General features: G+C 68.1%; 98 protein-coding genes and 4 pseudogenes. 52 read left to right on the forward strand and 50 right to left on the reverse strand.

The features are described from left to right. The first annotated feature begins 122 nt into the window (after positions 1-122). Positions 123-956 carry a tRNA (adenine-N1)-methyltransferase gene (locus tag AU072_RS12730; protein WP_064404227.1) on the forward strand — a complete coding sequence of 278 codons (834 nt, stop codon included), beginning with the start codon at positions 123-125 and terminating at the stop codon, positions 954-956. Between the two features lie 51 nt (positions 957-1,007). Here AU072_RS12730 and AU072_RS12735 read toward each other — a convergent pair whose 3' ends face one another. The 3 genes from AU072_RS12735 to AU072_RS12745 are packed head-to-tail and all read right to left on the reverse strand — an operon-like array spanning position 1,008 to position 2,358. Next, the gene (locus AU072_RS12735) at positions 1,008-1,304 is read right to left on the reverse strand and encodes a DUF503 domain-containing protein (RefSeq protein WP_064414111.1); all 297 of its coding nucleotides are present in this window, start codon (positions 1,302-1,304) and stop codon (positions 1,008-1,010) included. Positions 1,305-1,310: 6 nt separating this feature from the next. Beyond that, entirely contained in the window at positions 1,311-1,859 is a 549-nt protein-coding gene (locus AU072_RS12740; RefSeq protein WP_165595605.1) for a lipoprotein LppK, read from the reverse strand. Positions 1,860-1,866: 7 nt separating this feature from the next. Then, positions 1,867-2,358 (reverse strand): MTB12 family secreted protein, encoded by a 492-nt coding sequence (locus tag AU072_RS12745; RefSeq protein ID WP_064414112.1) that lies wholly within the window; start codon positions 2,356-2,358, stop codon positions 1,867-1,869. A 145-nt stretch (positions 2,359-2,503) separates the two neighbouring features. Between AU072_RS12745 and arc the strand changes: the two genes are divergently transcribed. Beyond that, on the forward strand, positions 2,504-4,345 hold the full coding sequence (gene arc, locus AU072_RS12750; protein WP_064414113.1) for a proteasome ATPase: 1,842 nt from the start codon (positions 2,504-2,506) through the stop codon (positions 4,343-4,345). Positions 4,346-4,444: 99 nt separating this feature from the next. Beyond that, positions 4,445-5,071, forward strand: a complete 627-nt coding sequence (locus AU072_RS12755) for a hypothetical protein (protein ID WP_064414185.1) — start codon at positions 4,445-4,447, stop codon at positions 5,069-5,071. Here AU072_RS12755 and AU072_RS12760 read toward each other — a convergent pair. Together AU072_RS12760 and AU072_RS12765 are read right to left on the reverse strand one after the other, a co-directional pair. Beyond that, positions 5,053-6,195 carry a hypothetical protein gene (locus AU072_RS12760; protein ID WP_064414114.1) on the reverse strand — a complete coding sequence of 381 codons (1,143 nt, stop codon included), beginning with the start codon at positions 6,193-6,195 and terminating at the stop codon, positions 5,053-5,055. The two genes, AU072_RS12755 and AU072_RS12760, sit on opposite strands and share 19 nt — an antisense overlap. A 45-nt stretch (positions 6,196-6,240) precedes the next feature. Next, the gene (locus AU072_RS12765; protein WP_064414115.1) at positions 6,241-7,410 is read right to left on the reverse strand and encodes a hypothetical protein; all 1,170 of its coding nucleotides are present in this window, start codon (positions 7,408-7,410) and stop codon (positions 6,241-6,243) included. A gap of 40 nt (positions 7,411-7,450) precedes the next feature. Between AU072_RS12765 and dop the strand changes: the two genes are divergently transcribed. The 4 genes from dop (at position 7,451) to prcA (ending at position 10,889) form a co-directional block, all read left to right on the forward strand. Further along, positions 7,451-8,947, forward strand: a complete 1,497-nt coding sequence (dop, locus tag AU072_RS12770) for a pup deamidase/depupylase (protein WP_064350045.1) — start codon at positions 7,451-7,453, stop codon at positions 8,945-8,947. A 93-nt stretch (positions 8,948-9,040) separates the two neighbouring features. Then, on the forward strand, positions 9,041-9,235 hold the full coding sequence (locus AU072_RS12775) for a ubiquitin-like protein Pup (protein ID WP_064393943.1): 195 nt from the start codon (positions 9,041-9,043) through the stop codon (positions 9,233-9,235). Then, the gene (prcB, locus tag AU072_RS12780; protein WP_064414116.1) at positions 9,232-10,149 is read left to right on the forward strand and encodes a proteasome subunit beta; all 918 of its coding nucleotides are present in this window, start codon (positions 9,232-9,234) and stop codon (positions 10,147-10,149) included. Before AU072_RS12775 ends, prcB begins: the two co-directional genes overlap by 4 nt. After that, positions 10,146-10,889 (forward strand): proteasome subunit alpha, encoded by a 744-nt coding sequence (prcA, locus tag AU072_RS12785; RefSeq protein WP_064414117.1) that lies wholly within the window; start codon positions 10,146-10,148, stop codon positions 10,887-10,889. Before prcB ends, prcA begins: the two co-directional genes overlap by 4 nt. Position 10,890: 1 nt before the next feature. Here prcA and AU072_RS12790 read toward each other — a convergent pair whose 3' ends face one another. Genes AU072_RS12790 through AU072_RS12800 form a run of 3 tightly spaced genes read right to left on the reverse strand, consistent with a single transcriptional unit; the run spans position 10,891 to position 13,639 of the window. After that, positions 10,891-11,778, reverse strand: coding sequence for an alpha/beta fold hydrolase (locus AU072_RS12790; RefSeq protein WP_110765825.1), 888 nt, complete (start codon positions 11,776-11,778; stop codon positions 10,891-10,893). Positions 11,779-11,798: 20 nt separating this feature from the next. After that, entirely contained in the window at positions 11,799-13,367 is a 1,569-nt protein-coding gene (locus AU072_RS12795; protein ID WP_064414119.1) for an alpha/beta hydrolase, read from the reverse strand. Then, a complete protein-coding gene (locus AU072_RS12800; protein WP_064414120.1) occupies positions 13,364-13,639 on the reverse strand; it encodes a DUF7162 family protein in 276 nt (91 codons plus the stop codon). The genes AU072_RS12795 and AU072_RS12800 overlap by 4 nt, the downstream gene beginning before the upstream one ends. 156 nt (positions 13,640-13,795) lie before the next feature. Here AU072_RS12800 and pafA point away from each other — a divergent pair, with 156 nt between their 5' ends. The 7 genes from pafA to AU072_RS12835 all read left to right on the forward strand — a co-directional run bounded on the left by pafA (position 13,796) and on the right by AU072_RS12835 (position 22,107). After that, positions 13,796-15,154 carry a Pup--protein ligase gene (gene pafA, locus AU072_RS12805; RefSeq protein WP_094286531.1) on the forward strand — a complete coding sequence of 453 codons (1,359 nt, stop codon included), beginning with the start codon at positions 13,796-13,798 and terminating at the stop codon, positions 15,152-15,154. A 66-nt stretch (positions 15,155-15,220) separates the two neighbouring features. Continuing rightward, complete coding sequence (locus AU072_RS12810) at positions 15,221-16,210, forward strand: helix-turn-helix transcriptional regulator (protein ID WP_064414121.1); 990 nt, start codon at positions 15,221-15,223, stop codon at positions 16,208-16,210. After that, a complete protein-coding gene (locus AU072_RS12815; RefSeq protein ID WP_064414122.1) occupies positions 16,207-17,166 on the forward strand; it encodes a helix-turn-helix transcriptional regulator in 960 nt (319 codons plus the stop codon). The genes AU072_RS12810 and AU072_RS12815 overlap by 4 nt, the downstream gene beginning before the upstream one ends. A 35-nt stretch (positions 17,167-17,201) precedes the next feature. Next, positions 17,202-17,465 (forward strand): Sec-independent protein translocase subunit TatA, encoded by a 264-nt coding sequence (gene tatA, locus AU072_RS12820; protein ID WP_064404258.1) that lies wholly within the window; start codon positions 17,202-17,204, stop codon positions 17,463-17,465. A 51-nt stretch (positions 17,466-17,516) separates the two neighbouring features. Further along, entirely contained in the window at positions 17,517-18,467 is a 951-nt protein-coding gene (gene tatC, locus AU072_RS12825; RefSeq protein WP_064350056.1) for a twin-arginine translocase subunit TatC, read from the forward strand. Further along, positions 18,451-21,225 (forward strand): DEAD/DEAH box helicase, encoded by a 2,775-nt coding sequence (locus AU072_RS12830; RefSeq protein ID WP_064414186.1) that lies wholly within the window; start codon positions 18,451-18,453, stop codon positions 21,223-21,225. Before tatC ends, AU072_RS12830 begins: the two co-directional genes overlap by 17 nt. A 60-nt stretch (positions 21,226-21,285) precedes the next feature. Beyond that, positions 21,286-22,107, forward strand: a complete 822-nt coding sequence (locus AU072_RS12835) for a DUF4333 domain-containing protein (RefSeq protein WP_064414123.1) — start codon at positions 21,286-21,288, stop codon at positions 22,105-22,107. A 5-nt stretch (positions 22,108-22,112) separates the two neighbouring features. On the opposite strand, the gene AU072_RS12840 is transcribed toward AU072_RS12835, so the two are convergent. Then, positions 22,113-23,069, reverse strand: a complete 957-nt coding sequence (locus AU072_RS12840) for a 5'-3' exonuclease (RefSeq protein WP_064414187.1) — start codon at positions 23,067-23,069, stop codon at positions 22,113-22,115. A gap of 69 nt (positions 23,070-23,138) precedes the next feature. On the opposite strand from AU072_RS12840, the gene AU072_RS12845 reads away from it, so the two are divergent. Continuing rightward, complete coding sequence (locus AU072_RS12845; protein WP_064414124.1) at positions 23,139-24,266, forward strand: M24 family metallopeptidase; 1,128 nt, start codon at positions 23,139-23,141, stop codon at positions 24,264-24,266. A gap of 7 nt (positions 24,267-24,273) precedes the next feature. Here the strand turns inward: AU072_RS12845 and AU072_RS12850 are convergent, their stop codons facing one another. After that, positions 24,274-24,699: a F420-dependent biliverdin reductase gene (locus tag AU072_RS12850; protein WP_064350059.1), complete on the reverse strand. Its 426-nt coding sequence runs from the start codon at positions 24,697-24,699 to the stop codon at positions 24,274-24,276. 35 nt (positions 24,700-24,734) lie between these two features. On the opposite strand from AU072_RS12850, the gene AU072_RS12855 reads away from it, so the two are divergent. The 4 genes from AU072_RS12855 to AU072_RS12870 all read left to right on the forward strand — a co-directional run bounded on the left by AU072_RS12855 (position 24,735) and on the right by AU072_RS12870 (position 28,294). Next, entirely contained in the window at positions 24,735-25,493 is a 759-nt protein-coding gene (locus tag AU072_RS12855) for a decaprenylphospho-beta-D-erythro-pentofuranosid-2-ulose 2-reductase (protein ID WP_064414125.1), read from the forward strand. Between the two features lie 124 nt (positions 25,494-25,617). Then, positions 25,618-26,799 carry a precorrin-6y C5,15-methyltransferase (decarboxylating) subunit CbiE gene (gene cbiE / locus AU072_RS12860; RefSeq protein WP_174523749.1) on the forward strand — a complete coding sequence of 394 codons (1,182 nt, stop codon included), beginning with the start codon at positions 25,618-25,620 and terminating at the stop codon, positions 26,797-26,799. Beyond that, entirely contained in the window at positions 26,796-27,551 is a 756-nt protein-coding gene (cobM, locus tag AU072_RS12865; RefSeq protein WP_064414189.1) for a precorrin-4 C(11)-methyltransferase, read from the forward strand. The genes cbiE and cobM overlap by 4 nt, the downstream gene beginning before the upstream one ends. Beyond that, positions 27,551-28,294 carry a cobalt-precorrin-6A reductase gene (locus AU072_RS12870; protein ID WP_064414126.1) on the forward strand — a complete coding sequence of 248 codons (744 nt, stop codon included), beginning with the start codon at positions 27,551-27,553 and terminating at the stop codon, positions 28,292-28,294. Before cobM ends, AU072_RS12870 begins: the two co-directional genes overlap by 1 nt. Before the next feature lie 28 nt (positions 28,295-28,322). Here AU072_RS12870 and AU072_RS27620 read toward each other — a convergent pair. The 3 genes and pseudogenes from AU072_RS27620 to AU072_RS12885 form a co-directional block, all read right to left on the reverse strand. Next, positions 28,323-29,234 (reverse strand): annotated as a pseudogene (locus AU072_RS27620) (VOC family protein); the annotation flags it as partial. 187 nt (positions 29,235-29,421) lie between these two features. Beyond that, positions 29,422-30,492 carry a phosphotransferase family protein gene (locus AU072_RS12880; RefSeq protein WP_064414128.1) on the reverse strand — a complete coding sequence of 357 codons (1,071 nt, stop codon included), beginning with the start codon at positions 30,490-30,492 and terminating at the stop codon, positions 29,422-29,424. 94 nt (positions 30,493-30,586) lie between these two features. Beyond that, complete coding sequence (locus tag AU072_RS12885) at positions 30,587-31,345, reverse strand: DUF2249 domain-containing protein (RefSeq protein WP_064414129.1); 759 nt, start codon at positions 31,343-31,345, stop codon at positions 30,587-30,589. Between the two features lie 58 nt (positions 31,346-31,403). Between AU072_RS12885 and AU072_RS12890 the strand changes: the two genes are divergently transcribed. Genes AU072_RS12890 through AU072_RS12900 form a run of 3 tightly spaced genes read left to right on the forward strand, consistent with a single transcriptional unit; the run spans position 31,404 to position 35,747 of the window. Further along, positions 31,404-32,102 (forward strand): helix-turn-helix transcriptional regulator, encoded by a 699-nt coding sequence (locus tag AU072_RS12890; RefSeq protein WP_064414130.1) that lies wholly within the window; start codon positions 31,404-31,406, stop codon positions 32,100-32,102. Next, entirely contained in the window at positions 32,095-33,186 is a 1,092-nt protein-coding gene (locus AU072_RS12895) for a DUF8744 domain-containing protein (protein ID WP_064414131.1), read from the forward strand. Before AU072_RS12890 ends, AU072_RS12895 begins: the two co-directional genes overlap by 8 nt. After that, complete coding sequence (locus tag AU072_RS12900) at positions 33,183-35,747, forward strand: multicopper oxidase domain-containing protein (protein WP_064414132.1); 2,565 nt, start codon at positions 33,183-33,185, stop codon at positions 35,745-35,747. Before AU072_RS12895 ends, AU072_RS12900 begins: the two co-directional genes overlap by 4 nt. On the opposite strand, the gene AU072_RS12905 is transcribed toward AU072_RS12900, so the two are convergent. Genes AU072_RS12905 through AU072_RS12920 form a run of 4 tightly spaced genes read right to left on the reverse strand, consistent with a single transcriptional unit; the run spans position 35,735 to position 39,975 of the window. Beyond that, positions 35,735-37,231, reverse strand: a complete 1,497-nt coding sequence (locus AU072_RS12905) for a precorrin-2 C(20)-methyltransferase (protein ID WP_064414133.1) — start codon at positions 37,229-37,231, stop codon at positions 35,735-35,737. The genes AU072_RS12900 and AU072_RS12905 overlap by 13 nt on opposite strands. Then, positions 37,228-37,854, reverse strand: a complete 627-nt coding sequence (locus AU072_RS12910; RefSeq protein WP_064414134.1) for a precorrin-8X methylmutase — start codon at positions 37,852-37,854, stop codon at positions 37,228-37,230. The genes AU072_RS12905 and AU072_RS12910 overlap by 4 nt, the downstream gene beginning before the upstream one ends. Positions 37,855-37,863: 9 nt before the next feature. After that, positions 37,864-38,979 (reverse strand): precorrin-3B synthase, encoded by a 1,116-nt coding sequence (gene cobG, locus AU072_RS12915; RefSeq protein WP_064414135.1) that lies wholly within the window; start codon positions 38,977-38,979, stop codon positions 37,864-37,866. A gap of 57 nt (positions 38,980-39,036) precedes the next feature. Next, positions 39,037-39,975 (reverse strand): TauD/TfdA dioxygenase family protein, encoded by a 939-nt coding sequence (locus tag AU072_RS12920; protein ID WP_064414136.1) that lies wholly within the window; start codon positions 39,973-39,975, stop codon positions 39,037-39,039. A 134-nt stretch (positions 39,976-40,109) separates the two neighbouring features. On the opposite strand from AU072_RS12920, the gene AU072_RS12925 reads away from it, so the two are divergent. The 8 genes from AU072_RS12925 to AU072_RS12960 all read left to right on the forward strand — a co-directional run bounded on the left by AU072_RS12925 (position 40,110) and on the right by AU072_RS12960 (position 49,927). Then, positions 40,110-40,757 carry an ABC transporter permease gene (locus AU072_RS12925; RefSeq protein ID WP_064414137.1) on the forward strand — a complete coding sequence of 216 codons (648 nt, stop codon included), beginning with the start codon at positions 40,110-40,112 and terminating at the stop codon, positions 40,755-40,757. After that, complete coding sequence (locus AU072_RS12930) at positions 40,754-41,956, forward strand: ABC transporter ATP-binding protein (protein WP_064414138.1); 1,203 nt, start codon at positions 40,754-40,756, stop codon at positions 41,954-41,956. The genes AU072_RS12925 and AU072_RS12930 overlap by 4 nt, the downstream gene beginning before the upstream one ends. Then, entirely contained in the window at positions 41,953-42,723 is a 771-nt protein-coding gene (locus AU072_RS12935) for an ABC transporter permease (protein WP_064414139.1), read from the forward strand. Before AU072_RS12930 ends, AU072_RS12935 begins: the two co-directional genes overlap by 4 nt. Continuing rightward, positions 42,720-43,685, forward strand: coding sequence for a glycine betaine ABC transporter substrate-binding protein (locus AU072_RS12940; RefSeq protein ID WP_064414140.1), 966 nt, complete (start codon positions 42,720-42,722; stop codon positions 43,683-43,685). Before AU072_RS12935 ends, AU072_RS12940 begins: the two co-directional genes overlap by 4 nt. A 62-nt stretch (positions 43,686-43,747) precedes the next feature. Further along, complete coding sequence (locus AU072_RS12945; protein ID WP_064414141.1) at positions 43,748-45,211, forward strand: flavin-containing monooxygenase; 1,464 nt, start codon at positions 43,748-43,750, stop codon at positions 45,209-45,211. Between the two features lie 355 nt (positions 45,212-45,566). Continuing rightward, the gene (cobN, locus tag AU072_RS12950; RefSeq protein ID WP_064414142.1) at positions 45,567-49,148 is read left to right on the forward strand and encodes a cobaltochelatase subunit CobN; all 3,582 of its coding nucleotides are present in this window, start codon (positions 45,567-45,569) and stop codon (positions 49,146-49,148) included. Positions 49,149-49,157: 9 nt separating this feature from the next. Continuing rightward, the gene (locus AU072_RS12955) at positions 49,158-49,538 is read left to right on the forward strand and encodes a PPOX class F420-dependent oxidoreductase (RefSeq protein WP_064414143.1); all 381 of its coding nucleotides are present in this window, start codon (positions 49,158-49,160) and stop codon (positions 49,536-49,538) included. 2 nt (positions 49,539-49,540) lie between these two features. Next, the gene (locus tag AU072_RS12960) at positions 49,541-49,927 is read left to right on the forward strand and encodes a PPOX class F420-dependent oxidoreductase (RefSeq protein WP_064414144.1); all 387 of its coding nucleotides are present in this window, start codon (positions 49,541-49,543) and stop codon (positions 49,925-49,927) included. On the opposite strand, the gene AU072_RS12965 is transcribed toward AU072_RS12960, so the two are convergent. Continuing rightward, positions 49,911-50,618, reverse strand: a complete 708-nt coding sequence (locus tag AU072_RS12965; protein WP_064414145.1) for a dienelactone hydrolase family protein — start codon at positions 50,616-50,618, stop codon at positions 49,911-49,913. The two genes, AU072_RS12960 and AU072_RS12965, sit on opposite strands and share 17 nt — an antisense overlap. Before the next feature lie 47 nt (positions 50,619-50,665). On the opposite strand from AU072_RS12965, the gene AU072_RS12970 reads away from it, so the two are divergent. From AU072_RS12970 to AU072_RS12985, 4 genes are read left to right on the forward strand one after another with little or no spacing between them, the layout of a single operon-like run. Further along, on the forward strand, positions 50,666-51,172 hold the full coding sequence (locus tag AU072_RS12970; RefSeq protein ID WP_064350082.1) for an FxsA family protein: 507 nt from the start codon (positions 50,666-50,668) through the stop codon (positions 51,170-51,172). A gap of 13 nt (positions 51,173-51,185) precedes the next feature. Next, positions 51,186-52,772 (forward strand): amidohydrolase, encoded by a 1,587-nt coding sequence (locus tag AU072_RS12975; RefSeq protein ID WP_064414146.1) that lies wholly within the window; start codon positions 51,186-51,188, stop codon positions 52,770-52,772. Further along, positions 52,765-54,405, forward strand: a complete 1,641-nt coding sequence (gene lnt / locus AU072_RS12980; protein WP_064414147.1) for an apolipoprotein N-acyltransferase — start codon at positions 52,765-52,767, stop codon at positions 54,403-54,405. Before AU072_RS12975 ends, lnt begins: the two co-directional genes overlap by 8 nt. After that, entirely contained in the window at positions 54,402-55,178 is a 777-nt protein-coding gene (locus tag AU072_RS12985) for a polyprenol monophosphomannose synthase (RefSeq protein WP_064414148.1), read from the forward strand. The genes lnt and AU072_RS12985 overlap by 4 nt, the downstream gene beginning before the upstream one ends. A 92-nt stretch (positions 55,179-55,270) precedes the next feature. Here the strand turns inward: AU072_RS12985 and AU072_RS12990 are convergent, their stop codons facing one another. Further along, the gene (locus tag AU072_RS12990) at positions 55,271-55,606 is read right to left on the reverse strand and encodes an RNA polymerase-binding protein RbpA (protein ID WP_064350208.1); all 336 of its coding nucleotides are present in this window, start codon (positions 55,604-55,606) and stop codon (positions 55,271-55,273) included. Between the two features lie 125 nt (positions 55,607-55,731). On the opposite strand from AU072_RS12990, the gene AU072_RS12995 reads away from it, so the two are divergent. The 6 genes and pseudogenes from AU072_RS12995 to AU072_RS13020 all read left to right on the forward strand — a co-directional run bounded on the left by AU072_RS12995 (position 55,732) and on the right by AU072_RS13020 (position 60,649). After that, a complete protein-coding gene (locus tag AU072_RS12995; RefSeq protein WP_064414149.1) occupies positions 55,732-56,073 on the forward strand; it encodes a hypothetical protein in 342 nt (113 codons plus the stop codon). A 102-nt stretch (positions 56,074-56,175) separates the two neighbouring features. Beyond that, complete coding sequence (locus tag AU072_RS13000) at positions 56,176-56,856, forward strand: hypothetical protein (RefSeq protein ID WP_064414190.1); 681 nt, start codon at positions 56,176-56,178, stop codon at positions 56,854-56,856. 176 nt (positions 56,857-57,032) lie between these two features. Continuing rightward, positions 57,033-57,788: an ABC transporter permease gene (locus tag AU072_RS13005; protein WP_407937603.1), complete on the forward strand. Its 756-nt coding sequence runs from the start codon at positions 57,033-57,035 to the stop codon at positions 57,786-57,788. Then, entirely contained in the window at positions 57,785-58,507 is a 723-nt protein-coding gene (locus tag AU072_RS13010) for an ABC transporter ATP-binding protein (RefSeq protein ID WP_064414151.1), read from the forward strand. The genes AU072_RS13005 and AU072_RS13010 overlap by 4 nt, the downstream gene beginning before the upstream one ends. 26 nt (positions 58,508-58,533) lie before the next feature. Beyond that, positions 58,534-59,546 (forward strand): annotated as a pseudogene (locus AU072_RS13015) (ABC transporter substrate-binding protein). A gap of 7 nt (positions 59,547-59,553) precedes the next feature. Continuing rightward, positions 59,554-60,649, forward strand: a pseudogene (locus AU072_RS13020) (LLM class flavin-dependent oxidoreductase). A 9-nt stretch (positions 60,650-60,658) separates the two neighbouring features. Here AU072_RS13020 and AU072_RS13025 read toward each other — a convergent pair. Then, positions 60,659-61,333 carry a hypothetical protein gene (locus AU072_RS13025; protein WP_064350088.1) on the reverse strand — a complete coding sequence of 225 codons (675 nt, stop codon included), beginning with the start codon at positions 61,331-61,333 and terminating at the stop codon, positions 60,659-60,661. An 86-nt stretch (positions 61,334-61,419) separates the two neighbouring features. Here AU072_RS13025 and AU072_RS13030 point away from each other — a divergent pair, with 86 nt between their 5' ends. Both AU072_RS13030 and AU072_RS13035 read left to right on the forward strand, forming a co-directional pair. Beyond that, positions 61,420-62,928 carry a carboxylesterase/lipase family protein gene (locus tag AU072_RS13030; protein ID WP_064414152.1) on the forward strand — a complete coding sequence of 503 codons (1,509 nt, stop codon included), beginning with the start codon at positions 61,420-61,422 and terminating at the stop codon, positions 62,926-62,928. Between the two features lie 38 nt (positions 62,929-62,966). Next, positions 62,967-64,925, forward strand: coding sequence for a DUF7064 domain-containing protein (locus AU072_RS13035; protein WP_064414153.1), 1,959 nt, complete (start codon positions 62,967-62,969; stop codon positions 64,923-64,925). A 95-nt stretch (positions 64,926-65,020) separates the two neighbouring features. On the opposite strand, the gene AU072_RS13040 is transcribed toward AU072_RS13035, so the two are convergent. From AU072_RS13040 to AU072_RS13050, 3 genes are all read right to left on the reverse strand, one after another. Next, complete coding sequence (locus tag AU072_RS13040) at positions 65,021-65,347, reverse strand: YnfA family protein (RefSeq protein WP_064350090.1); 327 nt, start codon at positions 65,345-65,347, stop codon at positions 65,021-65,023. Positions 65,348-65,436: 89 nt separating this feature from the next. After that, a complete protein-coding gene (locus AU072_RS13045; RefSeq protein WP_064414154.1) occupies positions 65,437-66,321 on the reverse strand; it encodes an SCO6745 family protein in 885 nt (294 codons plus the stop codon). Between the two features lie 56 nt (positions 66,322-66,377). After that, positions 66,378-67,091, reverse strand: a complete 714-nt coding sequence (locus AU072_RS13050) for a FadR/GntR family transcriptional regulator (RefSeq protein ID WP_064414155.1) — start codon at positions 67,089-67,091, stop codon at positions 66,378-66,380. A 124-nt stretch (positions 67,092-67,215) separates the two neighbouring features. Here AU072_RS13050 and AU072_RS13055 point away from each other — a divergent pair, with 124 nt between their 5' ends. Together AU072_RS13055 and AU072_RS13060 are read left to right on the forward strand one after the other, a co-directional pair. Next, positions 67,216-67,719: a gluconokinase gene (locus AU072_RS13055; RefSeq protein ID WP_064414156.1), complete on the forward strand. Its 504-nt coding sequence runs from the start codon at positions 67,216-67,218 to the stop codon at positions 67,717-67,719. A gap of 106 nt (positions 67,720-67,825) precedes the next feature. Then, complete coding sequence (locus tag AU072_RS13060; protein ID WP_064414157.1) at positions 67,826-69,274, forward strand: GntP family permease; 1,449 nt, start codon at positions 67,826-67,828, stop codon at positions 69,272-69,274. A 42-nt stretch (positions 69,275-69,316) separates the two neighbouring features. Here AU072_RS13060 and AU072_RS13065 read toward each other — a convergent pair whose 3' ends face one another. The 4 genes from AU072_RS13065 to AU072_RS13080 form a co-directional block, all read right to left on the reverse strand. After that, positions 69,317-69,799, reverse strand: a complete 483-nt coding sequence (locus tag AU072_RS13065; protein ID WP_064414158.1) for an RDD family protein — start codon at positions 69,797-69,799, stop codon at positions 69,317-69,319. Between the two features lie 61 nt (positions 69,800-69,860). Further along, the gene (locus tag AU072_RS13070) at positions 69,861-70,802 is read right to left on the reverse strand and encodes a DoxX family protein (protein ID WP_064414159.1); all 942 of its coding nucleotides are present in this window, start codon (positions 70,800-70,802) and stop codon (positions 69,861-69,863) included. 39 nt (positions 70,803-70,841) lie between these two features. Next, a complete protein-coding gene (locus AU072_RS13075; protein ID WP_064414191.1) occupies positions 70,842-71,318 on the reverse strand; it encodes a DUF6328 family protein in 477 nt (158 codons plus the stop codon). A 99-nt stretch (positions 71,319-71,417) separates the two neighbouring features. Continuing rightward, complete coding sequence (locus AU072_RS13080) at positions 71,418-72,014, reverse strand: PaaI family thioesterase (RefSeq protein WP_064414160.1); 597 nt, start codon at positions 72,012-72,014, stop codon at positions 71,418-71,420. Positions 72,015-72,113: 99 nt separating this feature from the next. Between AU072_RS13080 and AU072_RS13085 the strand changes: the two genes are divergently transcribed. Further along, on the forward strand, positions 72,114-72,782 hold the full coding sequence (locus AU072_RS13085) for a PadR family transcriptional regulator (RefSeq protein WP_064414161.1): 669 nt from the start codon (positions 72,114-72,116) through the stop codon (positions 72,780-72,782). A gap of 4 nt (positions 72,783-72,786) precedes the next feature. Here the strand turns inward: AU072_RS13085 and AU072_RS13090 are convergent, their stop codons facing one another. Further along, positions 72,787-74,490, reverse strand: a complete 1,704-nt coding sequence (locus tag AU072_RS13090; RefSeq protein WP_064414162.1) for a 3-ketosteroid-delta-1-dehydrogenase — start codon at positions 74,488-74,490, stop codon at positions 72,787-72,789. Positions 74,491-74,591: 101 nt separating this feature from the next. On the opposite strand from AU072_RS13090, the gene AU072_RS13095 reads away from it, so the two are divergent. Beyond that, the gene (locus AU072_RS13095; protein ID WP_064414163.1) at positions 74,592-75,731 is read left to right on the forward strand and encodes a 3-ketosteroid-9-alpha-monooxygenase, oxygenase component; all 1,140 of its coding nucleotides are present in this window, start codon (positions 74,592-74,594) and stop codon (positions 75,729-75,731) included. After that, positions 75,728-76,003, forward strand: a complete 276-nt coding sequence (locus AU072_RS13100; RefSeq protein ID WP_064414164.1) for a hypothetical protein — start codon at positions 75,728-75,730, stop codon at positions 76,001-76,003. The genes AU072_RS13095 and AU072_RS13100 overlap by 4 nt, the downstream gene beginning before the upstream one ends. A gap of 51 nt (positions 76,004-76,054) precedes the next feature. On the opposite strand, the gene AU072_RS13105 is transcribed toward AU072_RS13100, so the two are convergent. The 12 genes from AU072_RS13105 to AU072_RS13160 all read right to left on the reverse strand — a co-directional run bounded on the left by AU072_RS13105 (position 76,055) and on the right by AU072_RS13160 (position 89,108). After that, on the reverse strand, positions 76,055-77,131 hold the full coding sequence (locus AU072_RS13105) for a hypothetical protein (protein WP_064414192.1): 1,077 nt from the start codon (positions 77,129-77,131) through the stop codon (positions 76,055-76,057). Between the two features lie 116 nt (positions 77,132-77,247). Beyond that, a complete protein-coding gene (locus tag AU072_RS13110) occupies positions 77,248-78,177 on the reverse strand; it encodes an alpha/beta hydrolase (RefSeq protein ID WP_064414165.1) in 930 nt (309 codons plus the stop codon). Then, on the reverse strand, positions 78,174-79,793 hold the full coding sequence (locus tag AU072_RS13115) for an FAD-binding protein (RefSeq protein ID WP_064414193.1): 1,620 nt from the start codon (positions 79,791-79,793) through the stop codon (positions 78,174-78,176). The genes AU072_RS13110 and AU072_RS13115 overlap by 4 nt, the downstream gene beginning before the upstream one ends. A gap of 8 nt (positions 79,794-79,801) precedes the next feature. Beyond that, a complete protein-coding gene (locus AU072_RS13120) occupies positions 79,802-80,593 on the reverse strand; it encodes an SDR family NAD(P)-dependent oxidoreductase (protein WP_064414166.1) in 792 nt (263 codons plus the stop codon). 26 nt (positions 80,594-80,619) lie between these two features. Then, positions 80,620-81,471: an SDR family oxidoreductase gene (locus AU072_RS13125; protein ID WP_064414167.1), complete on the reverse strand. Its 852-nt coding sequence runs from the start codon at positions 81,469-81,471 to the stop codon at positions 80,620-80,622. A 3-nt stretch (positions 81,472-81,474) separates the two neighbouring features. Further along, positions 81,475-81,963 carry a nuclear transport factor 2 family protein gene (locus AU072_RS13130; protein WP_064414168.1) on the reverse strand — a complete coding sequence of 163 codons (489 nt, stop codon included), beginning with the start codon at positions 81,961-81,963 and terminating at the stop codon, positions 81,475-81,477. 81 nt (positions 81,964-82,044) lie between these two features. Beyond that, the gene (locus tag AU072_RS13135) at positions 82,045-83,055 is read right to left on the reverse strand and encodes an acyl-CoA dehydrogenase family protein (protein WP_064414169.1); all 1,011 of its coding nucleotides are present in this window, start codon (positions 83,053-83,055) and stop codon (positions 82,045-82,047) included. After that, positions 83,052-84,197 carry an acyl-CoA dehydrogenase family protein gene (locus AU072_RS13140; RefSeq protein WP_174523751.1) on the reverse strand — a complete coding sequence of 382 codons (1,146 nt, stop codon included), beginning with the start codon at positions 84,195-84,197 and terminating at the stop codon, positions 83,052-83,054. The genes AU072_RS13135 and AU072_RS13140 overlap by 4 nt, the downstream gene beginning before the upstream one ends. Next, positions 84,194-84,973: a crotonase/enoyl-CoA hydratase family protein gene (locus AU072_RS13145; RefSeq protein WP_064414171.1), complete on the reverse strand. Its 780-nt coding sequence runs from the start codon at positions 84,971-84,973 to the stop codon at positions 84,194-84,196. The genes AU072_RS13140 and AU072_RS13145 overlap by 4 nt, the downstream gene beginning before the upstream one ends. Beyond that, positions 84,970-86,388 carry an aldehyde dehydrogenase family protein gene (locus AU072_RS13150; RefSeq protein ID WP_064414172.1) on the reverse strand — a complete coding sequence of 473 codons (1,419 nt, stop codon included), beginning with the start codon at positions 86,386-86,388 and terminating at the stop codon, positions 84,970-84,972. Before AU072_RS13150 ends, AU072_RS13145 begins: the two co-directional genes overlap by 4 nt. 16 nt (positions 86,389-86,404) lie before the next feature. Next, positions 86,405-87,511: a zinc-binding dehydrogenase gene (locus AU072_RS13155; protein WP_064414173.1), complete on the reverse strand. Its 1,107-nt coding sequence runs from the start codon at positions 87,509-87,511 to the stop codon at positions 86,405-86,407. Between the two features lie 19 nt (positions 87,512-87,530). Next, positions 87,531-89,108 carry an acyl-CoA synthetase gene (locus tag AU072_RS13160; RefSeq protein WP_064414174.1) on the reverse strand — a complete coding sequence of 526 codons (1,578 nt, stop codon included), beginning with the start codon at positions 89,106-89,108 and terminating at the stop codon, positions 87,531-87,533. Between the two features lie 101 nt (positions 89,109-89,209). Here AU072_RS13160 and AU072_RS13165 point away from each other — a divergent pair, with 101 nt between their 5' ends. Both AU072_RS13165 and AU072_RS13170 read left to right on the forward strand, forming a co-directional pair. Continuing rightward, a complete protein-coding gene (locus tag AU072_RS13165; protein WP_235629865.1) occupies positions 89,210-91,138 on the forward strand; it encodes a flavin-containing monooxygenase in 1,929 nt (642 codons plus the stop codon). Beyond that, a complete protein-coding gene (locus tag AU072_RS13170; RefSeq protein WP_064414175.1) occupies positions 91,135-92,022 on the forward strand; it encodes an SDR family NAD(P)-dependent oxidoreductase in 888 nt (295 codons plus the stop codon). Before AU072_RS13165 ends, AU072_RS13170 begins: the two co-directional genes overlap by 4 nt. A 48-nt stretch (positions 92,023-92,070) precedes the next feature. On the opposite strand, the gene AU072_RS13175 is transcribed toward AU072_RS13170, so the two are convergent. After that, positions 92,071-92,688, reverse strand: coding sequence for a Dabb family protein (locus AU072_RS13175; protein ID WP_064414176.1), 618 nt, complete (start codon positions 92,686-92,688; stop codon positions 92,071-92,073). Beyond that, positions 92,681-93,028: a hypothetical protein gene (locus AU072_RS13180; protein WP_064414177.1), complete on the reverse strand. Its 348-nt coding sequence runs from the start codon at positions 93,026-93,028 to the stop codon at positions 92,681-92,683. Before AU072_RS13180 ends, AU072_RS13175 begins: the two co-directional genes overlap by 8 nt. Positions 93,029-93,129: 101 nt before the next feature. Between AU072_RS13180 and AU072_RS13185 the strand changes: the two genes are divergently transcribed. Next, the gene (locus tag AU072_RS13185; protein WP_064414178.1) at positions 93,130-94,335 is read left to right on the forward strand and encodes an NADH:flavin oxidoreductase; all 1,206 of its coding nucleotides are present in this window, start codon (positions 93,130-93,132) and stop codon (positions 94,333-94,335) included. A 9-nt stretch (positions 94,336-94,344) separates the two neighbouring features. Here the strand turns inward: AU072_RS13185 and AU072_RS13190 are convergent, their stop codons facing one another. The 7 genes and pseudogenes from AU072_RS13190 to AU072_RS13220 all read right to left on the reverse strand — a co-directional run bounded on the left by AU072_RS13190 (position 94,345) and on the right by AU072_RS13220 (position 101,420). Further along, positions 94,345-95,253 carry a LipP1 family hormone-sensitive lipase gene (locus tag AU072_RS13190; RefSeq protein WP_064414179.1) on the reverse strand — a complete coding sequence of 303 codons (909 nt, stop codon included), beginning with the start codon at positions 95,251-95,253 and terminating at the stop codon, positions 94,345-94,347. Next, complete coding sequence (locus tag AU072_RS13195; protein ID WP_064350120.1) at positions 95,250-96,092, reverse strand: IclR family transcriptional regulator; 843 nt, start codon at positions 96,090-96,092, stop codon at positions 95,250-95,252. Before AU072_RS13195 ends, AU072_RS13190 begins: the two co-directional genes overlap by 4 nt. A 200-nt stretch (positions 96,093-96,292) precedes the next feature. After that, positions 96,293-97,450, reverse strand: coding sequence for a zinc-binding dehydrogenase (locus AU072_RS13200; protein ID WP_064414180.1), 1,158 nt, complete (start codon positions 97,448-97,450; stop codon positions 96,293-96,295). 30 nt (positions 97,451-97,480) lie between these two features. Further along, a pseudogene (locus tag AU072_RS13205) lies at positions 97,481-98,940 on the reverse strand (FAD-dependent oxidoreductase). Beyond that, a complete protein-coding gene (gene bphC, locus AU072_RS13210) occupies positions 98,937-99,845 on the reverse strand; it encodes a biphenyl-2,3-diol 1,2-dioxygenase (protein WP_064414181.1) in 909 nt (302 codons plus the stop codon). Before bphC ends, AU072_RS13205 begins: the two are co-directional and overlap by 4 nt. Next, positions 99,845-101,026, reverse strand: a complete 1,182-nt coding sequence (locus AU072_RS13215) for an acyl-CoA dehydrogenase family protein (RefSeq protein WP_064414182.1) — start codon at positions 101,024-101,026, stop codon at positions 99,845-99,847. The genes bphC and AU072_RS13215 overlap by 1 nt, the downstream gene beginning before the upstream one ends. A gap of 91 nt (positions 101,027-101,117) precedes the next feature. After that, positions 101,118-101,420, reverse strand: a complete 303-nt coding sequence (locus AU072_RS13220) for a 2Fe-2S iron-sulfur cluster-binding protein (RefSeq protein ID WP_064414195.1) — start codon at positions 101,418-101,420, stop codon at positions 101,118-101,120. A gap of 130 nt (positions 101,421-101,550) precedes the next feature. On the opposite strand from AU072_RS13220, the gene AU072_RS13225 reads away from it, so the two are divergent. Next, positions 101,551-103,167 carry a flavin-containing monooxygenase gene (locus tag AU072_RS13225; protein WP_064414183.1) on the forward strand — a complete coding sequence of 539 codons (1,617 nt, stop codon included), beginning with the start codon at positions 101,551-101,553 and terminating at the stop codon, positions 103,165-103,167. Here the strand turns inward: AU072_RS13225 and AU072_RS13230 are convergent. After that, positions 103,164-104,039, reverse strand: a complete 876-nt coding sequence (locus AU072_RS13230) for an alpha/beta fold hydrolase (protein WP_231744715.1) — start codon at positions 104,037-104,039, stop codon at positions 103,164-103,166. The two genes, AU072_RS13225 and AU072_RS13230, sit on opposite strands and share 4 nt — an antisense overlap. Before the next feature lie 220 nt (positions 104,040-104,259). Between AU072_RS13230 and AU072_RS13235 the strand changes: the two genes are divergently transcribed. Further along, positions 104,260-104,582, forward strand: a 323-nt coding sequence (locus tag AU072_RS13235) for an ABC transporter permease (RefSeq protein ID WP_174524482.1), incomplete at its 3' end; no start/stop codon positions are given.

A 104,582-nucleotide genomic window follows, 5' to 3' on the forward strand; every position in this document is an offset into this window, starting at 1 on the left:
GCGCTCCAACATCCCAGCCCGCTAAACGCAACCCTACGACAAACCCACAAGTGGCTTGACCTTCGTTAGGAACTCAACCCCCGATACCCGCGGCGGCGCGTCAACTGGCAGGCTGAACGACTGTGCCAAGGACCGGTCCGTTCGCCGTCGGCGATCGGGTGCAGCTCACCGACGCCAAGGGTCGTCACTACACGATGGTGTTGGCGCCCGGCGGTGAGTTCCACACCCATCGCGGCGTCATCGCCCTCGACTCCGTGATCGGGCTGCCCGAGGGCAGCGTGGTCAAATCCACCAACGGCGACCAGTTCCTGGTGCTGCGGCCGCTGCTCGTCGACTACGTGATGTCGATGCCGCGCGGCGCCCAGGTGGTCTACCCCAAGGACGCCGCCCAGATCGTGCACGAGGGCGACATCTTCCCCGGCGCCAGGGTGCTGGAGGCCGGGGCCGGGTCCGGCGCGCTGACGTGCTCGCTGCTGAGGGCCGTCGGCCCGGAGGGCCGGGTGACCTCCTACGAGGTCCGCGAGGACCACGCTCACCACGCCGAGCGCAATGTCGCGACCTTCTTCGGTGAGGCCCCGGCGAACTGGGAGCTGGTGATCGCCGACCTGACCACCTACAGCGGTCCGGAGGTCGACCGCGTGGTGCTCGACATGCTCGCTCCCTGGGAGGTCTTGGGCACGGTCGCCGATGCACTGGTCGCCGGCGGCGTGCTGATGGTCTACGTCGCGACCGTCACCCAGTTGTCTCGAGTGGTGGAGGCGCTGCGCGAGCAGCAGTGCTGGACCGAGCCGCGGGCCTGGGAGAGCATGCAGCGCAACTGGCACGTCGTCGGGCTTGCGGTGCGCCCGCAACACACGATGCGCGGCCACACCGCGTTTCTGGTCAGCGTGCGCAAACTGGCGCCGGGCGCGGTGGCGCCGATGCCGCTGCGCCGGAAGCGCCAGCTCGGCAGCTGACGGTGCCAGGCTGACGGCCACGTCCGGGCGATCAACCCGGTGGGGCGCTCCTCAGTCGTCGGTGCTGCGCCGCAGGCCGCGGCGCACCGACAACAACTCGAACTCCGGACGCGCGGCCACCAGACGTTCGGCGGCGTCGAGCACCTCGACGACATGCCCACGGTCGGCGGCCACCAGAGCCACTCCGACGTTGGCCCGTCGGTGCAAGTCCTGGGCGCCGGTTTCGGCGGCCGAGACGGCGAACCGGCGGTGCAGTTCGGCGATCACCGGCCGGATCGCGGAGCGCTTCTGCTTGAGCGAGCGCACATCGCCGAGCAGTAGGTCGAATTCGAGCCAGCCGATCCACATCGGCGGCTACGGCGTCGGTGTCGGCGTGGGGGCCGGACCGAGCTGCAACAGCGCGTCGGTCGTCGAACGGGTCAGCTGCCACTGGTTTCCGGCGAGGCGAAACTCCATCGGGAACGTGAACTCGCCCGCCTCCGGATTGGCCGTCCGGACGGTGACGATGGCCTGCACGACGCCGTTCGCGCCGTCGGACCATGTCAGATCCCTGGCCTCGAAGGTGGCCGGCGCGTAGCCGCCGTCGCGCAGCGCGACGGCGAACTTGTCCATCGATTCGCCGTCGGCCGCGGTGGCGTCCTCGATCAGGTGGAGCTTCTCGGCCCCGGGAACGTTGGCGTCTGCGATGCGCGCCAGCACGTCGGTGAGCGCCTCGGGAGGCGGCAGGGGCGCGCTCGTCGAACCAGGGTCGGGCACCGTCGGCGGCGACGTGGCGATCAGCGGCGGCTCGGTCGCGGCCGGGGGTGGTGGGGTCTGCGGCTCGTCGGCGCTACACCCGCAAAGCCCGAGCGCCGCCGCTAACGCGACGGCGCTCAGGACTGCGAAACGTTTGGTGCGACGCACCGGGCTCCTAGCCGACGGCGGCCAGCAGCGCCATCAGCGACTGCTTCGCCATCTGCCAGCCGGTCGGGCTCGGGCCCGGCACGAACTGGATGTTCTGGCTGGCCGTGCCGCCGGTGGCGGAGGTCGCGGTGACATCGGCCGAGACGACGGGGCCGTTCTGGTCGATGTTCGCCAGCGCGAAGGTCAACGGGAACTTGCCTTCGGCCGCGGCCTCACGAAGCTTGGTGTCGGCGACGCGGCTCTCGATGCGTCCGATGCCACCCTGGATGTAGGGCGCCTTGCTGGCGGCGGTCCCGGATGTGCCGAGCGCCTGCAGCGTCTGCAGCAGCGGGCCTTCGAGATCGGGAGCCGGCGCCTGCGGCATCGGGATGTCCCAAACGACCGGGGTGACGGTCGGTGCGGCGGCCACATTGGAGGATGCAATTGACGTCACACCCGCCGCGGCACCGCCGACGACAGCGACCGCTGCGACGCCGGTAACGAGGGCTTTCAGGGTCACGATTTTCCTTTCGATCGGCCCAACACATCAGAGAGGTTAACAGTGGTGCAGGTGTGTCGAATTGCTACACCGCACACAAAGGCTGAATCGCCGGTAGCTTTGAAGTTGTTACTGCACCAACTCTCGGTGCGGGGAGGGGCGCAATATGAGTGAATCAGAGCGTTCTGACGCTTTCGCAGAGGGTTTTGACGCCCGTGGATCCGGCTTGTCCAGTGAGGACGCGGCCGAGCTCGAGGAGCTCCGGCGGGAGGCCGCGGTCTTGCGTGAGCAGTTGGAGAACGCGGTAGGCCCCCAGAGCGGATTGCGCAGCGCCCGAGATGTTCACCAGCTCGAGGCTCGCATCGACTCGCTCGCCGCCCGCAACGCCAAGCTGATGGAGACCCTCAAAGAGGCCCGTCAGCAGCTGCTCGCATTGCGCGAAGAGGTCGACCGCCTGGGACAGCCGCCGAGCGGGTACGGGGTGCTGCTGGGCGTTCAGGACGACGACACCGTCGACGTGTTCACATCCGGGCGCAAGATGCGGCTGACGTGCTCGCCGAACATCGACACCGGCTCGCTCAAGCAGGGTCAGACCGTGCGCCTCAACGAGGCCCTGACGGTCGTCGAGGCCGGCAACTTCGAGGCCGTCGGCGAGATCAGCACCCTGCGCGAGATCCTGTCCGACGGGCACCGCGCGCTGGTGGTCGGGCACGCCGACGAGGAGCGCATCGTCTGGCTGGCCGAGCCGCTGGTCGCGGCCGAGGACCTGCCCGACGGCTACGACGACGACCTGGCCGACGACAGCCGTCCGCGCAAGCTGCGCCCGGGCGACTCGCTGCTGGTCGACACCAAGGCCGGATACGCGTTCGAGCGCATTCCCAAGGCCGAGGTCGAGGACCTCGTGCTCGAGGAGGTGCCCGACGTCAGCTACAACGACATCGGCGGCCTGGGCCGCCAGATCGAGCAGATCCGCGACGCCGTCGAGCTGCCGTTCCTGCACAAGGAGCTGTACCGGGAGTACTCGCTGCGCCCGCCCAAGGGCGTGCTGCTCTACGGTCCGCCCGGCTGCGGTAAGACGCTGATCGCCAAGGCGGTGGCCAACTCGCTGGCCAAGAAGATGGCCGAGGTGCGCGGCGACGACGCCCGGGAGGCGAAGAGCTACTTCCTCAACATCAAGGGCCCCGAACTGCTGAACAAGTTCGTCGGTGAGACCGAGCGTCACATCCGGCTGATCTTCCAGCGCGCGCGGGAGAAGGCGTCCGAGGGCACCCCGGTGATCGTGTTCTTCGACGAGATGGACTCGATCTTCCGCACCCGCGGTACCGGCGTGAGCTCCGATGTGGAGACGACGGTTGTGCCACAGCTGCTTTCGGAGATCGACGGCGTCGAGGGGCTGGAGAACGTCATCGTCATCGGCGCCTCCAACCGCGAGGACATGATCGATCCGGCGATCCTGCGCCCGGGCCGTCTGGACGTGAAGATCAAGATCGAGCGTCCGGATGCCGAAGCCGCGCAGGACATCTTCAGCAAGTACCTCACCGAGGAACTGCCGGTCAACGAGGACGACCTGGCGGAGTTCGACGGCGACCGGTCGCTGACGATCAAGGCGATGATCGAGAAGGTCGTCGACCGGATGTACGCCGAGATCGACGACAACCGCTTCCTCGAGGTGACCTACGCCAACGGCGATAAAGAGGTCATGTACTTCAAGGACTTCAACTCCGGTGCGATGATCCAGAACGTCGTCGACCGGGCCAAGAAGTACGCGATCAAGTCGGTGCTGGAGACCGGCAGCAAGGGTCTGCGGATCCAGCATCTGCTGGACTCGATCGTCGACGAGTTCGCCGAGAACGAGGACCTGCCCAACACCACCAATCCCGATGACTGGGCACGGATCTCGGGCAAGAAGGGCGAGCGGATCGTCTACATCCGCACGCTGGTCACCGGCAAGAGCTCGTCGGCCAGCCGCGCGATCGACACCGAGTCCAACCTGGGCCAGTACCTGTAGCTCTCCTTGTTGGCGCGAGCGCGCGTGTTTGCACACGGCACGCCGCGCTTGTGCGGCAATTCGCGCACGCTCGCGCGCGTCGAGGGATACCGTCGCGTCATGTCCGAGGACGACCTGTCGGTCACGGACGGTGTTTTCGGCAAGCGGTACGGCGAAGTGCTGCTCGTCAAGACCACGCCGTCCGGCGCCGAAGCCACGGTGTACAACACCTTTCCGCTCAACGACTGCCCGGCCGATCTGTGGAATGCGCTCGACGCGAAGGCAATCGCCGAGGAGAACGGCGCCGTCGCCACGCTGCTCAACGGGCCGCGGTACTGGCTCATGAGCAGTATCGGCAAGAGAGGCCGGGAGACGTTGGAACGCAAGAGCTTCGGTGGTATCGAGATGCTGCGGCAAGCCACCGTCAAGCTGGCCTCGATGAACCCGGCCCCGTACCAGCTGAACCGGGTGGACCGCAAGGCGATCTTCACGTTCGACGCGGGCCGGGAGATCTACGAACTAGTCGATCCGGACGGCCGCCGGTGGGTCATGCAGACGTTCAGCCAGACGGTCGACCCGTCGCTGTCGCTGAGCGACCTTGCCGGCCTCGCCGCCAGGCTGTCGCTACCCGAGGGCTGGTCGTACCAAGCGCGTACCCCGACATCGCCGCTCGTCGTCGACACCGCCACCGAGGACGCCTGCGTGACGCAGGACGATCTCGCCAACAGTTACTCGTTGCAGACGTAGGCGCGGTAGGCGTCGCGTCCGGCCAGGCTGACCGCGACGTCGGCGATCAGCGGCTCGAAAAAGCGTTCGCGATACAACGGGTCCACGCTGGTGCTGACGGTGAAGTACAACCCGGACAGCACGGCGACGAAAAGCGAGACGTGCACAATGGTCTGCGGAACCGGCACGTTGACCCCGAACCACGTTCCCGGACAGGGTGGTTGGCCGACCGGGCACGACACCTCCGACGCCCACAGCACCGCGACGTCGTCAGGCACGGCGATGATGCCCAATGCGAGAAAGAACACGAATAGTCCCGTTGTGAAGAACACCACCTGGATGGTCTGGGAAAACACCATCACCGCAACGACATTGATCTGCTCGGCCAGCGACAGCGGTGTACGCTCCAGCCGGGTGCCGGGCTCAACGGCCAGCGGTGTGCCCTCGAGAAGCTTGGCCGGATCGTTTTGTTCGGCGCGGTCTTCGCGCAACGCCCTAACCTCGTCGCGAATCGTGGTGACCACGAAGATCAGCGCCACCAAGGCCAGGAAACCGATTGTCTGCCAGAGCCGTTGGCGTGGCATCCGGGCGGCCAGCTGCCACAGCTCGCCGGTGAAGTACACCACGACGGTGAGCATCAACAGCGGCAGCGCCCGGCTCATCAGTGTCCCGAGCGCACCGAGTTGCACCCAGGCGAACCGCAGCGCCCACAGGGCTATCGCCCCGATACCGAGATAGGTGAGCCAGATCGCGACCAGGGCGATGACCGCGAACCCGACGGCCTCGACAGCCGCGATGCCCGAAAAGCCGCTGTCGGCGAACGGAAGTCCCAACACGAACAGGGCCATCACCACCAACGCGGCCGATCGTCGTCCGGCTTCGCTGTGCGCGGTGCCGATGCGGTGCAGCAGATGCAGCCCGAAGGGGGCCGCGACCAAGAGTGCGGTCAGCACGCCCAAACGGATCGCGTAGCCGAGATCGGGGTCATCACCGGTGAGATCGGCCAGCAGCATCGTCAGCGAGATCACCGCTCCGACACCGCTGACCATCGGTGCGGAGCGTTCGATCAACGCGCCGGAGCGGATCCGCCGGGTGAGGACCAGCGGCAGACCGCGATGCAGGAACCAGTTGTGCACCCGACGCATGTCCGACACGGGCTCATTGTGCGCGAGATCTGCTCACAGAAGCGCTCACCGCGCCGGAACGGCGGCCCGGTAGCGGTTGCGGGCGGTCAGCGTGAGCCTCAGATCGTCGACCAGCGGGGCGATGAAGCGGTCGTGATAGGCGTCGTCGCCCACCGCGCGGGCGCTGACGTACATGAACGTCAGCGCTCCGAGGAACAACGTCACCTGTATCAGCGCATCCGGAACCGGGATCGTCATGCCAAGGAATCGGCCGTCGGCAGAACCGTTGTGCGTCCATGCCGCAAGCAGCTCGGGGGAGAGCAGGATCAACCCCAACACGAGAAACAACAGCGCCGTGACCGCCGCCACCACCAGGATGTGGGCCAGTTGCGATACCGCGAGCACGAAGTACACGTTCCAGCGCTCGGGCCGGCTCAGCGGCTTCACCTGCGCGGGATCGGGCATGTCGGCGAACGGAGTGCCGTCGAGCTTTTCGGCGTGACCTGGATGCGGATCGGTGGCGTTGACCATGGGGCGCAACCGGTCCACGATCACCGACGCGACGAACGCCGCCGCGATCGCCGTGAGGAACGACAGCGCCAGCCAGAGCCGGGTGCGCGAGATCGTCGCCGCCATCAACCAGACCGGCGAGTTGAAGAACACCAGGAACGTCAGCAAGAGCACGGGCAACGCGCGCAGCAGCAGTGACCCCGCCGCGCTCAGGTGCGCGAGGGTCACCCGGGCGGCCCAGCCGAGGATCGCGCCCACACCGCTCGCGGTCAGCGTCAGGATCACCGCGATGGCCACCGCCACCCAGACCAGGTTCCTCGGCAGGTACGGGCCTGGGCCGCCGAACACACCGCCCAACACCGCGACGACGACAGCGACCGCCGCGGCCACGAGTCGACCCCGTGGAACAGAGATGCGCGACACCCACCAGCCGAGCGCCGCGGCCGCCGGCAGCACCAGGATCAGCAGCACCAGCACGAACCACTCGCCCCGCGTCGGCCGTCCGTCGATGTCGATCGCATGCTTGCCCGTCAACGCCACCACCGCGACGGTGTTGCCCATCAGCACCGCGAATGCGGCCAGGGCGGGCGCCGACCGCGACCACAGCTGGCGGACCGAGCGGCTGGGCCGCAACACCGCCGGCAGGCCGTGCACGAGGAACCACCGTTCGGCGGCCTGACGGCGCGACGCATCGACGGGGGCGGGATCGACCGGATCGGATGGCACGGTCGCAGGCTACTTTCCGCCGTCACCTAGGCTTGACGACATGCAACGGATCATCGGAACCGAGGTCGAGTACGGCATCTCGTCGCCGTCCGACCCGACCGCGAATCCGATCCTGACCTCCACCCAGGCCGTGCTCGCGTACGCCGCGGCGGCCGGGATCCAGCGTGCCAAGCGCACGCGCTGGGACTATGAGGTGGAATCGCCGCTGCGCGACGCTCGTGGTTTCGACCTGAGCCGGTCCGCGGGCCCCCCGCCGGTCGTCGACGCGGACGAGGTCGGCGCGGCGAACATGATCCTGACCAACGGCGCCCGCCTCTACGTCGACCACGCCCATCCGGAGTACTCCGCTCCCGAGTGCACCGACCCGCTGGACGCCGTGATCTGGGACAAGGCCGGCGAGCGGGTGATGGAGGCCGCCGCGCGGCACGTCGCCAGCGTCCCCGGCGCCGTGAAACTGCAGCTCTACAAGAACAACGTCGACGGTAAGGGCGCCTCCTACGGGTCGCACGAGAACTACCTGATGAGCCGGCAGACCCCGTTCTCCGCGGTGATCGCCGGGCTGACGCCGTTCCTGGTGTCACGCCAGGTCGTGACCGGTTCCGGGCGCGTGGGCATCGGTCCGTCCGGCGACGAACCCGGTTTCCAGCTGTCGCAGCGCTCGGACTACATCGAGGTGGAGGTCGGCCTCGAGACCACGCTCAAGCGCGGCATCATCAACACCCGCGACGAGCCGCACGCCGACGCCGACAAGTACCGCAGGCTGCACGTGATCATCGGCGACGCGAACCTGTCGGAGACCTCGACCTACCTCAAGCTCGGCACCACCGCGCTGGTGCTGGACCTGATCGAAGAGGGGATGGATCTCAGCGATCTCGCGCTGGCCCGTCCCGTGCACGCGGTGCATGTCATCAGCCGGGACCCGTCGCTGCGCGCCACCGTCGCGCTGGCCGACGGTCGCGAGGTGACCGGCCTTGCGCTGCAACGGATGTACCTCGACCGCGTGGCCAAGCTCGTGGACAGCCGCGATCCGGACCCGCGTGCCGCCGACATCGTCAAGATGTGGGCCGAAGTACTCGACCTGCTCGAACGCGATCCGATGGAGTGCGCGGAGATCCTGGACTGGCCGGCCAAGCTGCGCCTGCTCGAAGGGTTCCGCCACCGCGAGAACCTGGGCTGGTCGGCACCGCGGCTACACCTGGTCGACCTGCAGTATTCCGACGTGCGCCTGGACAAGGGGCTCTACAACCGCCTGGTGGCCCGCGGGTCGATGAAGCGGCTGGTCACCGAGCAGCAGGTGCTGGACGCGGTCGACAACCCACCGACCGACACGCGCGCGTACTTCCGCGGTGAGTGCCTGCGTCGCTTCGGGGCCGATATCGCAGCGGCCAGTTGGGACTCGGTGATTTTCGATCTGGGCGGTGATTCGCTTGTCCGGATCCCCACCCTGGAGCCGCTGCGAGGCAGTAAGGCGCACGTCGGAGCCCTGCTGGACTCGGTGGACAGCGCCGTCGAATTGGTAGAACAGCTCACCAATTAGGCGCGCTATCGCAGGCAATCGGCGCGGCGACCGGTAATGTGGAGTCACGGCGGGCAGCAGTGAGCCCGCCGACAACTTACGCAGGAGGCAGCGATGGCTCAGGAGCAGACCAAGCGTGGCGGTGGTGGCGGCGAGGACGACGACCTCACCGGCAGCACGGCCGCCGGGCAGGAGCGTCGCGAGAAGCTGGCCGAGGACACCGACGACCTGCTCGATGAGATCGACGACGTCCTCGAGGAGAACGCCGAGGACTTCGTCCGCGCATACGTACAGAAGGGTGGACAGTGACCTGGCCGCAACGCGATCAGCTGGCCTTCCCCCACCCCTCCGGCACCGGCTATCCGGTAGCACCCTCAGTCCCCGTGGACCTGTCGTCCTTCTCTGAACTGCTGCGCCGCCAGGCGCCCGAACTCCTGCCCGCGCACCGTGCCGGCCAGCCCGGCGATGCGCAAACCGACTTCGCGCCGCACGGCACCACGATCGTCGCGCTGAAGTTCCCTGGCGGCGTGGTCATGGCCGGCGACCGCCGCGCCACCCAGGGCCACATGATCGCCAGTCGCGATGTGCAGAAGGTGTACATCACCGACGACTACACGGCCACGGGCATCGCCGGGACGGCGGCCATCGCCGTCGAGTTCGCCCGCCTCTACGCCGTCGAACTCGAGCATTACGAGAAGCTGGAAGGCGTCGCGCTGACCTTCCCGGGCAAGGTGAACCGGCTCGCGACCATGGTGCGCGGCAATCTCGGTGCGGCACTGCAGGGTTTCGTCGCGCTGCCGTTGCTGGCCGGATACGACGTCGACGACCCCAACCCGCAAGCGGCGGGGCGCATCGTGTCCTTCGACGCGGCGGGCGGCTGGAACTTCGAAGAAGAGGGTTACCAGTCGGTGGGGTCGGGGTCCATCTTCGCCAAGTCGTCGATGAAGAAGCTGTATTCGCAAGTGACGGACGGAGATTCGGCGCTGCGGGTGGCAATTGAAGCGCTCTACGACGCCGCTGACGACGATTCGGCGACCGGCGGGCCCGACCTCGTGCGCGGTATCTACCCGACCGCGGTGATCATCGACGCCGACGGCGCCGAAGAGGTGACCGAGGAGCGCATCGCCGAGTTCGCCCGTCTGGTGGTCGAAAACCGCTCGCGCGCTGACACTTTCGGTCCCGACGCCGTCCACCGTTCGACCGATGCGCGGGGAGATTCGTGAGCTTTCCCTATTTCATCTCGCCCGAACAGGCGATGCGCGAGCGTTCCGAGCTCGCACGCAAAGGTATTGCCAGGGGGCGCAGCGTCGTGGCGCTGGCCTACGCCGACGGCGTGCTGTTCGTCGCCGAGAACCCGTCCCGCTCGCTGCAGAAGGTCAGCGAGCTCTACGACAGGGTCGGGTTCGCGGCCGTCGGGCGGTTCAACGAGTTCGACAACCTGCGCCGGGGTGGCATCCAGTACGCCGACACCAGGGGTTATGCCTACGCCCGCCGCGACGTGACCGGACGTCAGCTGGCCAACATCTACGCCCAGACGCTGGGCACCATCTTCACCGAGCAGGCCAAGCCCTACGAGGTCGAGTTGTGTGTCGCGGAGGTCGCCCACTACGGCGAGTCGAAATCTCCGGAGATGTACCGCATCACCTATGACGGGTCGATCGCCGACGAGCCCCACTTCGTGGTCATGGGCGGAACGACGGAACCGATCATCGCCGCCCTCAACGACTCCTACACCGAGAACGCCGGCCTGGAGGATGCGATGAAGATCGCGATCGATGCGCTGCACGCCGCGGGCAACGGCGGCTCCGAGCAGCGCGTGCTGGGTCCCGCGACGCTCGAGGTGGCGATCCTGGACGCCAATCGGCCCCGCCGTGCGTTCCGCCGGATCACCGGCTCCGCGCTGGAAACACTGCTGCCGCCGGCGGAGGAGACCCCGCAGGACACCGGACCCGCCGGGGAGTAGGTCAGCCGGCGGCCGGGGTCGGTCGAGCCCGGATGAGGATGAGTTCGGCGAACTGTTCGGGGCACTCCAGCGGTGTGAAATGTCCCGCGTCATAAGCGAAGTGCACGTGCACATCGGTGAAGTAGTGCCCGAGTCGGTCCGACCACTCGGCGGGGAACAGCGGATCATGGTGCGGCCACACCACATCGGTGGGTACGTGGATCTTGATGGCACGCTCGGGCGGCAGTTCGGTGAGCGACTGCGCGATCATCCCGGCACCCGCGCGGTACCACGCGATCGACGCGGTGAACGCCCCGGGCAGACCGTAGTCGGACACCAACCGTTCCAGATCGTCCTCGGACACGGCGAAATTCGGCCCGGACCAATGCGTCCAGAAGTGCCGTAGGTAGTCGCGGACCAGGTCGGGGTTTCCGTCGAGCAGCTGGCCCGCCAGCGGCAGCTGGTGGAAGGACTGATACCAGAACTCGCTCTGCGCCTTCGCGGTCAGGACGCGGTCACCGGCCCCGGGTAGCGGCGGGGACAGCACCAGCGAACGCACCAGATCCGGCTGCATGCGAGCGATGCTCTGCGCGACGCGACTGCCGACGTCATAGCCGGCGAGCACCACCTCGGACAGCTCGAGCTCCTTGATCAGCCCGATGATGCTGCCGGCCTGCGCGGTGGCGCTGTAGAAGTGCCGGATGGCGACCGCATGTTTGTCCGAGCCGCCGAACCCCCGCAGGTCCGGCACGATGACATCGGCGGCATCCCCGAGCAGGGGCACCACCCGGCGATAGTCGTGGCGGTTGCCCGGCCAGCCGTGTAGCAGAACCACCGGCGGCGCGCCCCTGGTGCCGAACCGGTCGTAGGCGAGCCGGAACCCGTCGACGGGCGAGCTGCGCGACCACACCGGCTTATTCTGGCCAGATGTCATCCCGGTTGTCGTGAGGTTGCACGATCCCTGCCGATATCACCGGTGATGACCCCGAGGATCGCGCGCCAGGCGTCCGAGGGCGCGTTGAGCACGTCGGAGTGGGCGCTGGGTCCGGCCATCGGGCGGCCGTCGTCGTACCGGCCGGCGGGCAACCTGATCACACCGGGCATCTCGTCGGGGTCGGCGCCGTGCGGGCCGCCAGGGATGCCCTGCACGGCCGCGATGAAGTCGCCGGGCGGTGTCATGGAGAAGCGCAGCACATGCGGGTTTCTGTTGTGCCAGTCGTCGGGCTCGCGCACCCCGACGCCCGCGCCTGCGGCGGCCACGTACATCGTGCGGTCCGAGGTCATGCCCAACGCCTCGGCGGTGCCCACGATCGACCCGCCGTAGGAGTGGCCGACAACGGTGACCGGGATGCGGCGGCCGGTCGAGTCCACCGTGCGGTCGACGTCCTCGGTGAAGGCGACCAGTCGCGGCGCCATGTCCAGCGCGTAGCGGGGGTCGGCGGCGGCCGCCAGACCGCCCACGACGTTGTCGCCGCGCGGAAAAGGCCCACCGAGATAGGTGATTGCCGCGACGTCGCCGCGGGTCGCCGAGACGAACCTGCGGGCGGTCCCGGCGTTGGTCGCCGACCCGGTGATCGTCGTGTTCAGGCCCGGCACGAGGACGGCGACGCTGGAGGCCGATGCGACGTTGCCGTGCAGCTCCACCAGCGATGAACGGCCGGGGTCGAACGCGAGAACCTGGCGGTCTGAGCGGACGGGTCCACCGGCGGGATCGTCGATCTCTCCGAGCAGTTCCCGGTACACCGCGAGGCGTTGCGGGTCGGGTTCGCGCAGCACCGCCTGCGCCACGTTGGTGCGGTTGGCCTCGACCCGCATCTCCCACGGGATCCCGTCGGTGTTGCCCACCTGCGAAGGGAATTCCTCGACCAGCCGCTGCCGCTGTTCGGGCGTCATCGCCGCGATCTGGTCGGCGATCCGGTCCTGGCTGCTGGTGGGCCACGCGGCGACGACGCCGGCATCGGCGGCCTGACCACCGGCATCCGGAATGGCGAACGCCTCGACGATATCGGCGGCAGCATCGGCGTCCGCGGCACCCAGGCGGTTCAGGGCCTCGGTGAGTCGGCCGGTCAACTCGGCCGCACGCACGGTGAGCATCTCGACGGCGACCGACGGCACACCACCGGACAGTGCGACCAGTAGCGGCGACGGTGGAGCGTGTACCGCGACCGACCCGGCGTCGTCGACGGCAAAACCCTCGGTACGCGCGGCGGACACCACGGCCATGACGTCGGCTCGGGCCGCACTGATCTGGGCGGCGCCGTCGCGGGCCGCAGCGGCCGCGAGCACCAGTGCGCGCGACAGCGTATCGGCCGTCGCGACAATGCATTTCGCGCGCTCGCGGGCCATGTCTGCGCCTGCACCGGTCCAGAAGCTGAATTCGGAGGCCAGTGAGTCGGCGTGCGCGCACACGAACCGGGCGTTGCGGTCCCAACCATCGGCCAGCCGACCCAGCGCGCCCGGAGACCAGGCTTCGGCCTGGCCGACGGTCGGCGGCGTCACTTCCCGACGCGGTCGGCGGTGCGTAGCTCCGCGCGCTCGAACGCGTCCGCGGAGATCCGCGCCGCGAGCGCCCATCCGCGCATGTTGGCGACGACCTCGGCGAGCCCGGGCGCCACAGCACCCGTCGCGGCGACGTCGGCGACGGCCGCGCCGGCAAGCTCATCCGGATTCAATTCGGGCCAACGCATCTCGGCAATCCGGTCGGCGGCGGTCATGACCCAGTCGGCGACGGTGCGCAGTTGCGACACGTCGACCTTGACGATTTCCCCCATGGCTCATGCTGACAGAATCGGCGTCCGGGCCGCTGAAGTTATCCACAGGCCCGCGCCGCCCTTACGGACCGCGCAGCGGGTGTCAACCCGATGTCCGGTGCTTCTTCGGCGCGGCTTGCCCTCCGTGACCGCCGAGCAACAAGTAGTCTCGATGAGGTGCAGCGACGGATCATGGGCATCGAGACCGAATTCGGTGTCACCTGCACGTTCCACGGCCATCGTCGGCTCAGCCCCGACGAGGTGGCGCGCTACCTGTTCCGGCGAGTCGTGTCGTGGGGCCGCAGTTCGAATGTCTTCCTCAGGAACGGCGCCCGGCTCTACCTCGACGTGGGCAGCCATCCCGAGTACGCCACCGCCGAGTGCGACAGCCTCACGCAGCTGGTCACCCACGACCGCGCGGGTGAACGGGTGCTCGAGGATCTGCTCATCGACGCCGAACAGCGGCTGGCCGACGAGGGCATCGGTGGTGACATCTACCTGTTCAAGAACAACACCGACTCGGCGGGCAACTCCTACGGCTGCCACGAGAACTACCTGATCGTGCGGGCCGGCGAGTTCTCACGCATCTCCGACGTGCTGCTGCCGTTCCTGGTCACCCGCCAGCTGATCTGCGGTGCGGGCAAGGTGCTGCAGACCCCCAAGGCGGCGACGTTCTGCCTGAGCCAGCGTGCCGAGCACATCTGGGAGGGCGTGTCCTCGGCCACCACCCGGTCGCGCCCGATCATCAACACCCGCGACGAACCGCACGCCGACGCCGAGAAGTACCGCAGGCTGCACGTCATCGTCGGCGACTCGAACATGTGCGAAGCCACCACGATGCTCAAGGTGGGCACCGCGTCACTGGTGCTGGAGATGATCGAGGCCGGGATCGCGTTCCGCGACTTCTCGCTGGACAACCCGATCCGCGCGATCCGGGAGGTCAGCCACGACCTGACCGGACGGCGCCCGGTGCGCCTGGCCGGGGGTCGGCAGGCCAGCGCCCTGGACATCCAGCGCGAGTACTACGCCCGCGCCGTCGAGTACCTGCAGAGCCGCGAGCCCAATACGCAGATCCAGCAGGTGGTCGACCTGTGGGGACGTCAACTCGACGCCGTGGAGAGCCAGGACTTCGCCAAGGTCGACACCGAGATCGACTGGGTGATCAAACGAAAGCTGTTCCAGCGCTATCAGGACCGCTACAACATGGAGCTGTCCGATCCCAAGATCAGCCAGCTCGACCTCGCCTACCACGACATCAAGCGCGGACGCGGGGTGTTCGATCTGCTGCAGCGCAAGGGACTGGCCGCGCGGATCACCACCGACGAGGACATCGAAGCGGCCGTCAACACGCCGCCGCAGACCACCAGGGCCAAACTGCGCGGGGAGTTCATCAGCGCCGCCCAGGAGGCCGGCCGCGACTTCACCGTCGACTGGGTGCACCTCAAGCTCAACGATCAGGCGCAGCGCACGGTGCTGTGCAAGGACCCGTTCCGGTCGGTCGACGAGCGGGTCAAGCGGCTCATCGCCTCGATGTAAGTCTCGCGAAAACTGGTACCAGGCTGAGCGCTCGCCGTGCGGGCCGGACACCCTAAGCTGGGTCGAGTGGCGATCTCCAAAGTCGAGCGGCTGATGAACCTCGTGATCGCGCTGCTGTCGACGCGGAACTTCATCACCGCCGAGCGGATCCGTCAGACGGTTTCGGGATACGCCGACAGCGCCAGCGACGAGGCCTTCTCCCGCATGTTCGAGCGCGACAAGAACGAGTTGCGCGACTTGGGGATTCCGCTGGAGACGGGGCGGGTTTCGCAGTTCGACCCGACCGAGGGCTACCGGATCAACCGCGAGGCCTACGCGCTGCCCACGGTCGAACTGACCCCCGACGAGGCGGCCGCCGTCGCCGTGGCGACCCAGTTGTGGGAATCCCCGGAGCTCATCACCGCCACCCAGGGCGCGTTGCTGAAGCTGCGCGCCGCGGGTATCGACATCGACGCCGTGGAGGCCGCGCCGACGATCACCTCGACCGCTGCCCTGCCCGGGCTGCGCGGCTCCGAGGAGGTGCTCGGAATCCTGTTGTCCGCCATCGATTCTGGACAAGCCGTGCAGTTCCCGCACCGACCGTCGCGCAGCGACCCCTACACCACCCGCACGGTGGAACCCTGGGGCGTCATCACCCACAGGGGCCGCTGGTATCTGGTGGGCCACGACCGCGACCGCGACGCCACACGCACCTTTCGGCTCTCCCGCATCGGCGCCGAGGTGACCACGGTCGGCCCACCCGGTGCGGTCAAGCGACCGCAGGACGTCGACCTCCGCGAAGTCGTCGAGCGCGCAGTGGGTGAGTGGCCGTCCGGTGGCCAGGCGCGGGTCTGGATCGCCGACGGCAAGGGCACCGCGCTGCGTCGACGGGCCGCCTCGGCGACGCCCCACACGCACAACGGCCGCGCGGGCGAGGTGATCACCATCGACATCGGCATGTTCGACCGGTTGGCGCGCGAGGTCGCCAGTTACGGCCCCGACGCGGTGGCTCTCGAGCCCGATTCGTTGCGCGACGATGTGGTGGCCCGGTTGACCGCGCAGGCGGATCGCGCATGACGGCCGTGTCGACGCGGCTGGTCCGGCTGCTCAACATGGTGCCGTACTTCCAGGCCAACCCGCGGATCACCTACGCCGAGGCGGCCTCCGATCTCGGCGTCAGCGTCAAGCAATTGCGCGAGGACCTCAACCAGCTGTGGATGTGTGGGCTGCCCGGATACGGCCCCGGCGATCTGATCGACTTCGAATTCTCGGGCGACACAATCGAAGTGACGTTCACCGCCGGTATCGACCACCCGCTGCGGTTGACGTCGCCGGAGGCGACGGGCGTGCTGGTGGCCCTGCGCGCGTTGGCCGAGGTGCCCGGCATGGTCGACCCGGAGGCGGCGCGCAGCGCGATCGCGAAGATCGAGTCCGCCGCGGGCACGGTAGGCCAGGACGGCGCGGCGGTCGACGAGCCCGCGCCGATCGAGAGCGAGGCGGCCGCGGCGGTGCGGGAGGCGGTGCGCGACGGGCACGCCTTGTCCATCGAGTACTACTCGGCTTCGCACGACGTGCTGACCAGCCGCATCGTTGACCCGATCCGGGTGGTGCTGGTCGGCGACCACAGCTACCTGGAGGCGTGGTGCCGAACCGCCGAGGGGGTCCGACTGTTCCGTTTCGACCGCATCGTCGACGCGCAGGTGCTCGACGAGCCGTCGTCGCCGCCACCGCCGGCGGTGCAGGCCGAACCGGACACCTCGCTGTTCGACGCGGATCCCTCGCTGCCCTCAGCACTCCTGCTGATCGACCGGTCGGCGGCGTGGATGTTCGACTACTACCCGCTGCGGGTGAGCCGAGAACTGCCCGACGGCGGCTGGGAGGCCTCGATGACCTACGCCTCCGACGACTGGATGGCCCGGTTCGTACTCGGATTCGGGTCGGCCGTGCGGGTGCTCGAACCCGCCCATCTTGCGGAGAGAGTGCGGGAATCGGCGCAAGCGGCGCTGCGGGCATACGGCGCGCAGGCCGAGTGACGGTAGACTGGCCGCGACGTCTGGAGGTGACCTAAATGGGCGGTCTACAACCCTGGCACTGGGTGATCGTTATCGCCGTATTCGTGCTGCTCTTCGGTGCCAAGAAGCTCCCGGACGCGGCGCGCTCGCTGGGCAAGTCGATGCGGATCTTCAAATCGGAGATCAAGGAGATGCAGGCCGATTCCAAGTCGGACACGCCGCCGGCCACTCCGATCGCCTCGGAGCGGGTCGACAACGCCGCTCCGGACAACGCAACGGCTCCGGCAACCGAGCATCCCTCGGACAAACGTCCCGCCTGACCGTCGAGAATCGACTGACCGCGGCCGCGCTGCCGCGTAAGTAGGCATGCCGTGCAGACCCCAGGACTGTTCAAGAAGCTCGATCCTCGCCGACGGCGCTCGCGGGTCAACCCCGACGGCACGATGTCGCTGGTCGAGCATCTGCATGAGCTACGCACCCGGCTGCTGATCTCGGCGGCTGCCGTCGTCGTCACGACGATCCTGGGCTTCCTCTGGTACAGCCACGGCGTGTTCGGGCTGCCCAGCCTCGGCGACTGGCTGCGCGGTCCTTACTGCGATCTGCCGCCCTCGTCGCGGGCGACCATCGCACCCGACGACGAATGCCGCCTGCTGGCCACCGCGCCCTTCGACCAGTTCATGCTGCGCCTGAAGGTCGCGCTGACCGCGGGCATCGTGCTGGCCTGCCCGGTGTGGCTCTATCAGATGTGGGCCTTCATCACCCCCGGGCTGTACAAGAAGGAGCGCCGCTTCGCGGTCGCGTTCGTCACCGTCGGCGCCGTGCTGTTCGTGGCGGGCGCGGTGCTGGCCTACGTGGTGTTGGCGACCGCGTTGGGCTTCCTGCTCACCGTCGGCAGCGACGTGCAGATCACCGCGCTGTCCGGCGATCAGTACTTCGGCTTCCTGATCAACCTGCTGCTGGTCTTCGGTTTCAGCTTCGAGTTCCCGCTGCTGATCGTGATGCTCAATGCCGTCGGAGTGCTGACCTACGAGCGGCTCAAGGCGTGGCGCCGCGGGTTGATCTTCGCGTTGTTCGTGTTCGCCGCGCTGTTCACCCCGGGATCCGACCCGTTCTCGATGCTGGCACTGGCGCTCGCCCTGACGGTGCTGCTCGAGTTCGCGATTCAGATCGCGAGGCTGCACGACCGGCGTAAGGCCCGGCGGGCCGCGCTCGAGGACATCTCCGACGACCAGGCCGCACCGATCGAACCCGCCGAGCCCGTCGAGGCGTCCAGCACCGTGCCGACGTCCGCGCGGCATGTGGTCGATGACGATGCCACCTAGTGAATCGGGCTGCGAGCTGGCCCGTTTCGCCGAACAGTTGTCGTTTGCGCTCGACGACTTCCAGCGCCGCTCCTGCGAGGCACTGGAGAACGGGCATGGAGTGCTGGTGTGCGCACCCACCGGCGCAGGCAAGACCGTCGTGGGGGAGTTCGCGGTGCACCTCGCGCTGGCTGCGGGCGGCAAGTGCTTCTACACGACGCCGATCAAGGCGCTGAGCAACCAAAAGCACAACGACCTGGTGCAACGCTACGGCCCGGAGAAGATCGGACTGCTCACCGGCGATCAGTCGGTCAATGGTGACGCCGACGTGGTGGTGATGACCACCGAGGTCCTTCGCAACATGCTCTACGCGAATTCGGCGACGCTGCAGGGTCTTTCGTATGTCGTGATGGACGAGGTGCACTTTCTGGCGGACCGCATGCGCGGCGCGGTGTGGGAAGAGGTCATCCTGCACCTGCCCGACGAGGTTCGGCTGGTGAGCCTGTCGGCGACGGTCAGCAATGCCGAGGAGTTCGGCGGCTGGATCCAGACCGTACGCGGGGACACCACGGTCATCGTCGACGAACACCGTCCCGTTCCGCTTTGGCAGCACGTCCTGGTCGGCAAGCGGTTGTTCGACCTGTTCGACTACCGCGCCACCCGGGCGGCTCGCGGCACCACGAAACCGAACCGGGAGCTGCTGGTCGACCCGGAGTTGCTGCGCCACATCGCACACCGGCGCGAAGCGGACCGGCTGGCCGACTGGCAGCCGCGTGGCCGCGGCCGCAACCGGGGCAGGCCGACCATGTACCGGCCGCCGTCGCGGCCCGAGGTGATCGCCACGCTGGACCGCGAAGAGCTGCTGCCCGCAATCACGTTCATCTTCTCGCGGGCGGGATGCGACGCCGCGGTCAAACAGTGCCTGCGGTCATCGCTTCGGCTGACCACCGACGAGGAACGCGCCCGCATCGCCGAGGTCGTCGACCGTCGCTGCGGAGATCTGCCCGAGGCCGACCTGATCGTCCTCGACTACCACGAGTGGCGCGAAGGCCTGCTGCGTGGCCTTGCCGCCCATCACGCCGGCATGCTGCCGGTGTTCCGCCACACCGTCGAGGAACTGTTCTCCGCGGGCCTGGTTAAGGCGGTATTCGCCACGGAGACACTGGCTTTGGGCATCAATATGCCCGCGCGCACGGTAGTGCTCGAACGGTTGGTGAAGTTCAACGGCGAACAACACGTGCCGTTGACGCCCGGCGAGTACACGCAGCTGACCGGTCGCGCGGGCCGGCGCGGCATCGACGTCGAAGGCCACGCCGTGGTGCTGTGGACCCCGGACGTCGAACCGGCCGAGGTGGCCGGATTGGCATCCACCCGGACATTTCCGCTGCGCAGTTCCTTTGCGCCCTCGTACAACATGACCATCAACCTCGTCCAGCAGATGGGTCCGGCGCAGGCACACAAACTGCTGGAGAGCTCGTTCGCGCAGTACCAGGCCGACCGGTCGGTGGTCGGGCTGCGCCGCGGCATCGAGCGCGGCGAGCGGATGCTCAGCGAGATCAACGCCGAACTGGGCGACGACTCGATCCTCGACTACGTCCGGCTGCGGATGCAGATCTCCGAACGCGAACGCGCCCAATCGCGGGCGTCACGGCTGCAGCGCCGCAGGGTGGCCAACGAGGCGCTGGCCTCGCTGCGGCGCGGCGACATCATCACGATCACCCACGGTCGCAGAGGAGGCTTGGCCGTCGTGCTCGAAGCCGCCCGCGACGACGAGGATCCGCGCCCGTTGGTGTTGACCGAACACCGCTGGGCCGGGCGGATCTCGTCGGCCGACTACTCGGGAACGTCCGCCCCGATGGGCACCATGCCGTTGCCCAAACGCGTCGAGCACCGCAATCCGCGCGCACGGCGCGACCTCGCCTCGGCGCTCATCTCGGCGGCCGAGCGCCTGGATGTGCCGTCGAGGAAGGGAAGGCGCAGCGGGCCCACGCGTGAGGGCGCCGAGCGCGACATCGACCCCGAGTTGGCCTCGTTGCGCGAGCAATTGCGCTCGCACCCGGCTCATCACCGGCCCGACCGGGAGGAGAAGGCCCGGCTGGCCGAGCGCTACCTGCGCATCGAACGCGACAATGAACAGATCCGGCAGAAGGTGGCCGCGGCGACCAACTCGCTGGCGCGCACGTTCGACCGGATTGTGGTGCTGCTGACCGAACGTGGCTTCATCAGCGGCGCCGCGGACGATCCCAAGGTGACCGACGACGGCCGCCTGCTGGCCCGGATCTACAGCGAAAGTGACCTGCTGGTGGCCGAGGCGCTGCGCACCGGCATCTGGGAGGGACTCGACGCCGCCGAACTGGCAGGCGTGGTGTCGGCGGTGCTCTATGAGGCGCGCGGTGACACGCCGGGCGCTCGCGAGGGTTTCGACATCCCGACCGGAAGACTGCGCCGCGCCCTCAACCAGACGCGGCGGCTGTGGACAGAGCTGCGCGCCGACGAACAGCGCCACCGCATCACGGGCAGCCGTGAGCCCGACGACGGGTTCGTCGCCGCGATCTTCCGGTGGGCCACGACCGGCGACCTGACCAGTGCGCTGGCCGCGTCCGACGCCACGGGCAGCGGATCACCGCTGTCGGCAGGCGATTTCGTCCGGTGGTGCCGCCAGGTCCTCGACCTGCTGGACCAGGTACGCAACGCCGCGCCCGGCGCCGGGCTGCGAAGCACCGCGAAACGCGCGATAAACGACGTTCGACGCGGCGTCGTGGCTGTTGATGCGGGGTAATGTGTCGGGAGCAAGACGCCCAGGTATTCGCGGCTCGGCCGCGGGTGAACAAGGAGTGATATGAGCGGACCGCAGGGATCTGATCCGACGCAGTCGTGGCCAGGCCAGCAGCCGGAACAGCCTTCGGACCAGCCGTCCAGCGATCCATCGGCCAACCAGGGGTGGCAGCCTCAGGGCGGCGATGCGACCCAGGCGGCGCCCAGCTGGCAGCCGCCCGCCTACGACCCGTCGCAGGGCCAGCAGCAGTACCCGCAGTACCAGCAGCCGGCGTATCAGCCGCCGCAGCAGTACCCGGGTGGCGAGCAGTACGGACAGCAGCCCAGCGAGTACACCCCGCAGGCCTATCAGCAGCCGGGGCAGTACGGGCAGCCGCACTACGGGCAGCCATACGCACAACCCGGTCAACCGGGCTATCAGCAGCAGCCCGGCCAATACGGCGACCAGGCCGGCCAGTACGGACAGCAACCCGGCCAGTACGGCCAGCAGCCGGGTCAGTTCGGCCAGTACCCGCAGTACGGCACACCGGGTGCCGAGGAGGGTTCGAAGCGCTCGCTGGCGGTGATCGGCGGCGTCATCGGCCTGCTGGCGGCGGTCATCGTCGCGGTCGTGCTGGTCATGGGCTTCTGGAAGCCGGGCTTTTTCGTCACCACCAAGCTCGACATCGACGCCGCGCAGTCCGGGGTGCAGCAGATCCTCACCGATGAGGCCAACGGATATGGCGCCACCAACGTCAAGGACGTCAAGTGCAATGACGGCCAGAATCCGACCGTCGAGAAGGGCGGCACCTTCAACTGCGAGGTCAGCATCGACGGCACCAAGCGCCAGGTGACGGTGACCTTCCAGGACGACAAGGGCACCTACGAGGTCGGCCGACCCAAGTAGGCCTGTCAGTCGTCGAGTCCGTCGAGGGCTTTCTGCAGGCGACCGATCGACGATGTCACGCCGTAGGTCTCGGCGAGTGTGACGACTTTGCGTGGATGCTCGGCTGCCAAGGGGAGCCTGTCGTTGGGCGTCGACCAGTCCAGTTCGGCGTCGGTGGCGACCTTGACCACCGGGGCCGCCGCCTCGATGTAGTCGGCGGCCTTGAGCAGCTTGGTCCGGTAGGCCTTGCTCATCTTCGACTTCGGGTCGTTGGCCGCGGCGAGGATGTTCTCCAGCGATCCGTGCTGTGCCAGCAGCGTCGCGGCCGTCTTCTCTCCGATACCGGGCACGCCGGGCAGGCCGTCGCTTGGATCGCCGCGCAGCAGTGCCAGTTCGGCATACGCCGGACCCGCCCGGTCCACCGGCACGCCGTACGTCTCGGCCACTTCCTTCGGGCCCCATTTGGTGGCCTTGGCCAGGCCGCGGCCGAGGTAGAGGACCCGAACCGGGACCGGCTCGTCGCGCACCAACTGCAGTAGATCGCGATCCCCGCTGACCACCACCACCGGATCGCGCTTCTCGCGCGCGGCCAGGGTGCCCAGCACGTCGTCGGCCTCACACTCGGCGGCGCCGGCGGTCGGGATGCCGAACGCGTCGAGGATCTCGAAGATCATGTCGACCTGGGGGGTGAGGTCGTCGGGCACCTCCTCCACGTCGGGCTCACCCTCGGGGTTCTCCTCGAGCACGCGGTGCGCCTTGTAGGACGGAATGAGGTCGACGCGCCACTGCGGTCGCCAGTCGTCGTCGCGGCACACCACCAGCCGGCCGGGGCGCTCGCGGGTGATCACCGTCGCCATGGCGTCCAGAAAGCCGCGTAGCGCGTTCACGGGGCGGCCGTCGGGCGCGGTGATCGAGTTGGGCACCCCGAAATAGGAGCGAAACCACATGCTGGCGCCGTCGAGCAGGACGAGGGGAGCGGCCACGGTCACTGACAGTAGCGCGGTCGACGAGCCCGGTCGCCGGCTATCCGGGGGCGGATTAGCCTGAATCCCATGACGGCCAACCGATTCAGCACCGATGTCTACGCCTCCCGGCTACGTGCCGCCGCGTCCGCCGCGGCCGATGCCGGCTTGGCGGGCCTGGTCATCACGCCGGGTTACGACCTGCGCTATCTGGTCGGTTCCCGCGCGCAGACTTTCGAGCGCCTCACGGCGCTGGTGTTACCGGCCGACGGTGACCCGACCATCGTGGTGCCCCGGCTGGAGTTGGCGGCGCTCAAGGAGTCGGCGGTGCCCGAACTCGGCTTGACGGTGCGCGACTGGGTCGACGGCGACGACCCGTACGCACTTGTGGGCGAGGCGCTGGGCGGGGGGACGCTCGCGGTCGCGGTGACCGACTCCATGCCCGCCCTGCACCTGCTTCCGCTCGCCGAGGTCCTCGGAACGGTACCGGTGCTGGCCACAGACGTCCTGCGCCGGCTGCGGATGATCAAGGATCCGGCCGAGATCGACGCGCTGCGCAAGGCGGGGGCGGCGATCGACCGGGTCCACGCCAGGGTCCCCGACTTCCTGGTGCCCGGCCGCACCGAGGCCGATGTCGCCGCCGACATCGCGGAAGCCATTGTCGCCGAGGGGCATTCGGAAGTCGCCTTCATCATCGTCGGTTCCGGGCCGCACGGCGCCGACCCGCACCACGAGTGTTCGGACCGCGAACTGCGCGCCGGTGACATTGTGGTCGTCGACATCGGCGGACCCTACGAGCCCGGCTACAGCTCCGACTCGACCCGTACCTACAGCATCGGCGAACCCGATGCCGATATCGCCCGTCGCTACGCGGTGCTGCAGCGCGCCCAGCAGGCCGCGGTCGACGCGGTCCGGCCCGGGGTCACCGCCGAACAGGTCGACGCCGCCGCCCGCGACGTGCTGGCCGCCGAGGGCCTGGCCGACGCGTTCGTGCACCGCACCGGCCACGGCATCGGGCTGTCAGTGCATGAGGAGCCCTACATCGTCACCGGTAACACGCTCACCCTCGAGGAGGGCATGGCGTTCTCCGTGGAGCCGGGCATCTACTTTCCCGGCGAGTGGGGCGCGCGCATCGAGGACATCGTGATCGTCACCGCCGAAGGGGCCGAGCCGGTGAACAACCGCCCGCACGACCTGGTGGTCGTGCCGGTCAGCTGATTCGCGGTCAGTCGGCGACGCGGTCCAGCAGGCCCGAGGAGCCCAGCACCCGCTCGACGCGAACCTCGATCACGACGCGTTTCGGGTTGACCCGCGGTGTGCGGTACCGCTGCGCGTAGCGCAGTTCGGCGTCGCGGACGGCGTCGGGATCGGTGTTGACCTTGGCCTTGCCCTCGAGCGACAACCACCGCGCACCGTCAACCTGGCTCAGCACGGCCACACCCTGCCGCTCGGCGTTGACGGCCTTCTGCGAACCTCCGCTGGTGATGACGCGGGCGATGTGGGTGGTCGGGTCGAAGGTGAAGCCGACGGCGACGACGTGCGGCGAGTTGTCCGAACGCAGGGTCGTCAGCATCGCGAGATGACGCTCGGACAGGAACGCGAGCGCGTCGGTGGTGAGCCGGGTGGTCGCCCGGCGGCTGGACTGGGCCATCGGGCTTCACCGTAGCGCAGGACATAATCGCAGCCATGACAGACACGGCTGACTCTCGTTTGCCCTTGGTCGTGGTCTTCGGCGGGCGCAGCGAGATCGGCCTCGAGGTGGCCACGCGTCTGGCGTCCGGGGCGGCGGTGCTGCTGGCGGCGCGCCGCTCCGGCGAGCTGGACGCGGAGGTGGCCGCCGTTGCTGCCGCGGGCGCCGCGGCCGTGCACGTGCGCGAGTTCGACGCCGACGACCTGGACTCGCACGGCCCGCTCGTCGAGTCCATCGTCGCCGAGCACGGCCCGATCGACACCGCGGTGCTGGCGTTCGGCATCCTCGGCGATCAGACCCTGGCGGAGAAGGATCCCGCGCATGCCGCGGCGATCGTGCACACCGACTTCGTCGCCCAGGTCAGCCTGTTGACCGTGCTGGCGGACACGATGCGCGCTGCGGGCGCCGGGGCCATCGTCGCGTTCTCGTCGGTGGCCGGCGTCCGGGTGCGACGCGCCAACTACGTCTACGGGTCCGCGAAGGCCGGGCTGGACGGGTTCTGCAGCGGGCTCGCCGACGCGCTGCACGGCTCGGGGGTGCAGCTACTGGTGGTTCGGCCGGGGTTCGTGATCGGGCGGATGACCGAGGGCATGACGCCCGCGCCGCTGTCCAGCACACCGGGTCAGGTCGCCGACGCCACCGTCCGCGCGCTGGGTAAGGGCCGCGGCACGGTGTGGGTGCCCGCGTCGCTGGCCGTGTTGGCGCTGGCGTTCCGGATGACGCCGCGGTTCGTGTGGCGGAGGTTGCGGCGATGAGCGCTTGCGCGAAGAGCAGAGGGCGGCGATGAGCGCTTGCGCGAAGAGCAGAGGGTGGCGATGAGCGCTTGCGCGAAGAGCAGAGGGTGGCGATGAGCGCTTGCGCGAAGAGCAGAGGGTGGCGATGACGATCATTGTGGTGGGCATCGGCGCCGACGGCATGCCCGGGCTGTCGCCGGTCGCCAAGGCCGAACTCACAAGGGCCACCGTGATTTACGGGTCTGGGCGCCAATTGGCGCTGCTCGACGACACCGTCACCGCTGCGCGCCGGGAGTGGCCGTCACCGATGCTGCCCGCGCTGCGCACGCTGCTCGACGGGGCCGAGGGTGACGTGCACGTGGTGGCCAGCGGTGACCCACTGCTGCACGGTGTCGGCAACTCGCTGATCCGGCTGTACGGCGCCGAGCGGGTCGCGGTGCTGCCGCACGTGTCGTCGGTGGCGCTGGCCTGCTCGCGGGTGGGCTGGGCGGTGCAGGACACCGAGGTCATCAGCCTGGTATCGAGCGCACCGCACACCGCGGTGCGCCGCGGCGGGCAGGCCGTCGTCATGTCGCGCGATCGTTCGACTCCGGCGGCGCTGGCGCGCTTGCTGACCGACACCGGCCGCGGCGACTCCGAGGTCACCGTCCTCGAGCAACTCGGCGGCCCCGCCGAGCGGCGCCGAACCGCCACCGCGCAGGAATGGGCGGCGCGGCCTCCCGGTGACGTCGACGATCTCAATGTGGTTGCGGTGCGCTACCTGCCCGACGAACGGCGGCTCGGAGTGCTGCCCGACGAGCTGTTCGCCAACGACGGGCAGATCACCAAACAACCGGTGCGCGCGGTGACGCTGGCCGCCCTGGCGCCGCGCCCCGGACAGCTCCTCTGGGACGTCGGGGCGGGCTCGGGCAGCATCGCGATCGAATGGTGTCGCAGCGGACCCGGTTGCCGCGCAGTGGCATTCGAACGCGACGAGCGTCGCCGAAAACGCATCGCTGAAAACACCGTCGCATTCGGCGCCCGCGTCGAGGTGCAGGCGGATGCGCCCGCGTCGTTCGACTCGCTACCGGCACCCGACGCCGTCTTCATCGGCGGCGGCATCACTCAACCCGGACTGCTGCAAGCGTGCTTCGATCGGTTGCCGTCCGGTGGCCGGCTCGTCGCGAACGCCGTCACGGTGGAGTCAGAAGCACTTGTCGCCCAATGGTATTCACGATTAGGCGGTGAGCTTCGACGTTTCGAGCACCACCGCGGCGAGCCGCTCGGTGGTTTCACCGGCTGGCGCCCGGCCATGCCCGTCACGCAGTGGGCGGTGGCCAAGCGATGACCGTCTACTTCATCGGCGCCGGTCCCGGTGCCGCCGACCTGATCACCGTGCGGGGGCAGCGACTGCTGCAGCGCTGCCAGGTGTGCCTCTACGCCGGTTCGATCATGCCCGAGGACCTGCTCGCGCTGTGCCCGCCGGACGCGCGCGTCGTCGACACCGGGCCGTTGACACTCGACCAGATCATCACCGAACTCGCCGACGCCCACGCCGCGAACCTCGATGTGGCGCGGTTGCATTCCGGTGATCCGTCGATCTACAGCGCTCTGGCCGAGCAGTGCCGCCGCCTCGACGATCTCGGTATCGACTACGAAATCGTTCCCGGCGTCCCGGCATTCGCCGCGGCCGCCGCCGCACTGGGCCGCGAACTCACGGTCCCCGGCGTCGCGCAGACGGTCACGCTGACCCGGGTGGCCACCCTGTCGACCGCGATGCCGCCGGGGGAGGACCTGCGGACACTGTCGGCGCCCGGCGCCACCCTGGTGCTGCACCTGGCGGCAGCGCAGATCGACACGATCGCCGCGGAGCTGCTGGCCGGCGGCTACCGGCCCGAAACAGCCTGCGCGGTGGTCGCGTTCGCGTCGTGGCCCCAACAACAGGTGGTGCGCTGCACGCTCGAGGATCTCGCGGCGCAGACCAAGGCGGCGGGGATCACGCGCACCGCGGTCATCGTCGTCGGCGACGTGCTGGCGGCCGAGGGGTTCGCCGACAGCTACCTGTACTCGTCGGGGCGGGTGCGGCGGGGGCGGCACTGATGCGAATCCTGTTGCTGGGCGGCACATCGGAGGCCCGCGCACTCGCCGCACGGCTGCACCCCGACATCGAGGTGATCAGCTCACTGGCCGGGCGGGTACCCGACCCCGCGCTGCCGGTCGGAGAGGTGCGCGTCGGCGGGTTCGGCGGCATCGACGGCCTGCGGAGGTGGGTGCGCGACGAACAGGTCGACGCCGTCGTCGACGCCACGCATCCGTACGCCGCGACGATGACCGCCCACGCCGCGGCCGTGTGCGCCGAGCTACGGTTGCCGCACCTGGTGCTGGCGCGGCCCCCTTGGCCGGTCGGCGACGCGGTCGTGGTCGGTGACGATCGTGAGGCCGCGAAGGTCGTTGCCGCCGAAAGATTTCAGCGGGTCTTTTTGACCACCGGCCGATCCGGGGCCGCGGCGTTCCGCGACATCGACGCGTGGTTCCTGATCCGCGCCGTCACCGCACCCGATGCGGAGGACCTGCCGTCGCGGCATCAGGTTGTGCTGTCGCGCGGACCATACCGCTACGACGACGAGTTGGCCTTACTGCGTGAGCACCGCATCGACGCGTTGGTGACCAAGAACAGCGGTGGGTCGATGACGCGACCCAAGCTGGACGCCGCCGCCGCGCTCGGGATACCGGTGGTGATGGTGGAGCGGCCACCGCTGCCCGCCGGGGTGACGACTGTCGCCACGGTGGACGAGACGCTCGACTGGGTGGCGGCGATCCGGAAGGCACGGACCAGCGACTGACCGCAGCGCTCACTGCCCCGCAGCAAAAGTGGGCACCGATCATCAGGGCTGCGAGATCGTCGGGTTCGAGGAACGACGGCGGAGGCGGCGGCCCCCAGGCGTAGAGGCCCTGCAAACCGTGCAGCACCTCGGGGCTCCACAGTTCGTCCTCGGGGACGGTATCCATGTCGGAGTAATACTCCGAGAAGTTGCCCGCCGGATCTTTCAGGTACCAGAAGAAATTGGCGCCCGCATAGTGGCGGCCGAGACCCCAGATGTGGCGTTCGGGATGACCTTCCAGCATCGACTGAGCACCGCGGCCGACCTCGTCGATGTCGTCTACCTGCCAGCTAGTGTGATGCATGAAGTTGACCGGCGCAGCCATGACCAAGAGGTTGTGGTGTTCGACGGAACAGCGCAGGAAGGCGGCTTTGTCGCCCATATAGTCGCTGACTTTGAAGCCCAACCCGTCGACGAAGAACCGCATCGTCGTTTCGAGGTCGACGGAACCGATCACGGCGTGACCCAGCTTGCTCGGCTGTACCGGCCCCCGCCGAGCAATGAAAGGTGCGCGGCCCCAACGGTCGATGCGTCCGGGGCCGTTGTACGCGGTGGCAGCGACGGCTGGTTCGACAACGATCCGGGGCCGGATCTCGACGGTGACCCGAGTTCCCGTAACGGGTTCACACGCCGAGCACATGATCGTCGAGCAATGCACCTCGGCGCCCAAGGTGGCGAGCCGCGTGGCGGTGCGTGCGACGTCGTCCTCGTCATCGGCTGCGATGGTCAGCTCGACTAGCCGGCGCCTAGGCGTATGCATGATTTTCAGTTGGTCACCCCCGTTGCGGGTGGCGAACACGCCGCCCCCGCGGTGCGTGAGGCCGAATTCGCGGTAATAGGCGACGGTTTCGTCGACATTTGGTACGCCGATGGTGGCTTTGGCCAAGCCGTGCAATGCCATGGTGCTCCTATCAAATGGCGAAGGTCCCCGATGTCCTCGATCCAGCGATCCCGAAGACTTCAACGTTGCAGGGCTCGATACCGTTCACAGCGGGTTCGGCGGTGCCGCGGACCTGCAAGCGGGGAGCAGTAGCCGCCTCGAATCGCCCGCGGTCTGCGGGCACCGGAGTCTTACTGCGTCGGCTCGCCTACCGGTAGGACGCGATGAGCTCCAGGGTCTGCAGTTCGCGGATGGCCCGGCAACCGCGACTCAACATCGCCAGCATCATCTCGTCGCCGCGCTCGGTCGACGTCGCGAACGCCGTGCCGAGCGCCACGAGCAGTGGCGCCTGCACCAAGCCCAGGCGGTAGTCGGTCCAACAGGTTTCGAGGTCGTAATCGCCGACGCCGTAACCGATCAGAGTGCGGTGGTAGCGCTCGACGAGGTCGCGCTCGATCTGCGCACGCACGGACGGGTCGAGGCTGGTCGCGGTGAAGTACGCGAGATCGCGCGCTGGCAGGCCGATGCCGATGGTCTGCCAGTCGACCACCGTGATGCGGGTGTGGCCGGGGTCGAACAACATGTTGTCGAGCCGGTAATCACCGTGCATCAATGCATAACGGTCCGGCTCGGCCATCAGCCAGTCGGTGACCGAAGCCATTGCCGCGGACAGTGTTTCCTGGTCCTCGGGGCTGATCGAAGACCCGAGGCGGTCGATCACGATGCCGGCGGCCATCTTGCAGACGTCACCCATGCCCGTGGCCGCTTCGGTGTCGCCTGGCTTCGGCATGACGATGGCGGACAGATCCATCCACTCGGGCTCGCACCAACTCGGGCCGTGCAGCCCGGCCAGCGCTTCGACGGCAAGCTGCGCCTCGACAACACTGCACCCGGCGATCTGGTCGCCCTGCACCGCGGGCGCCATATCCGCGAGCAGGAGGACGACGTCGGTGCCGTCCTCGGAGATGTCCTGATGGAAACTTCGCGGGACGGGGATTCGCATCCGGTCGGCGATCAGCGAGTAGAACTCGACCTCGGAGCGGTATCCCAGTGCCACCCGCTCACGCACCGCGTCGTCCTGCGCAGACAGCTTGATCGCGAACGTGGCGGGCAGGTCGGTGGCCGCGCCGTATGTCGCCGACACTCGGTACGTGGCGCCGGTCTGGCCCGTTCCGATCGGCGTGACCTCGACGGTGTCGACGTCAGTTCCCAGCACTGATCCGAGCCACGCGGGCGTTACATCTTCGGGCCCCCGTGGAATGGCGAGTACGGATGTCACGCGCCGGACATTAACACCCTCGACCGTCGCCAGCGCTCACCCTTGTACGAATCAAGCCCCGCCGATTCTGTACCGGCTGAGCGCTCGCGGCACGTCAGATGCGGGTGAGGCGAAGCCTCCAGGCCTCCGGCCCGCGTTCGACGTAGTCGAACGAGATCCGGCCGGCTGTGCGGTCGTGCAGCTGGTGCAGCAGCGGCACCGGGTCGTGAGGCGCGACGAGCACCATGCTGGCGCCGACCGGAACCGCGTCGAAAGCGCCGAACACCGTGGCGTGCCGGATTGAGTGCGGCACGTCGCGTACGTCGAGCACGGGTTCCTCGGTGTCGGCTCCGCAGCCGCAGCTGTGGCCGCCTTCGGCATGGTGGTGGCCGCCGATCAGTTCGTGCATCCCGTCGAGGGAGTCTGCCAGCGAGATTTCCGGGTCGGAGGCGACGATCGGCAGGATCCGGTCGTTCTCGTCGACGAGGTGGGCCTCGAACACGACCCGCAGCGCGTGCCCGGCCGCGGCCGCGCGCACGGGTGACTGCTCGGTGCGAATCCGGTCCACGAGACCGCCGATGACGCGGTGCGCGGCGATCATCGACTCGATCAGCGGCCGGGCCCGTTCGGTATGGGCGGCGGCGGGGTAGAGGCGAGCCTCTTCGGCTGTGGCGTGCGGCAGCAACTCGTCGGTCAGGAATTCGACGGCCGCGGCGCGCGCCGCTTCGAAACCGGCGCCGCGTTCGGCCGCCGACACCATCGCCTCCGTCAGCGCCTTGAGGTGTCCGGCCAGCTCAGCGTGGTGATTCTTGACCGTCTCGGCCGCCTCCGCGTCCGCGGGTGTGGTGGCGACGATCAGTTCGTTGACAGTCATGATGGATTCCTTTCGGCTGTGCTGGCCCTACAGATAGCAATTTACTACAATAATTTCCGTGGTAAATAGCGCACCGCCGCTCGGGCCCTCACCGGCGCCTTCGGCGACTGGTCCGGTGCCCTTGTCGGGGCAACGGTTGAGGGTGCTCGAGCATGTGCGCGCGCACGCCCCGGTCCGCACGGTTGAGGCGGCGGCGACCCTCGGGCTGCACCAGAACACCGTGCGCGAGCACCTGGACGCGCTCGTCGACCTCGGCCTCGTCGAGCGCGCCACCGAACCTGCCGCGGGGCGCGGCCGGCCCGCCGCGCTGTATCGGCCCTCGGCGGCCGACCCCGCGGTGCGGGTCCGTGACTACGCGGGTCTTGCCACCGCCCTCGCCGGGCATCTCGCCCGCACCAGCGCCGACCCCGAACGCGACGCCCGCGCCGCCGGCATCGAGTGGGGGCGCGAGTTGGCCGACGAGGTGGCACGTACCGACAGTGACCCCCGAGGCGCCGTGCTCGACGCGCTGGCGCGACTGGGCTTCGCGCCCGACGACGAGGGTGCCGAGCGCGGGGTGGCGCTGCGGCGCTGTCCGCTGCTCGAGGCCGCCCGCCGCTACCCGAGCGTGGTCTGCCAGGTCCATCTCGGCATCGTCGAAGGGTTGCTGCAGAGCATCGACGCGCCGACCGGGCCCGGCCTGGACCTGATTCCGTTCGCCGAACCCGGCGCCTGCCGGTTGTTCCTTCCCGATCCGGTGGTGAAAAGCCATGGCTGAGAACCGGATTCCCGCTCGGGCACTGCTGCTGATTCCCGGCGCATTCGCACTGCTGGCCGGGCTGGACGCGGGGCTGTTGCGGCTCGGACTGCCGGCTCCGATCGACACCGCGAGATTGGCCGACGTGCACGGGATTCTGCTGGTGCTCGGCTTCGTGGGCACCGTGATCGCGGTGGAACGCGCGGTCGCGTCGGGCCGACGGTGGTGCTACCTCGCTCCGGCGTTCCTGGGCCTGGGCGCCGTTCTGCTCGTGAGCCCGGCGCCGCGCCGCGTCGCCGACCTCGCCCTGCTCGCGGGGGCTGCGCTGCTCGCAGCGGTATACGTGCCGCTGTGGCGGCGCAGCTGGGATGCGGCCGTGCTGGTGCAGGCGGCGGGCGCTGTGCTGGCGACGGGCGCGGCGCTGCTGTGGGCCGCCGGGCTGCCGGTGTCCGACCTGCTGGGCTGGCTGACCGGATTCCTCATCCTGACCATCGCCGGAGAGCGCCTCGAACTGGCCAGGGTGGCGATGCTCGGCACGAACGCCGAAGTCCTGCTCGTCGCGTCGTCGGCGGCCGTGGTCCTCGGTGCTTTGGCTCAATTACTCTGGCCGACAGTTGGTTTCGCGCTGCTCGGCGGTGCGATCCTGGGCATCACCTGCTGGCTGCTGCGATTCGACATCGCCCGGCGCACGGTCCATACGACAGGGCTGACGCGGTACATGGCCGTGTGCCTGCTGGCCGGATACGCGTGGCTGGCGGTGCCGGGCCTGACGTGGCTGGTGGTGGGTCCCGTGCACTCCGGTGGCGGCTACGACGCGGTGGTGCACGCGGTGATGCTCGGGTTCGTGCTGTCGATGATCATGGCGCACGCACCGGTCATCATGCCTGCGGTGCTGCGCCGCCCGGTTCCGTACACCCCGGCGATGTACGGTCCCGTCGTGTTGCTGCACGCATCGCTGCTGCTGCGGGTGGTCGTCGGAGACGTGCGCGGTGTGGAGTGGGCGCTGCAGGCCGGCGGGGTGCTCAACATCGTTGCCGTGCTCGCCTTCGCGGGGGTTGCCGTTCATGCGGCGACCCGCCGCCGGCCGATCGGGGTGCCGGCATGAACCGCTCCCGGTGGCACCTGCGGGTCGGATCGATCGTATTCGCCTGGCTCACAGCACTTGTGGTGATTGCGATCGTTCACAGGTCGGTGCCGGCGTCGGGCTGGCTGCTGATCCATCTGCTCGGCCTGGGGGCGGCGGGTAACGCGATCCTCATCTGGAGCCGACACTTCGCCGATGCGCTTCTGCGTCGTCCGCCGGACTCCTCGCGGGCCGGGCAGGCCTGCGCCCTCGCGGCCTTCAACCTCGGCGCGGTCGCGGTGGTCGCCGGCATGGTCCTGTCCTTCTGGCCGGTGGTCCTGGCCGGTGGCATCGCGGTCGCCACCGTCGCGCTGGCCCACGCCGTCACGTTGGTGCGGCAGTTGCGCTCCGCGCTGCCCTCACGCTTCGGTGACACCGTTCGCTACTACGTCGCTGCCGCAGCGCTGCTGTCGATCGGGGCGGGACTGGGTGTGGCGATGGCCAACTCGACGCTGCCCGGCGCCCTGCACGACCGGTTCGTCATCGCCCACGCGGCGGTCAACTTGTTCGGTTTCATCGGGCTCACGGTGCTGGGCACGTTGGTGACCCTGTGGCCGACGATGCTACGCACCCGGATGGCCGACGGAGTCGAGGTCGCCGCCCGGCGTGGGTTACCCGGGCTGGTAGCGGGATTGACGGTGGCTGCGTCGGGGGCGGTTGCCGGTTCGCCGGTGATGACCGCCACCGGGGCGCTGGCCTATCTCGCGGCGACGCTCTACGTGCTGTGGCCGCATCTCGACGAATTGCGGCGGAAGCGACCGGGAAGTTTCGCGACGCTGTCGGTGCTGTGCGGGGTGGTGTGGCTGGTGGGCTCGCTGAGCTACGCCGTGGTCGCCTTCGCCACCGCGCCGACGTGGCCCGCTCTGCTCGACAGGGCCGGTCCCCTCACCGTGGCGGTGCTCGCAGGGTTCCTGGTTCAGGTGCTGTTGGGCGCGCTGAGCTATCTGACCACCATCGTCGTCGGCGGACGCGCCGCTTCCATCGCGGCGACAACCGAATTGGAACGCGGCGCACCGTGGCGGCTCGCGGTCGCCAACTTCGCGCTTCTGTTGTGTGTGCTGCCGACGCCGAGCCTGCTGCGGGTGGCGGCGTCGGTCTTGGTGGTGACGTCCTATGCCGCGTTCCTGCCGCTGTTGGCCCGCGCCGTGTGGCGGGCACGCAGGCTGCGTGAGACGCCGTCGACGCCGGGACCGCCGCCGTCCGGACCGCCGGTGCGACAGCGGCTCGGCGTCGCCGCCGCCGGACTGGCCGTCGTCGTGCTCACGGCAGCGGCCGCGGTGGCCGCGGACCCGTCCGCGACCGGCGTCGCGACGGCCCCGTCGGCATCGGTGCCCGCGACCGGACAGACCACCCGGGTCGAGGTGCGCATCGAAGGAATGCGCTATGTGCCCGACAACATTTCGGTACCCGCCGGCAACCGCTTGGAGGTCACACTGGTCAACAGCGGATCCGACCACCACGACTTGGTGCTGTCGAACGGGACCAGGACCGGCCGCCTCGCGCCCGGAGAGCAGGCCGTCCTCGACGCCGGGGTGATCGGCGCCGACCTCGATGGGTGGTGCTCGATCGCCGGGCACCGCCAGATGGGCATGACGATGTCGGTGCGCGCGGATGGAATCCACCATCCGGGACACCATGAGACGGCGCCGGAATCGATCGCCGGCGACGACGTCGCGCGCAGCCTCACCACGCGGCCGGGGCCCGGCTTCAACCCGCGTGACGCCGCCTTGGCCGCCGCGACGCCCGCTCACCGCATCACGCTGACGGTCACCGAGACGACGCGGGAGGTGTCACCGGGAATCACGCAGCGCCAGTGGACGTTCGGCGGCTCGGCGCCCGGACCGACGCTGCGGGGCAAGGTCGGCGACGTCTTCGAGGTCACCCTCGTCAACGACGGGACGATCGGGCATTCAATCGACTTCCACGCCGGGGCGCTCGCGCCGGACGTGCCGATGCGCACCATCCGACCCGGCGAACGCCTGGTCTACCGGTTCACCGCGACCCGCGCCGGCGTGTGGATGTATCACTGCTCGACGATGCCGATGTCGGTGCACATCGCCAACGGCATGTTCGGGGCGGTCATCATCGACCCGCCGGACCTCGCCGCCGTGGATCGCGAATACCTTCTCGTGCAGTCCGAGTACTACCTCGGCCCGCCGGGCGGCGAAGTGGACGCCGACAAGGTCGCCGCCGACAAACCGGACCTGGTGGTGTTCAACGGCTACGCCAACCAGTACGACCACGCGCCGCTGACTGCACGCACCGGGGAGCGCGTGCGAATCTGGGTGCTGGCGGCCGGACCGAACCGGGGCAGTTCCTTCCACATCGTCGGCGGCCAGTTCGACACCGTGTGGTCCGAGGGTGATTACCGGCTGCGGCCGGGTCCCGGTGGCGCGCAGGCCCTCGGATTGTCAGCGGCCCAAGGCGGTTTCGTCGAGCTGAGCTTCGATCAGCCCGGGCGCTATCCGTTCGTCACCCACGCGATGATCGACGCCGAACGCGGCGCTCACGGGATCATCGAGGTCACCCGTCACTCCGGATAGCGGCGCGGTGTGAACACCCGGTCACCGTCCTCGGAGTACCACTGTGTCTGCGACGAGCCGATGATCAGCAGGCAGCGCATGTCGACGTCGGCGGGGTCCAGGTCCGCCAGGCGCACCACCGTGACCTCCTCGCGGGGGCCGGACACGTCGCGACCGATCACCACCGGGGTACCCGGATCGCGGTGGTCGAGCAGCAGGTCGCGCATCGCACCGACCTGCCAGGTGCGGGTCTTGGACGCCGGGTTGTAGATCGCCAACACCAGGTCGGCCTTTGCGGCTGCGGTCAGCCGGGCGGCGATCACATCCCACGGTTTGAGCCGGTCCGACAGCGAGATCACCGCATAGTCGTGACCCAGCGGCGCGCCGACCCGGCTGGCGACGGCCTGCGCCGCCGTCATCGCCGGAATCACCCGCACCGAGATCCCCGGCCACTGTTTGGCCTCCTCGAGCACCGCGGTCGCCATCGCGAAAACCCCGGGGTCGCCGGACGACACGACCGCGACGGCCCGGCCCTGCTCGGCCAATGTGCACGCCAACCGGGCCCGGGCGGGCTCGTCGGTGTTGTCGCTGGGGTGCTTGCGTTGGCCGGCCCGGTTGCCGACCCGGTCGAGGTAGGGGCCGTAACCGATGAGGTCGGTGGCCGCGGCGAGTTCACGACGGCACTGCGGGGTCATCCAGTCGGTGCTGCCCGGACCCAGGCCGACCACCGCGACGCTCCCGGTCGGCGTCTGCTGGTCGCGTCGGCCCGGCAGCATCGCCAGCGAGAAGTACGGGACGGTGGCGTCGTCGACCTCGCCGGCGCCGAGCACCCGCTGCCGTGAGGTGCTGGCCCGCTCGACGTAGAACGCGTCGTCCAACCGACCGGTCGCCGAGAGCGCTTCGCGCACAACCGGATACGACCGTCCGAGTTTGAGCATGACCGCCGCGTCGGTGTCGGCGAGCCTGCGTGCAAGCTCGTCGGCGGGCAACGTGCCCGGCAGGATCGTCAACACCTCGTCGCCCTGGACGAGGGGGGTGGCCACCGCCGCCGACGCCGCGCTGACCGACGTCACTCCCGGCACGATGACCGCGTCGAACCGTTCGGTGAGCCGCGTGTGCATGTGCATGTAGGAGCTGTAGAACAGCGGGTCACCCTCGGCGAGCAGCGCGACGTCGCGCCCGGCCTCCAGGTGGGCGGCGATGCGGTCGGCGGCCTCACGGTAGAAGTCCTCCATCGCCCCGGCGTAGCCGCCGGGGTGGTCGGTCGTCTCGGTGGTGACCGGATAGACGAGGTGCTCTTCGATCTGACCGGGCCGCAGGTACGGTTCGGCGATACCGCGCGCGATGCTCTTGCCGTGCCGCGCGCTGTGGTATGCCACGACGTCGGCCTCGCCGATCACCCGTGCCGCCTTGACCGTCACCAACTCCGGGTCTCCGGGACCCAGCCCGACGCCCCACAATTGTCCTCTCGCCGCCTCCGGCGACTTCTCCCGTGTGCCGCTCATTCCCGTTCCGTCGCAATCGCATTCACGGCCGCAGCGGCCATCGCGCTGCCGCCTCGGCGCCCAGTGACCACCAGATAGGCCATCCCGCGGGGGCGGTCGATGAGTTCCTGTTTGGACTGCGCCGAGCCGACGAAGCCGACCGGACCGCCGAGCACCGCCGCGGGAGTCGGAGCGCCCTCGTCGAGGAGTTCGAGCAGCCGGAACAACGCGGTGGGCGCGTTGCCGATCGCCAGCACGGCACCGGCGAGCCGGTCGGCCCACAGGTCCACGGCCGCCGCGGACCGGGTGGTGCCGAGGCGCGCGGCGAGGTCCGCGGCGCGCGGGTCGGCCACCAGCGAGACCACCTCGTTGTCGGCGGGCAGCCGCGACCGGGTGATCCCCGCGGCGACCATCGACGAGTCACACAGCACCGGGGCGCCGGCGCCCAGCGCGGAGTGGGCGCGGGTAACCACGTCGGGACTGAATGCGACGTGGTCGGCGACGTCGACCTGGCCGCAGGTGTGGATCAACCGCACGACCACCCGGGCGACATCTGTGGGAAATCGCGTCAGGTCCGCCTCATCGCGGATCGTCGCGAACGACTGCCGGTAGATCTCCCCGGCGTCGCGGATGTAGTCGAGCACGCGATCACCCTACGGGTGAGCGTCGCGCGTCCGGTATCCGTCTCCGGTTGCCACCAGCACCTCACCGGTGGGCGGGCTGCCGCAGGCCCGGTCGCATCCGACGAAGTGCCGGTGGCCCGCGGCCGGCTCGTCAATGGCCGCGACGGCGTCCGCGCGGACGTCGGCGCGCGAATGCTCACAGCCGGGGCGTCCCGTGCACGCGCTGACCGACAGCCAGGGCGAGTTCTCGTCGAACACCAGTCCCAGCGGCGCCAGCACCCGCAGCGCGACGTCGGCGACGTCCTCGGCGAGGTCGAAAACGAGCACCGAGCGCCACGGCGTGATCACCATCGGCGCCTCGATCGCGGCGAGAAACTCCGCCGTCCGGGAGGGCAGCACACCCAGCGGGACCGCGGCGCCCAACGCTATGCGGCCGTCGTGCTGTTCGAGCCAACCGACGGGCGGCCGGGTGACCGCGGGCCACGTCACACCCGGGTCCACGGTCGGCGACAATCCGCCCAGCAGCACCTCGGTATCGCTGAGTTCCTTGACGCGCCAAGCATTCCCGCGTATAGCGGCGAAGCGTCGGGCCACATCGACCATCGTCGACACCGCTGTGCGCATCCGCAGCCGGACGCCGGTGTCGCGCCCGGCCACCAGCAGTGCGGCGTCAGCGGCCTCGACGTGTACGCCGACGTCGGGGGCAAGACCGGAGATGTCGCCGCGGCCGTCGTCGATGCCGAACAGAAACCGCCCGGGCAGCGTGGCCAGGTCCGCGTCGGCCTGGATGGCGCCGTCTAGTTCGCTGATCAGCCCACGGATGTCGGCGGTCGCGCCCACCCGCCCCGACAGCGGTGAGGCGACGATGTTGCGCACGCGCTCGTGGGTCGGCGAGGGGAGCAACCCCGCCGCGGCCACGGCCTCGGCGACCGCCCCGGTGTCCGTCACGCCGCGAATCTGAAGGTTGCCCCGCGACGTGAGTTCCAGCGTGCCCGCACCCCAGTCGGTGGCCGCCCGTGCCAGGGCCTCCAACTGCGCTGCGGTGATCAGCCCGCCCGGCAGCCGCACCCGCGCCAACGCGCCGTCCGCCGCCCGATGCACCTGCAGCGCACCGGGGCAGGCGTCCTGGTCGCGGATCCTGGCCACGAGTTCACGGTAGTCCGCGGGTGTCTGCCGCGAACACGGGCAGCGCCACAGCCGTGATCAGCTGGCCAGGGCCGCGGTCTGCCCGCTGCGGGCACTGATCACCGCCGAATATGCCGAGGCGTCGCCGACGACGGCGCGACTGGACCTGCCGTGGATGTCGACCGGGATGTCCCCGGCCAGGGTGATGCGGTTGAGCCGGCGGTACTGGTCGTCGTAGTCGGCGACGGCGTAGTGCTGGGTTGCGCGGTTGTCCCACGCCGCGACGTCGCCGAGTTGCCAGTCCCACCGAATCGTGTGCTCCAACTTCGTGATTCGCGCCTGGAGCAAATTGAACAGGGTGGCCGACTCGGTTGATCCGAGCCCGACGAAGTTCTTGACGAAGTGGCCGAGCAGCAGCACCCGCCTGCCAGTCTCCGGGTGTACGCGGACCACGGGATGCTCGGTTTCGTAGTAGTCGGAGACGAATTCATCGCGATACGACTGCTGCTCGGCGGTGGGCGCTGCGTCCGGCTCGTCGTGCAGTGTGGCGTAGTCGTACTGGTTGGTGTGCACGGCCCACAGGTTCTCGGCCAGCGCTGCCAACGGCGCCGGAAGACGGTCATACGCGGCTTCGGTGCTCGCCCACGTCGTCGTGCCGCCGTACGGAGGCAGCGTGATCGCGCGCAGGATGGACGCTTTCGGGATCCGGTCGACGAACGTCACGTCGGTGTGCCAGCTGTTGGCCTTGTCGTAGCGGGAATCGATGGGCAGGAAGCGCTCACCGCGCGAGGTCACGGTCGGGTGTGCGGCGGTCGGGGTGCCCAATGCCTGCGCGAAGGCGAGCTGACCGTCGTCGTTTAGGCCGTGCTGGTCGCGGAAGAAGATCACCTTGTGGTCGAGTAGGGCCGAGTTGATCGCCGACGCGGTTCTCGCGTCGACTCCAGCGCTGAGGTCGACGCCCTCGATCCGGGCGCCGATGTGAGCGCCGAGCTTGACCACCCGCAGAGATGACGGCACGGGGAACCTCCAGACGATGCATGAAACGTGGTGCTCACATTCGTCTCCGGGAGGTGTGACGCCAACCGTTCGACTCAGCGCGAATCGAACCGGGCAGGTGTTTCGGCTGGATCAAGATCGGGTAGCTCACCGCCGTGAGGGCACTGTGGGACTACATCTGGGCCCACCAAGCGCAGCTGGCGTTCGACTCCTACCAGCACGTCAGTGCGGTCGTCCAGAGTGTGCTCATCGCGACGATCGTCGGTGTGGTGATCGGTGTGCTGACCTACCGCAACCCGATGGCCGCCAACCTCGCCACCGCGACCTCCAGCGTGATCATGACCGTCCCGGCGTTCGCGCTGCTGGGCCTGCTGATCCCGTTGTTCGGGCTCGGCGTCGTACCCAGCATCACCGCGCTGGTGCTGTACTCGCTGCTGCCGATCGTCCGCAACACGATCGTCGGGCTCAACGCGGTGGACCCTGCGCTCACCGATGCGGCGCGGGGCATCGGGATGAGCAGGCTCGACACCCTGGCCCGAGTGGAACTGCGGCTGGTGTGGCCGTCGATCCTGTCGGCCATGCGGATCAGCACCCAGATGTCGATGGGCGTGCTGGCGATCGCCGCCTACGTCAAAGGACCCGGGCTGGGGAACCTGATCTTCACCGGGTTGGCGCGGGTGGGCAGCCCGACGGCCCTTCCGATGGCGCTGGCCGGAACGCTGCTCATCGTCATCCTCGCGCTCGCACTCGATGCGGTGCTCGTACTGATCGGCCGCCTCACCACGTCGAAAGGCATTCGATGACAGGGCATTCGAAGGCAGAGAACATCGCGTCGGAGGACACGAGCTCGAACGGCAGCACCGGGGTCCGCATCGTGCTGGACCACGTCTCCAAGGTGTATCCCGGTTCCGACCGCCCCGCGGTGGACGACGTGTCACTCGAGATCCCCGCGGGCGAGATCGTCGTGTTCGTCGGCCCGTCGGGCTGCGGGAAGACGACGATGATGCGGATGATCAACCGGCTCTCGGAGCCGACGTCGGGGACGATCATGATCGGCGACAACGACGCGATGTCGATCCGTCCGACCGAACTTCGCCGCTCGATCGGCTACTCCATCCAGCAGGCGGGTCTGTTCCCGCACATGACGATCCGGCAGAACGTCGGCCTGGTGCCCGGCCTGTTGCGCTGGGACCGCAAACGCATCGCCGAACGGGTCGACGAACTGCTCGACATGGTCGGGCTGGAACCGGGCCAGTACGCCGACAGGTATCCGCGTCAACTGTCCGGCGGGCAGCAGCAGCGTGTGGGCGTTGCGCGCGCGCTGGCCGCCGACCCTCCGGTTCTGTTGATGGACGAACCGTTCGGCGCCGTCGACCCGATCACGCGCAGCACGCTGCAGGATGAACTGCTGCGGTTGCAGGGCGAGCTGCGCAAGACCATCGTCTTCGTCACCCATGACTTCGGTGAGGCCGTCAAACTCGGTGACCGGATCACCGTGCTGGGCAACCAGTCCAAGGTGCTGCAGTACGACACTCCGCAGAACATCCTGGCCAGTCCCGCCGACGACACGGTCGCCGGTTTCGTCGGGTCCGGCGCGTCGCTGCGCCAACTGGGCCTGATGCGGATCAAGGACGTCGAGTTGCGGCCGCATCCTTCGGTACGCCAGACGGATTCGATCGATGATGTCCGGAAGACGTTGGCGGGCAGTGAGTTCGATTGGGCCGTTGTGCTCGACGAGCGTGAGCGCCCGGTCAGTTGGGTGCGGGAGAGCAAGCTCGAGCACGCGACCGCGCTCGCCGACGTCGTCGAATCGCTCGACGTGGTCAGCACGCAGTCCACCCTCGAAGACGCGCTGGAGGCCATCCTCGCCCAACAGCATGCGTCGGCCGTGGTGGCCGGCCCGGGCAGCCGGTACGCCGGTGTCGTCACGCTGGACACGTTGATCGACACGATCACCTGGCTGCGGGCTTCGGCGCAGGCCGACACGGACGGACGACCATGACCGCGGTCACCGATACCGCTCAATCGGCGCGCGCCAATCCGGGCGAGCGCAGACGACTGCTCATCCAGCCCGTCTTGGTGCTGGTCATCGCTGCGGCCGTCGTGTTCTGGGCGTTCAACCGCGACCTCACCGCCACCCAGCAGGAGAACATCAACCCCGGCAACATCGCCACGCTGATCTGGCAGCACCTGTTGATCACCGTGGCGGTCACCGCGATCGTGCTCGCCATCGGTGTTCCGCTGGGAGTGCTGGTCACCCGCCCCGGCGCGAAACTGCTGCGGCCGTTGTTCATGGGCGTCGCCAACATCGGTCAGGCGGCACCGGCGATCGGGCTGCTGGTGCTGCTGTTCCTGTGGACCGGTCGGACCGGGTTCTGGATCGGCGTCCTTCCGATCGCGCTGTACTCACTGCTGCCGGTGCTGGCCAGCACCATCCTCGGCATCACACAGGTGGACCGGTCGCTGGTGGACGCCGGGCTGGGACAGGGCATGTCGCGACGCTCGGTGCTGACGCGGGTCGAGCTGCCGCTGGCGATCCCGTACATCCTGGCCGGACTGCGCACGTCGCTGGTGCTCGCCGTGGGAACCGCAACGCTGAGCTTCCTCGTCAACGCCGGCGGATTGGGCATCCTGATCGACACCGGCTACAAGTTGCAGGACAACGTGACCCTGATCCTGGGCAGCGTGCTCGCGGTGTGCCTTGCCCTGCTGGTCGACTGGTTGGGCGGGCTGGCCGAGTTCTACCTCAACCCCAAGGGCCTTCGATGATCCGCCGGACCATCGTCGCCCTGGCCTGCCTCCTGCTGACCGGGTGCGGCCTGGGCGCGGGCAGCACCGTGCCGCTGAAGGTGGGGCCGGGTTCCATCCAGCCCGTCGCCGCACTCGAGGGAGTGCGAATCACGGTGGGCTCCAAGGAATACACCGAGCAGGTGATCCTCGGTTACATCCTGGAGTTCACGTTGGCCGCCGCGGGTGCCGACGTGCGTGACCTCACCGGCATCGTGGGCTCCCGCAGCACCCGGGAAGCCCAGTTGTCGGGTCAGGTCGACGTCGCCTACGAGTTCACCGGCAACGCATGGATCAACTACCTGGGGCACGAGAAGCCGATCCCCGACAGCCGCAAGCAGTTCGAGGCTGTCCGCGATGAAGATCTGGCCCGCAACGACATGGTGTGGTTGCCGCCAGGACCGATGGACGACACGTACGCGTTGGCCGCCGGCAGGGCGGTCGTCGAACGGACCGGCGTGCGCACGCTTTCGCAATACGCCGAGCTGGTCAAGCGTGATCCGGCGGCGGCGCGTACGTGCGTCGACACCGAATTTCGGGCCCGCCAGGACGGCTTCCCCGGAATGGCGGCGGCCTACGGGTTCGATCCGGGGCGGGCGCAGACGCCGGTACTGCAGGTCGGCATCATCTACCAGGCCACCGCGGACGGCACGCAGTGCGACTTCGGTGAGGTGTTCACCACCGACGGCCGCATCGCCGCGCTCGACCTCGTCGTGCTCACCGACGACAAGCAGTTCTTCGCTCACTACAACCCGTCGGTGACCATGAAACGCGCCTTCTACGAAGCACATCCGCAGATCGCGGAGGTCACCGCGCCGGTGACGGCGGCCCTGACCAATGAGGCGATCATGGAGATGAACAAACAGGTCGATGTGGAGGGCCGCGACCCGAGCGAGGTCGCGCGGGACTGGATGGTGGCCCAAGGTTTCGTCACTGTCCCGTAGCCCCGATTGCGACGACAACCGCGCTGGTCAGGCGTACCCTTCCGGTAGCCGAAGGGGGTCCGATGGCAGACAAACGCGCAGTGAGAATTGCGATCGTGGGCGCCGGCATGTCGGGCATCTGTATGGCGGCCAAACTGCAGGACGCGGGTATCGACACCTTCACGATCTTCGAACAGGCCGACGAGGTCGGTGGCACCTGGCGCGACAACACCTATCCCGGCCTGCACTGCGACGTGCCGTCACGCTTCTACTCGTATACGTTCCGGTCCAATCCCGAGTGGACGCGGCTGTTGCCGCCGGGTGGCGAGGTGCAGTCCTATTTCAAAGAGGTCGCCACAGAACGCGACATCCGAGCCCACATCAGATTCGGCACCCCGGTGACATCGGCGCAGTACCGCGACGGCAAGTGGTGGGTCAGCACCGCCGGCGGCACCGAGGAGTTCGACATTCTCATCACCGCCACCGGAATCCTGCGCGTGCCGCGCTATCCCGACATTCCCGGGCTGGGCACGTTCGCGGGCCCGATGTTTCACTCGTCGCGCTGGGATCACTCGGTACCGTTGCAGGACAAGCGGATCGGACTGATCGGGACGGGGTCTACCGGTGTCCAGATCACCGCTGAACTCGGTGGGAACGTCCGTGGTCTGACGATATTCCAACGCACTGCGCAGTGGGTCTTCCCGTTCCCGAACCCGCGCTACTCGCCGATCACCAAGGCGGCACTTCGGCGCTTCCCGGCGATGAGCCGGCTCGGTTACCGCTTCTGGCAGGCCGTGTACGAGAACTTCTTCGCCAAAGCCATGGTCAAGCCGGGATTCCGCCGCCGGCTGGTTTCGGCGATGTGCCGGTGGAATCTGAACCTCTCGGTGCGCGACTCACAGCTCAGGGGCAAGCTGACGCCGAACTACCAGGCGATGTGCAAGCGCATCGTCGCGGCCGGGCACTACTACCAATCCGTGCAGAAGCCGGGTGTCGACGTCGTCGTCGACCCGATCGATCACATCGCGCCCGAGGGCGTCGTCACCGCCGACGGGACACTGCACGAGGTGGATCTCCTCGTGCTCGCCACCGGCTTCGACGCCCACGCTTATGTGCGTCCGATGGAGATCATCGGCGAGCATGGGGTGTCGCTGGACGAAGCCTGGGCGGACGGGCCCCAGGCCTACCGGTCGGTCGCGGTGCCGGGGTTCCCGAACCTGTTCATGTTGATGGGCCCGCACTCTCCGATCGGGCAACAGTCGTTGGTGATCATCGCCGAGAACCAGGCCGACTATGCGATGTGGTGGATCGAGCGCATCCGCGACGGCGACATCGTCGCCGCGGCGCCGACGGATGTCGCCACGAAGGAGTACAACGAGGAGATGAAAGCCGCTATGCCGCATACGGTTTGGACGACCGGCTGCAACAGCTGGTATCTCGACAAGAACGGCCTGCCCGAGCTGTTCCCCTGGGAACCCGTGCGTCATCGCCGGCTGCTGGCTTCGCCGGTGCCGTCCGACTTCACCGTCCACACTGCGCAAAAGTGACGGCGATCACACTAGAACCTCTAGTGATCCGTGCCACACAAGTCGGTCTCATATCGCCGCTGACGTCGTAAGTTCCGGGTTACTGCACGCGTGTGCAGTAAGCGTCAGGAAGGAACGACGATGTTCGAACTCATCGTGTTCGGTGCTCTTCTGGTCGTACTCATCGCCGCCCTCGGATTGCCTTATCCGCAGAGCACCTACGGCCGCTGGAACCGCCCCTAGCCATCCTCCACAAGTGCCGCGAGCATGAGTGTCTGCTAGCAAGCGGTCGCGGTGGCGCGGAGTGTCGTGCGCAGACGTGCACCGTCGGCGCACGGGGAGTGGGCAGGAAAGCGGCGTGGGGTAGTAATGGGGGGTGGCTCAGCCGTCTCGCGACCCCGCCGTCTTGCTCCTGTCCACCTCGGACACCGACCTGATCACCGCCCGGTCCAGCGGCGCCAACTACCGGTGGGCGAACCCGTCGCGACTGGTGGACGGTGAACTCGGCGAACTGCTGCGCGGTACCGACATTGTGGTGGTGCGCATCCTCGGCGGTTACCGCGCTTGGCAGGACGGTATCGACGAGGTGGTGGCCAGCGGAGTGCCCGCGGTCGTCGTCAGCGGCGAGCAGTCGCCGGACGCGGAGCTGATGCGGCATTCGACCACGCCCGCCGGGGTCGCGCTGCAGGCGCACGTCTATCTGGCTCAGGGCGGCGTTTCGAACCTGCGCCACCTGCACGCGTTCCTGTGCGACACGGTGTTGATGACCGGCTTCGGGTTCTCCCCACCCGAGAGCACGCCCCTGTGGGGAGTGGTGCCCCGAGACGGCGGCGGCGACGGTCCCACGGTCGCGGTGCTCTACTACCGCGCGCAGCACCTCGCGGGCAACACCGCCTACGTCGAGGCGCTCTGTGATGCGATCGAGGATGCCGGTGGCCGTGCGCTGCCGGTGTTCTGCGCGTCGCTGCGCACCGCCGACGCGGACCTGCTCGAGTTGCTCGCGACGGCCGACGCGCTGATCACGACGGTGCTCGCGGCAGGCGGCGCCACCCCGTCGAGCGTGTCGGCCGGCGGCACGGATGACGCGTGGAACGTCGCGCACCTTGCGGCGCTGGATGTCCCTATCTTGCAAGGGTTGTGCCTGACGAGTTCTCGGGCTCAGTGGCAGAACAACGACGACGGGCTCTCGCCGCTCGACGTCGCGACGCAGGTCGCCGTGCCGGAGTTCGACGGACGCATCATCACGGTGCCGTTCTCGTTCAAGGAGATCGACGACGAGGGCCTCACCTCGTACGTGCCCGATCCCGAACGTTGTGCGCGCGTCGCCGGGCTGGCCGTCCGCCACGCCCGGCTGCGGTCGATTCCGGTGCAGGACAAGAGGATCGCGGTCGTCTTCTCCGCCTACCCGACCAAGCACGCCCGCATCGGCAACGCCGTCGGCCTCGACACGCCCGCCAGCGCCATCGCGTTGCTGCGCGCGATGCGCGAGCACGGCTACCGCATCGACCATGTCCCGGGCTTGGACGCCGGCGATGGGGACGCGCTCATCCACGCGCTGATCGAACGCGGCGGCCAGGACCCGGACTGGCTGACCGAAGGGCAGCTCGAGGGAAACCCGATCCGGGTGTCGGCCAACGACTATCGCGAGTGGTTCGCCACGCTGCCCGCCGAGCTCACCGATGCGATCGTCGAGCACTGGGGTCCGCCGCCGGGGGAGATGTTCGTCGACCGCAGCGCCGATCCGGACGGTGAGATCGTCATCGCGGCCCTGCAGGCGGGCAACGTCGTCCTGATGGTGCAGCCGCCACGCGGTTTCGGCGAGAATCCGGTCGCGATCTACCATGACCCGGATCTGCCGCCGAGCCACCATTATCTGGCCGCGTACCGGTGGATCGAGTCGGTGTTCGGTGCCGATGCGGTCGTACATCTCGGCAAGCACGGCAACCTGGAGTGGCTGCCGGGTAAGACGCTTGGCATGTCGGCGGCCTGCGGATCCGATGCCGCTCTGGGCAGCCTGCCGCTGATCTACCCGTTTCTGGTCAACGATCCCGGTGAGGGCACCCAGGCCAAGCGTCGCGCGCACGCCACCCTCGTCGACCATTTGATCCCGCCCATGGCGCGCGCCGAAACCTACGGTGACATCGCGCGTTTGGAGCAGCTGCTCGACGAGCATGCGAATGTGTCGGCACTCGACCCCGGCAAGCTGCCCGCGATCCGCCAGCAGATCTGGACGCTGATGCGCGCCGCGAAGATGGACCACGACCTCGGCCTCGAGGAGCGGCCCGAAGAGGACTCGTTTGACGACATGCTGCTGCATGTCGACGGCTGGCTCTGCGAGATCAAAGACGTTCAGATCCGCGACGGCCTGCACATCCTCGGCCAAACGCCAAGCGGGGAGGACGAACTGGACCTGGTGCTGGCGGTGCTCCGGGCCCGTCAGCTGTTCGGCGGCGAACAGACGGTGCCGGGACTTCGCCAGGCACTCGGCCTCGCCGAGGACGGCCACGACGAACGCACCGCCGTCGATGCCGCCGAAGCGCAAGCCCGGAAACTGGTGGCCGCGCTGCAGGATTCGGGATGGAACCCCGAGGTGGTCGACACGTTGACCGACAACGCCGACGTTGCAGCGGTGCTGCGGTTCGCCGCCACCGAAGTGGCGCCGCGGCTCGCGGGCACGGCAGAGGAGATCACCCAGATCCTTCGGGCGCTCGACGGAGGTTTCATCGCCGCCGGCCCCTCGGGGTCACCGCTGCGCGGGCTGGTCAACGTGCTGCCCACGGGGCGCAACTTCTACTCGGTCGACCCGAAGGCGGTGCCGTCGCGGCTGGCGTGGGAAACCGGTGTGGCGATGGCCGATTCGCTGCTGGCCCGGTACCGTGACGACTACGGCGACTGGCCGCGGTCGGTCGGTCTGTCGGTATGGGGCACATCGGCCATGCGGACCGCCGGTGACGACATCGCCGAGGTGCTCGCCCTGCTGGGTGTGCGCCCCGTGTGGGACGAGGCGTCGCGGCGAGTGGTCGACCTCGAACCGATCGCGCTGGCCGACCTGGGCAGGCCCCGCATCGACGTCACCGTGCGCATCTCCGGGTTCTTCCGGGACGCCTTCCCGCACGTCGTCACGATGCTCGACGACGCCGTGGCGCTCGTGGCCGGACTCGACGAAGCAGCCGAGGACAACTACGTCCGCGCGCACGCCCAGGCCGACCTCGCCGAGCACGGCGACGAGCGCCGCTCCACCACAAGGATTTTCGGCTCGAAGCCGGGCACGTACGGTGCCGGGCTGCTGCAGCTGATCGACAGCCGCAACTGGCGCGACGACGTCGACCTCGCCGAGGTGTACACGGCGTGGGGCGGATTCGCCTACGGCCGCGGTCTGGACGGAGCCGCCGCCAGCGATGATATGAGCCGGCAGTACCGCCGGATCGCGGTGGCGGCCAAGAACACCGACACCCGCGAACACGACATCGCCGATTCCGACGACTACTTTCAGTACCACGGCGGCATGATCGCCACCGTTCGTGCGTTGACCGGCAAGGACCCCGCCGCCTACATCGGCGACAACACCCGACCCGACGCCGTGCGCACCCGCACCCTGTCCGAGGAGACCACCCGGGTGTTTCGCGCCCGCGTGGTCAACCCGCGCTGGATCAATGCGATGCGCAGGCACGGCTACAAGGGCGCGTTCGAGATGGCCGCCACGGTCGACTACCTGTTCGGCTACGACGCCACGGCCGGCGTGATGGCGGACTGGATGTACGAGCGGTTGTCGGCGGAATACGTGCTCGACGACGAGAACCGCAAATTCATGACCGAATCCAATCCGTGGGCGCTGCACGGTATGGCCGAACGGCTTCTGGAGGCCGCCGACCGCGGTATGTGGGCGGCACCCGAACAGGCGACGCTCGACGGATTGCGCAAGGTGCTGCTGGAGACCGAAGGCGACCTGGAGGGCTAGGTTGGTGTCGTGTCTGCCACCTTTGCCGATGTCGCGAAATCCGAATACATCCTGCTGACCACCTTCACCAAGGACGGCAGGGCCAAGCCGACACCCATCTGGGCGGTGCCCGACGGCGACGGCCTGATCGCCATCACGCAGGAGAAGTCGTGGAAGGTCAAGCGGATCCGCAACACCCCGCGCGTGACCATCGCGCCGTGCGACATGCGCGGCAACCCCAAGGGCGAGGCCGTCGACGCCGTCGCGGCTGTCCTGGACAAGTCGGCCAACGGCGCGACCTACGACGCGATCGGCAAGCGCTACGGGCTGCTGGGCAAGACGTTCAACGTTTTCTCCAAGCTGCGCGGGGGAATGAAGAACAACGTGACCATCGAGATCAAGCCGGGCTGACCATGGCCGATACGTTCGGCGACGTCGCCCGTTCGAAGTACATTCTGCTGACCACCTTCACCAAGGACGGCAAGCCCAAGCCCACCCCGATCTGGGCTGCGCCCGAGGACGGCAAGCTGCTCGTCATCACCGACGACGGGTCGTGGAAAACCAAGCGCATCAACAACACTCCGCGGGTGACGATCCAGAAGTCGACGGCGTTGGGCAAGCCGAAAGGCGGTCCGGTGGAGGCCGTCGCCAGGGTGCTGCCCAAGGAGGAGACCCGCCGCGTCTTCGACAAGGTCACCAGGCGCTACTGGTGGCACGCGTGGTGGTGGATTCCGCAGGCACTCTTCCGTGGCGGCATCGACAAGGTTCACATCGGAATCGAGATCAAGCCCGCGGGGTAGCCGTCAGGTGTTCGCCGAAAAATCCGAACACCCGCGCCCAGGCGTCGTTGGCCGCCGCCTCGTTGTAGCCGAACCCGGTGATCCGCAACAGCGGTTGGCCCGGCAGCTTGTTCGCGAAGCTGTGCCCGGCATCCGGATACACCTTGATGTCGGCCGCAATCCCCTTGTCCGCGACCACTTTTCGCAACTTGTCCGCCGCGCCGATGCCGATCGGGTCGCGCCTGCCGAAGCTCGCGACGATCGGGCACGCCCCGGTCAGCGTCTCGTCGAGACGGCGGGGGAGCGGGGTGCCGTAGAACGGTGCCGACGCGCCGAACCCCTGCGGCGACATCACCAGCGCGAACTGCCCGCCCATGCAGAAGCCGGCGATGCCGACCGCGCCCGTGCACTCGGGCAGGCCCAGCACATGGTCACGGGCGGCCAGGATGTCGTCGAGCGCGCGACCGCGCTTGGAAAGCAGTTCGCGGAACACCCGGGTGATGCAGCGGGCGCGGCCACCGCGCGCGTACAGGTCGGGAGTGATCGCGATGTAGCCTGCCTCGGCGATGCGCGCCGATATCGCCTCGTTGTCCGGCCCGTAGCCGATCGCGTCGTGCACGACGACGACCGCCGGCCACGGACCCTCGCCACCCGGCGTCGACAGCAACGCGTCGATCGGACCGCCCGGTGTATCGATCTTGATCGTGGCCACACCGCCAATCTACGGAACCCTCGAGGCCGTCCGGACGTTTACCCCGTATGGCGATGCGGCTGTTTGTCCTCTATGTGGTCATCGAGATCGCGGTCGTGGTGGCCCTGGTGTCGACGATCGGCATCGGCTGGACGCTACTGGCGCTGCTCACCACGTTCGTGCTGGGTTTCGCGCTGGCAGGGTCGCAGGTCAGGCGTCATATCGGCAGGTTGCGCTCGGGCCTGACCCCGGCGACCCTGCACGGTACCGCCGCCGACAGCGTCCTCGTCGCGCTCGGCACCGTGCTGGTCGTGATTCCGGGTCTGGCCAGTTCGGTGGCGGGGGTGCTGCTCCTGCTGCCGCCGACGCGGGCCGCGGGCCGCCCGCTGGTGACCGCGCTCGCCGCGCGCCGGATGCCGCTGATCACCGCCGGAATGGCCGGGTGGGGGGCGGCCACCAACCGGCGTGACTCGGCCACCCAGCACGGTGACTACATCGACGGCGAGGTCGTCGACGTGGTCGACGTCGAACCGCCCGCCGTGGAGCGCCCGCGTCCCACCACCGACGGGCTGTGAGAACCTCCCGTAGGTGACGACCCTTCTGCTCAACGGGCGGGTGCACAGCCCCGCCATGCCCGACGCCACGGCGCTGGCCGTGCGCGACGGTGTGATCGCATGGTTGGGCAGCGACGACGTCGGCCGCAGCCAGTTCCCCGACGCGCAGGTCATCGACCTCGACGGTGCCTTCGTCGCACCCGGCTTCGTCGACAGCCACATCCATCTCACCGCCACCGGGCTCACGCTCGCCGGGCTCGATCTGCGGGCCGCCGCCTCGCTTCAACACTGCCTGCAACTGCTCGCCGACCATGCCCGCAGCCACCCTGACGGTCCGATCTGGGCGCACGGCTGGGACGAGTCGACATGGCCGCAGCGCACCCCGCCCAGCACCGATGACATCGACGCCGTCGTGGGGGACCGGCCGACCTACCTCGCCAGGGTCGACGTGCACTCGGCCGCGGCGTCCACCGCGCTGCGCACGCGGTGCCCGGGCCTGGCCGACGCGGCCGGATACGACCCGCAGCGGCCGCTGACCAGCGACGCCCATCACCTGGTCCGCGCCGCCGCGCGGGCCGGGCTGACCGCCCCACAGCGTGCCGACGCGCGCACCGCCGCGCTCAACGCGGTGGCGGCGCACGGCATCGTCGCGGTGCACGAATGCGCGGGCCCCGACATCGGCGGCCTCGACGACTGGGATGAGATCCGCGCCCTCGACCACGGCGTCGATGTCGTCGGCTACTGGGGTGAAGCGGTCACCACGGCCGACCAGGCACGCGCACTGATCGAACGCACCGGCGCGCGCGGCCTGGCGGGCGACCTGTTCGTCGACGGAGCGCTCGGGTCGCGCACGGCCTGGCTGCACGAGCCCTACGACGACGCGCCCGGCTGCGTGGGCAACACCTACCTCGCCCCCGACGCCATCGCCGCCCACCTGCAGGCGTGCACGGAGGCGGGTATCGCGGCCGGCTTCCACGCGATCGGCGACGCCGCCGTGACCGCGGTGGTCGACGCCCTCGAGTCCGTCGTCGCCTCCTCGGGCGCTCCCGCGGTCGCCCGGTGCGGGCATCGACTCGAACATCTGGAGATGGTCACCTCAGAACAGGCGCACAAGCTCGGCGCCTGGGGTGTGCTCGCCAGCATGCAACCGAATTTCGATGCGCTCTGGGGCGGCGAAACCGGCATGTACGCCCAGCGTCTCGGGCCGCAGCGAGCCCGATCGCTGAACCCGTTCGCGCTGTTAGCATCCCAAGGCGTGCCCCTCGCCTTCGGCTCGGACAGCCCCGTCACCGGGATCGACCCCTGGGCGACACTGCGCGCGGCGACGCGACACCAGACGCCGGGCAGTGCGCTCTCGGCGCGTGCGGCGTTCGCAGCGCTCACCCGAGGTGCGTGGCGCGCCGCCGGCGTTCGAGACGGGTTGGCGGGCACCCTCGTTCCCGGGGCACCGGCCTCGTACGCGATCTGGGAAGCCGACGAACTCGAGGTGAGTGCCCCCGCCGACGCGGTGCAACGGTGGTCCACCGACCAGCGGTCGCGGGTGCCGGCGTTGCCGCGACTCGACGGCCCGTCACCCCGGTGTCGGCAGACGGTCCATCGGGGTGTCGTCATCCATGGCTGAAACTCCCTCGAAGGCAAGGCGGTTCGGTCAGGTGATGGTGGACCGGCTACCACAGCTGGGCGTCGCGATCGTCGCCGGCGTGCTGCTGTGTTTGAGCTTCCCGCCGTTTGGATGGTGGTATCTGGGCTTCGTCGCGTTCGCACTGTTGGCGTGGGTATTGACACGCGAAACCACCACGGTGCGAGGCGGATTCGGCTACGGGTTCCTGTTCGGGGCGGCTTTCTACCTGCCGCTGCTGCCGTGGGTGGGGGCGTTCGTCGGGCCGTTCCCGTGGATCGGGCTGTCGCTCGCCGAGGCGGTGTTTCCCGCGCTGTTCGGGGCGGCCGCTGTGGTGGTTCGCCGGCTCCCGGGCTGGCCGCTGTGGTTCGCCGGGTTGTGGGCCGCGCAGGAGTGGCTCAAGTCGACGGTGCCGTTCGGCGGATTCCCCTGGGGCGTCGTCGCTTACGGCCAGACGGAGAGCCCGCTGCGGTCGATCGCGCAGCTCGGCGGGGCGCCGCTGCTGTCCTTCGCGGTCGTGCTCGTCGGGTTCAGCTTGGCGGCAATGGTTTTCGAGGTCATCCAGTGGTGGCGGCGTGACGATGCGCAGAAAGCCGCACCGCCGGCCGTGGTGGTGCCCGGCCTGTGCATCAGCGCCGTGCTGCTAGTCACTGCGCTGACATGGCCGCACGTGCGCCAGTCGGGTCTGGGCGCCGGCGACGAGCACTCGGTCACCGTCGCCGTCGTCCAGGGCAATGTGCCCCGGCTCGGACTGGACTTCAACGCCCAGCGTCGCGCCGTGCTCGACAACCACGTCCGCGAGACGTTGCGGCTGGCCGAGGACGTGCGGGCGGGGCGGGCGCCGCGGCCGATGTTCGTCGTCTGGCCCGAGAATTCCTCCGACATCGATCCACTGGCCAACCCCGACGCCCATGAGCTGATCTCCTCAGCCGCCGAAGCCATCGACGCGCCGATCCTCGTCGGCGCGGTCGTCGAGGCGCCCGGCGCCACGCCCGAGGAGCCGACCACGACGAACTCGGTGATCGTGTGGAACCCGGGCAGCGGTCCCGGCGAGCGCCACGACAAGCAGATCGTGCAGCCGTTCGGCGAGTACCTGCCGTGGCGCGGGTTCTTCCGCAACTTCTCCGAGTACGCCGACCGCGCCGGTTACTTCGTACCGGGGGACGGAACAGGCGTCGTGCACCCGGCCGGTGTGCCGGTGGGGGTGGCGACGTGCTGGGAGGTGATCTTCGACCGTGCGCCGCGCGAGTCGGTGCGCAACGGCGCCCAAATGCTGGTCGTGCCGTCCAACAACGCGACGTTCACCGAGTCCATGAGCGAGCAGCAACTCGCCTTCGCCCGGCTGCGTGCTGTCGAACACGACCGCTACGTCGTGGTGGCGGGCACGACGGGGATCAGCGCAATCATCTCGCCGGACGGCCGTGAGCTGGCTCGCACCGCGTTCTACGAACCCGCCTACCTGGACGCCGCCGTACGGCTGAAAACCCAGCTCAGCGCCGCGACACGGTTCGGGCCGCTGGTGGAGGGGCTGCTCATCGCCCTCGGCGTGGGCAGCCTGCTCACCGCGATACTGCACAATAAAAGCTTTGTGCGTCGCCGCGTGGGCGGCGGCACCACAGACAGAGGAGCCACATGACGACGGGCCGGGACCCGGGGGAGCGACCCAGCCAGCGCACGCTGGTCATCATCCCCACGTACAACGAGCGGGAGAACCTTCCGCTGATCGTCGATCGCGTCCAGAAGGCGCTGCCCGACGTCCACATCCTGATCGTCGATGACGGCAGCCCCGACGGCACCGGCAGGCTCGCCGACGAACGGGCCCTCGCCGACCCCGATCGCATCCACGTCATGCACCGCAATGCCAAGGGTGGCCTGGGCGCGGCGTACCTGGCCGGGTTTGCCTGGGGGCTCAGCCGCGAGTACTCCGTGCTGGTGGAGATGGACGCCGACGGCAGCCACCCGCCCGAACAGCTGTACCGGTTGCTCGACGCCATCGACGGCGGCGCCGACCTGGTGATCGGCTCGCGTTATGTGCCCGGCGGAGAGGTCCGCAACTGGCCGCGCCGCCGCCTGCTGCTGTCGCGGACCGCCAACGGTTATTCGCGCATCCTGCTCGGCGTCGACATCCACGACATCACCGCCGGTTATCGCGCCTACCGCCGCGAGGTGCTGGAAAAGATCGACCTGAGCGCGGTCGACTCGAAGGGGTACTGCTTCCAGATCGACCTGACCTGGCGCACGATCAACAACGGGTTCGTCGTCGTGGAAGTGCCCATCACCTTCACCGAACGCGAGTTCGGCCAGTCCAAGATGAGCGGGTCCAATATCCGCGAGGCGTTGTTCAAGGTCGCGGAGTGGGGTCTGCGCGGCCGTATCGACCGCGGCCGCGGGGCCCGCGTCACGCGCTGACCCTCACCCCACCCTCCGCGAGTGACCGTGTTCGCACCGCAACACGCCGTGCTTTCGTGGCGTGAAGCGGTCGCTCGCGGTGAACGACGGGGTCAGCCGCGGCGGCGGGCCTTGATGATGTCGAGCCGCTCCTTGAGCAGTTCCTCGAGCTCCTCGATCGACCGGCGCTCGAGCAGCATGTCCCAGTGCGTGCGCGGCGGCTTGGTCTTCTTCGGCTCGGGGGCGTCACCCTCGATCAGGGTGCCTTCCATGCCGTTACGGCACAGCCAGGTGTGGGGGATCTCGGCGTCGTCGGCGAACGGGACGTCGAACTCTTCACCGTTGTCGGTGCGGTACCGCGCGACCTGACGCGGCGCCAAGTCGTGGTTGCGGTCGGTCTCGTAGCTCACGGCTCCGAGGCGACTTCCCCTCAAGACGCGATCAGCCATCGTCAAACACTCCTCGATCAGCGCGTTATTGTCCGAATCATCAACGCCGCAGCATGCTGTGAAGTTCCCGACTCGACCCACCATGATACCGGGAAACCGATGAAGCTCGGTTTACAGTCTGGCCTGTGGCAACCGGGATCAAGAGGCGCGCCCGCCCCGCCGCCTGCCGCTGGTGCGGCCGCGAGGTCGGCGATGCGGGGCTGGGCAGGCGGCGACAGTACTGCAGGCAGTCGTGCCGGCAACGCGCGTACGAACAGCGCGCCGTGATCAAGGGCACGTCGCTGGCCCCTGACGCGGTCGTCCTCACTGCGGACGAGGCCGCTGAGCTCTCTGACCGCATCTACCAGGTCCGATGCGCCGCCGAGGACGTCGCCACAGCGGTCGAGGAAGGCGCCGACACCGTCGAATTGCGCCAACTGTGCGAGGCGCTGATGACGGCGGCCAAGGCGGCCGACGGTTGGCGCTGACAGCTGGATTTCCAGGTATTTCGCTGCGTCGTTGAACCACAATGGGTGCTGGCTCGTCGTGTCGATGACCAGTCAGTTCAGCCCGAATGGACCACCATGACCGTGAAGAGATGGACCCGCATCCTGTTCGTGAGTATCAGCGCGACGCTCGCGTTCGGCTTCCTGACCGCATGCTCCGGCGGCTCGTCGGTGGAGTCGACGACGACGGCGGAGGCCCGGCCGTTTCCGCAGACGGCGCGCTACGTCGCGGACATGAAATCGCCCGACGGCAAGCCGATGACCATCGGCATCTCCGTCGACGGCGGTGAGCTCGCCGCGTACGCCTGCAACGGCAGCGATGACGAAGCTTGGTTCTTCGGCAATCAGACCGACGGCAAGATCGACCTCACGTCCAGGTTCCGCGACACGCTGACCGCGCAGTTCGACGGCGCCGACGTCGAAGGTGACCTGACCATGAACGGGATCACCTACGCATTCACCGCGGCACCGGTGGGCGGTGAGGCCGGTGTGTACACCGCCGGCGTCGACGGCGTGCGCGCGGCATGGGTGGTCCGCGAGGACGGCTCGGCCGTCGGTGTGCAGCTCAACGGGTTCAGCGGCACGCTCGACCAGGCCGACATCCAACAACTCAACGACGCCCAGTTCCGCGCCGAGGTCCGCAACAAACGCCAGCTGCAACAGGCGCAGCAGATCACCCGCCTGTCGAACGGGGCGATGAGCTCCAGGATCAACGGTAGGGACGTCACCCCGACCCTCGTCACGGGTTCGTTCCGCTTGAACTGACAACCCAATCCCCACAGCCCCGCCGGTGCACCCGGCGGGGCTTGTGTCTTTATTTCATCCGGAATCAAAGCCTTCAGGCGGCGCGCGGCGGTCCGTAGCGTCAGATCACCGTGACCGCCCCACCAGACCTCGCCGCGCCCAACGCGCCCATCGCGGCCGGACGGGCTGCGAATCCCATTCGGCAGCAACACAAATGGGCCGTGCTTCGGTTGGCGTCGCCGGTGATACTGCTTACGCTGTGGCAGCTCCTCAGCGCGGTCGGACTGATCCCCCAGGACGTACTGCCCGCCCCGTCGCTGATCCTCGAGGCGGGCGTGGAGCTTGTTCGCAACGGCCAACTCGCCGCTGCGCTGAGCGTTTCGGGCATCCGGGTGGTCGAGGGCCTGGTGCTCGGCGGGGTGCTGGGTGTCGCGCTGGGGACGGCCGTCGGCCTGTCGCGGTGGGTGGAGGCCGCGATCGACCCGCCCATGCAGATGGTCAGGGCGCTGCCCCATCTCGGTCTGATCCCGTTGTTCATCCTGTGGTTCGGCATCGGCGAACTACCCAAGGTGTTGCTGGTCGCGTTGGGTGTCAGCTTCCCGCTGTACCTGAACACGTTCTCGGCCATTCGACAGGTCGACCCGAAACTGTTCGAAACCGCCCAGGTGCTGGGCTTTTCGTTCTGGCAGCGGTTCTGGCGCATCATCGTGCCGAGCGCGGCGCCGCAGGTGCTCGTCGGCTTCCGGCAGTCGTTGGCGATCGCGTGGTTGACGTTGATCGTCGCCGAACAGATCAACGCCGACAGCGGGATCGGCTTCCTGATCAACAACGCCCGCGATTTCCTACGCATCGACATCATCATCTTCGGCCTGATCGTGTACGCGTTGCTCGGCATCGGTACCGACGCGATCGTCCGGGTTCTGGAACGACGTGCATTGAGGTACCGCTCATGACATTGGCCACTGCCCGAGAAGTCCGCACTGCGGCCGAACTGCGGCACGTCGACAAGTGGTACGGCAAGCACCACGTGCTCGTCGACGTATCGATGAGGATCGGCAGCGGCGAGATCGTTGCGCTGATCGGCCGCAGCGGATCCGGCAAGTCGACCGTGCTGCGGGTGCTCGCGGGCCTGTCGTCCGAACACAGTGGGGAACGCGTCGTGTCGGGCCCGCCCGCGCTGGCGTTCCAGGAGCCGCGGCTGTTTCCGTGGCGAGACGTCCGCACCAACGTCGAGTACGGCCTCACCCGCAGCGGGTTGCCCAGGGATCAGGCCCGATCGCGCGCCGAGCGCGCGTTGGCCGATGTCGGGCTCGCCGATCGTGCCGACGCCTGGCCGCTGACCCTGTCCGGTGGCCAGGCACAGCGGGTTTCGCTCGCTCGTGCTCTGGTGGCCGAACCCGATCTACTGCTGCTCGACGAGCCGTTCGGCGCGTTGGACGTGTTGACGCGGCTGAGTATGCGCGAGTTGTTGCTCGACCTCTGGCGTGAGCACGGGTTCGGCGTACTGCTGGTCACGCACGATGTCGACGAGGCCGTTGCGCTCGCCGACCGCGTGCTCGTGCTCGACGACGGACGCGTCACCCACACGCTCGACATCCCCGAGCCGCGCACCTCGACCGGTTCGGCGAGCCACCGTGCCGAACTGCTCGACCAGCTCGGCGTACAGAGCTGAAACCGCATACAACCGAAGGGATTGTCATGTCCAGAGTCGTCGCTGTGCTCGCGCTCATCGGCCTGTTGGCGACCGGATGCGTGTCGCGCCAGGACAGTTCGGGCGCCCAGGAGGCGCCGGCCACCGTCGCGTTGACCGACCTCGCCGGCCTCACCCTCAACGTCGGCGACCAGAAGGGCGGCACCGAGGCGCTGCTGCGCGCATCGGGCGCTCTCGAGGGCCTGCCGTACGAGATCAACTTCTCCACATTCACGTCCGGTCCGCCCAGATCGAGGCGGCTACCGCCGGGAAGATCGACTTCGCGATCACCGGCAACACGCCACCGATCTTCGGCGCCGCCTCCAACGCGAAGATCAAGGTCGTCTCGGCCCTGGACGGCGGCGGATTCGGCGATCAGATCCTGGTGCACGCCGATTCACCCATCCAGCGGGTCGCGGATCTGCGCGGCAAGAGCATTGCGCTCGCCAAAGGCAGTTCGGCACACGGCCATACGCTGGTCCAGCTGGACCGGGTGGGCTTGAGGGCCTCCGATGTGAAGCTGGTGTTCCTGCAACCCGCCGACGCGCTGTCGGCGTTCACCCAGCGCCGCGTCGACGTCTGGGCAGTATGGGACCCCTACACCGCCCAAGCCGAAACCGACCTGGCGGTGCGCAGCATCGCCCGGGCCACCGGTGTCACCAACGGTGCCGGGTTCGGAATCGCCTCCGACGCCGCATTGGCCGACCCGAAACGCAACACCGCGCTGAGCGATCTGCTGCAGCGGTACGCCAAGGCCGTCCGGTGGGCCGACGACAACCGCGAGCAGTGGGCGAAACGCTACGGAGAAGAAGTGGGCCTCGATCCCGCGGTCGCCGCACTCGCACAGGGGCGCAGCCTGCGGTTGCCCACCGACCTGTCCGACGAACTGATCGCATCCGAGCAGGAAATGGCCGATCTGTTCGCCGAGTCCGAACAGATCGCGGCGGCACCGGATTTCGAACGCTGGGTCGACCGCCGCTATACCGACGTGCTCAAGCCCCTCTACCTGACTCGCGATTAGGAGCGACATGTCCTCGGGGAAGTTCTTCTGGTTCCTGCCCACCGCCGGCGACAGCCGGTCCATCGTCGGTTCGTCGCACGCGTCGTCACAGCAGACCGTGCCTGCCAACTACCGCGCGCCGACGCGGCGCTATCTCGCCGAGGTGGCCCGCGCCGCCGACCGCCTGGGTTACGAAGGGGTGTTGACCCCGACCGGAACCTGGTGCGAGGACGCATGGTTGAGCGCATCGGCCCTGTTGGCCGAGACGGAGCGGTTGAAGTTCCTCGTCGCGTTCCGGCCGGGGCTGACGCCGCCCACGCTCGCCGCCCAGCAGGCCGCGACGCTGCAGCGGTTCTCCGGGGGGGAGGGTGCTGCTCAACATCGTCAGCGGTGGCGACGACGTCGAACAGCGCCGGTTCGGCGACTGGCTCGACCACGACCAGCGCTACGCGCGCACGGGGGAGTTCCTTCACATCGTCGATTCCATCTGGCGCGGGGAATCGCTGGATTTCGAAGGCGACTACTACAAGGTCGCCGATGCGCGCGTGTCCGAGCCGCCGGATCCGTTGCCGCAGATCTACTTCGGCGGATCTTCACCGGCCGCGCTGCCGATCGCCGCGCAGTACGTCGACGTGTACCTGACGTGGGGCGAGCCACCGCAGAACGCGGCCGCGAAGGTCGCGCGAGTCCGTGAGCTCGCCGAACAACGTGGGCGCACCGTGCGGTTCGGCGTCCGGTTGCACACCATCAGCCGCGACACCTCGGCGGCGGCCTGGGCGGTCGCCAACGAGATGCTGACGGGGCTGAGTGCAGAGCAGATCGCCAAAGCCACTGCGCTGCACGCCAAGTCGCAGTCCGAGGGGCAGCGGCGGATGACCGCACTGCACGGCGGTCGGACCGACCGGCTGGAGATCTACCCGAACCTGTGGGCCGGTGTCGGGTTGGTGCGCGGCGGCGCGGGCACGGCGCTCATCGGCAGCCACGAGGAGGTCGCCAATCTGATCTACGAGTATTACTCGCTGGGCTTCGACGAGTTCATCCTGTCGGGCTACCCGCACCTGGAAGAGGCCTACTGGTTCGCCGAAGGTGTGCTGCCGCTGCTGAAGCGCAAGGGCGTGGCCTAGTGCGGGTGGTCAGCAGCTGAACTTCTCGCCGGTCTGCGGGGGCGCGGTGACCGACTGCAGGCAGCCGAACGGTTCGATGCCTGCGTCGCTGAACTTGACCGCGGACTGATAGGCGTAGTTGACGCAGAACAGTCCGACGGTGTCGGTTCGGCAGCGGTAGTCCCCGAAGGACAACGCCTGGCCGTACGGGAGCTCGGGGCCCTCGCCGGCGGTGAACCGGCCGGGGTCTCCGTGCACGGAGCCGACGATGACGCTGGTGCCGTCGTAGTCGACCCAGCCGCCCTTCCACTCGCCGTAGGCGTCAGCCGGCCGCGGTGGCGGGTCGACCAGGTCCACCAGGCAGGCCAGCGCCCCGTCGGCGTACTGGCTGTCGGTCATGCAACTCGTTTTGCCCGACGGCGTGGTGAACGCGACGTCCTCGCCGAGGTCCGTTGTCTGGCCCTCGCGCATGGCCGCGTGGTACCGGCCGGTGTCGGCGGGCTCACCGGCTTCCACCCAGGCCACCACGTCGCCGATCGGCGCGCCGGGTGCCGGCGGAGCGGTGGGCTTCGGTTTGGTCGTGGTCGTGGTCGGCGAACTCGCCGACGGAGACGGTGGAATCGGTTCTATCCGTTCAGCTTGCCCGCCCGTCGTCGTCGAACACCCCGCTACCAGCACGGACGCGATCAGCACAGCCATTCGCATACCGGCCAGGCTAGCGGGCCGACACGCGATCCCTGGTCAGGCGCGGCGGGAGGCCGTGCTCGAGAGAGCATTGCTAACGTCGGGTGATGCACGAACACACCGTCCGCGCGACCATCGCCTCCGGCACGATCGAGGGGTTCACCCGCGACGGCGTGCACCGTTGGCGTGGCATTCCCTACGCGCGCCCGCCGGTGGGTCCGCTGCGGCTGCGCGCGCCCCAGCCCGTCCAGCCGTGGCGCGGGGTCCGCTACTGCCACGGATACGGCAACTGCGCCCCCCAGCAACGCATGTACACGATGCTGGCACCGGGCAAGTACCAACCGATGAGCGAGGACTGCCTGACCCTGAACGTGGTGAGCCCGAAAAAACGGTCGGGTTCCGCGCTGCCGGTCATGGTTTTCATCCACGGCGGCGGTTACTTCATGGGGACGTCGGCCACCCCGATCTATGACGGTGCGGCACTGGCCCGCAAGGGATGTGTGTACGTATCGGTCAACTACCGCCTGGGTGCGCTGGGGTGTCTGGACCTGTCGTCGCTATCGAACTCAGACGTCACGATCGACGACAACCTGTATCTGCGCGATTTGGTGATGGCCCTGCGCTGGGTGCGCGGGAACATCGCGGTGTTCGGCGGCGATCCCGACAATGTGACGATCTTCGGCGAGAGCGCCGGAGCGCACGCCGTGGCCACGTTGCTCGCGGTACCCGCCGCGAAAGGCCTTTTCGCCAACGCGATCTCGGAGAGTCCGGCGGCGGGAATGGTGCGCACCCCGGAGGTGGCCGCACAGTACGCGACGCGGTTCGCCGCCATGCTGGGCGCGGGGGAGAACGACGGCGCCAACGCGGTGATGGCGGCGCGCCCGGCCGAATTGGTCGATGCGTTCGAAGATCTCATCAGACACGGCCAACGCGAGATGCTCGGCGCCTTCGCGGCCGGGCCCACGAGCGGAACCGACTACCTGCCACAGGATCCGGTGGAGGCGATGCGCAGTGGCAATGGACACCGGCTGCCGCTCATCGTCGGGACGAATGCCGAAGAGGCCAACCTCTTCGGTCGTTTCCTCAAGCTGTTGCCCATGTCCGAGCCGATGATCGAGCGGCTGCTCGCCGAGGCGGAACCTGAAGAGCGGGAACGTATCACCGCCGCGTACCCGGGATATCCGAATCAAAAGGCATGCGTCCAGTTCGGCAGCGATTTCGCGTTCGGCTCGGCCGCCTGGCAGATCGCCGAGGCGCACAGCCGCCACGCGCCGACCTACCTGTACCGCTACGACTACGCACCGCGCCCGTTGCGCTGGTCGGGCCTCGGCGCCACGCACGCCACCGAACTACTGGCGGTGTACGACGTGTACCGCACCGGGCTCGGCCGTCTGCTCACCGCGGTCGGTGACCGCAAAACCGCGTTGCGCGTCAGCGATGACGTCCAACGCCGCTGGCGCGAATTCGCGGCCACCGGCGTCCCCGGTGCCGACTGGCCCGCCTACACCAGCGCGGATCGCGCCGTGCGAGTGTTCGATCAGCGCCCGCGCATCGAGTTCGACCCGCACGCCGCCCGCAGGGAGGCGTGGGAAAACTTCTCGCTAGTCTCGCGTTGACGCTGGCCCCCAGCGACCACGAATCGTCACACGGAGGAATGGTGCCCACCATCAACGTCGTCGAAAGCCCCGCAGATCTGACCGCCGAGTGGTTGACGTCCGCGATCGGCTCAGCGGTCGCGGACTTCTCCTACGAGCGCATCGGGACGGGCCAGATGAGCGAGTGCTACCGCGTCACGCTGACGTATGCGGACCAGCACGCCGGCCCCGCGACCGTGGTGCTCAAGGTGGCCGCCACCGACGCGGTCAGCAGGCAGACCGGTTTGGCGCTGGGCCTTTACGAACGCGAGGTGCGGTTCTACACCGACATCGCGCCGCGGATCGGGGGACCGGTGGCGCCCTGCTTTTCGTCGGCATTCAACCCGGAAACGGGCGCCTTCCATCTGCTCCTCGGTGACGCCGGCCCGGCGACCGTCGGCGACGAGATCCGCGGCGCCTCAGTCGAACAGGCCATGCTGGCGCTGTCCGAGCTCGGCAGACTGCACGGTCCGCTGCTCGGGGATCCCGCTGCCGCGAGCGCCGAATGGCTCAACCGGGAGGCACCGGTCAACCAGGCGCTGATCGCCAACCTGTACGCGGGCTTCGCCGAGCGCTATGCCGACAAGATCGCGCCCGAGCATCGTGAGGTGTGCGAGCGACTGCTCGCGAGCTTCGACGGGTATCTCGCCGCGGAGTCGGCGGACGACCGGGTCAAGGGGCTCGTGCACGGGGACTACCGGCTCGACAACATGCTGTTCGGGCAGGCCGGGGCCGACCGGCCGCTGACAGTCGTCGACTGGCAGACGGTCACCTGGGGTCCGGCGATGACCGACGTGGCGTACTTCATGGGCTGTGCGCTCCCTGTCGAGTTGCGCCGCGAGCACTACGATGCGCTGTTGGACGCTTACCACCAGGCGTTGGGTCCCGACGCAACGATCAGCTTCGAGGACGTCCGCGACGGCGTGCGCAGGCAGACCTTCTTCGGGGTGATGATGGCGATCATCTCCTCGATGCTGGTCGAGCAGACCGAGCGCGGCGACGAGATGTTCATGACGATGCTACAGCGCCACTGCGAGCACGTAATCGACGTCAACGCGCTGAGCATACTCCCGGAACCGGTTGCGCCCGAACCCCTTACACCCACGGCCGAGGACGAGGGTGAACATCCGTCCAGCGACGAGCCGCTGTGGAACGAGAGCTGGTACTACGACTTCGTCGACCCGCAGCAGGAGATCGGCGGTTGGGTGCGTCTCGGCTTGTACCCGAACCTCAAGACGTCCTGGGTCAACGGCCTGGTGTGTGGTCCGAACATCCCGACCTACGCATTGCTCGACTTCGAGGGCACCGACGCCATCGAACTGACGCTGACCCCCACCGAACCGCTCAAGACCGTCCGCGTCACCATGCGCGGCCGCGGCCAGGCGTACGACGATCCGGCTGGGCTGCTCCGCAACGAGCCCGGCCGTCCTGTCGACGTGTCGATGGAACTCGAGTGGACCACCACCGGCACGCCGTATCTGTACCGGGTGACCCCGCGCTACGAGATACCGTGCTCCGTGTCGGGCACAGTGTCGGTCGACGGTCACGAGTTCACGTTCACCGATGTGCCGGGCCAGCGTGACCACTCCTGGGGTGTGCGCGACTGGTGGGCGATGGACTGGGTGTGGAGCGCGCTGCACCTCGACGACGGCACCCATCTGCACGGTGTCGACATCCGCATCCCTGGCGCTCCGCCGCTCGGTATCGGCTATGTGCAACCGCCCGGCGAACCGCTGATCGAACTGCAGACCGTCACTGCGCGGGAGACGTTCGCCGACAACGCGTTACCGGTGGAGACGACGCTGACGCTGGCGCCCGGCGACGTGACCGTCACGGCCGAGGTGCGCGCCCACGCTCCGGTGCTGCTGACCTCGCCCGACGGCCGGATCAGCCACTTCCCCCGCGCGTGGGCGACGGTCACGACGGCCGACGGCCGCAAGGGCGTGGGCTGGCTGGAGTGGAACCGCAACCAGCCCTAGCCTCGCCTTCGTTGTGGCGCGAGCGTGCGAGTTTGCACACGACACGCCGCGAAAATTCGGCGCTTTGCGCACCCTCGCGCCGCAGCGGGCGTGCGCTAGCGCGGGGCGTACATGATCAGACCAACGCCGGCCAGACAGATCAGCGCCCCGGTGACGTCCCACCGATCGGGCCGAAAGCCGTCGGCGATCATTCCCCACGCGAGTGAGCCGGCGATGAAGACCCCGCCGTACGCCGCCAGCACCCGGCCGAAATGGGCGTCGGGCTGGAACGCGGCGACGAAACCGTAAGCGCCCAGGGCCATCACACCGGCGCCGATCCACCACCAACCGCGGTGCTCACGCACGCCCTGCCACACCAGCCACGCGCCGCCGATCTCGAGCAGCGCGGCGAGGACGAACAGCATCACCGATTTGAGCACCATCACGTCACTCAGCGTGCCGTGAGAGTGCGCAAATTGCTGTCACGGCGCGGCGTGTCGTGTGCAGACACGCACCGTCGCGGCACGAATTGTCAGGTCAGGTGGGCGCTGTCGTCGTCGAGGTCGTCGCGGTTCAGGCCCATGGGCGTCGCGGCGGGCAGGTCGCCGCCGGCGACGACTTTGCGGGTGATCGGTGTCAGGGTGCGGAACAGTGTCTCGATCTCGTCATCGTTCAACACGTCGAGCGCCGGCAGCGCCAGCCGGTCGGTGTCGTCCTCGATCCGCTGTTTGAGGTCGCGGCCGGCGTCGGTGAGCTCATCGCCGTCGAGCAGCCCGCGTTCGGCTAGCCGGTCGCGGTACAGCGCCCACTGTTCGTCGTCGTAGTCGCGGCTGCGCATGATCATCTCCTTGGGCACACGGCCCGCAGCGGCGTGCAGGATGTTGCTCTCGCGACCGGAAATCCCGTGAGTGATGAGCAACGCGACGTGACCGTCACCGCGCTGTTCCCGCAGCAGCGTGGTGGCGTGCCAGAGCTTGGCCAGAGGTTCGTCCGGCCACGGCAGCGCCGCGTTCGCGGCGAACAGGCATCGACCGTCGAGCGCGGCGTTGCGGGCGACCTTCGCCAACAAGTCAGCCGCGGTGGCCACATCGTCGCCGTGTCCGACGCCGTAACGCTCGAGCGCCGCCACCGCGGACTCCAGTCGGACCCGCAGCGCGTCGGCCGGGGGAGCCACCTCCCACGCCGCCGGAAGAGCCTTGGCGACCCGGTGCGGCGCGAAGTTGTAGAACGCCGCCGTCACCACCTCGGGCGCCACCGCGCCCAGCGGTGCCGACCTGGCCGCGAAATAGCCCATCCAGAATCCCTTGTAGCCAAGGCCGTCAAGGGCCGCGCGAGCTTCGGGGGCGAAGTAGGTGACGGCGTGCACGGGTTCGAGTCGATCGAAGAATCGGCGCGCCAACGACGGTTGCCTGTCCACGTCGGCAGTTAACCACTGACGTCGATCCGCGTCCGCCGCGGCCCGATCAAGAGGTGTCAGTGGCCCGACGAATCCTCGGACACCGCCGATCTGGCCTCGTCGATGATCGCCCGCATGGCCTGTTCGGCCGCCGCCTCGTCACGCAGCCGGATGGCGCGCGCAACCTCGTCGTGCAGGTTGATCGCGGCGGGGTTGGGCGTCGAGGGCATCATCCCGTGGTGGGTTCGCCCGGCGAGCACTTCGGCCACAACACCGTCCAGCGCACGGAACATCTCGTTGCCGCTGGCCTCCAACATGGTGCGGTGAAACAGCTTGTCGGCCTCCAGGTATGCCTCGAGGTCGCCTGCGCGGCCGTGGACGACCATGTCCGAAACGGCGGCTGCCATGATGCGGCATTGGTCCGGACCGGCCCGCCGCGCGGCCAGAGCGGCCGCCGCGGGCTCGAATCCGCGGCGTAGCTCGGAAAGCGAGAGGAGTTGGGCGGCCCGGTCGCCGCCTTCCAAGCGCCAGCGAATCAGCCTGGGGTCGAAGACATTCCACTTCTGCGACGGTTGGACCGTGATGCCCACCCGCCGACGCGATTCGACCATGCCCATCGATTCGAGCACCCGGATCGCCTCACGAGCGACGCTGCGCGACACCCCGTGACGCGCGCTGACCCCGTCGAGGGTCAACACCTGCCCGGCGGGATACTCACCGGAGACGATCGCGGTGCCGAGCGCCTTGAGAAGATTGCCGTGCAGCGCGCCGACGATTGGTTGAGACGCCACGCATACATCGTTTCATAGGTTCGTCAGCCGGACTTAAAGACGAATTAATACGTGACCCTATTGCAATCGTATGCCTATTACGGAATGCTGTGTGATGCCAAACACAACTGGGTAGGTGGAGGAAATGGCGTCTCCGATCGTTGTCATGGGCGTCTCGGGTTCGGGCAAGTCGACCGTGGGTGCTGCGCTCGCGCAGCGATTGCGCGTACCGTTCGCCGATGCGGACGACTTCCATCCGCCGGCCAACATCGCGAAGATGACGGCCGGTGAGGCGCTCGACGACGACGACCGCTACCCGTGGCTGGAAGCGATCGGTGAGTGGTTGGCCGAGCGCTGCGCAACCGGTGGGGTGATGAGTTGCTCGGCGCTCAAGCGCAAGTACCGGGATCAGTTGCGGCGTCACTGCCCTGAGGTGGAACTCCTGCATCTGGTCGGCACCCCAGAGGTCATCGGCAGGCGGCAGGCCAGCCGTCCCGGTCACTTCATGCCGGCATCACTGCTGGCTTCTCAATTCGCGACACTCGAACCGCTGGGATCCGACGAGCGCGGCGTCGACATCGACGTCGACCAGAGCATCGATGCCATCGTCGAGAGCTATGTAGCGGCAACGGGTTCGACCGACCGGTAAGACCCGTGGCCGACACACCCGATGAACCAAAACACGATGCCGCTAAAGCACTTTGACCACCCGCCAGTGGGCGTGATACGTCCGGCACTGACAGTTCGGAGGCCTGATGGAAGCAATCGATCCCGCCTACGGAGCCACGACGCTCCTGTTGATCGCCGCGGGGGCGGTGGCGCTCCTGTTGTTCTTGATCATCAAGGTCAAACTGCACGCCTTCGTGGCGTTGGTGCTCGTCAGCGTGCTCACGGCACTGGCCGCGGGCATCCCGGTGGGCGATGTTCCCGACGCCATCAGCTACGGCTTTTCGAACACCCTCGGCTCGGTGGCGTTGCTCGTCGGCTTCGGCGTCATGCTCGGTCGGCTGCTCGAAGTCACCGGCGGCGCCCAGGTTCTCGCCGATACGCTGATCGCCCGATTCGGTGAGAAGCGCGCGCCGTTCGCGCTCGGCGTCGCCGCGCTGCTGTTCGGCTTCCCGATCTTCTTCGACGCCGGTCTGGTCGTATTCCTGCCCATCATCATGACCGTCGCCCGACGGTTCGGAGGATCGCTGCTGCTCTACGGTCTGCCCGCGGCGGGCGCATTCGCCGCCATGCACGCCCTGGTGCCACCCCATCCGGGGCCGGTGGCCGCGGCCGAGGCACTCGGCGCGAGCATCGGCGTGACGCTCCTGGTCGGCGCTCCGGTCGCCGTATTGTCTTGGTACATCGGCGTACTGCTGGTTTCCCGGGTGATCGGGCGCCGCGTACACGTCGACGTTCCGACGGCGTTGTTCGGCGAAATGAACGGCGGAACAACGAACTCCGAACCCGACGGTGCCGGCGACACCCCCGGCGGAACCGGCGCTAAAGGAGTGGCCACCGCGGCCCGAACCGTTCCGTCCTTCGCCTCCGTGCTCGGCGTGCTGCTTCTTCCGTTCGTGTTGATCTCGTTCAACACCGTTCTCGACACCCTTGTGACCGCGGGGATTCTGGCAGAGGACGCCACGTGGGTGCGCTACCTGATGTTGCTCGGCAACACGAGTGTTGCGCTGCTGATCACCGTGATCGTGGCGGCCGTGGTGTTGGGTCTGCGGCGGGGTCGGTCGATGGACGAAGTCAGCGCCCTCTACGACAACGCGCTCGGGCCCATCTGCTCGGTCATCTTAATCACCGGGGCAGGCGGCATGTTCGGCGGAGTGCTGCGGTTGAGCGGCATCGGCAGCGCCCTGAGCGATTCCCTGTCGGGTCTGGGGATGTCGCTGATCGTCCAGGCCTTCATCATCGCGACGCTGCTGCGCGTGGCCCAGGGATCGGCCACGGTCGCGATCACGACGACGGCCGGGCTGATCAGTGCCGCAGCCGCCGAGGCGAGCTTGGGCAGTCTTCACCTCACCCTGCTGGTCATCGCCATCGCCGCCGGATCGACCGTGCTCTCACACGTCAACGACTCGGGCTTCTGGCTGGTGAGCCGCTTCTTCGGGATGGACGTCAAGACCACGCTGAAGACGTGGACGGTCATGGAGACCACGCTTGGCCTCACCGCATTCGCGTTCAGCCTTGTTGTGTGGCTGGTGATCTGACCCCGACATGTTGCGGGTCAACCGTGTCGACCGCTGTGACGGTCAGCCTTTGACGACTTGCGTGCCGCCCGCGAGTTCATCGTGCTTGCCCTGCTTGGTCGGGCTGCCGCTGATGGTGACGGCGATGACGATGATCGCGATGACGCCGAGCAATCCGCCGACGAACGGGATGATCGGAAGCAGCGTCCACGAGTTGCGAATGGCCGCCTGCGCGGCGGTCGGCTTGGCGGCCCCGCCGGGACCGCGAACGGTCAGGCCGAGGATCTTCTTCCCCGGTGTCGAGCCCGTACCGGCCTCGAACGCGAGGAAGTAGACGAACATCAAGCCGCCGGTGAAGAAGCCGGTGACCATGATGTTGGAGGCGGTATCGGTGAGGAAGGCCAACAGCCAGCTCACGATTCCGACGAGGATGCCGTCGATGATCCGGGCGAGCCAACGCAGGAGCAGGCCGCCCGGCTGACCGCCGCCCGCCGGATAGCCGCCGCCGTACTGATCCGGCTGGGGTCCGAGATTTCCGCTAGTCATCCGAGTCAATGTACCGGCGTCCCCAGCGGATCAGGGGCGCTTTCGTTCGCTTGGTGGACAGTCAGCGAAGCTTGCGCTGCTGGCGCTTGGCCTGCTTGCGGGCCTGCTTGCGTGTCGTCTCGGCCTGTTTGCGTGCCGTGTCGGCCTGCTTGCGTGCGGTCTCGGCCAGCTCCGCCGCGCGCCCCCGCGCCGTCTCCGCCAGTTCGGGCGCGCGGTCGCGGGCGACGTCGGCCCACTCCGAGCCCCGCTCCCGCGCGACATCGGCGAGCACCGACCCGCGTTTGCGCGCCACCTCAGCGAGCTCGGGTCCGCGCTCGCGGGCAACCTCGGCCAGTTCGGCGCTGCGTTTGCGCGCCCGCTCGGCGAGTTCGGGTCCGCGTTCGCGGGCGACCTCGGCCAGTTCGGCGCCGCGTTCGCGGGCGACGTGGGCGAACTCGCGGCCGCGTTCGGCGCCGACCTGCAGACCGTGACCGACCTTGTCGGCCAACGCGCTGTCGGTCAGAGCGCCGCCGGCCGCCGCCCCGACGGGCAGCGCCGTGGTGACCGCTTCGGACACCTTGTGTGCCGCGCGTCGGCCGCGCCAGCCGATCGAGGGTTTGCCCTCGGTGTCGACCGCGGCGATGATCAGCCCACCGATCAGGCTCACGTCGGTGATGAACGCACGCCGTTCTTCGGCTTTGCGCTGGGGGTCTGTCTCACTCCAGAACGTATGTCCGCCAAGGCTGCCCGGCACCACGCTGAGTGCGAGCGCGGCGGAGGCGAGTCGGGGGAGTTTGCCGGTGGCCAGCAGCAGGCCACCGCCGATCTGGACGGCGGCCGTGGCACGGGCGACGGTCTCGGCGTTGGTCGGAACGTTGGTGCCGACCGGGTCCGGCAGTTTGCTCAGACCCTCGAGTGTCGGGCGTGCGGCGTCGGCCGCGGGTTTCGGGCTGCGTAGGGCCTCGACGCCTCTGGCGATGAAGGCTGCTGACAGCATCGGGCGCGCGATACGTCGAATCAACATGGGCCAGGTGTTCCCAGGCGAACAGGGCCGCAAACGTCGTTACGAGGCATTCGGGGGAGTGCGGCGTCGCAGAGGCACGAGATACCAGAACACGACGAGCGCGACCAGGACGCCACCGCCGGCGATCCATGCCGCCACCCGGTCGGCGACGGCGTCGAAGATGATCGTCGCCACGCCGGCGAGCGCGACGCCGAGGAGCAGCGTGCCGGTGATGGCGAATGCATGCGCGGTCGAGACCAGGGTGTCCATGCGGTGTCTGCGGAACAACAACCGATGCATGCTGACCGGAGCGATGAGCAGGGTTGTCGCTCCGATCGAGCAGGCCACCGTCACGAGATAGACGATCCGCATGAGCTCGTCCAGCTCGGAGAAGTTGTCGGTGAACGGCAAGATCAGCAGGAAGCCGGTGAGCAGCTGCACGCCCGTCTGAGCGACCCGTAACTCCTGCAGCAGGCTCGACCAATTACGGTCCAGCCGTTGGGCTTCCGTCTCATTGCGTCGGTAGCCCTCCGGCATGTCCGGATCCAGACGCTCGAGGTCCACACCTGATTCTGGCAGGCGGTGCCGCGGCCGGTGGACCGAAAGGCGGTATCCGCCGGCCCTGGGCCCCGGCGGTCACGGAACTCGCGGATGGATGAAGACACCGTCGGCTTCCACGGTGACGCCGTCGGCGTCGGCGATATGCCCCACGGCGAAGGTCTTGGCGCCCTCGAGCCGTTCGACCCAGGCCTCCGCGCGCAGCGGGTGGCCGAGCCGGGTTCCCCGCCGGTAGCGCGTGGTCAGCGTGCCCGTCACCGCGGGCTTACCCGGTTTGTGCGCCGTGGCGCCGAGCACGTGGTCGAGCAGCATCGCGCAGACGCCACCGTGGACATGTCCCGGAGGGCCCTCGAACGCGGCGCCGAGTGTGAACTCGGCCCATACTCGTCCGTCGGTGTCGTGGTGGACCTCCAGCGGCGGGGCGGCCGGGTTGCGCAGCCCGATGACGACGTTGCCCCACACCATCGCTTCGCCGTCGCGGGTATGTTGCAGACCGAACGAGCCGTCGACCAGCGATGCGCTGAGTTCGTCACTTGCGCAATCGATTCTGTTCTTGACTGCTTCGACGGTCGCTGCGTCCGCTGTCGTGCGGATCGTGATGTCGACTAGTCGGCGCACCGACTGCGCCAAGGGTTCGTACACGGCGCGCAGATCGTCGAGTTCGGAGCCGGCCATGGGTTCAGCGTGCGTAAGCCTCGGCGCCGCTGCAAGGCGACATCCCGGCCAGTGGTGCGTCGAACGAGCGGTGTGAGCTGGCGTTGTTAGGCTAAGCAAATGGCGAAAAGCACGTCCGACGCGAAGCCGAATCTGGCCGCGACCAGTTGGGCGCTGCTGGGTCTGATGTCGTATGAACAAGAGGTCTCCGGCTACGACATCCGCAAGTGGACTGAATGGACCATGCGCTTCTTCTACGGGAGCCCCGCCTACAGTCAGATCTACTCTGAACTGAAGAAGTTGGAGCGATTGGGATTGCTGACCTCACGCGTCGAGAACACCGGTGGCACGCGCAATCGCCGACTGTACAAAATCACGCCTGCCGGTCTCGACGCTGTGCGCCGGTGGGCCAACGAAGCGCCGGTGGACCCGCCTGTCCTCAAGCACAGCCCGCTGCTCCGGGTGACATTCGGCCACCTGACAAAACCTGAGCGGCTCAAGGAAATCCTCCACGAGCACGTCGCGTACGCAGACGCCATGCAGCGTGAAGCCGCAAAGGATGCGAAGTGGGCGGGCGTGGAATCGTCGTGGGCCTATGCCAAAATCGCTCTGCAATGGGCCGAAAGGTACTACGCGTCCGAGCGTGAGCTGGCATTGAAGATGCTCAAGGAGCTCGACGAGGCGGAAGCCGCCTTCGCTGATGCCGGTATCGAGAGCGGTGACCAGATTCCTTGGCCCACACCGGAATACTGGTACGAGATCGAGAAGAAAGCCGAAGCCGACGACTGACCGGTCAGCCGCCGGCGGCGTCTGAGGCGGCGATGTAGCCGTACACCAGGCCCTGCGCGATCGTCGCGCCCGCGCCGGGGTAGGTGGCGCCGAACGCGTTGGCGGCGGTGTTGCCGATCGCATACAGCCCGTCGATGACGCCGCCGTCCTCGCGCAGCACCCGGGCGTGGTCGTCGACGCGCAGGCCGCCGCACGTGCCGAGGTCGCTCAGCACCATCTTCACGGCGTAGAACGGGCCCCGATTCAGTGGGCGCAGGTTCGGGTTCGGAGTGACCGTCGGGTCGCCGTAGTAGCGGTCGTAGGCGCTGGCCCCTCGCAGGTAGTCCGGATCAACGCCCGCACCGGCATTCTCGTTGAAGCGCTGGACGGTCGAGGTCAGGGCCGACTGGTCGAGGCCCATCTTGGGTGCGAGTGCGGCGATCGACTCGGCACGATGCGCGATGCCGGCGTCGTACCACCTCTTGGGGATCGCCATCCGGGGGAACAGTTCGGCGGCAAAGACGTAGCTGTTGCGATAGCCCTGATCGAAGACGATCCACATCGTCTCGACCGGATTTCCCGCGCGTTCCCGCTCGAGGATCCGCTGCCCGAACGACATGTAGTCGGTCGCCTCGTTGACGAAGCGATTTCCGCTCTGGTCGACGATGAGCGATCCGGGAAGCGACCGTTCGGCCAGCATGACCTTCGGGTCGGCACCCGGTAGCGCGGCGACGGCGGGAAACCACCACGCCTGATCCATGAGATCGGTTGCGGCCCCGATGTCTTGGGCGATACGGATGGCATCGCCGGTGTTGGTTTCGGCTCCCAGGCTGGCGTGCTCGCCGAGTTGCTCCGACTGGAACTTCCACCGCATGTCCATCTGGTGGTCGAAACCACCCGCGGCGAGCACCACACCGCGGCGCGCGGATACGGTGACGTCGGTGCCGCCGTGGCTCAGCACCACGCCGCTGACCCGGTCGCCGTCGGTGAGTAGCCGAAGCAGCGTGGTGTCGGTCCAGACGGGGATGCCCGCGCGCAGAACACCGGCGAAGAGACCGGCGGCCAGCGCCTGACCGCCGGCGACGTATCGCCGCTTGAGAAGCAGACCGCCCACACCCTGGCCGAGGCGCTTGGCGACCACCGGCAGACCCTTTCGCGGCATCCGCGACATCAGGTTCAGCCATCGATAGTCCGCGCCGGTGGTCGGGATCGGAACCTTGGCTTCCATCACGCCGGGCCGCAGGCGTGTTCGGTACCGGCCCAGAATCGCCGAATCGAGGGGCCGGCATTCGCACGTGCGCCCGACAGCGGTGCCGCCGGGCGCCTCGGGGTGGTAGTCCGAGTACTCCTTGGCCCAGAACAGCCGCATTGGCGTTGTGCGCCGCAGAAGTTCGACCGTCGCGCCGATGTTGGCCACGAACGCGTCCGACCGCTGGGCGTCGGCGGTCCCGTCGACCACGGCGTCGAGGTACGTCTTCGCCCGCTCCGCGGTGTCGGCGCCGCCGGCACCGTTGATCACCGTGCTCGCCGGCAGCCACAGCGCCCCGCCGGAGCGGGCGGTCGAACCTCCGACATAGGTCGACTTCTCGACGATGAGCACGGACAGGCCGCGCTCGTGAGCGGCGAGGGCGGCAGTCATACCGGTGCCCGAACCGACCACCACCAGATCGACGGTCGTATCGGCTATCGGCAACCCGTCCGGGATCGTTGCCCCGTGTGCGCTAGTCACAAGCCATCAACGTAGAGCGGATGCGAGCGGACCGGTATCGATGTCCTGATGAGCGGAACAGAACCGTGAACGGGCCCGGTGAGCAGTGCTAGAACAGCGGTATGACGATGGACACCGATATCGAGGTCCGCCAGATCGAGGCGGAGGCCGCGCCGTCGCGGTTCGCCCGAGGCTGGCATTGCCTGGGGCTGGTCAGAGATTTCGGTGACGGTAAGCCGCATCAAGTTTTCGCGTTCGGCAAGAAGCTGGTGGTGTTTCGCGGCGGCGACGGCCGCCTCAACGTTTTGGACGGGTATTGCCGCCACATGGGCGGCGACCTCAGCCAGGGCGAGGTCAAGGGCGACGAGATCGCCTGCCCGTTCCACGACTGGCGCTGGGGCGGCGACGGCCGGTGCAAGAAGGTGCCCTACAGCAAGCGGGTACCGCGGCTGGCCCGCACCGCGACGTGGACCACGCTCGAACAGGACGGCATGTTGTTCATCTGGAACGACCCGGAGGGCAACCCGCCACCGCCAGAGGTCACGATCCCGCGCATCGAAGGTGCGACGAGCGATGAGTGGACCGACTGGCACTGGTACACGACCGTGGTCAACACCAACTGCCGCGAGATCATCGACAACGTCGTCGACATGGCCCACTTCTTCTACATCCACGGATCGCTGCCGACGCATTTCAAGAACATCTTCGAAGGTCATGTCGCGACGCAGTACATGAACAGCGCGGGACGGCCGGATCTCGGTGAGCCCGGGCCGACGCAGATGCTCGGAACCACTTCGGTCGCATCGTATTTCGGGCCGTCGTTCATGATCGACGATCTGACGTACCACTACACCGACGTCGACCACAAGACGGTGCTGATCAACTGCCACTATCCGATCGACCAGGACTCCTTCGTGCTGCAGTACGGGATCATCGTCAAGAAGTCCGAGACCCTGCCCGACGACCTCGCGATGCAGACGGCGATCGGCCTCGGCGACTTCGTCAAGATGGGCTTCGAGCAGGACGTCGCGATCTGGAAGAACAAGGCCCGCATCGACAACCCGCTGTTGTGCGAGGAGGACGGGCCGGTCTACCAACTGCGTCGCTGGTATGAGCAGTTCTATGTCGACGTCGCCGACGTGACCCCCGACATGGTGGATCGTTTCGAGTACGAGATCGACACCACCCGGCCGCGCGAAGAGTGGATGAAGATCGTGGAAGCCAATATCGCCGCGCGGGACGCCGTCACGAGCGCGGGATGACCGTCCGCCAGGACAACCGCCTCGCCGACGCACCGATGACGTCGGTGACGTGCCGGCTCTGCGCGGCAAGCGTTCTGGTGCGCAAGAGCACCTGGCAACAGACCAGCGTGCAGTGGGACAGTGAGTCCACCACCAGATGTCATCAGCGCAGAGACGCCGACGCCATCCACGCGCACGACGGCAGGCCGTTTCTCGTGTGTTTCGAACTCAGGGATTCGATCGAGGAGGCAGCGCGCCGCGGTGCGCTGCCGATCGTCGACGAAACCGAGTGATCTCGGTGCTCTAACAGTCGCTCAGCGACTGTTAGAGCACCCAAATCCCGCTCAGGTCAGCTGGAATGCCGACAGGGGAGCCTCTTTCGGATATTCGGCCGGGCCGCCGAGGTCGTAGACGGCGTTCAGGGCCGCGATGAACTCGGGGTCGTGCAGCGGTTCGCTCGGCACGTCGAGCTTGATGCCCTTGGAGTGCACATCGTCGACGAGCATGTCGATCGCCTTCTCGACGGTCAGATCGTCGCTGCCGTCCATGTTCTTCTTGAGCTCGGCGAAATCGGTGAACACCTCGGCCGACCAGTGCACCAGGAACCGCAACTCATCGGTGTGGTGGCGGGCGATCACGTCATCGCCGTTCTTCAGCAGCCACGAGTCGCGGTCCGCCGGGTCTCCGGTGAACACCGTGTCGAACGCCAGCCCCGCGGGGGTCTGTTGATCGAGCGGCCCGTTGGCCTCGCCGCGGTGCACCATCATCTCGTTCTGCACGAGCACACCGCGGTTGTACACCGGTGGCAGCAGCCGACGCGGCGGCTTGAGGGGCCCGTCGGGCCAGTACGTGAAACCGCTTCCCTCGTCGAGGGAGAACCACGTGATGACCTGAGCCATCTTGACGAGGTAGTCGCGGAACAGCCCCGACTTGCCCATCACGCTGGTCAGCCAGGTGGGTGCGTTCTCGTGGCGAACACCGCGGAAGCTGGGTGAATCCAAATGGCCGGGATCGCGGTTGGCGCAGGGCCCGTTGATGTTGAACAGCATCATCTCGGGCTTGGCGTACTCCGCGTTCCAGTAGCTCTTGGCGTACTCGACGAAGCGCTGGTTGTAGAAGCAGTCGTGCAGCTCGGGGTAGAGCACCGTGCCGTAGTTGGCCAGGTACCCGCGGAATGTCGCCGTCAGGAACAGATCCAGAGAAGGGGTGAACCCCTCGGGGAACATTCCACTCATCGTGGCCATCAATTCCTCGGCCGACGCGAAATGCTGGGCGATGATCAGCTTCCACGGCCCCTGCGTCCGCACGACGTCGAGGAGGCGCTCACGTTGGTCGTCGGTGTAGACGTTGTCGATCTCGCGTGGCGGTGAGGCCGGCCGCAGAATGTCGGACAACTCCATCCGCTGCTCTTGGGTGAGCATGTTCACTCCTACTCTCGGGGCCGGCATCTCATGCCGGTCGCTTGGCCAATTCTGTGGTTGCGGCGCGCAAGTGGACGCGTGCCTGTCCGGTCATCGGGACATCTGTTTCCGCCCGGTCAGAAAGGCAGCGGATGGGCGAACTTCGCGCGCAGCAGCGCGCCGATTTCGGCCACCGCCAGTCTCCCGCGGGCCGTCGCCTCTGAACGCATCAAGAACCCGTGGTACACACCGGGGTAGCGGGTCACCGTCGTCTGCACTCCCGCCTCGCGCAACCGGTCCGCATAGCGCTCACCCCAGTCGCGGATCGGATCGGCTTCGGCCGTTACGACGACGGCCTGCGGCAGGCCCGACAGATCATGCGCGCGTGCGGGAACCGTGTACGGGTGCTCGGGGCCTTCGGCCAGCTCGTGCATGTACTCGATGTCGGCGAGTGTGAGCATCGGCGCCTCGGGCATGGCCCGGATCGACGGGACCTCGAGATCCTTGTCGACGCCCGGATACATCAGCACCTGAGCGAATAGGGTTGGGCCGCCGCGGTCGCGGGCGGCCAACGCGACGCCGGCGGCCAGCGTTCCCCCGGCGCTGTCGCCCGCCACCGCGACCCGGGTGCAGTCGATCCGGAGGTCGTCGGCATGGGCGGCCACCCAACAGGTCGTGGCGTAGGCGTCGTCGAACTGGGCCGGGGGTGCCGCTTCGGGGGCCAGGCGGTAGTCGACGGACACCACCGTGGCGTGGGAGTGGTGGGCGAGGTTGCGCGCCAACGGTTCGAAGGAGTGGTTGGAGCCCAGAACCATCCCGCCGCCGTGGAAGTAGACGACCGCTGGGGCGTCGCTGTCGGTTGACGGCCGGTAGATGCGCAGCGGGATGTCCCCGACGGGGCCCTCGATGATCCGGTCTTCGACGTCGGCCATCTCCGGCATCGCAGGCAGCGGCGCGGATTCCAACGCGTCACGCACGGCGCCGAGCCCGCGCTCCCGCATCGGCGCCACGTCCCCGAACTGAGCAACCCGCGCCGCGGCGTCGGGATCCAGGTGGTGGTGCGTCACAGGCGATTTCGATCACTCGAGACCGACCGCAGCGTGTCCGACGCGTGCGCTCCCGCGCGTCGTCCGCTGAAGATGCAGTCCGCGATGGACAACCCGCTGACATAGCTGTTGGAGCAGATACCGACCGCATTGCGGCCCGCGGCGTAGAGGCCGGCCACCGTCCCACCGTCACGATGGGCGACTTCGCCGGTGTGTTCATCGACGATGAGGCCGCCGAGTGTCAGCCCGGGGATCGGATAGAACATCGACGAGTCCGCAGAGATGTTTATCGAGTAGAACGGCGGGGTTGTCAAGGGCGGACACAGATCCGGCTCCTTGTGCGCGGGGTCACCTGCGCCGCCGGCAATGCCGCGGTTGTACTCCTCGACGGTGCGGCGCAGACCGGTCGGATCGATCCCGTTCTTACCGGCGATGTCCTCGACCGTCGACGCCTTCCGGTGTCCGACTGTCAAGAGGTAAATCAATTGCAGGCGCTGGAAAAGCTGTGTCTGCGTGCGAATCTGGGCCTTTACTTTTCTCCAGGTCGGGGCGTCGTAGATGGCCCAGCCCGCGCCGCTGAACTCGCGCATCATCACATTGCCGTGCGTTGCGCCGTAAAGGTCTTCGTTGGCGATGCGTCGGCCGTCCCGGCCCACGGTGAGGCCTTCGAGAAATGCGCTCGGGGGCGATAGAAAGCGCCAGGCCGTGATGTTGCCCATCTTGTCGGTCATGCCTCCGGCTTCGACTCCCAGGGCGATACCCGAGCCGTCGTCGCCGGGGGTGCCGAGCGGCGAGATCTTCATGAACTCCGGAGCATGTTCGGCCATCCACTCACGGTTGTGGACGAAACCGCCCGCGGCCAGTATCACTGCTCGTGCGGACGCCTCGCCGTCCACGGCAGCCTCGGACCACAGCGTCTCGGCGCGCCGGACCGCGCCCTTGACCAGGCCGGGCAGCCAGGTGCCGGCCTTTCCGGTGAGCTTGGTCAGAACGCGGTGCTTACGCGCGTCGGGATGGTTCGTCGGCATCGCGCGATACCGGACCCCGCGGATCCGCCCGTGGTCATCGGCTATGAGTTGGTGCACCCGGCACAACGGAATGAATTCGACGCCTTTGGCTTTCGCCGAACGGCGCAGGTTTTCGAACAGCACCTTGCCCGAGCTCATACCCGGAGCCACCACGCGGTGTCCGCGCGGCACGGGGCGCGCGTGCCGCGCGTAGGGATGGGCCTTCTCGTTGCCGGAGTAGTAGAGGTAGAAATCGTCGGTCGGATACGACGTCTTGTATGAGGACACGGTACCGCCGCGGAACGCGACCCCCTGTCTCTTGAGCCACTCGATCAGATCCGGGCTCTGTTCGCAGAACCTCTGGAGTGTTTCGCCGCTGACCGCGTCGCCGACTTCTTGTTCGAGATACGCCCGCATGTCCGCGACGCAGTCGTCGTACCCGCCAGCCCGCTGTTCGGCCGTGCCCGCGCCCGCGTAGACGATCCCGCCCGACAAGGCGGTCGCGCCGCCGCCATACCCCCGATCCAGGACCAGGACGCGAGCTCCGCGATCGGCAGCCTCGATCGCCGCGGCGGCGCCGGCAGCACCGAACCCGACAACGATGACGTCGTACTCGGTTTCAGATGCCATGTCCACCCTCATAGAACCGACTTGATCTGTCTGGCGACCAAGCGGGTTGCGCGCTTCGCAGACAGCCGGGCCAAGATGTCGAGGGCCAACGCGTCCGAGCCGATCAGGACGCGGAAGCGGTCACGGGCGATTCCATCGACGATCTTCTTGCCTGCGGCTTCGGCGGTGGCGGAACGAACCTTCCTGTCGCCGGCGTCGAGCATCGCCACCCCGGAGTTCCCCGTGAGGTTGGTGTCGATGTTTCCCGGAAACACCGTCACCACATGGACATTGGTGTCGCATAGTTCGCCGTAGAGGCCCTCGCTGAACTGCTTCACCGCGCCTTTACTCGCGCTGTACAGCGTTTGGCTGGCGAACGGCAACAGCGCAGAGAGACTCGACATGTTGGTGATGTTCGCCTCCGGCCGCGTCAGCAGGGACGGCAGGAAGGTTCGGCACATCCGCACTGTGGCGTCGAAGTTGACGGCCATGATGCGGTCTGTCTCATCTGGGGAAAGCTCGGAAAAGGGTGCGAATCGGTGGATGACGCCGGCGATGTTGACCAGTCCGTCGATCTGTCCGTGCGCCTTTGCCACCTCATTGGGTAGCGCGGTGACCGCCTCGTTGTCGGTGAGGTCGAGAACATGCGTGGACATCAGGACGCCGTTGACGCTCGCGAGTTCCGCTGTACCAGCCAGGCCGACCGAATCGAGGTCGACCGCCGCAATGCGTGCGCCGCGGCGGGCGAGCCCGAGCGCGACTTGCCTGCCCATACCGTTGCCGGCGCCGGTCACCACGAACACCTTGTCGGCGATCTGCACGTCGACCTTCCTTCAGTCGGATTCCGTCAATGCCGTGTCGGGTCGAATCGCCGCCTGGTGCGCAGGACCGGCGCCCGGCGCGACACCAGGACTTCGGCACGCTCCGCCATGGCGTTGCCCACGTACTCGGGTTGGGTGAGCAGATAGAACTCACCGGCCGCGGCCTGCTCGAACACCACCCGCGCCGCCTCGACCGGGTCCATCGCCTCGGCCTTGATGTCGAGCATCGCGGTCCGCTGCGCCTCGGCGGCCCCGACGTCGCCGCCGTCCACGCCGCCGGCGGACTCGAAGATGTTCGACTTGACCGCGCCGGGAAGCACCGCCTGCACGTGGATCCGGTCGGCGTGGCCGGCCAATTCGACCTCCAGGCGCAGACATTCGGTCAGCGCCAGCACCGCGTGCTTGCTCATGATGTAGGGCGCCTGCAGCGGCACGACGGCGACCCCGCCGATCGACGACAGGTTCCACACCCACGACGGAGTGTCCGCGGCGATCATGCGCGGGAGAAATGCGCGGATTCCGTAGAACACGCCGTTGACGTTGATGTCCACCAGCCGGTCCCAGTTCTCGACCGGGGTGTCCCAAAGATATCCGAACTGCTCGACACCGGCGTTGTTGACCAGCAGGCGGACCGGGCCGATCTCCGAGTACACCTGTGCGGCCACTCGTTCGAGTGCTTCGGGATCACGCACATCGCACACCAGGTCCACCGACCCGGCGAGTTCTCGGCGGAGCGCCGCGATCGCCGGGGCGTCGACGTCGATGAGCACAACGGTCATGCCCAATGCGGCGGCATGGCGTGCCAGCCCCGCGCCTATCCCGTTTCCGGCGCCGGTGATGACCGCGACACCACCGCCGAACGTCGCACGTGCGTCCACGCGTTACGAAGCGGTCGAGGCGGTGGCGGTCTTGGCGGCGTGCTCGGCGAACGGAATGGAGTCCTCGGCGTCGAGAATCACGGTCATCGACGTGAAGACCAGGCCGCTGTCCGAACGGCGGATGCCGACGTCGACCACTCCGCTGGAGACGTCGAACGGGACGTTGTTGGTCACCTGGTTGACGTACAGGTAGAAGCGGGCGGTGGTGACGTCTCCGTCGACGCCGGTGCGGAAGATGTTGGTCGCATGGTGACGCAACGGGTAGGGATTCTCGTTGCGGTGCTGGGTCAGCCAGGCCAAGGTCTCGTCTTTGCCGTGCAACTCGGCGGCCAGGAGATGCTCGAAGGGGCAGTTGCCGGAATCGGATCGGCTCAGGTATTCCATCTCGTCGCCCAACCGGGCCCCGAGTTCGGCGAAGTGACCCTGGTCGTAGTGGTACCAGAAGGCGGCGATGAACTCCTGGACCTCGGACAGCGTGATCTCGTTGCTCATGGGTGCGAGTCAACCGTCGCCGCCCGGGGCGTGGCGCGACGATGCCCGGTCAGTGGAACACCGCGCGGCGCGGCAGCCGGATCAATCGGCGATCAGGCTCCACACGTCGGCTCCGGCGGCCAGGGTTGCGTCGGTGACCTGCTCGTCCCAGTAACGCACCGTGCCGAACTCGGATCGCCACGCGAGCGCGGCGCGGGTGAACTCGTGCAACCGGTGTTCATAGGTGGTGCCGATCGCGCCGTGGACCTGGTGGGCGTTGCGCACCACGACCGAGGCGGCATGGCCGACGCAGGAGCGAGCCGCCGCGACGCGGAAGTGCAGGTTGCCCGTCGACCAGCCGCCGGCGACGGCCGTCATCAGCGCGGCTTCGGTCGCCGCCCGCGCCAGCGCCGCTTCCGCGGCCGAATCCGCGATCAGGTGCTGGACGGCCTGGAACCGGGACAGGGGCCGACCGAACTGGACGCGCGACGCGGCGTGTTCGACCGACGACGCGACGATCTCATCGAGCGCGGCGCACACCTGGACCGCCCGCACCAGCGCCGCCCGCAGCCACAACTCGGCGATCACCCCGGAGTCCACCGGGACACCGTCGAGCGCGGCGACGTCGGCTTCGACGGAGTCGCGCGGTTCACCGATCAGGTTGGTGCCGGGCGTGATCGCCAGTGCCGCGGCGTCGACGTCGGCGACGCGGTGGTCTTCGCCGTCGCGCCACACGATGACCACCCGGTCGCTGCCCGCGGCCCAGGGGACACCGCGTGCGGTTCCCTCGTCACCGAGCAGGCACACCGTGCGTACCGCGTCGTCGCTGCCCATCCCGTTGGCGTCGAGCAGCCAGCAGGCCAGTAGGTCGTGTTCTGCCAACGGTATTCGCACCGCGTTGCGCGCCGCGGCCGCCAGCAGTTCGGCGGCCTCCAAAAAGCCCGCGCCGCTGCCACCCGACTCCTCGGCTCCGGTCAGCCGGACCAGGCCCAAATCGTGGAGGCGCCGCCACAGTTCGGCATCCCGCGCGACGGCCTTCGCGGGCGGGTGGGCGTCGCGGTATTCGGCGAAGACCGCGTCCATCATCTCGACGAGCGCCGGATCGACGGTCATCGCAGCCCCAGTCCTCGCGCGATCACGCCGCGCAACACCTCGTTGGTGCCGCCGCGCAGCGTGAAGCCGGGGCGTTGATCCACGGCTCTCGAAACCAGTTCGGCGAGACCGGGATCCGTGGTTGCGTCGGTGAGCATGTCGGCGAAGTCGGCGATGTCGCCCTCGGCGGTGGTGCCGAGCACCTTGACAACGGCCGCGGGCACGTCGGCGGGCTCACGTCGCTCCAGTGCGCCCGCGACGGCGGTCGACATCTGGTGCAGCCCGGCGACGCGCGCCACCAGCCGGCCGAGTCCGGCATCCCGCGGAAGTTCTTGTCCGGCCATCTTTTCGCCGCACGTCCGCAACAAGACGAACGTCGACAGGAACCGCTCGGGTCCACTGCGCTCGAAGGCCAGCTCGGAGGTGACCTGCCGCCAGCCCGCGCCGATCTCGCCGAACACCATGTCGTCAGGCACAAAGGCGCCGTCGAGGATCACCTCGTTGAAATGGTGTGCGCCGTTCATCGAGACAACCGGTCGGATGTCGACACCGGGCCCGCGCAGGTCGACGATGAACTGGCTCAGCCCCGCGTGTCGGTTGTCCGGGTCGACGGGCGCGGTGCGGGCCAACGCGATGAACGCATGCGCGTTGTGCGCCCCCGAGGTCCACACCTTGGTGCCCGACAGTGACCAACCGCCGTCGACTCGTACCGCCCTGGTGCGCACACTGGCGAGATCGGAGCCGGAATCGGGTTCGCTCATGCCGATGCCGAAGAAGCACTCGCCGCGCACGATCCGCGGAAGAAACTCCCTCTTCTGTAGTTCCGTGCCGTACTTGAGCAATGACGGTACGATCTGCCGGTCGGCGATCCAGTGGGCCGCGACCGGCGCGCCGGCGGCGAGCAACTCCTCGGTCACTGCGAACCGTTCGACGAACGAGCGTCCGTGTCCGCCGTACTCGAGGGGCACCGTCATCCCGAGATAGCCCTGTGCGGCAAGGGCTTTGGTGAAGTCTTCATCCCATCCCGTCAGCCACGCGTCGACCGACGGGGTGAAGGCGCCCGCGGCACGCTGCTCGGCGAGGAATCCGCGGACCTCGGCCCGCAGGGCCGCCGTAGCGGTGGCGTCGACGGCCGCGGGGGGAACCAGGCGGGGGAGCGTCACGGGGCGGTCCGCCATCGGCTGATGCGCTGTTCGTGCTCGGGGTCGCGGTGGGCCAGCGGCTGCATGGCCGCGGCCATGGCCAGCGTGGAGTCCAGCGAGCCGGCCCGCGACTCCTGCAGCAGACGTTTGGCCATCCGCAGGGCGTGGGCGGGATTCTTGGTGATCCGGTCGGCCAACGCGAGCGCCTCCGTGAGCAGGTCGTCGTGCGGCACGACGCGGCTGACCATGCCCCACTCCAAGGCGGTGGCCGCATCGATGCGGTCGCCGGTGAACGTCATCTCGGCGGCGCGCTCGTAGCCGATCGCCCTCGGCAGGAACCACGTACCGCCGTCGCCCGGGATGATGCCGATCTGCACAAAGCTCTCGGCGAACGACGCCCGCTCGGAGGCCACCCGGATGTCGCACATCATGGCCAGGTCGCAGCCCGCTCCCACGGCGGGACCGTTGACCGCGGCGATCAGCGGGACCTCCAGGCGGCCGAGTGCGCGCGGGATGCGCTGGATCCCGTCGACGTAGGCACGCCGCTGGTCGAGGGCGTCGAGGCCGAACATCCCGGTGCGGTCGGCCATCTCCTTGACGTTGCCGCCCGCGGAGAAGATCTTGCCCGCGCCGGTCAGGATCACCGCGCGCACGTCGAGGTCCGCGTTGGCGGCCTCGACTGCGGCCTCGAACGCGGAGATGAAGCCCTTGTCGGTGATCGCGTTGCCGACGTCGGGCAGGTCGATGGTCCACGTCTGTGTCGCACCGTGAGCGGCGATGTTCAGCGGTGTGCTCATGACGGCAACTGTAGGGACTTGGTCTGCAGGAATTCCTCGAACCCCGCGCGGCCCAACTCCCGGCCGACACCGGACTTCTTGTAGCCGCCGAACGGCGCGACCGGGTTGTACACGCCGCCGTTGATGTCGAGTTGTCCGGTCTGCACGCGCCGCGCGAAGGCGATGGCCGTGTCGAGGTCGGGACCCCACACCGCGCCCGCGAGCCCGTAGGGCGTGCCGTTGGCGATGCGTAGGGCGTCGTCGGGGTCCCGGAACGGAATCACCGCGAGCACCGGCCCGAACACCTCCTCCTGGCCCAACTCGGAGTCGGGGTCGACGTCGGCGAACACGGTCGGGGCGACGTAGTAGCCGGTGTCGCGGACCGATTCGGAGACGCCGGTGAGAAGGCGGGCGCCGTCGCGGCGCGCGCGGTCGATGAACCCGCGCACGGACTCGAACTGCGCGGCCGAGGCCAGGGGGCCGATCCGGGTGCCGGGGTCGGACGGGTCGCCGACCGTGTACTTGGCGGCGGCGGCCTCGATGAGTTCGAGGGCCTCGTCGTAGTGCGAGCGTGGCACCAGCATCCGGGTCCACGCCATGCAGGTCTGCCCGCCGTTGAGGAACGCGTTGCCCACGCCGACCTTCACCGCGGTGGTCAGGTCGCCGCCCTCGAGGATGACGTTGGCGGACTTGCCGCCGAGTTCGAGGGCGACCTTCTTCACCGATCCGGCGGCGAGCTCGGCCACCCGGCGGCCCACGGCGGTCGACCCGGTGAACGACACCACGTCGACGTCGGGATGCGACGCGATGCGCTCGCCCACCACGGAGCCGCGTCCCGACACCAGGTTCACCACGCCGTCGGGAAGCCCGGCCTCCTCGACCGCCTCGATGAACTCGAACACCGACAGCGGTGCCTCGTTGCTCGGTTTGAGGACGACGGTGCATCCCGCGGCGATCGCGGGCAGCACCTTGGCCACCACCTGATACAGCGGATAGTTCCACGGGGTGATGGCGCCGACGACGCCGTAGGGCTCGCGCAGCACCAACGAGTTACCCACGCGCTCTTCGAATTCGAATGACTCGAGCACATCGGCGAAACCGAGGGCCACCGCCAGCGGGACTTTGGTTTGAACGCCCTGCGCCACGCGTAGCGGGGCGCCCATCTCCCGGCTGATGGTCTCGGCGATGTCGGGCAGCCGCTTCTCCATCGCGGCGATCACCCGGGTCAGCCGGTCACGTCGCTCGGCGAGGGTGATCAGCGGATCGAAGGCGCGGCGGGCGGCGGCCACCGCCGCGTCCACGTCGGCGACGGTTCCGCTGGGCACAGCGCCGATCACCTTCTCGGTGGCGGGGTTGACGATGTCGATCACGTCGCCCGTCGACGGCGTGACCCACTGACCGTCGATGAACAGCGTTTTGCGGGTGTAGTCGTGCATGGATCTCCTTGGGGGATCAGGGAACGATGCTGGCGCGCACGTCGCGCTTGTGCTCGGCGGCGGCGAAGGCCTCGTTGATGTCGTCGAGCGGATATTGCGCTGCAGCCAACCGGTGCAGGGGGAGGGTGTCCTGGTGCTGTTCGAGGAAGGTCAGCGCCCGCGACAGCACCGGCGGTTCGTACAACGAGACCCCGACCATCGTCTTGTTGGCGAAGACGAAGCGTGACGGGTCGAATTCGAAGGTCTTGCCGATGTTGATGTTGCCGATCTCGACGTAGCGGCCGAACTGGCCCAGCATTTTGAGGCCCTCGTCGATGGCGGACGGGTGCCCGACGACCTCGACCACCACGTCGGCGCCGTGGCCGTCGGTCAGGTCGCGGACGAGCTTCGTGCGGTCCTTCACGGTGGCGGCCGTGTTGATGTCGACCACCGCGTCAGCGCCGAACGCGGTTGCCAGCTCGAGCCGTTCGGGCACCCCGTCGATGGCGATGACCCGGCCCGCGCCCCGGGCCTTGGCCACCGCGACTGCGTATAGTCCCAGCGCACCGGCGCCCTGCACGACGACGGTTTCGCCGAGTTGCTGGTCGACGCGCTCGAGGCCGTACATCACCTGTGACAGTGCGCAGTTGGCGCCCGAGGCGATGTCGTCGCTGACCCGGTCGGGCACGGTGTACACGACCGCCCCGGCGGGCAGCAGAAAGTAGTCGGCGTAGCCGCCGACGAAATAGGGTGGCGCGTCGGCGCTTCCGAGCATCGCCATCGTCAGGTTCAGGCACGCGTTGCGCCTGCCCGCCAGGCAGTTTCGGCACCGGTGGCAGGAGAAGAAGTACGGGAATACCACCCGGCTGCCCTTCGCCAGTGGCGCGCCGTTGGAGTCCGCCGTGACGCCGTCACCGAGTTCGGAAACCGCGCCGACCATCTCGTGACCGAGCACCGTCGGAAGTTGTCCTCCCAGGCCGCGGGTGGCGAAGGTGCCGTGCCATGCGTGCAGGTCCGATCCGCAGATGTTGGTCCTGGTGACCTTGATCAGGATCTCGCCGGGGCCGACCTCGGCCAAGTTCACGGTTTCGATCTCGAACGGCTTTCCGGGCGCGTCGAAGCGCGCGATACGTCCTGTGAACAATCCTCAGTTCCCTTCGGGCTCAGCGGCTCAGCGGTTCGGCCGCGAAGCGTTCGCGCAATTGACGTTTGAGCAGCTTGCCGCTCGGATTCTTCGGCAGCGCATCGACGAAGAAGACGTGCTTGGGGGTCTTGAACCCGGCCAGATGCTGCCGGCAGTGCGCGACCAGGTCGTCCTCGGTGAGGTTGGCACCGTCGCGGGCAACGACCGCGGCGACCACGGTCTCGACCCACGTCGGATGCGGAAGGCCGAAGACCGCGACCTCCTGGACCCCGTTGTGCCGGTAGAGAACTTCCTCGACCTCGCGGCTGGCGACGTTCTCGCCACCGGTCTTGATCATGTCCTTCTTGCGGTCGACCACGTGCAGGAGCCCGTGTTCGTCGTAGTAGCCGAGGTCGCCGGAGTGGAACCACCCGCCGCGGAACGCCTCGGCCGTCTTGGCCGGGTCATCGAGATAGCCGAGCATCAGATGCGGGCTGCGGTGGGCGATCTCACCCACCGCGCCGGGCGCGACCGGAACGTCGTCATCGTCGAGGATCGTCGTCTCGACGTTGACCACCGGCCGCCCCGCCGACCCGGCGTGCGCGTCCTGCTCGTCGGGCCCGAGCGCGGACGCCAGCGGCGCCAGCTCGGTCTGCCCGTAGAAGTTCCACAACCTCAGGTTCGGCAGCCGGTCGCGGATCTCGGCGAGGATCTCGAGTGGCATCGCCGAAGCGCCGTAGTACCCCTTGCTCAAGCTCGACAGATCGACCTCGTCGAACACCGGAGAACGCAGCAGGCTGATCCACACCGTCGGAGGTGCGAAGTAGTTGGTCACCCCGTGGCGGGCGATGGTGCGCAGCACCGTCTCCGGATCGGGCCCGGGCAGGATGATGCTGGTTGCACCGAGATAGATGTCGGTGGCCAGGAAGTTGTCCAGCTGCGCGCAGTGATACAGCGGCAGTGAGTGGATCTCGACGTCGTCGCCCGCCATCGAGCCGGCGACGATGGTGCTGACGTACTGCCACATCAGGCTGCGGCTCGTGTGCATCGCGCCCTTGGGCCGCGACTCCGTGCCGCTGGTGTACATCAACCGCAGCAGCTGGTCGTCGCCGATGCGCGGATTCGGCGCGGGGGTGGTGGTGGAAAGCCACTGCGCGAAGTCGTCCCAGCCGGGCCGAACGCTCTGTCCAGGCCGGACGATCGCGGCCTTCGTGCGCACCGCACCATCGAGGCGCATCGCGTCCTCGGCGACGGCCGCCAGCTCGGCTTCGACGATCAAGCCGTCGGCCTTGCTGTGGCCGAGGATGTAGGCGACCTCCTCGGATGTCAGCATGAAGTTGACCGGCACCAACACCACCGCGGCCCGGGCGGTGGCGAAGGCCAGCACCGCATACTGCCAACAGTTGCGGGCCAACAGCGCGACCCGGTCGCCGGGTCGAAAGCCGTTGTCCCGCAATGCCGCGGCGGCCCGGTCCACCAGGTGGTCGAATTCGGCGAACGTCAGCACCACGTCGCCGTCGATGATCGCGGTCTTGTCGGGTCGCCTGCGCGCCGACCGGCGCGGGATGTCGCCCAGAGTGTGGCTGCGTGCCTGCTCGACCACCGCATCCAGATCCATGGCGGGCAGCGTAAGCGCGTTCAGCGTGGTGCGGGTGACGGATGTCCCGCTCAGTAGGCAGGGCGGTGCCCGGCGCGGCGTGGCGGGCCGATACTCGTGCCGTGACTGCTGACGCTCGAGCCATACCGTCGCCGCGTGCCGCGGACGCCGACCGCGATGAACTCAGGGCGAACCTCGCTCAAGCGGACCCAGGCGTCCTGGTCGCGGTGCTGGCCCAGCTGACGGGTGATCCGTCGGTGATCGACCGGTTCGCGCCGAAGATCTCTCACATCCCCGATCCGCCCGAACGGGTCGGTGTCACCGACGCCGACACCATGACGGCGCTTGTCGACGCGGTCATCTCGGCGCTGTCCGGGCCGCGGGCCGGGGGTGCGATGGCCGCCGACGACATCGATCTGTTCACCCGCGTCCTGCCGGTTGCGCTGGGCTCCGACGTCGACGACGAATTCGTCCCGCTCCTGCTCGAGCAAGGCGGTTTCCATCTCTCCCAGCCCACGCTGCCGCGCACGGTGCCGATCCCGCCGACGACGACGGTCGCGATCATCGGCGCGGGCATCGCCGGCATCATCACCGCGCTGGCCGCCGCCGACGCCGGGGTGCGGTATCAGATCTTCGACCGCAACGACGAGGTCGGCGGCACCTGGCTGACGACGAAGTATCCCGGGATCGGCGTCGACACCCCGTCGGCGTATTACTCGCTGTCGCGGGAGGTCAACCCGGACTGGTCGAGCTACTACCCGCAGGGCGCGGAGTACCAGGACTATCTGGTGTCCCTGGCCGACAAGCACGGCCTGCGCGAGCACACCCGGTTCGGCACCGAGGTCGAGGCGCTGTGGTGGGACGAGGCGCGAAATCAGTGGCAGATTCACGCGGTCGACCGCGACGGCAACCGCGACGTCAGCTACGCCCGGGTGGTCATCACCGCTGCCGGTTACCTCAACCGGCCACGCTGGCCCGAGGTCCCCGGCCGAGAGTCGTTCGAGGGCACCAGTATCCACTCGGCTCAGTGGGATCCGTCGCTGGACCTCACCGGCAAGCGGGTCGCCGTCATCGGCGCGGGGTGCACCGCCGTGCAGATCGTCGACGCGTGTGTGGACGAGGTCGAACACCTGACCGTGTTCCAACGCCAACCGCACTGGGTGGCTCCGCGCAAGCGGCTCTCCGACGACGTCCCCGAATACCGGCGCTACCTCGGACGGCACCTGCCGTACTACGCGAACTGGCACCGGCTGAAGTCCTACTGGGCCACGGCCGACAACAACTACCCGGTCATCCTGCGCGACCCCGAGTGGGCCAAGGACCATCTGTCGATCTCGGCTGCCAACGACGTGCTGCTACAGATGTGTTTGGAGTACATCAACACGACGTTCGGCGAGGGTTCGGAGCTGGCGAAGAAGGTCACGCCGGATTTCGCGCCGTACGGCAAGCGGATCATCCGCGATCCGGGCGGCTACTACGCCGCGCTGACCCGCGACCACGTCGACGTCGAAGCCAGCGAGCCGGCCGCCGTCAACGCCGCGGGCATCGTCACGGCGGACGGGCGGCAGATCGACCTTGATGTCATCGTCTATGCCACCGGATATCACCTCGACTTCCTGTCCACGATCGACATCCGGGGACGTGACGGCAGGACACTGCGCGAGGAATGGGGCGACAGCCCCCGCGCGTACCGCGGCGGCACGGTGCCGGGCTTCCCGAATCTGTTCATCACCTCGGCCCCGAACTACAGCCCGGGCCACGGTGCGGGCGCGAACTTCTCGATGGAGGTGCTCGCCCATTACATCGTGGAGTGCCTGCAGCTGCTGGCGCTGCGCGGCGCGACCACCATCGAGGTGACGCGCGAGGCCTACGACGACTACGTCGCCCAGATCGACGACGCGATGTCGCAGACGGTGTGGTGTCACACCCCGAACGCGCACACCTACTACCGTTCCGGTTCCGGTCGCGTAGTGGTGGCCACGCCGTACCGCCTGGTCGACCTGTGGCACCAGCATCGCGCACCCGTCGAAGAACACTTCGTCCTCCGATGACGGGACTTCTCGCCGGCAGGACGGCTCTGGTCACCGGCAGCAGCCGAGGTATCGGACGCGCTGTGGCGCAACGCCTTTCCGCAGAGGGCGCCACCGTGGCCGTGACCGCCCGGTCATTCGAGCCCTCGGCATCGGTACGTGGCGGAGCGGCCACGGCCCTGCCGGGGACCATTGCCGAAACCATCGAGCTGATCGAGAGCGCGGGCGGAACGGCGATCGGCATCGCGGCCGACCTCGAAGATCCCGATCAGCGGGGCCGCCTGATCGACGAGGTCGTCGACCGCACCGGCGGCCTCGACATCCTCGTCAACAACGCCGGTTTCGCCGACTACGCCCGCGTCGAGGAGATGAGCCTGGACACCTTCGATCGCACCGTCGAACACTATCTGCGCACCCCCTTCGTGCTCACCAAGGCCGCCGTGCCGCACATGCGGGAACGGGGCGCCGGCTGGATCGTCAACATCGGTTCGGTGACGGGCGTCGCCCCGGTGCGGCCGTACCGCGAGTACAACAAGACCTCGGGCGACGTCGTCTACGCCTCCTGCAAGGCCGCGCTGCACCGGTTCACGCAGGGTGTGGCCGCCGAGCTGCTCGACGCGAACATCGCGGTCAACTGTGTCGGTCCCTCCACCGCCATCCGGACTCCCGGTGCGGCCCAACTGATTCCGGACACCTTTCCGACCGAACCCGTCGAGTATCTGGCCGAGACGGTGTTGGCGATGTGCCATCGGCCTGCCGCCGAGCGCACCGGCCTGGTCGCCTTCAGCCTGCACTACCCGTGGTCGCAGGGGCTGACCGTGCGCAGCCTCGACGGAGCCACGGAGATGCCGCCGCTGGAGCCGCCCGCGGTGGCCAACCCGAACATCCTGCCCGCCGGCCTGTAATGGTTTCGGTGCTCTAACAGTCGGTGTGCGACTGTTTGAGCACCCAAATCACTGTGGGGGGAGGTCGCAGAAGCTGTGGCAGACCCGGTCGCGGACGATGACTTCGGGACACTCGGGGTCGAACCAGCGGTCCACGTACGCCCAGTGGATCGGATGCATGAGGTACGGACCGGTCAGACCGTCGAGGTCGCGGAACTCCTGTTCGAACACGTGCGTCCACGGTGAGTTGCCGACGGCCGAATCGACGCGACTGAGCTGCCATGAGGCGATCGAACCGACGTAGCGGGGGAGCAGCCGCAGATCGTCCTCGAACCGCGCCACCGTGGCGTCGTCGGCGTCCGGTTGCACGCGCAACAGCAGTGTCCGGTACACGGTGGCCGAGATGTCTCTGGTGGCGACCGGGCCGCCGGTGTAGGTGGCGCCGTTGACGCGATTGACCTCGGGACGGTCGAACACCGCATCGAAAGACGTTGCCGCCGAGGACCACTCGTCGGCATCGCGGAACCGCAGGTGCACGAGGATATCGCCGCCGTTGCGCACGCCCGGCAGCGTCGGCTGCACCAGGGCGTGGGCCGCACCGCTGGCCACCGCGGCTCCGCGCAGCTCTTTCAGCAGACGCTCGCGTCCGGCTTCGGCGGCGTCGATCAGGCGGATGACGCTATACATCGCACAATCCGTCGACATCGCCCGCGGCGGCGGCAACGCTACGGGTGCGCTCGACGACCAGGTCGGCCACGCCATCCCACCACGGCCCGAGTGTGGCGTCGGGCCTGCCCTTCCACGTCATCTCCCACCAGGCTTGCGGGCTCGGCAGCGACCACGTCACGGTGATCACGTTGGATCGGTCGTCGAACCATATCGGCGGGCTGACGAGCACGTCGCGAAGCGTCATCCCGCGATCCCGCGCACCCGGCGCGTATTCGGCCAGGTAGGTGTCGACGAATCTCCGTGCGCATCCGGGCCGGGTGACGACCCGGTCGATGACGAACACCTCACCGTCGGCCATGACCCGCACACTAGGGCGACGGCGATCGTGGTGAGGATGACGCTCCCGGCCATCGGGATGACACCGTTGACCGCGACCGTTCCGCGGAGCACCGTGGGCCGATGACCGTTGAGACGCTGGACCCGTTCGCGCCGGCCCGGCTCGGTCCGGTGAAGCTGCGCAACCGGGTCATCAAGGCCGCGACGTCGGAGGGCCGCTCGCCGGACGGCTTGGTCACCGACGACCTGATCGACTTCCACGTCGCGTTCGCCAAGGGCGGCGTGGGAATGACGACGGTCGCCTACTGCTGCGTCTCCAAGGAGGGTGCCAGCGCCCCCGGTCAGATCGTGATGAGCCCGGCGGCGCTGCCGGGACTGCGCAGGCTGACCGACGCCGTGCACGCGGCAGGCGCGGCGATCTCGGCGCAGCTCGGCCACGCCGGTGTCGTGGCTCCGAAGAAGCTGACCGGGGTCACCGCGCTCGCCCCGAGCCGCTTCGTCAACCCGACCTCCTTCGCCTACTGTCGCGAGATCACCCGCGACGAGATCCGCGCCGTGATCGAACAATTCGCCGCGGCGGCGCAGGTGGCCATCGACGCCGGCTTCGACGCCGTCGAACTGCACTTCGGCCATCTCTACCTACCGAGTTCGTTCCTCAGTGCGCGGATCAACCGGCGCAAGGACCAATACGGCGGTTCCATCGACAACCGGTCGCGGTTGGTCCGCGAAATCGCGGCCCGTGTCCGGGAAGTCGTAAAGGACCAGATCGCCGTCATCGCCAAACTCGACATGGACGACGGTCTGCCCGGCAGCATCTGGATCGACGAGGCCCTGCGGACCGCGCAGCTGCTCGACGCCGACTCCACGCTGGACGCCATCGAGCTCACTCAGGGGTCATCGGTCTACAAACCGATGTACCTGTTCCGGGGCGACGTTCCGGTCAAGGAGTTCGCCGAGGTGATGCCGCCGGCGCTGCGGCCCGGCGTACGCCTGGCGGGCAAGCGGGTCATGGGCAGATATCCGTACCGGGACCTCTACATGCTCGACGCCGCACGACAGTTCGTTCCCGTCATCGGCAACACCAAACTGATTCTGCTGGGCGGCATCACGAACTACGACCACCTCCAGACCGGGCTGCGCGAGGGTTTCGACTTCATGGCGATGGGCCGCGCGTTGCTCCGCGAACCCGATCTGGTCAACGCGATGACCGCCGATCACGACACCCGCAGCCGATGCAACCACAACAACAAATGCATGGTCACGGTGTTCGGCCGGACACACTGCGTGCTCGACCCGCACCAGCGCTACGGGCCGGTCACCAAGGCCTAGTGGCAAGCCTCACAACAACTTCGCGAGCTCTTGGCTGGCCTGACGCCGCGCCTCATGAGCGATATCGAGCATCGGCATCGTCATGAATCCGTGGATCCCGCCGTCGAACGTGCACCGCGCCACGGAGACACCGGCGGATTCCAACGCATCGGCGTACGCGACGCCCTCGTCGCGTAGCGGATCGTGACCCGCGATCACGACCACGGCCGGTGGCAGTCCGTCGAGGCGCGCCTGCAGCGGCGAGGCATACGGGTGGGTGCGGTCGACGGGGGAGGGCACGTACTGGTCCCAGTACCACTGCAAAGCGGGGCGCGGGTTGTAGAAACCCTTGCCGTACAAGCGGTATGACTCGGTCTCGAAGTCCGCGGCGATCATCGGGTAGATCAGCAGTTGAGCGGACAGTGCGGGCCCACCGCGATCGCGTGCCATCAGCGTGGTGACCGCCGTGAGGTTGCCGCCTGCGCTGTCGCCCGCGACCCCCAGCCGGCCCGGGTCGCCACCGAGTTCCGTGGCGTGCTCGGCCGCCCAGCACGTCGCGGCGTACACATCCTCCGCGGCGGCGGGCCAAGCATGCTCGGGCGCCAGTCGGTAGTCGACCGAGATCACCACCGCGGTAAGGAGATTGGCCAGGTTGCGGCACAGCCCGTCGTGGCTGTCGAGGTCGCAGAACACGAACCCACCGCCGTGCGCGTAGACCACAATCGGCAGCGCGACATCCGACGCCGGTCGGTAGATCCGAACCGGGACGCCTCCAGGGATGGTGATGTCCTCGACCGACCCGACGGCTTCGGGCTGTGCGGGCGGTACGAAGCGTGATCGGATGGTCGCTCGCGCCTGCGCGCCGGTCATGGTGTGCACCGGCGGAAAACCGGAGTCCAGCGCCTCGATCAGTTCGGCGATCTGCGGATCGAGTGTCACGCGTACTGCAGCACCGGCTCGCGGGGCGCCGTGGGCCGGGGTGCGGGCATGTTCCGCAGCGGCCGGGCCTGCTGCAGCGTCGGCGCGACCCGCCGGGGGCCGTCCTCGGCGTTGCGCCAGACCGCCATGGCTGTCATCCGCACCGGTGCGACGAGGCGCTGATCGAACATCATGCGGTTCATCGGTCCGCACACCGACACCGCCGCGACAGCCTCACCCTGACCGCCGATCGGTGCTGCCACACAACCGAATCCGGTGAGGGCCTCTTCACGGTCGAACGCGATGCCGTGCGAGCGTGCCTTGGCGAGTTCGGTGCGCAGCTGGGCGGGCGATCCGATGGAGTACTTGGTACGCCGGCTCGTCAGGTCGATGGTGTCGTAGTCCAGATCGCCCACGGACGCCAGCATCGCCTTGCCCAGGGCCGAACAGTGAGCGGGGTGACGCCCCCCGACGCGGCTGGGTATGGCTGCGCCCAGCCCGTCACCGATCTTCTCCAGGTATACGACGTCGGCGCCGTCCAGGACGGCGAGGTGGACGACGAGACCGGTGGCGCGGTGCAGGTCGTGCAGCAGAGGGACCGCCGCGCGGTGCAGGCGGTCCTGGTGCACCGCGAGCGACCCCAGCTCGACCAGCCGCATGCCCAGCTCGTAGTCGCGCCCGTTGCGTCGCAGCCACCGCAATTGGACGAGGCGCTCGAGCATGCGGTGTGCGGACGAGCGGGGAAGCCCGGTGCGGCGCACGATCTGCGCCAGTGTCAGCCGGCCCGGGCCGTCGAAGGCGTCAAGAACCAGCGATACGCGGTCGAGGACGGCGCTGGGTGTTTCGACAGTCGTTGTCATGTGGCCTCCGGCGAACGACCTGCGACAGGCAGGCGATATTTCTAATAGGAATATGCCTATTTGTAGCATGTCGCTGTGCGTGGTGTCACACGAACACTTCGATTGGCCTTCGGTCACGGAAATGACCTGCGGTTTCGGGCCACGCGTCGACGTGTCGCTAACGGGTTGATCGCCCGCACTGGGCGCGTGCGATCAACCCGCTAAGGCGAAATCGCGTCGCTCTGCGGGTCGATCAGGATCTTGGCGTGCGCTTCGGCCGCGCCGAGGACCTCGAAGGCGCGTGCCACGCCGCTCAGCCCCACAGTCCCGGTGACGAGCGCCGAGGCGTCCACCTTGCCGTCGGCGAGCAGGTGCAATGTGTCGCGGAACTCCAGCGGCGTGTAACCGAAGACGAACCGCAGGTCGATGTCTTTGCCGTTCGCGACCGCCGGGCGGAAGTGGTCGGTGCCCATGCACACGCCGACCACGACGACCCGTGACTGCACGGGAGCCGCGCGGATGATGCCGTCGATGATCCCGGGCACGCCGACACATTCGAAGACCACGGGCCGCTTCGGGCTCGCCGCGCCCAACCTGTCGGCGACCCGGTAGAGCTGCGACCAGCCCGGCACGCGGCGCAGCTTCTCCATCGTGCCGACGGCGAGTTCAAACAACTGTTGAGCCTCGGTGATCGCCCCGGACTGACCGGCGGCCGTGTACGGGGAGTCGACGGCGGGATCGACGACGACGTCGGCGCCACAGCGCGACGCCATCTCGCGGCGCGTGGCGGAGAAGTCACTCGCGACGATCGTGGCCACGCCGAGCGACTTCAGATGGCAGATCACCGCGAGACCGACCGGCCCGCAACCGATGACGATCGCGACATCACGCTTGCCGATCTGGCTGCGGCGCACCGCATGCAGGGCCACCGCCATCGGCTCGGTCAGCGCAGCGATATCGAGGTCGAGCCCATTCGGGACGACAAAGCTCATCGAGGCTTCGGCGAGGACGTGCTCGGCGTAGGCGCCGGGTGCCAGCGGCGACAGCCCGGTCATGTGCACACCGCCCGCCGCTCGCACCATCGGAAAAGACACCACGGGAGCCCCGGCCTTGAACTCCTTGGCGGCGCCCGGGCCGCGCTCGGCTACTTCACCGACGAACTCGTGGCCCAACACGACCGGCGTGTCCCGACGCATGAAGTCCGGATAACCGACCTCGTCCATCACGTCGGTCAGTTCGTCGGCATGGTCCTTCGCATGTAGGTCGGATCCGCAGATCCCGCAGCGCCGCACCTCGAGCAGCAGTTGCCCGCGTGCTGGGGCAGGGGTCGGGAGGTCGACGACGGACAGATTGCCTTGTTCGCAGCTGACGGCCTTCATGCGTCCATCGTGTACCACGCGGGCTGGGGACTAGGCGGCCGCCGCGCTCCGCCCCGCCCGCCGGCCGTAGAAGCTTCCGTCGCCCAACGAGATACCGCTCGCGTAGCCCCACGCCGCGAGGCCCGCGGTGCAGCGCCCCGCGGCGAACAGGCCGGGGATGGGCTCGCCACCGACGTGCAGAACCTCCGCGTTCAGCGATGTCAGCAGCCCGCCCAGGGTGAATCCGCCGGTGCTCTCGCGCAGATCGATCGCGCCGACCGGTGTGCCGATCGGTCGCAGCCACTGTGGCTTCTTGTGCAGCAGCGGATCCTCACCCGCGGCGGCGCCGGCGTTGTAGGCGGAGACGGTCGCTTGAAGCGATCCCGTCGGCAACCGCATCTCGGATTCGAGTTCGGCCACCGACTCGCACACCCAGGTCGGCGGGCGCAGCATCAACTGCGGCGACAGCGAGGCCATCGCCTCCTCCTGAGCTTCTCGTCGATGATCAGGTACGCCGTGTTGTCCTGGTGGTAGAGCGTCAACTGTCCGACCCTGCCCGGATAGGTGTCCTCGGCGACGTAGCGCTGCCCGCGGCCGTTGACGAGGATGCCCCGCACCAACTGTTGCGGATCGATGAAGATGGCCACCTCGGTGGCGTCCATGTGGGCGAGGTCGGCGCCCAGCGCCTGCGCCATCCGGATGGCCTGGCCGTCATGCTGCTCGATGGCGGCGGCGGGTCGGCCGGCGATGCGCGGGGCGTACTGGGCGACCATGGCCTCGTTGTAGGCGAAGCTGCCCATCGCGAGGACCACTCCGCGACGCGCCCGCACGGCGATCTCCTCGCCGTACCGACGCGCGCGAACACCGGCCACGCGGCCGTCGGACTCGACGATCAATCGCTGCACGCGGACGTCGTAGATGGCCCGTGCTCCCGCCGCGGTGGCCGTCTCCACGAGCGGCTTCATCAGCATGTAGCCGGCGCTCGCCTCGCCCTGCTTCTTGTCCGACATCTGCGGGACGTGTCCGCGCGGTGCGGGCGTGGCGATGGTGTTGAACGGGTAAGAGTTCTCCCCGCCGCTGTACATCAGCCCCTGATCGCCCATGGGTTCCCAACCCGGCTCGCCGAAGAACTCCGGCTTGAACCGCACACCGCAGCCGACGAGCCAGTCGAAGTGCTCGAGGCTGCCGTCGCAGTAGTCGGCGATGCGCTTCTCGTCGGCACCGGGCCCCATCGCGACGTTCAGGTAGGCGGCCATGTTCGCGACGGAATCGTCGAACCCGCAGGCCTTTTGGATGGGTGTGCCACCGCCGAGGTAGATGAAGCCACCGGCCATCGACGCCGCGCCGCCCCACGAGCCGGTGCGTTCGAGGACCAGGACGTCGGCGCCGGCGCGCGTCGCTTCCACCGCTGCCGCAGCACCGGCGATGCCGAAGCCGGCGATGACGACGTCGGCCTCCTCGTCCCACTGCGCGATATCCGCCGCGGGCAGCGGAGTGACGTCACCGTTCACGGGCGCATCGCCGCCGGCAGGTCGGAGACCCACTCATGGCCCCAGTAGCTGTCGGCGGTGATTTCCTCTGCGGTGTAATAGGTTTCGTCGACCCGCATTCCGTCGGTGCCGAACTCGATATCCCAGTCACCGGGCGCGCGCACGTAGAACGACACCATCTTGTCGTTGGTGTGCCTGCCCAGCGTCGAGGACAACTGGAAGCCGTCCTTGTTCACCCGGTCGAGTGCCTGTCCGACGGCGTCAAGGCTGTCGACCTCCACCATCAGGTGGATCACGCCCGGGTCTCGCAACGTCATCGCCGGGCAGATCGCCAGGCTGTGGTGGCGCGCGTTGATACCGAGGAACCGCACGCGCAGCGGCCCGAACTCCGGCGGCGTCGGAACGCGAAACGCCCCGCGCGACTTGAATCCCAGAACCTCGGTGTAGAAACCGAACAGCCCCGGGACGTCGAGCGCCGGCAGCACGACGTGGCCCAACCCCTGATCGCCGGTGACGAACCGGGCGCCGTACGGCGTCACCACCGGGCTGTGGTCGAGTACCGCACCGTGGAAGACCTCGGTGGAGGTGCCTGCCGGATCGTCGAATGCGATCACCTCTTCGACCCGGCGTGCGTCGGCCTCCTCGAGTGAGAGTTCCTTGACCGCTATGCCGGCGCCGTCCAGAGCGGCCTTCACCCGGGTCAGCGCCGCATGGTCGCGGACTTCCCAACCGACGGTGACGATCTTGTCGACGTCGCCGGGAACCACGATGATGCGCGCGGCGCGCTCGTCCATGCGTAGATACAGCGCATCGCCGTCGGGACCGGAGCCTTCGGCGAAACCCAGCACCTTGAACGCGAAGTGGCGCCAGCGCTCGATGTCGGTGGCCTGGACCTTGACATATCCGAGGCTCTTCAGATCACTCATCAGATCATCGCCCGCAGCGGGCCCTGCGGATCCACGCCCAGCGAGCTCAGCGCCGAGGCGTGAAATACCGTGCCGGGCACGTGAATTGCGTGCAGCTGCCCGACATGAACGTCGCGCCAGTACCGCTGCAAGGGCTTGTCCATGCGTGCGGCGTTGCCGCCCGAGCGGGCGAAGATCTCGTCGACGGCGGACACGGCGCGCCACACGGCGCGGATCTGGGTGCGACGTCCGGCGGCCCGGTCCTCGAAGCTGACCTTCTTGCCCGCGGCGACCATGTCGTAGATGCGGTCGGCGTTGGCGAGCAGTTCCTGGCGTGCGGCGTTGATGTCGGCGGCCGCCTCTCCGATGGCGTACATGACGTACGGGTCGTCCTTGATCGCAACGCCGCTGGAGTTCACGCGCTCGCGCTGATAGTCCAGATGCGCGGCCAGCGCGCCCTCGGCGATGCCGATGGTGGCGGCCGAGATACCGAGCGGGAACATCGTCGACCACGGCATCAGGTACAACGGTTCGGTCATACCCGCTTCACGCTGGGCGGTGCCGTCCATCACCTTCATCGCGTCCATCGTGCGGTACTCCGGCACGAACGCATCGCGCACGATGACGTCCTTGGATCCGGTGCCGCGCAACCCGACGACGTCCCACGAGTCCTCCACGATCTCGTAGTCCGACCGCGGCAGGATCATGTGCAGCATCTGCGGTGGCATCAGCGGTTTGCCCTCGGCATCACCGATCATCGCGCCGAGGATGATCCAGTCGCACGCGTCGGTTCCGGAGCTGAACTGCCACCGTCCGTTGAAGAGGTAGCCCCCGTCGACCGGCTTCGCGACGCCCTGCGGCGCGTACGGAGACGCCATCCAGGTGTCGACGTCCTCGCCCCAGACTTCCTCGCCTACCCGCGGATCGGCGTATGCCAGCTGGTACGGGTGCACACCGACCACGCCGTTGATCCAGCCCGCCGCGGGGTCCAGGGCCGCGGTGGCCATCACGGTCTCGGCGAATTCGCGGGGATGGGCCTCGTAGCCGCCGTGCTTCTTGGGCTGCAGCAGGCGGATGGACCCGGCGGCCTTCATCGACTTGACCGTGGTGTCGGTCAAGCGTCCGATCTTCTCGGCCTCGGCGCCCTGGTCTTTGAACTGCTCGGCCAGGTGCATCACCCGGTCGAGTACGCGCTCACTCATGCTGATGTCCTCACTATCGGCTGCACTTGATGGTCTACCGCACCGGACGGGCGAATGGGACGCAATCCCGGTCAGCGGGCGGGGTTTCGGCTCAATACTCGACATGAATGTCGTCGCTGAGCGGTCGGGCCTGGCATCCCAGGATGAGGCCGTCGGCCAGGTCGGCGGGCTCGAGGATGTCGCAGGTGGCCATGTCGACCTCGCCGGACACCACGGTCGCGACGCATGACCCGCAGTGGCCTTCCCGGCACGAGTGCGGGGCATCGATCCCGGCGTCGAGCATCGCGTCGACGAGGGTCTTCTCGCGCGGCCAGCGAAGGTGGTGGCGGGTTCCGTCCAGATCGACGCAGGCGGTGGCATCGACCCGGGTAACGCTGGCCTCGGTCTGTGACATGCGCTGATCTTCACCGTCCGCGGCCACCGGGTCGACCGGTACTTCCGATGGGCGGAACCTTCCTGCCTCGATTGCCCGGTCATCGGGAAACTGCAGGGGTATCGGCTCCGCCACGACCTACCGTGGCTGCGTGGGTATCTCCGAGGAGCGGTCGAACGTGGACGCGGTGGTGGTCGGCGCCGGCTTCGCCGGCCTGTACGCGTTGCACAAACTGCGATCGCAGGGCTTGTCGGTGCGGGTGTTCGAGGCGGCGCCGGAGATCGGGGGGACCTGGTACTACAACCGCTATCCGGGTGCGCGCTGCGACGTCGAGAGCGTCGACTACTGCTACTCGTTCGATCCGCAGCTCGAGCAGGAGTGGGACTGGTCGGAGAAGTACGCGACCCAGGCCGAGATCCTGCGCTACCTGAACTGGGTGGCCGACAAGCTCGACCTGCGCGACGGCATCACGTTCAACACCCGGGTCATCTCGGCGGTGCTCGACGAGAACGATCTGAAATGGACGGTGACGACCGACGCGGGTGAGGTCGTCACCGCGCGCTTCTGTGTGATGGCGACCGGTCCGCTGTCGGCCGCGCTGACGCCCGACATTCCCGGCCTCGACGGTTTCGCGGGGGAGCTGTACCACACCGCGCACTGGCCGCACGAGCCCGTCGACTTCACCGGCAAGCGAGTCGCGGTGATCGGTACGGGTTCATCGGGCATCCAGTCCATTCCGGTCATCGCCGAACAGGCCGATCGCCTCTACGTCTTCCAGCGGACACCCAATTACAGTGTGCCCGCCGGTAATCGACCACTGACCGACGAGGACCGCGCCCAGATCAAGGCGACCTACGCCGAACGCCGCCGGTTGTCGTGGCGCAGCGGCGGAGGCTCACCGCACATCGCTCATCCGAAGCTGACGATGGAGGCCACCCCCGAGGAGCGCCGCGCGGCGTTCGAGAAACGCTGGGAACTCGGCGGTGTGCTGTTCTCGAAGACGTTCAGCGACCAGATGATCGATATGGCCGCCAACGAGGAGGCGCGCAAGTTCTACGAGGAGAAGATCCGCGCGGTGATCGACGACCCCGAGGTCGCCGAACTGCTCATCCCCAACGACCACCCCATCGGGACGAAGCGAATCTGCACCGACACCAACTACTTTCAGACATTCAACCAACCGCACGTAAAGCTGGTCAGCGTCCGCAAGACGCCCATCGTGTCGATCGACGCCAACGGCATCAACACCTCCGACGCCCACTATGACGTCGACGCGATTGTGCTGGCCACCGGCTTTGACGCGATGACCGGCGCACTGGCCAAGATCGACATCGTCGGCCGCGGCGGTCAGAGTCTGCGCGACGATTGGGCGCACGGTCCGCGCACCTACCTCGGTCTCGGCGTGGACGGCTTCCCGAACCTGTTCCTGGTCTCGGGCCCCGGTGCGCCCGCGGTGCTCGCCAACATGGTGCTGCACGCCGAGGCGAACGTGAACTGGATCGCCGAGGCGATCTCCTACCTCGACGGACATGGTTACACCGCACTCGAACCCACCGCCGATGCGGTGGACAACTGGATCACCGAGTGCAACCGGCGCGCGGATGCGACGTTGTTCCCGAAGGCCAACTCCTGGTACATGGGCGCCAACGTCCCGGGCAAACCGCGCGGATTCATGTTGTTCATTGGCGGTTTCGGTGTCTACCTCGACATCTGCAACGAGGTGGCCGCCGCGGGTTACAAGGGCTTCCGGCTGCTGGGGCCGTCCTAGGCCTCACGGGTCAAGAACGCCAACACCACGTTCTCAAAGGCCTCCTTGGCCTCGATCATCGCCCAGTGCCCGCAATTCGGGAACACGTGTAGCTCGGCGTTGGGGATGGTGCGCATCGGTATCAACGCCATGTCCAGCGGGCTCACCCGATCGTCTCGCCCCCACGTCAGCAGCGTGGGTGCGGCGACCCTGTGCATCTGCGCCCAGGGCAGCGGCGCGTCGCTGCTGCGCATGAACGCCATCATCTGAGCGAAGGCCTTCTTGCCGTACATGCGGCGGGCGGCGGCCAGGGTGTCCGGATCGGTGGCCAACTGCCAGCGTTCCTCGATCAGCTGTTCGGTGACCAGAGACTGGTCGTAGACCATCGAGTTGAGCCAGTCGACCAACCGCTGCCGGGTCGGATCCTCGGTGAACTCCTGGAGCAGCCGGATCCCTTCGCTCGGGCCGGGACTGAAGATGTTGGTGCCGATGCCGCCGATCGTGACCAACCGGCCGATGCGGTCGGGGTTGTTGATCGCGAAGTTGATGCCGACACCGCCTCCCATCGAGTTGCCGACGATGTCAACGTGGTCAACCCCGAGCGCGTCGAGAAACGGTGCGACAGTGCCCTGTGCGGTGATCATCGGATGTCCGCCGAAATCGTCGCTGACCCCGAAACCGGGAAATTCCAGAATCAGGCACCGGAACCGCTCGGCGAAGGTCGGTAGCACGCCGCGGAAGTTGCGCCACCCCGTGACGCCGGGGCCGGAGCCGTGCAGAAACAGCAGCACGGGACCGTCGCCCACGTCGTAGTAGCGCAGCACTCCGGCAGGTGTCGGCGCCTCGCGGCGGTCGTTCTCGACTCGGGCGATGAAGGCTGCGGTATCGGTCACGCCCCATAGCCTGCCACGCGCATATTTCACCGCCGGCGGTTGTTCCGTTCATCGGGCGTCCCGGTAAGCGGGATGCTCACTGTGCCGCTGAACGATTCACTGCGACGCTGCCGATCGAGACACGGGCCGTCGATGCGCCCGCGTAATCAGGAGGCCCGATGTCACCCGCGATCCCGTCAGGGTGTTTCGCGATGACGGCCGCACGCGGAGTCGTGAGGTGATGGCGACCGACGCACCGGAGCGGTGGTCGGCGGGTCTGCCGCCGTTGCGGAATTTGGCCGGGCCGATGCAGGCGGTCGGGGCGTTGTTCGCGATGTCGGCTGATGCGGTGCGGTTTGTGTTTCGTCGGCCGTTTCAGTGGCGGGAGTTTTTGGAGCAGTGCTGGTTCATCGCTCGGGTGTCGTTGGCGCCGACGTTGTTGGTGGCGATTCCGTTCACGGTATTGGTGTCGTTCACGCTCAACATCTTGTTGCGCGAGTTGGGTGCTGCGGATTTGTCGGGGGCGGGGGCCGCGTTTGGTGCGGTGACCCAGGTGGGCCCGTT

Source organism: Mycolicibacterium novocastrense (genome assembly GCF_001499835.1).
GTDB lineage: Bacteria > Actinomycetota > Actinomycetes > Mycobacteriales > Mycobacteriaceae > Mycobacterium > Mycobacterium novocastrense.

What these genes read in the sequence shown, in the direction of transcription:
- AU072_RS12735 (WP_064414111.1), bottom strand. Translation starts at nt 1,304, where the DNA reads ATGTGGATCGGCTGGCTCGAATTCGACCTACTGCTCGGCGATGTGCGC.
- arc (WP_064414113.1), top strand. Translation starts at nt 2,504, where the DNA reads ATGAGTGAATCAGAGCGTTCTGACGCTTTCGCAGAGGGTTTTGACGCC.
- AU072_RS12755 (WP_064414185.1), top strand. Translation starts at nt 4,445, where the DNA reads ATGTCCGAGGACGACCTGTCGGTCACGGACGGTGTTTTCGGCAAGCGG.
- AU072_RS12760 (WP_064414114.1), bottom strand. Translation starts at nt 6,195, where the DNA reads ATGCGTCGGGTGCACAACTGGTTCCTGCATCGCGGTCTGCCGCTGGTC.
- dop (WP_064350045.1), top strand. Translation starts at nt 7,451, where the DNA reads ATGCAACGGATCATCGGAACCGAGGTCGAGTACGGCATCTCGTCGCCG.
- AU072_RS12775 (WP_064393943.1), top strand. Translation starts at nt 9,041, where the DNA reads ATGGCTCAGGAGCAGACCAAGCGTGGCGGTGGTGGCGGCGAGGACGAC.
- AU072_RS12800 (WP_064414120.1), bottom strand. Translation starts at nt 13,639, where the DNA reads ATGGGGGAAATCGTCAAGGTCGACGTGTCGCAACTGCGCACCGTCGCC.
- AU072_RS12815 (WP_064414122.1), top strand. Translation starts at nt 16,207, where the DNA reads ATGACGGCCGTGTCGACGCGGCTGGTCCGGCTGCTCAACATGGTGCCG.
- tatA (WP_064404258.1), top strand. Translation starts at nt 17,202, where the DNA reads ATGGGCGGTCTACAACCCTGGCACTGGGTGATCGTTATCGCCGTATTC.
- AU072_RS12830 (WP_064414186.1), top strand. Translation starts at nt 18,451, where the DNA reads ATGACGATGCCACCTAGTGAATCGGGCTGCGAGCTGGCCCGTTTCGCC.
- AU072_RS12835 (WP_064414123.1), top strand. Translation starts at nt 21,286, where the DNA reads ATGAGCGGACCGCAGGGATCTGATCCGACGCAGTCGTGGCCAGGCCAG.
- AU072_RS12845 (WP_064414124.1), top strand. Translation starts at nt 23,139, where the DNA reads ATGACGGCCAACCGATTCAGCACCGATGTCTACGCCTCCCGGCTACGT.
- AU072_RS12850 (WP_064350059.1), bottom strand. Translation starts at nt 24,699, where the DNA reads ATGGCCCAGTCCAGCCGCCGGGCGACCACCCGGCTCACCACCGACGCG.
- AU072_RS12855 (WP_064414125.1), top strand. Translation starts at nt 24,735, where the DNA reads ATGACAGACACGGCTGACTCTCGTTTGCCCTTGGTCGTGGTCTTCGGC.
- cbiE (WP_174523749.1), top strand. Translation starts at nt 25,618, where the DNA reads ATGACGATCATTGTGGTGGGCATCGGCGCCGACGGCATGCCCGGGCTG.
- cobM (WP_064414189.1), top strand. Translation starts at nt 26,796, where the DNA reads ATGACCGTCTACTTCATCGGCGCCGGTCCCGGTGCCGCCGACCTGATC.
- AU072_RS12870 (WP_064414126.1), top strand. Translation starts at nt 27,551, where the DNA reads ATGCGAATCCTGTTGCTGGGCGGCACATCGGAGGCCCGCGCACTCGCC.
- AU072_RS12885 (WP_064414129.1), bottom strand. Translation starts at nt 31,345, where the DNA reads ATGACTGTCAACGAACTGATCGTCGCCACCACACCCGCGGACGCGGAG.
- AU072_RS12895 (WP_064414131.1), top strand. Translation starts at nt 32,095, where the DNA reads ATGGCTGAGAACCGGATTCCCGCTCGGGCACTGCTGCTGATTCCCGGC.
- AU072_RS12900 (WP_064414132.1), top strand. Translation starts at nt 33,183, where the DNA reads ATGAACCGCTCCCGGTGGCACCTGCGGGTCGGATCGATCGTATTCGCC.
- AU072_RS12905 (WP_064414133.1), bottom strand. Translation starts at nt 37,231, where the DNA reads ATGAGCGGCACACGGGAGAAGTCGCCGGAGGCGGCGAGAGGACAATTG.
- AU072_RS12930 (WP_064414138.1), top strand. Translation starts at nt 40,754, where the DNA reads ATGACAGGGCATTCGAAGGCAGAGAACATCGCGTCGGAGGACACGAGC.
- AU072_RS12935 (WP_064414139.1), top strand. Translation starts at nt 41,953, where the DNA reads ATGACCGCGGTCACCGATACCGCTCAATCGGCGCGCGCCAATCCGGGC.
- AU072_RS12940 (WP_064414140.1), top strand. Translation starts at nt 42,720, where the DNA reads ATGATCCGCCGGACCATCGTCGCCCTGGCCTGCCTCCTGCTGACCGGG.
- AU072_RS12945 (WP_064414141.1), top strand. Translation starts at nt 43,748, where the DNA reads ATGGCAGACAAACGCGCAGTGAGAATTGCGATCGTGGGCGCCGGCATG.
- AU072_RS12960 (WP_064414144.1), top strand. Translation starts at nt 49,541, where the DNA reads ATGGCCGATACGTTCGGCGACGTCGCCCGTTCGAAGTACATTCTGCTG.
- AU072_RS12970 (WP_064350082.1), top strand. Translation starts at nt 50,666, where the DNA reads ATGGCGATGCGGCTGTTTGTCCTCTATGTGGTCATCGAGATCGCGGTC.
- lnt (WP_064414147.1), top strand. Translation starts at nt 52,765, where the DNA reads ATGGCTGAAACTCCCTCGAAGGCAAGGCGGTTCGGTCAGGTGATGGTG.
- AU072_RS12985 (WP_064414148.1), top strand. Translation starts at nt 54,402, where the DNA reads ATGACGACGGGCCGGGACCCGGGGGAGCGACCCAGCCAGCGCACGCTG.
- AU072_RS12990 (WP_064350208.1), bottom strand. Translation starts at nt 55,606, where the DNA reads ATGGCTGATCGCGTCTTGAGGGGAAGTCGCCTCGGAGCCGTGAGCTAC.
- AU072_RS13010 (WP_064414151.1), top strand. Translation starts at nt 57,785, where the DNA reads ATGACATTGGCCACTGCCCGAGAAGTCCGCACTGCGGCCGAACTGCGG.
- AU072_RS13025 (WP_064350088.1), bottom strand. Translation starts at nt 61,333, where the DNA reads ATGCGAATGGCTGTGCTGATCGCGTCCGTGCTGGTAGCGGGGTGTTCG.
- AU072_RS13030 (WP_064414152.1), top strand. Translation starts at nt 61,420, where the DNA reads ATGCACGAACACACCGTCCGCGCGACCATCGCCTCCGGCACGATCGAG.
- AU072_RS13035 (WP_064414153.1), top strand. Translation starts at nt 62,967, where the DNA reads ATGGTGCCCACCATCAACGTCGTCGAAAGCCCCGCAGATCTGACCGCC.
- AU072_RS13040 (WP_064350090.1), bottom strand. Translation starts at nt 65,347, where the DNA reads ATGGTGCTCAAATCGGTGATGCTGTTCGTCCTCGCCGCGCTGCTCGAG.
- AU072_RS13055 (WP_064414156.1), top strand. Translation starts at nt 67,216, where the DNA reads ATGGCGTCTCCGATCGTTGTCATGGGCGTCTCGGGTTCGGGCAAGTCG.
- AU072_RS13060 (WP_064414157.1), top strand. Translation starts at nt 67,826, where the DNA reads ATGGAAGCAATCGATCCCGCCTACGGAGCCACGACGCTCCTGTTGATC.
- AU072_RS13065 (WP_064414158.1), bottom strand. Translation starts at nt 69,799, where the DNA reads ATGACTAGCGGAAATCTCGGACCCCAGCCGGATCAGTACGGCGGCGGC.
- AU072_RS13070 (WP_064414159.1), bottom strand. Translation starts at nt 70,802, where the DNA reads ATGTTGATTCGACGTATCGCGCGCCCGATGCTGTCAGCAGCCTTCATC.
- AU072_RS13075 (WP_064414191.1), bottom strand. Translation starts at nt 71,318, where the DNA reads ATGCCGGAGGGCTACCGACGCAATGAGACGGAAGCCCAACGGCTGGAC.
- AU072_RS13080 (WP_064414160.1), bottom strand. Translation starts at nt 72,014, where the DNA reads ATGGCCGGCTCCGAACTCGACGATCTGCGCGCCGTGTACGAACCCTTG.
- AU072_RS13085 (WP_064414161.1), top strand. Translation starts at nt 72,114, where the DNA reads ATGGCGAAAAGCACGTCCGACGCGAAGCCGAATCTGGCCGCGACCAGT.
- AU072_RS13095 (WP_064414163.1), top strand. Translation starts at nt 74,592, where the DNA reads ATGACGATGGACACCGATATCGAGGTCCGCCAGATCGAGGCGGAGGCC.
- AU072_RS13100 (WP_064414164.1), top strand. Translation starts at nt 75,728, where the DNA reads ATGACCGTCCGCCAGGACAACCGCCTCGCCGACGCACCGATGACGTCG.
- AU072_RS13105 (WP_064414192.1), bottom strand. Translation starts at nt 77,131, where the DNA reads ATGCTCACCCAAGAGCAGCGGATGGAGTTGTCCGACATTCTGCGGCCG.
- AU072_RS13115 (WP_064414193.1), bottom strand. Translation starts at nt 79,793, where the DNA reads ATGGCATCTGAAACCGAGTACGACGTCATCGTTGTCGGGTTCGGTGCT.
- AU072_RS13130 (WP_064414168.1), bottom strand. Translation starts at nt 81,963, where the DNA reads ATGAGCAACGAGATCACGCTGTCCGAGGTCCAGGAGTTCATCGCCGCC.
- AU072_RS13135 (WP_064414169.1), bottom strand. Translation starts at nt 83,055, where the DNA reads ATGACCGTCGATCCGGCGCTCGTCGAGATGATGGACGCGGTCTTCGCC.
- AU072_RS13145 (WP_064414171.1), bottom strand. Translation starts at nt 84,973, where the DNA reads ATGAGCACACCGCTGAACATCGCCGCTCACGGTGCGACACAGACGTGG.
- AU072_RS13150 (WP_064414172.1), bottom strand. Translation starts at nt 86,388, where the DNA reads ATGCACGACTACACCCGCAAAACGCTGTTCATCGACGGTCAGTGGGTC.
- AU072_RS13160 (WP_064414174.1), bottom strand. Translation starts at nt 89,108, where the DNA reads ATGGATCTGGATGCGGTGGTCGAGCAGGCACGCAGCCACACTCTGGGC.
- AU072_RS13170 (WP_064414175.1), top strand. Translation starts at nt 91,135, where the DNA reads ATGACGGGACTTCTCGCCGGCAGGACGGCTCTGGTCACCGGCAGCAGC.
- AU072_RS13175 (WP_064414176.1), bottom strand. Translation starts at nt 92,688, where the DNA reads ATGTATAGCGTCATCCGCCTGATCGACGCCGCCGAAGCCGGACGCGAG.
- AU072_RS13180 (WP_064414177.1), bottom strand. Translation starts at nt 93,028, where the DNA reads ATGGCCGACGGTGAGGTGTTCGTCATCGACCGGGTCGTCACCCGGCCC.
- AU072_RS13185 (WP_064414178.1), top strand. Translation starts at nt 93,130, where the DNA reads ATGACCGTTGAGACGCTGGACCCGTTCGCGCCGGCCCGGCTCGGTCCG.
- AU072_RS13195 (WP_064350120.1), bottom strand. Translation starts at nt 96,092, where the DNA reads ATGACAACGACTGTCGAAACACCCAGCGCCGTCCTCGACCGCGTATCG.
- AU072_RS13200 (WP_064414180.1), bottom strand. Translation starts at nt 97,450, where the DNA reads ATGAAGGCCGTCAGCTGCGAACAAGGCAATCTGTCCGTCGTCGACCTC.
- bphC (WP_064414181.1), bottom strand. Translation starts at nt 99,845, where the DNA reads ATGAGTGATCTGAAGAGCCTCGGATATGTCAAGGTCCAGGCCACCGAC.
- AU072_RS13215 (WP_064414182.1), bottom strand. Translation starts at nt 101,026, where the DNA reads ATGAGTGAGCGCGTACTCGACCGGGTGATGCACCTGGCCGAGCAGTTC.
- AU072_RS13220 (WP_064414195.1), bottom strand. Translation starts at nt 101,420, where the DNA reads ATGTCACAGACCGAGGCCAGCGTTACCCGGGTCGATGCCACCGCCTGC.